Below are 92,005 nucleotides of genomic sequence, written 5' to 3' on the forward strand. Positions count from 1 at the left end.
CACGCCCGCGACCTTCACCGGACAATTGTGGGCGTTCGTCGTGTTCCGCTTCTTCGACATGGTGAAGCCGCCGCCCATCCGGTATTTCGATCGCCGGTTGAAAGGCGGTTTCGGCATCATGTTCGATGATCTTGTCGCGGCGTTCTTCACGCTGCTCGTGATCGCGCTCTGGCGCATGACCCTCTGATTTTTTCCATCCATCGGGACCACCGCCATGCCAACCGACACCGTCGTTCACCAACTTGCGATTCGCGTCGGCAACAAGCTGCACGCCGAACGGCTGATGCTCGCCACCGCTGAGTCGTGCACGGGCGGCATGGTCGCGACCGCCATCACCGATATTTCCGGCAGCAGCGCGTGGTTCGAGCGCGGCTTCGTCACGTATTCGAATCTCGCGAAGATCGAGATGATCGGCGTGCCCGCGACGCTGATCGAACAGCACGGCGCGGTCAGCGAGCCGGTCGCGAAGGCCATGGCCGAAGGCGCGCTGCGCAACAGCCGCGCGCAGGTCTCGGTATCGATTACGGGCGTGGCGGGACCGGCGGGCGGCAGCGAGGCGAAGCCGGTTGGAACCGTGTGCTTCGGATGGAGCAATCGTCTGAATACGCAGATCGAGACCCAGCATTTCAAGGGCGATCGCGAACAGGTCAGAACGCAGGCCGCCGCGCATGCCTTGCGCAGGCTGCTGGAGTTCATGGATCAGAGCGAGCGCTGAGCGAGCGTCTATCGCATGAACAAGCGCATCGACAATCCGGCCGATTCCATCACGTTCAGCAAGGATCAGGTGGCCCGCTGGATGGGTCAGAAGACCTTCGGCAAGGCGCTCGACTACGTTAATGCGGTGCGCGATCTCGGCTGGACGGGCGAAATCCTGCGCGCGCGCGTGCCCGGCACGCAGCTACAGCCGTACTCGGTCGAGATTTCCTTCCGCGAAGAACGGCCGCGCGGCTATTGCTCTTGTCCCGTCGGTTACGAATGCAAGCATGTCGCGGCGACGCTGCTCGCCTATCTGGATCGCACGCAAGCAGCCGATCAAACGGGCGTGAGTTTCGAGGTCGAGCAGTGGCTTTCCAGCTTTCGGGCGAAGGTCGAGGCGACGCGTCGGGCACGCGCGACAGCGGTCCGGCGCACGACAGGCGCAAACAACCAAATTCTCTATGTGCTCGTTCCGTCCATGTACGGGGCGCTGCCTTTCGAGATCGCAATGCTGAAGGCGCGGCTCGGCACCAACGGCGACATTCGCGCGACCGAAGCGTGGTATCCAAATTACGCCCAGTGGAATAATCCGCCGAAATTCGTGACGCCGGCAGATGAACCCATCGTCCGTGCGCTCAGGAACGAGCGCGGAGGTTCAAGCGGCTACTACGCGCTCAAGGGCAAGCGCGGCGCGATCGTCTGGCAGATGATGCTCGCGACGGGCCGCCTCTACTTCGAACCGGACATCCGGGATCCGCGACTCGCACAGCCGTTGCGCGAAGGCGCGATGCGCAGCGGAAACATCGAATGGATTCCGCACGGCGACGACATGATCTTCGCCTCGCTCGAAACGTCGCCGGAATCGAACGTCACATTGCCGACCGAGCCGCCGTTGTACATCGACATCGTTACGAACGAAACCGGATCCATCGACGTACCGATTTCGGACGAACTGCTCGCCGATTATCTGTCGATGCCGGTGCTCACGCTCGACGAAGCGGCCGCCGTGCGTAACGCGCTCGCCGAATTCGCGCCCGATCTGCCCGCGCCGCCCTCCGACGGCGAGACCGGAATACGCACGATCGACGCGACGCCGGCGCCCGTCCTCACGCTCGATACGCTGTTGCTCGATGCACCCGCCAGGCTGGATATGCCCGCGACCGAACTGGACATCGCGTTGCTCGATTTCGACTACGGCGGCGTGACGATCGCGGCGAACAGTCCCGACGCTCTTTTGCGGCTCGCGGACGGCGAGCTCGTCCGTATCGCGCGCCGGATCGATATCGAAGATGCATGCGCCGGACGCCTGCTCGGACGCGGGATGAAGTCGGTCTCCGGCGCGCCTGTCAGCCGCGCCGACTCACCGTATGCGGGCGGCTTCATCATGCCGGCGCGCGACGCGTGGCCGGCGTTCGTCAGCGACGACATTCCCGCTTTGCGCGACGCCGGCTGGCGCATCGAGATCACGCCCAATTCGCGCTTCGATGTCGTCGAGGTCGAGCAAATCGACGCGACCGCGCGCGCCGCCGAAAACGGCTGGTTCGATCTCGAGTTGGGCATCCTCGTCGAGACGGAGCGCGTGCGCCTCGAACCGTTGCTCGCCGAGCTTTTCGCCCGGGATCGCCGCTGGTTGAACGGCGCGATCGACGCCATCGACGATGCGCACGCCGTCGAATTCCGCACGCACGAAGGCAGGCGCTTCGCGATGCGCGCCGCGCGGATCAAGCCGCTCGTGCGCGCGCTCATCGACCTGTTCGACCGCGCCGAGCCGAAAGCCGACGCGTCACTGCGGCTGCAGGCGCTCGAAGCCGGCCGTCTCGCCGCCGCCGACGAAACGCTTCGCTGGCAATTCGATGGCGACGCGTCGGTCATCGAACTTGCGAAACGGCTACGCAACGTCGCGGGAACGCGCCGCATCGACGCCCCACGCGGGCTTCAAGCGACGCTGCGTGACTATCAGCGCGAGGGCGTCGACTGGATGCAATTCCTGCGCGAACACGATATCGCCGGCGTGCTCGCGGACGACATGGGGCTCGGCAAGACCATACAGACGCTCGCGCACATACTCGTCGAGAAGGAGGCGGGCCGGCTCACGAGCCCGGCGCTGATCGTCGTGCCGACCACGCTCGTCAACAACTGGATCGACGAAGCGCGCCGCTTCGTGCCCTCGCTGAAAGTGCTCGATCTGCATGGCCCGTTGCGTCACGAACGCTTCACGGAAATTGCGCGGCACGACCTCGTCGTGACGACGTATGCGCTCGTCTGGCGCGATCACAAAGCGCTGTCGCAGCACGACTATCACCTGTTGATACTCGACGAAGCGCATTACGTGAAGAACGCATCGAGCAAGGCGGCGGGCGTGGTTCGCACGTTGGGCGCGCGGCATCGGCTCTCTCTCACGGGGACGCCGCTGGAGAATCATCTGGGCGAACTTTGGTCGCAGTTCGATTTCCTGCTGCCCGGCTTTCTCGGCTCGAAAAAGGAGTTCGCCTCTCGCTGGCGCAAGCCTATCGAAAAGCAGAACGACGCGATGCGCCGCGATCTGCTCGCGCGCCGGATTCGCCCGTTCATGCTTCGCCGCCGCAAAGATGAAGTCGCGACGGAATTGCCGCCGAAGACAATGATCGTGCGCAGCGTCGAACTCGAAGACGCACAGCGTGATCTCTATGAAACCGTGCGCGCCGCGATGCAGAAGAAGGTGCGCGACGCTATCTCGAAGCAGGGGTTCGCACGCAGCCATATCGTGATGCTCGACGCGTTGCTGAAACTGCGGCAAGTGTGCTGCGATCCGTCGCTCGTCAAGCTGCCGGGGGCGCCGAAAACCGCGGGATCGGCCAAGCTCGCGCTGTTGCTCGAGATGCTTCCGGCGCTCATCGAGGAAGGCCGGCGCGTGCTCGTTTTCTCGCAGTTCACGGGCATGCTCGCGATCATCGCCGCCGCGCTCGACGAGGCCGGTCTCGCGTATGTCACGCTGACGGGCGACACCGCTGACCGCAAGACGCCGGTGCAGCGCTTCCAGAAGGGCGAAGCGCCGGTCTTCCTGATCAGCCTGAAGGCGGGCGGCGTCGGCCTGAACCTGACGGCGGCCGATACCGTCATTCATTACGATCCGTGGTGGAATCCGGCGGCCGAGAATCAGGCGACGGATCGCGCGCACCGCATCGGCCAGGAAAAGCCGGTGTTCGTGTACAAGCTCGTCGCGGCCGGGAGCATCGAAGAAAAGATTCTGGAGATGCAGGGGCGAAAGGCAGCGCTCGCGGCGGGCATTCTGTCCGAAGATGCGCGCGCGGTGGAGAAGTTCTCCGCCGAAGACATCGAGGCGCTGTTCGCGCCTATTGCCGATAGTTGAAGCGCGCGCTCACCGATACTGATTGATCGTATCGCGCGTCTTCTTCGCGGCTTCGGCCGCGGCTTGCGCGTAATGATCGCCCTTGCCGGCGTAGATGATCGCGCGCGACGAATTGATCAACATGCCCGTGCCGTTCGCGGTGCGGCCCGCGCGCACGGTTGCTTCGACATCGCCGCCTTGGGCGCCGATGCCCGGAATCAGAAGCGGCATGTCGCCGACGATCCCGCGTACCGTTTCGATTTCCTTCGGAAACGTCGCACCGACGACGAGGCCCAACTGGCCCTTGTCATTCCACTTTTCCGCCGCGAGCCTGGCGACGACCTGATACAGCGGCTTGCCATCGGTCGTGAGAAATTGCAGATCGGAGCCGCCCGCGTTCGACGTGCGGCACAGCACGATCACGCCTTTGCCCTCATGCGCGAGATACGGCTCGATCGAATCGAAGCCCATGTACGGATTCACGGTGACGGCATCGGCCCGATAGCGCTCGAACGCTTCCTTCGCGTACTGCTCGGCCGTGCTGCCGATATCGCCGCGCTTCGCATCGAGAATCACCGGAATGCCGGCGTGCTTCTCGTGGATATGCGCGATCAACGCTTCGAGCTGATCTTCCGCGCGATGCGCCGCGAAGTACGCGATCTGCGGCTTGAACGACGATGCATACGGCGCGGTTGCATCGACGATGGTCTTGCAGAACTCGAAGATCGCGTCGGCGCGGCCGTTGAGTGCGCCGGGAAACTTCGCCGGCTCCGGGTCGAGGCCGACGCACAGAAGCGATTGAGTCCGCGACCACGCGGCATTGAGCGATTCGATGAAGGACATGGCGGGAAGATGTTGAAAACGTCGATGCCACGCATTTTAACGTGCGTGGCGTCATCTTCCGTCGCGTCTTCCGGCGCGGCTTAGCGCGCCGCGTCCCGTGCCCGCGCCTTCGCGCCTGCCCGCGTGCGCGGCCTTCCGCGCCGCGTCGCTTCCCCGGTGCGCTCGACGGTGAAGCGGAATTCCCGCGACAAGCGTTCGCCCGGTTTGAGCACGGTCATGCCGTTCGCTTCCCCGCCGCCGGGCAGATTCACCGCGTTGATCGGATGATCGACCGGCTCGAAGCAGAAAAAGCTTTCGCCGGGCGGCGCGTAAAGGACGTAGTAGTCGGTGTCGGCGGCGATCGTTAGCGACAGGCGGCGCTTCGGCCACAGCACGCTCGTGCGCCCGCTCCATCCGGTGAACGCGTTGTTGACCATTTCCGATGGCATCGGATACGCAACGCCGAATTGCCACGCGGGCGGCGTCGGAACATGCCGCACAGGCAGCCAGTCGTCGCCGCACAGCCACACGCCGCCCGCCGCCGCCGACAACTCCGTGTCCGCCTCGCGCATCAGGAACGGATGCAGCCCGAGGCCGAACGGCAGCGCTTCGTCGCCGGTATTTTCGACATCGAGCGTCACGGCGAGCGTCGCTTCGTCGAGCGTGTAAGTCTGCGCGGCGCGAAACGCGTAAGGCATGCCGCCGCTGCGATCGAGCGTGACACGCACGCGCGCGGAATCCTGATCCGCGACTTCCCACGCGCCGAGCCAGCCATCGCCGTGCAGCGGCAGCGGTTCGCCCGGGCGATTGCACGGCACCGCGATCGAGCGTCCGGAAAACTGAAAGTGTCCGTTGCCGATGCGGTTCGAATACGGCAAAAGCGGATAGCACGCGAGCTGATTCGGATCGGTGTCCGGTCCCGGCGCGACGCACGGCCGGAAGATCGGCACGAGCGTGCCTTCGTGCCGCCAGTCGAAGCGCGTGATGCCGCCGCCGAGCGACGGTGCCAGTTCGAGCCGCAAATGCGCGTTGGCGAGCGTGATGCAGCCGTCGACATCGGCGCCGCCCATCGCGACGACCGCCGTGCTCGGGCCGGGACGGATCGGCGGTTCGGTGGCGGCGGCGAGCCGCGCACGGCGGGCGTTCGCCTGTTCCTTGGACATCGATGCAGGATTCGGTCTTTGCTCTGTTCGCGCGACAGCCATGACTCGTGCTCCATCGAGAGGCGAAGAACCCGGCGTTGCCGGGATGGGTCGGGCGGCGCGTCGATCGCGCGCCGCCTCGTGTTCTGGTTACGCCTTGCCCGCAAATACGGCTTCCGCGATGCCGCGTGCACCGGGCGTCGCGACGAACACGCCGCCTGCGTGCGCGTCTGTTTCGCCGAGGCCGATGCGCGCCGTCGTCACATACAGCGTGCCGAAGTCCGCGCCGCCGAACGCGGCGCAACTCGGCTGCGCGCTCGGCACGTCGATGCGCGCCGTCTCGCGGCCGTCGCTTTCGTAGCGCACGACGCGCGCGCCGCCCCACTGCGCGTTCCACAAGCCGCCGTCCGCATCGACGATCGAGCCGTCGGGCACGCCGGTCGCATCCGTCAGCTCGACGAACACGCGGTCGTTGTCGAAGGTCGGATAGTCGCATACGCGAATCTGACGCGTGGGCGAATCGCAGTAGTACATCGTCGTCCCATCGGGCGAGAAGCCGATGCTATTCGAGATCGCGCAATTCCCTAGCGGCAGCTTTTCCAGCGACAGATCCGCATTCAGCCGATAAAACGCGCCGACCGGTTGCGCATCGTCCACGTCGTGTTTCGTGCCGAACACGAATCGCCCTTCGCGGTCGCAACGGCCGTCGTTCAGGCGCGTCGGCAGATCGGCTTCGACTTCCATGATGGTTTCGATCTTGCCCGTCGCGATTTCATGGAACGCGAGCCGCGATGCGAGGCCGAGCAGCAGGAAACGCGCATCGGCGCACGGCGTGAAGCACGCAAGCCGCTCGGGCATGTCGAACGATTCGCTCGCGCCGTCGCGCGGATCGTAGCGCCACAGCTTCTTGCCTTCGATATCGGTCCACCAGAAGCGGCCGCTCGCGGCGCACCACGTCGCGCCTTCGCCGAGCGAACACTGGCTGTCGATGAGAAGTTGCGCTCGCATCGGATTCATCAGGCCCATCCTCCGTCGACGATCATGTCCTGCGCCGTGATCATTTTGCTGTCGTCCGATGCTAGAAAGAGCGCCGCGCGCGCGAGGTGTGCGGGCAGCAGTTCTCCGTCGATGCACTGGCCTTGCTTGATTGCTTCCTTGCCGGCCTCGTCGAGCCACAGACGCTTTTGCTTCTCGGTCATCACCCAGCCCGGCACGAGCGTATTCACGCGGATGCCGAATTTGCCGAGATCGCGCGCGAGGCCGCGCGTCATGCCTTGCACTGCCGATTTCGACGTCGTGTAGACGGGGAAGTTACCTTGCTTGAGCATCCAGCTGATCGAGCCGAGATTGATGATCGAGCCGCCGCCCGCGCGCTTCATGTCGTCGATGACGGCCTGCGCCGCGAAGAATTGATGGCGGATGTTGACCGCGATGCCTGCATCGTACGACTCGGGCGTGACGTCTTCGATTGCGTGGCGTTTGTCGTTGGCAGCGTTGTTGACAAGCACGTTGATGGGCCCGAGGGCGGCTCTTACATCGGCGATGCCTTTGCGGAGTGCGTCGATGTCGGTCAGGTCGACGTTGAGGAACATCGGGCGGGTCTGGCCTTCTTGCAGGGCTGCGCCGAGGCGGTCGGCGAGCGCTTCGCCAGCGTCGGTGTCGATGTCGAAGAAGGCGACTTTCGCGCCCTGATCGAAGAAGTGTTCGACGAAGCCTTCGCCGATGCCTGTTGCGCCTCCGGTTATCAGCACTGTTTTGCCTTGGAGGCCGGGGTATCTTGCGAGGTTCTTTTCGATCGTTGCCATTGGGTTTTGTCTCTCCTTGCTTCGCTTGTCGCGCTCGTTAGCTTTGCGCTTTTTGCCGGATCCCGGTTTCTTAGTGGTCTACTAGCACTGCCGCCCCGCACAGGGGCAACGCTGATAGACCGACACGAAAACGGGATCCAGCGACATCAACGGCAAAACATCAACAACGACATCAACCGCAAAAACATCAATCCCGCGACCCGCGATTCTTCAACTGATCGAGCAGAACGGCAGCAAGCAGGATAGCCCCTCTCACGAGGTACTGATAAAACGCGTCGATATTCAAAAGGTTCATGACGTTCTCGACAGTGCCCATGATGAGCACGCCAATCACGACACCGGAAATCGTCGCCCTACCGCCCAGCAGAGAAACACCGCCAAGAACACAGGCAGAAATGACATTGAGCTCGAAGCCTTGAGCGGCATTCGGCTGCCCCGACGTGATGCGCGAAGCGAGAATGACCCCAGCCAGCGCGGTCACAGCGCCCTGAATCAAAAAGATCCACACACGCGTGCGCTCGACATTGATCCCCGCGAGCCGCGAAGCCTCGGGATTACCGCCGATAGCCAATGTATTACGTCCATACACCGTCTGATTGAGCAATACGCCAAAAACGATGAAGCACGCAAGCGTGACCCAGATTGGCAGGGAAATCCCGATCATCGACAGACTGCCGAGCGCGATGAACGTATCCGACGACACACCCACCGCCTGCCCGTGCGACACGATGAACCCGAGCCCGCGCACGATTTCCATCGTCGCCAAGGTCGTAATCAGCGCGTTGATTCGCAGATAAGCGATCACCGCGCCGTTCACAAACCCGATCACCGCACCCGCAGCCACCGCCGCGATGATCGCGATGAACGTGTTGTCCGTCGCATTCAGAACCATCGCGCACAGAACACCGGCGAAGGCGATCGTCGAGCCCACCGACAAGTCGAAATCGCGCGACGCGAGGCAGAACATCATCGTGCACGCGACCATGCCGATCTGCGAGATCGACAGCGCGAGGCCGAGCATGTTCTCGATCGAGAAGAAGTGATCGACGGTCAGCGACATCGTCAGGAACATCACGATGAAGATCACGATCAGGCTGTACTCCGTGATCTGCTGCCACCACTTCTGCTTGTCGTTCTTTTGCGGGATCAGCGCGTTCGCGACGCTTTCCGTCGCCTGCCCCACGATGTTTTCTCTTGCTTCCATGATTCGCTCCTCTCGTCTTTACGCCGCCTGCGCGACCGTTTCCGCCTGCGGCAGCGCAAGGCTCAACACTGTTTGTTCGCTCGCCTTCTCGCGCGCCAGTTCGCCCGCGATACGCCCCTGCCGCATCACGACGATCCGGTCCGACACGCCCAGCACTTCCGGCAATTCCGACGAAATCATCACGATCGCGCAGCCGCGCTCCGCAAGCTGATAGATCACGTTGTAAATCTCATGCTTCGCGCCGACGTCGATGCCGCGCGTCGGTTCGTCGAGAATCACGACCTTCAGGTCCGGCTCCGCGAGCCAGCGCGACAGAATCGCCTTCTGCTGATTGCCGCCCGAAAGAAAACGGATGCGCTGCTTCCGGCTCGGCGTCTTGATCTTCAGCAACTGGATGAAGCGCTCGGCCGTCTGCGCCTCCTTCTTGCGATCCAGAAACAGCCCGCCGCGCAGATAGTGCCGCCGGCACGAAATATTGATGTTCTCCGCGACCGTCGCCATCGCGACGATGCCTTCTTCCTTCCGATCCTCCGGACACAGCACGATGCCGTGACGAATCGCCTCGCCGGTGCTGCGAACCTTGATCGGCTTGCCGTCGAGCATGATGTCGCCGCCCTTCTTCTTGTCCGCGCCGTAGACGAGATGCATCAGCTCGCTGCGTCCCGCGCCGACGAGCCCGAAGAAGCCCACGATCTCCCCGCGCTTCACTTCGAAGCTCGCGGGCGCGCTCAATGCATCGCCCTCCACGTTCTTCACGGAGAAGCGCACGTCGCCCAAAGGACGCGCGCGATAGTTGTAGATGTCGCTGATCTCGCGCCCGACCATTTCCTGCACGAGCGTTTCGCGCGGCACATCCGCGAGCGAAAGATGCGACGCGATCTTGCGCCCGTCGCGGAAAATCGTGCACGCGTTGCACAGTTCGTAAATCTCGTCCATGCGATGCGAGATGTAGATCAGCGCACGGTTATCCGCCTGCAGATCGCGCACGAGCTTGAAGAGCACTTCCGTCTCGCGATGCGACAGCGAACTCGTCGGTTCGTCGAGCGCGATCACGCGCGCGTTGCGCAGCAGCGCCTTGCAGATTTCGACCATCTGCCGCTGCGCGATCGACAGCTTGCGCAGCTTCGCATTCGGATCGAGATCGACGCCCATCGCCGCAAGCCGCTCGCGTACGTGCGCCTTGGCCGCGCGCTTGTCGACCCAGCCGAGCCGGTTCGGCAATGCGCCGAGCAGCAGATTCTCGGACACGGTCAGATCCGGCACGTACTGCAATTCCTGATGAATCACCGCGATGCCCGCGGCAATCGATGCCGCCGCGCTCGCGAAATGCACTTCCTTGTCGTCGATGAGCACGCGCCCCGAATCGGGCTGATACTCGCCGCCGAGAATCTTGAGCAAGGTCGATTTGCCCGCGCCGTTCTCGCCCATCAAACCGTGAACTTCGCCGGCGTTGACGTCGAACGACACGCCGTCGAGCGCGCGCACGCCTGGAAACACCTTGCCGATATTGTCAAAACGCAGCGTCGCTGACACATCGCCTCCTATTCTCGAGCGGACCGCACGCGCGGCCCGCTTCCCTCACGCAAGACTTAGTTCGATGCCAGTCCCATCTGCTGGCGCACCGATGCCACGTTTTCACGCGTGGCCAGCATGCCGGTCGTGAGCGTGAGCGGCGGCGGCGCCTTGCCGTCCTTGATCCACGCGTACATCAGCTCGGACGTCTCTTCGCCGTGGCGCTTCGGGCTGATGATGACGGTGCCGTAGAAGCCCGTCGGATTCGGTTTCTTGAACTCGTTTAACGCCGAGTCCGATCCGCCGATACCGATGCCGATCATGTTGTCCGCCTTGAAGCCGCGGCCTTCCGCTGCGCGCACCGCGCCGAGGACGGCTTCGTCGTTCAGGCCGTAGGCGACCCAGTGCTTGTATTGCGGATTCTTCGTCAGCGCGATGTTCGCGGCGTTGAACGCGTTCTCGGTGTCGGTCTTCGCCTGCGGCGCGGCGACGATGTTCGCCTTCGGGAAACCGGCGGCGACGAGCGCATCGGTCGCGCCGGCCGTGCGGTCATGCGCGGTCGGCAATTGCTCGTAAGTCACGTCGATCGCGCCGACATCCTTCATGTCCCAGCCGCGCTTCTTGATCTCGGCGGCGATCCCGTCGCCCACCTGCTTGCCGATGTTGTATGCGGAAATGCCCATGTGCGGTACGGATTCGATCGGCTTGCCCGAACCGTCGACGAGGCGGTCATCGACCGTCATCATCTTGAGCTTGTCGGCCTTCGCCTTCGCGACGATGCCCGGCCCGAGCTTCACGTCCGGCGTACAGATGATGAAGCCCTGCGCCTTCTGCGCGGCGAGGTTGTCGATCGCGCTCATCACCTTTTCACCCGACGGCGCGCCGATCTTCACGAGCGTGAAGCCCTTTTCCTTGGCGGCGATTTCGGCGAACTTCCATTCGTCCTGAAACCACGGCTCTTCCGGCTGCTTCACGAGGAAGCCGATCTTGACCTCGTCGGCGGCCTGCGCGACCGGCGCCGCGATCATGGACGCGCTCGTTGCCGTGGCAGCGGCGATCAGCGTGAGGAACAGTCTGCGTTTCATTTTTTGTCTCCCGACTTTTTCCGATGTCGAAAAATGCCCGCGCGCGGGCGCTACGAAGTGTGTGGCCGCTTTCTTGTTGATTGATGTCCGCACAGCGGCCAGTGCGTCATTCCTTCGTGATCTCGTTTGCTTTAGTCGTGGTACAGCGCGCTTCGCCCGCCGTCCACGGTGATACAGCTCGCGTTGATGAACGGCGCCTCGTCCGATGCGAGGAACACCGCCGTCATCGCGACTTCCCGCGGCTCGCCGATACGCTTCATCGGCTGAAGATCGAGCGTCGCCTGACGCGCGGCCTTCGGATCAGCCTGCGAATTCCACCAGTCGAGCGTCAGTTGCGTTTCGATGTAACCCGGCGCGATCGCATTCACGCGCACGTTGTTCGGCGCGTACTCGATGCCGAGCGCGCGCGTGAGGCCGATCACACCGTGCTTTGCCACCGGATACGGAAAGCAGCCCGGAATGATCTTGAAGCTGTGCGTCGACGCGATGTTCACGATGCTGCCGCGCCCGCGCTCGACCATGCCCGGCAGCACCGCGCGGCAGCCGTTCCACACGCCGTCGAGATCGACGGCGAAGCAGCGGCGCCAGTCGTCGTCGGTCATCGTGAGCGGATCGCAGAACACGTTGATGCCGGCGTTGTTCACGAGCACGTCGAGCGGGCCGAGCGCGGCTTCGGTCTGCGCGACGGCTTCCTTCACCGATGCGCTTTGCGTCACGTCCGTTTCGACCGCGATGACGTTCGCGCCGGTTTCTTCCCCGATGCGCTTGGCGGTTTCGCGGGCCGTGCCGATGTCGAGTTCCGCGAGCGCGACGCGTGCGCCCTCGCGCGCGAACGCCAGCGCGATCGCCGCGCCGATGCCGCGTCCCGCGCCCGTGACCATCGCGACCTTGCCGGCGAGGCGGTTCATTTGGCTGCGCCTCGTGCAACGGCCAGTCCGTCAATGAACGCCTTCGCGTGCCGCGCCGTGACGTCCGCGCTCTGGCCCGGCTTGTAGAGCGCCGAGCCGAGGCCGAAGCCGTTCGCGCCTGCGCTCAAGAACGGCTCCATGTTGTCCGGCGCAATACCGCCGACCGGCACGAGCGGCACGTCCTTCGCGATCACCGCGCGCCATGCCTTCGTCACCGTTGGGCCGAGCTGCTCGGCGGGAAACATCTTCAGCACGTCCGCGCCGTTCTTCAGCGCGAGAAACGCCTCGTTCGGCGTCGCGACGCCCGGCGCGCACGCGAGACCCTGCGCCTTCGCGGCGCGCACGACATCGGCGTCGCTGTGCGGCATCACGATGAGCTCGCCGCCCGCGGCCTTCACGCTATCGACGTAACTCGGATGCAGCACCGTTCCCGCACCGACGATCGCATCGGCGGGCAGCGTCTGACGGATCGCCGCGATGCTGTCGAACGGCTGCGGCGAATTCAGCGGCACTTCGACGATGCGAAAGCCCGCTTCATAGAGCGCGCGGCCGTGATCGGCGGCTTCGGCCGGCGTGACGCCGCGCAGTATCGCGATCAGCGGGCACGCGGCGAACGCCTTTGCGAGACCGGCGTGCATGCCGTAGGGCGCGGGCAGATTGATGGAAGGCTGCATCGTGTTCTCTCCTTTTCAGGCCACGCGCCTGGCCGCGACCAGCCCGGCCAGCGCGGCGATTCCATAAAGGCCGTGCTCGGTGGCGTGCGCGACCGTGGCGGCATCGTGGCATCCGAAACGCGCGAGCGCGGCGCGATAGCGATTGCAAAGCGCATCGTTGCCGATCAGGCGCAGGGGCTTTCCCGCGAGCGCGGATTGTTCGCGCGCAAGCACTTCGTTCAGCCCGCGCAATTCATGGCCGATCAACAGGCCCGACAAATAATCCGATTGCTGCTCCGCGCTCAGTTGGCCCGTGAGGCCGAGCGTGCGCGTGCTGAAGATCGTCGCGAGCACGCCGGGATGACCGGCATCGCGCGCCGTCTCGACGCCGCGCAGGAACGCCTGTTCGTCGTGCGTCGCGGTGGGATGCATCGTGCGGCCGAGGATCGTGTGATCGCGCAGCGCGCTGAAGGTCTCGCCCGTCATGAAGGTGTAGAAACGCTCGATGCGCTCATCGGCGACGAACGCCCACTTCGCGTGCGTGCCCGGCAGTCCGATCAGCGCGCCGCCCGCGTTTCCGAGCGCCGGCTCGCTCGCAAGCGCGCCGAAAATCTGCGTTTCCTCGCCGCGCATCACGTTGGGCAACACGCCGCGCTCCAGCACGCCCGGCACGACATGCAGCACGACGCCGCGCGCCGTCTTCACATCGACGATGCCCGCGACGAGCGCATCGGCATTCGCCGGCGTTTCGACGTACGGCGCCTCGACCCAGCCCTGCGCGCTGCCGACCATGCCCGCCGCGATCACCGGCAAGTGCGCGTGCGCGTCGAGCCACGCGCCGCAGGTTTCCTCGAACGCCTGATCGAACCCGCCCGCCGGCAGATTCATGATGCCCGCCGACGATGCGCGCGTATCGAGGGCGAGACCGTCGGCGCCAAGCAGATAGGCGCGCAGCGAAGTCGTGCCCCAGTCGAGCGCGATGAGCGCGGGCGTGGAAACGGATGCGGTCATCGCTTGATCCTGCGGGCGGCCTGCGGCGCGCGCCAGCCAAGTTCCTCGGAGATCGCGTGCGCTTCGCGCTGCACGACCGGAATCAGTTCCTCCATGCGCTCGTGCGGCATATAGGGAATGGTGCTCGCCACCGACAAGGCCGCGACGATCGCGCCCGACGCATCGCGCACCGGCGCGGCGACGCAGCGGATCGACGCCTCGTTCTCTTCGAGATCGAACGTGAAGCCGCCTTGCGCATAGCGCGTCATGCGCTGCTGAAAGGTGTCGAAGTCGGGGCGGTTGTCGGGCTTGAAGCTCATCCTCGCGAGCACGCGATGCGACGCTTCCAGCAGCTTCTTCCACGCGTTCGCTTCGAGGTCGAGCATCATCGCCTTGCCGATGCCCGTCGACGCGAGCGGCATCCGGTGCCCGACGCGCGAACGCATCTCCAGGCCGCGCGTGCCCGGAATCTTGTCGATGTAGAGCACGTCGTCGCCCTCGCGCACGCCGAGATGGATCGTGTCGTGCGTATGCTCGGCGAGCGCCTGCAGATGCGGTCGCGCGACGGTCGTGAGCGGCATCTGTTCGAGCGCGATCGTGCCGAGTTCGATGAGCTTCGGCCCGAGCAGATAGCCGCCCTGCACCTGACGCAGATAGCGCGCTTGCACGAGCGAGCTCACGAGCCGATGCGTCGTGCTGCGCGTCGTGCCGAGCGCCGCGCCGAACGCGCGCAGGTCGCGCGCGCCGTTCGCGGCGGCTTCGAGAATCGCGAGGCCGCGCAACAGCGTCTGCGTGCCCGCCTGCTGCGGTGTGATGTCGACGAGCGCGCTCGGCAGCGCGATGGCGTCGGGATCGGGTGTGTGCTTCGTCCCGCTCGCGCCGTTGGACTTGGCGCGCGCTGCGCCCGCCTCGGCGACGTCGGTTTCAGGGGTCTGGAATTTGGTCATGGCGCGAATCCCTCGTCGATCACGATGCGCGCCGGATGACGCACGCGGGCGCGTCCCCGATGGAATGAGCGTACGAATCGTGCAAGGAGGCCCGCGAGCGCGGGTGTGCGATCGAATGCATGACGTGTCTCCATTGTTCTGGTCGTGCGCGCCGGAAGTCGCTCCGGTCGTCGCCCGCGTGTGCCGTTTCAGGCTTTGGCCGGATTGTAGTTCCGGCTCTTCGATTTATTCAATATGTGATCGTCATGCTCACATAATGGGAGAGAATCTTGCAGCCGAAAGCTCCTGGAAAACAAAAAAGCCCTGAATTATCAGGGCTTTGCGTTGTTTATCGCGGCCAGCTAAATTTCACTGCGGCAGTTCCGCCGCCCCCATCCGCCGTGCGATGACGCCCGCGCGCTGCGACAAATACGGCGCATTGCGATGGTCGTCGAAATACTTCGGACGCGGCAGCATCACCGCAAGCCGCGCGCTCTGCCAGGCCGTCAGTTTCGCCGCCGATGTCTTGTAGTAATACCGCGCCGCCGCTTCCGCGCCGTACACGCCGTTGCCCCACTCGACCGAATTCAGGTAGATCTCGAAGATGCGTTCTTTGTCCATCCAGAACTCGAGCATCCAGGTGATGACGAGCTCCTGCGCCTTGCGCACATAGCTCTTTTCGCGCGACAGAAACAGGTTGCGCGCGAGCTGCTGCGAAATGGTCGAGCCGCCCGCGACGATTTTTCCGCGCGCCTTGTTCTTCTCCCACGCCTGAAGGATGGCGTCGGTTTCGTAGCCGTTGTTATTGACGAAATTCGCGTCTTCCGAAGCGATGATCGCGCGCTTCAGATTGCGCGAAATCTGCTCGTACGGCACCCAGGTGCGTTGCAGCGAAATGCCCGGATGCGTCTTCGCGAGCGTCCACGCGTCGGCGCGCATGAAGGCCGTCGGACCGGGATTGACGATCGTCCAGATGCCGATCTGCGCGAAGAACCACATTTGCGTCGCGATGAACGCGATGCCGAGCACCGATACGCCGTACGCGATCCAGCGCGCCGGGCCGAGCCGCACCGCTTTGCGCACGCGCGGCGAGCGGCTGCCCTGGCTGCCGACGGGCGCGGTGGTCATGTCAGGCTTTCGCGGCCAGCGCGGCGCGCAGATCGCGCAGCACCGCGCCGCCATCCGGGCGCACGCCGCGCCAGATGAAAAACGATTCGGCGGCCTGCTCGACCAGCATGCCGAGACCGTCCGATGCGCGCGCGCCGAGCTTCGACGCGTGTTGCATGAAGACGGTCGGCTGCGCGCCGTACATCATGTCGTAGGCGAGCGTGCCCGCGCCGAACGCGCTGTCGTCGCAATCGGGCAAGGCGGCGTCGAGGCTGCCCGCGGTCGCGTTGACGATCACGTCGTACTGCCCGGCTTCCGCGCTGTCGGCGCCGCCGCCCGAGAAACGCACGCCGCACTCGGACGCGTTCTGCGCGAACTGATCGACGAGCTGATGCGCCTTCGCCGCCGTGCGGTTGACGATGGTGAGCGCCGCCGGCGCGCGATCGAAGATCGGCAGCACGACGCCGCGCGCCGCGCCGCCCGCGCCGAGCAGCAGAATGCGCGCGCCTTTCAGACTCACGCCGAGATTCACTTCGATGTCGCGCACGAGGCCGACGCCATCGGTGTTGTCGCCGCGCACGCCATCCGGCCCGAAGGCGAGCGTGTTCACCGCGCCCGCCGCTGCCGCGCGCGGCGACAGCGAATCGGCGAGCGCGTGCGCTTCGAGCTTGAACGGCACGGTGACGTTCATGCCGCGTCCGCCCGACGCGATGAACGCCTTCACTTCACGCGTGAAGCCATCGAGCGGCCCGAGAATGCGGCCGTATTCGATCGGCTCGCCGGTCTGCGCGGCGAACTTCGCGTGAATCCACGGCGATTTGCTGTGCTCGATCGGATTGCCGATCACCGCGTATTGGTCTTTCATGGCGTCGGTTCCTGCGCGTTGTCGGGCGTTTCCGGTTGTGGCTGCTCCACCGACGCTTCCGCCTGCGCTTCGGCTTCGCTTTCGGCAGAAAGATCGCTCGTCTCGATGATCTCTTCTTCCGCCTCTTCTTCCTCGACCGGCGCGCTCGCGGACGGCGCGTCGATCACATGCAGCAGACGGCACGATGCTTCGACCGTCAGCTCGTCGATCGATACGACTTCGAGCATCACACGCGTGCCGCGCGCATGCACGCCGAGGCCGGGCACGTGCAGGATCAGCGGAATCTCTTCGAGCCGCACGAGATCGTCCTTGATGACCGAAGCGGGAACGTGCTTCCTGTTCTCCTGCTTGAGCCAGCGCAGGCACCAGAAATACTCCATGCGGCGCTGGTGATCGGCATACGCGGTGTACGTGTCGTCGAAACCCTGCACGACGGCGAAAAGGTCCGCGTCCTTCGGCTTGAACGGCGCGGCGAGCTTGGCTGTCACGCCATGCTGCACGCACGCGAGCAACTGCCATTGATTGACGAGGTCGACATAACGGCGCAGCGGCGACGTGCTCCACGCATATTGCGCGACGCCCAGGCCTTCGTGCGGCGCGGGCGTCGTCTGCATGCGCGTGCGTTTCGGTCCCGGACCGCCGAAGCCGCGCTGCGAACGATAGATGCCCGGCACGCCGTGATCGTTGAGGAACGCGCCCCACGACGAATTCGCGAGAATCGCCAGTTCCGCGACGATCAGATCGAGCGGCGAACCGCGACGGCGCGGCGTGATCGTGATGTGCTCGCCATCGACATAAAAGTTGAAGTCGTTGTTGCGCTGCACTTCGCGCTTGAGGCCGTAAGTCGCGCGCGCCTGCTGACGCTTTTCGAAGAGCGCCTGCGCGAGCGGCCACAGCACCGCGATGTCTTCCTTGTGCGGATAGTCGCCCGTGCCGGCCGCGAGCGTTTCCTCGGTGACGAACTCGTCGAGATGGTTGTGGCGCAGGTTGCTCTTCACGAACACGCGTTCGGCGCGCGTTTCAGTGGCGACGATATCCTGCGTCTCGCGATTCACGATGATGTACAGCGACAGCGCCGGGCGCAGCCCGCCCTCGCCCAGCGTGAACACGTCGACGACGTTGTCGGGCAGCATCGTGATCTTGTCGCCGGGCATGTAGACCGTGGAGAGACGACCGCGCGCGATGGCGTCGATCGTGTCGCCACGCGTAATGCCGAGCGCCGGCGCCGCGATGTGGATGCCCACGCGCACGCGGCCATCCGAAAGATGCTCGACGGAGAAGGCATCGTCGATTTCGGTGGTGGTGACGTCGTCGATGGAGAACGCTTCGACGTGCGCTTCCGGCAAATCCTCGGGCAGCGGTCCCGGCTGCACCGACGGAAAACCGATGCCGTGCGGGAAGAACTCCGACAGGAACTTCGCCTCGTGCAACTGTCGGGGCGACGCGATGCCGCCGCATTCGAGCATCAGCCGCGCCTGCGAGATGCCGCGCGCCGCCGCCGCCGCTTCGAGCGCCTTGTACTCGATCGAGTTCTTGTCCGGCTTCGTGAGCAGGCCGATCGCCTTGCCCTTCAGCGCATCGGGCAGCTTGCCCGCCTTCAGTTCCTCTTCCCAGCCCTGCTGCACGAGCGCCTGCTGACGCTTGCGTTCGAGCGACGCGAGCGCCATCTGCAATTGTTCCTGCGGCGCGCGCTGATACTGGCCGCGCCCTTTGCGCCGGAAGTAAACCGGCGCGCCGTGCATGCGCAGGACGAGCGCCGCGCGTTCGGCGGGTCCGAACTTGTCGCCGAAGTAATCCGCGCCGAGCGCGGCGAACGGAAATTCCTCGTCGGGCGCGCATTCCCACAGGAAGTCGAGATCGATCTCCTGCGCGATGGCGTCGGCTTCCTGCATCAGATCGCCGGCTGCGGGCTTCTCGAACTCGATCAGCACGTCTTTCGCGCGCACTTTCGCGCGCCGGCCGCCCGGCAATTCGACCTGGAACGCGTCGCCCTGTTTCGACAACACCGATCCGGCCTTGAAACTACCCGATTCCTCGAAGAAAACGTTCACTCAATACTCTCGTAAAACGGTGGACCGGGCCGCGCTTGCCGCGCGCCGGCGAATGAATGGGCTCAGGCGGCTGCGGTCGCGCGCACGGGTGGCGGCGCCTGGTCGCAGAACGCGATGACATCGGCGAGATAAGCCGGGAAGTCGCTGATCGCGTGATCGCTGCCCTGAATCAGCGTGGTTCGCACGCCGGGATAGTGGTCGAGCATCGTGCGGTAATCGAGCACTTCGTCGCCCGTCGCCGCGATCAGATAGTAGCGCTCGGGCCGCGTGATCGATTCGACCTTGAGCGCGCGCAACTCGTCGAGATGGCGCGGCAGCACGGTGATCGTTCCGCCGCCGTGCCACAACGGCTGCTCGCCGAGAAAATGGCTCAGATCGCGATCCGGCACGACCGCCGGATTGAGCAGCACGGCGCGCCAGCCGTGTTTCTCCGCGAGATACGTCGCGTAATAGCCGCCGAGCGAACTGCCGACGACGGTCACATCGCCCGCTTTCTCGCCCGCCGCGAGCGATTCGGCCAGCGCGACGGCATCGCACGGCGATACCGGCAGCGACGGGCACTGCCATTCGCCGAGCCTCCCGAGTTCCGCGAGCCGCGCGTGCATCACGCGCGCCTTGAACGATTGGGGAGACGAGCGAAAGCCGTGCAGATAGAGAATCACGAATGTCCTCCTGCGCCACGCGCCGAAAGCGCGTCGAGCAGTTTCTGATGGACGCCGCCGAAGCCGCCGTTGCTCATCACGAGTACGTGGTCGCCGGGGCGCGCGGCGGCCGCGACCGCCTTCACCAGAGGTTCGATTTCGTCGAATGCCCGCGCCTTGTCGCCGAGCGGTGAGAGCGCTTCTGCGAGATTCCAGCCGAGCTTGTCGCGGCCTTCGCGCGCGCCGTAGCCGAAGACGAGATCCGCGCCCGCGAGACTCGCCGGCAATTGCGCTTTCATCGTGCCGAGTTTCATCGTGTTCGAGCGCGGTTCCAGCACGGCGAGGATGCGCGACGTATCCGAATTGCCGATGCGCGTGCGCAGGCCCGCGACGGTCGTCTCGATTGCGGTCGGATGATGCGCGAAGTCGTCGTAGACGGTGACGCCGTCGACGCTGCCCTTCACTTCCATGCGCCGCTTGACGTTGCGAAAACTCGCGAGCGATTTCGCCGATTGCGCCGCCGGCACGCCGACCGAGCGCGCGGCCGCGATCGCAGCGAGCGCGTTCATCCGATTGTGCTCGCCCTGCACCTGCCAGTCGACGACGCCCTGGCGCTCGCCTTCCCAATACACGGCGAACTGCTCGTCGACGGCGGCGCCTTGTTCGACGGGCAGCGCCTCCCATCCGCCTTCGACGCCGAAGCGTTCGACGCCCGACCAGCAGCCGCGCGTGAGCACGCGTTCCAGCGCCGCCTCGCGCCCGTTCGTGACGATGCGCCCGACGCCCGGCACCGTGCGCACAAGGTGGTGGAATTGCGTTTCGATGGCCGCGAGATCGGGGAAGATATCGGCGTGATCGAATTCGAGATTATTGAGCACGGCCGTGCGCGGACGGTAATGCACGAACTTCGAACGCTTGTCGAAGAATGCCGTGTCGTACTCGTCGGCTTCGATGACGAAAAAGCTCGAATCGGTCAGGCGCGCGGAAATGCCGAAGTTCAACGGCACGCCGCCGATCAGAAAGCCGGGATTCATGCCCGCGTCTTCGAGCAGCCATGCGAGCATCGAGCTCGTCGTGGTCTTGCCGTGCGTGCCCGCCACCGCGAGCACCCATTTGCCGTTCAGCACATGTTCGCCGAGCCACTGCGGGCCGGATGTGTATGGCAGGCCGCGATCGAGGATGGCTTCCATCAGCGGATTGCCGCGCGTCACCACGTTGCCGATGACGAAGAGATCCGGCTCGAGCGCGAGCTGCTCGATGCCGTAACCTTCGATCAGTTCGATGCCCTGCGCTTCGAGTTGCGTGCTCATCGGCGGGTAGACGCCGGCGTCGCAGCCGGTGACCTTGTGGCCCGCCTCGCGCGCCAGGACGGCGAGTCCGCCCATGAAGGTGCCGCAGATGCCGAGGATGTGGATGTGCATAAACCGTGTCGCGCCGCGCGGGCGATTGAGATGCGAAAACAGGAACGGCGCCGTACCGGTGAACCTGAGGGCAAACCCGTGCAGAAAGGCGCCTGAAGGCGCATATTGTAACCGAGCAGGCTAAGCGCTTTTCCCCCGGCGCAAGCCTGCCGCCCTTGGCCCGCAAAAGGGCCGCTCGAGCTTATCTAGTATCATTCCGGCATGGTTCGCAAATCACATTTCGATCCGCAGCGCGTGCGCGAGGAAATCGCGATCGCTGCCGCGAGGATGATCGCCGAAGACGGCCTCGACTACTCCACCGCCAAGCGCAAGGCTGCGCGGCAGGTCGTCGGCGAGGCGAAGATCGGCGGCGAGTTCCTGCCCGATAACGACCAGATCGAAGAGGAAATCCGCGAGTATCAGGCGATTTTCCAGAGCGACAGCCAGCCAGCCGTGCTGCGCCGGATGCGCGAAGTCGCGCTCGACTGGATGGAGCGCCTGACACCCTTCGATCCATATCTGACGGGCGCGGTGCTCAACGGCACCGCAGGCGAGCACTCCGATATTCATCTGCAATGCTTCTGCGACAATCCCAAGGAAGTCGCGATTTATCTGCTGAACGCGAACGTGCAATACGACGTGTCGGAGACGCGGCACTTCGCCGGGCGCGGCTATGTCGAGACGCTGAGCTTTCTGCATCGCGCACGCGACGAGGAGCCGGTCGGCGTGCATATCGCGCTCTACGGTCCCGACGATCTGCGCGGCGCGGTGCGCGCGGACAACCGCGGCCGCCTCGCCCGCGCGAACGCGGCGGCCGTACGCACGCTGCTCGATCACCCCGATGTCCCGCCGCTCGAGATCAGCGGCTGATCTATCTTCTCTACGCTCATGAAAAGCACACGCATTCTGGCGGCCCTCGTGGTCGCCGTCGCCGCGACCGTCGGCGGCTTCTACGCGGGCCATCTGTTCACTGGCGGCGATACCGTGGCCGCGACGCAGCCAAGCGGCAACGCCGTCGATCAACTGTGGAAGGCGACGCCGCCGGGCGCTTCCGGCACGTCGAAACCGCTCGCGGCGTTCAAGGGCAAGCCGGTCGTCGTGAACTTCTGGGCGTCGTGGTGCGGACCGTGCGTGAAGGAAATGCCGACGCTCTCCGCGATGCAGCGCGATTACGAAAAGAAAGGCATCACGTTCATCGGACTCGGCGTCGATAGCGAGAAGAACGTCAACGATTTCCTGAAGAAAGTGCCGGTCGCCTATCCCGTCTACGTCACCGGCTTCGGCGGCGCGGATCTTGCGCGTAGCTTCGGCAATAATGCGGGCGGCCTGCCATTTACCGTCGTGATCGACGCGAATGGGAAAATCCGCTCCACGAAACTGGGCGAAGTCGACCCGGCCGAGCTGAAACATACGCTCGACAGCCTGTAAAAATTGGCTGCGTGTACGCCGTGGCTTGCGTCGAGTAAGCTGCGAGTTAGCACGTAGTACGCCGATCTTGCTGGAAATTCGACGCGACTCCCAATACGCGGCGGTAATTTGTCCCATGGTTGCGAGCCGGACTGCACAGTAAAACTAGACAAAATTCTCTAAACGGCGCTAAAGTGCGCCGAATTCCGCACAACCCGAAGCGACTATGACAACTCTGCCGGTGCCATGTGGCCCCCTCGCCGTCAAGTCCGACCTCCGCAAAACGGCGGTCGGAAGGCGTGGAGCATCCGCAGCCGTCATCCGCGTGCTGTTCGGGCGCGCGCTTCGAAGCGACCACGCCGATACGTTCGACATGAACGCTACCGGCGTGCCGACCGATTCTGCAGCCGTCGTTTGCGCGGGCGCTTTCGCGAGCGCGCGTGTGGGACGGCTGGCCGCGCCGACTCGCGGCTGAGCAATCAGAACACCCACAAATCAAGTCAAGTGCCGGGCAGTCCCGGTCTCCAAGTATTGAAAGGGGATTTTTCGATGGACCTTCGTAAACTGAAAACGCTGATCGACCTCGTCTCGGAATCCGGCATCTCGGAGCTGGAAGTGACGGAAGGCGAAGGCAAGGTTCGCATCGTCAAGAACGCCGCGCCGGTCTACATGCAGGCGCCGCAGCAGTACGCACCGCAAGTGCAGTCGCCGGCCGCGCCGCAATTCGGCGGTGCAGGCGAAGCCGGCGCGCCGGCAGCCGCTGCGCCCGCGGCCGCCGCGCCGCAAGGTCACATCGTGACCTCGCCGATGGTCGGTTCGTTCTACCGTGCGCCGTCGCCGGGCGCGGATCCGTTCATCCAGGTCGGCGATACGGTGAAGGAAGGCCAGACGCTGTGCATCATCGAAGCGATGAAGCTCTTGAACGAAATCGAAGCGGACAAGGCCGGCGTCGTGAAGGAAATCCTCGTCGAGAACGGCCAGGCGGTCGAGTACGGCCAGCCGCTCTTCGTGATCGGCGACTAAAGGCGCACCGGGCCGTGCCGCGGATGCGCCTCGCAGCCGCCGCCCGGCCCCGCCGCGCCGGCGCGCTTCATGCGGCATCGATTCGTCGAGAAGCGCGCCGCCGATTGGATCCCCGAGGGCCGCTCGCGCGAGCCCGTTGATGAGCCGACCCACTATGTTTGAAAAAATTCTCATTGCGAACCGCGGCGAAATCGCGCTTCGCATCCAGCGCGCGTGCCGCGAGCTGGGCGTCAAGACAGTCGTCGTCTATTCCGAAGCCGACAAGGAAGCGAAGTACGTCAAGCTGGCCGACGAAGCCGTGTGCATCGGACCGGCGCCTTCGAATCTCTCGTACCTGAACATGCCGGCGCTCATCAGCGCGGCCGAAGTCACCGACGCCGAAGCCATCCATCCCGGCTACGGCTTTCTCTCCGAAAACGCCGACTTCGCCGAGCGCGTCGAGCAATCGGGCTTCACGTTCATCGGGCCGCGTCCCGAGACCATCCGCCTGATGGGCGACAAGGTCACCGCCAAGCAGACGATGATCAAGACCGGCGTGCCGTGCGTGCCGGGCTCCGAAGGCGCATTGCCGGACGATCCGCGCGAGATCGTGAAGATTGCGCGCGCAATCGGCTACCCCGTCATCATCAAGGCGGCGGGCGGCGGCGGCGGGCGCGGCATGCGCGTGGTGCACACCGAAGCGGCGCTCGTGAACGCCGTCAACATGACGCGCGAAGAAGCGGGCCGCGCCTTCGGCAACCCGCAGGTGTACATGGAGAAGTTTCTCGAGAACCCGCGCCACATCGAGATTCAGGTGTTGTCGGACTCGTTCCGTAACGCGATCTGGCTCGGCGAGCGCGACTGCTCGATGCAGCGCCGTCACCAGAAGGTGATCGAGGAAGCGCCGGCGCCGGGCATTGCGCGGCGGCTGATCGAGCGCATCGGCGACCGTTGCGCCGACGCGTGCAAGAAGATGGGCTATCTCGGCGCGGGCACGTTCGAGTTCCTGTACGAGAACGGCGAGTTCTACTTCATCGAAATGAACACGCGCGTGCAGGTCGAGCATCCGGTGACGGAACTCATCACGGGCGTCGATATCGTGCAGGAGCAGATCCGCATCGCCGCGGGCGAAAAGCTCTCGATCCGCCAGAAGGACATCCAGTTCCGCGGCCACGCGATCGAGTGCCGCATCAACGCGGAAGATCCGTTCAAGTTCACGCCGTCGCCGGGACGCATCACGTCGTGGCATACGCCGGGCGGCCCGGGCATTCGCGTCGATTCCCACGCGTATGCGAACTACTTCGTTCCGCCGAATTACGATTCGATGATCGGCAAGCTGATCGCGTTCGGCGCGACGCGCGAGCAGGCGATCAACCGCATGCGTATCGCGCTGTCGGAAATGGTCGTCGAAGGCATTTCGACGAACATCCCGCTGCATCGCGAAATGATGATCGACGCGAAGTTCGTCGAAGGCGGCACGAGCATTCACTATCTCGAGAACAAGCTGGCCGCGCGCCAGGCCGCCGTCGCCGAAGAGTCCTGAAGCACGCCTTATTCAGAGAGATAGCATGAGTTACCGGGAACTGATCGCCGAGCTGGATCGCGAGCACGCGGAAGCGCTGTCGGATGCGCTGCTTGAAGTCGGCGCGCTGTCGGTGTCAGTCGAAGACGCCGACGCCGACACGCCCGACGAACAGCCGCTCTTCGGCGAGCCGGGTCTCGTGCCTGAAAAGCGTGCGTGGAACCGTTCGCGCGTCGTCGCGCTGCTCGCCGAGGACGCAGATCCCGACGTGCTGCTCGCCGCGGCCGCGAACGAGATCGGCCTCGCGGCAACCCCGCAGTTCACGGTGCGCGAGGTCGAGGAGCAGGACTGGGTGCGTCTCACGCAGGCGCAGTTCGATCCGATCGCCATCGGCGAGCGCATCTGGGTCGTGCCTTCGTGGCACGACGCGCCCGATCCGAACGCGCTCGTGCTCGAACTCGATCCGGGCCTCGCGTTCGGCACCGGCAGCCATCCGACCACGCGGCTTTGCATGGAATGGCTGGAGCAGTCGGTGAAGCCGGGACAATCGCTGCTCGATTACGGCTGCGGCTCCGGCATCCTCGCGATTCTCGCGAAGAAGTGCGGCGCCGATCCGGTCGTCGGCATCGACATCGATCCGCAAGCGGTCGAGTCGGCGCGTCAGAACAGCGAGCGCAATCGCGCGGACGTGATCTACGGCCTGCCCGATGCGTGCCCCGCCGGCGAGTTCGATATCGTCGTCGCGAACATCCTCTCGAATCCGCTCAAGCTGATGGCGTCGATGCTCGCCGCGAAGGTAAAGCCGGGCGGCAGAATCGCGCTGTCGGGCGTGCTCGCGCGCCAGGCCGACGAGGTCGCGGCGGTCTATGCGAAGTGGATCGACATCGGCGTTTGGCGCGAGCACGAAGGCTGGGTATGCCTCGCGGGAACGCGGCGCGAAAGCCTTTAGAATAGCGCCATCCTCCACGATCAGGCCGTCAGGCCAACGGCACTTCTTATATGGCGCTGGCAACCCGCTGCCCCCACTGCGAAACCGTATTCAAGCTGGACCCGCATCTGCTCGCGCCGCATGACGGCCGCGTGCGCTGCGGACACTGTCAGGAAGTTTTCGATGCCGCACATCATCGCTTCGAGCTTCCGGACGAGCCGGCCGCGGCAGGCGTCGCTCAGCATGCCGCGATCATCGACGATGATGCCGCCGTCGGTCCCGCAACAAGCTCGGGCGCAGGCCACGCTGCCGCCGCCGATGCACCCGCGCATGTGACCGCGCCGCCCGATGCGCCGCTCAAGCCGCGCCCGTTCGCGCCGCGCAACCTCGATCTCGGCGCGCCGAGTTCCATCAAGCATCCCGATGCCGACAGCGAAGGCACCGTCTATGCGAACGCTCCTGCAGCGTCGAGCGCGTCGAGCCAGACACGCGCCGCGTCGCCGCGCAGCGAACCCGATCAAGCCGATGCCGCGAACGAGCCGTCCGCGTTGCCTTCGGAACCCGCCCGCCTGAAGCAGTACATTCGCGTCGGCGTGCCGCATCCCGATGCCGCGAACTCCGAGCAAGCCGACGATACGCCGCTCGGCGAACCGCCCGTCGCGCCGCTCGCCAATGCTGTCGACGATCGCGCCGAGCCGTTCATCGGTCCGGTTCATCAGCCGGACGCGCCGCCCGCGCGCGCCGCCGCGGAACCGGCCGTACCCGCATGGCGCGACGACGCGGAGCCCGGTTTCGGCGCCACGAAGCCGCCCGCTCCTGCTCGGCGCGTCAGCGCGAACGAGGCGTTTCCCGTGATTCGCGAGTCGCGGGAAACGCGCGCGCCGGTGCGTGGCCGCGGCGGAGCCGGGAAGGCGGGACGTGTCGTGGGCGTCATCGTCGCCGTGCTGCTGGCGTTGCTGTTGCTCGTGCAGCTCGCATGGTGGCAACGCGAAACGTTGATGGTCTACGTGCCCGGCTCGCACGCGCTCTATTCGAACGTCTGCGATCAGATCGGCTGCACGATCTCGCCGCCGCGCGACATCGACGGATTGCAGATCGAGAGTTCCGGGCTGCGCCAGGTGGACGGCCCGCACAAGCTCGAACTGAAATTGTCGCTGCGCAACCGGATGGACGTCGCGCTGGCGTATCCGGCGCTCGAACTCACGCTGCTCGACGACAAGAACAACGTCGCGATCCGGCGCGTGCTCTGGCCGCAGGATTACGCGCGACCGGGTACGATATTCGCCGTCGGCCTCGCGCCGCAAAGCGCGCAACCGGTGATCGTCCGGCTGGATACGGGCGACGCGGTTGCCGCCAATTACCGGGTTCAGGTCTTTTACCCGTGATGTCGGGCAGGCGCGCGAACGCCGCCTGCCCCGGTTCCACACGACGCGCGTCATGCTCCTCGCGGCGCCTGCACGCGCGATTTTCCCGTCAGCATCTGACAATTCTCTGGAGCGCAACATGAGTCAAGTTACCCTCGGCGGCAACCCTATCGACGTCAGCGGCACGTTCCCGGGCCCGGGCCAGCAGGCGTCCGAATTCACGCTCGTCGGCGCCGATCTCGGCGACGTCAAGCTCGCGAACTTCGCGGGCAAGCGCAAGGTGCTGAACATCGTGCCGAGTCTCGACACGCCGACCTGCGCCACCTCGACGCGCAAATTCAATGAAGCGGCCGCCGGCCTGAACAACACGGTCGTGGTCGTGGTTTCGGGCGATCTGCCGTTCGCCGCGAAGCGCTTCTGCACGACCGAAGGTATCGCCAATGTCGTGACGGCATCGACGTTCCGCGGCCACGAATTCGCGCAGGCTTACGGCGTCGACGTGACGAGCGGCCCGCTCAAGGGTCTGACGGCGCGCGCCGTGGTCGTGCTCGACGAGAACAACAAGGTGCTTCATTCGGAGCTCGTGCCCGAGATCAAGAATGAGCCGAACTACGATGCAGCGCTCGCCGCGCTGAAGTAAATCGTCTCGCCGGACCGCTTCCGACCGGAGCGGTCCGCGCATACGAGGCACGGTGAAGCGCTCGCCGCGCGCCGTATGCGGATTTCTCTCCTCGGCCCCTATCTATAAAGGACGTTCGCCTTGGCTACGCTCATTTGCGGCTCGCTCGCCTACGACAACATCATGACTTTCCAGGGGCGCTTCGGCGACCACATCCTGCCGGATCAGGTGCACATGCTGAACATCAGCTTCCTGGTGCCGACGATGCGGCGCAACTTCGGCGGCTGCGCGGGCAACATCGCGTATGCGCTGAAGCTGCTCGGCGGCGATCCGAAGATCATGGCGACGCTCGGCGCGGCGGATGCGCAGCTCTACATCGACCGGCTCGACGCGCTCGGTTTGTCGAAGGAATACGTGCGCGTGCTGGCCGATCAGCACTCGGCGCAATGCTTCATCACGACCGATCTCGCGAACAACCAGATCACCGCGTTCCACCCCGGCGCGATGATGGAATCGCATCTGAACCGCGCCGACGAAGCGCAGGGCATCTCGCTCGGCATCGTCGCACCGGACGGCGCTCAAGGCATGCGCGAGCACGCCGAAGGGCTGGCGCGCGCGGGCGTGCCGTTCGTGTTCGACCCGGGCCAGGGATTGCCGATTCTGGACGGCGTGGAACTTTGTCGCATGATTGAACTCGCCACCTACGTGGCGGTCAACGATTACGAAGCCAAGCTGCTGAGCAACAAGACCGGCTGGTCGATCGAAGACATCAAGAGCCGGGTCGATGCCCTCGTCGTCACGCGTGGCGAACACGGCGCGCAGATCTATCATGAAGATGGCGTGGCCGAGATTCCGGTCGTCGCGGCGCGTCAGGTGGTCGATCCGACTGGTTGCGGCGACGCATTCCGCGGCGGGCTCCTGTACGGCATCGAAAACAAGCTTGGCTGGGAGAAAACGGGTCGTCTCGCGAGTCTGATGGGTTCGCTGAAAATCGAACATCAGGGGCCGCAAACCTACGCGCCGACGCGCGCCGAAATCGAAGAGCGTTTCAAGCAGGCCTTCGGAAGCAGCCTGTTCTGAATGATTGGAGTGAAGGAATGAAAACGGTAAGTCGTATCGCGCTGGCCATGGCGCTCGTCGGCTCGGTGGCGCTGACGGGCTGCGCCTACAACAGCAGTTCGTCGGACGTCTACACGGCGTCGCAGGCGCAGCGTGAGGAAACGGTGCGCATGGCGACCGTCGAAAGCGTGCGCGGCGTGAAGATCAGCTCGAACAACGGCCAGCCTACGGGCCTCGGCACGATCGGCGGCGGCGCGCTCGGCGGCGTCGCGGCGGCGAGTGCGATCGGCGGCGGCAACGGTTCGATCATCGCGGGCATCATCGGCGGGCTGGCTGGCGCCGTCGCGGGCAACGCGGTCGAGAATAGCGTCGCGATGAAGAACGGTCTCGAGATCACCGTGCGCCTCGATAACGGCGACCTGCGCGCGATCACGCAGACCGCGAACGGCGAAGTGTTTCAGGCGGGCGAGCGAGTGCGTCTGTTGTCGAGCGGCGGCGTCACGCGCGTCACTCACTGACGAGGGCATTCAGCGGACAAATAGCGCCGCGTCATCCTAAGAATGCGCATGTATCGAAAGATGCATGCGCTTTTTCTTTTTCGACGCCCCGAGCAAGCGATGAAATTCGTTGGCCGAAGCGAAAAACCCGCCGCCAGGTTTCCCCGACGACGGGTTCAGGCCGGGTAGGCATACCCGGACTAACGGCACAGCGCACTGTGCCTGGGTGCTGCGTACTGCGAGAGCTTACGGACGGCTGCCCGTCGGGAACGGCCATGCCGCTGCCGGGTTCAACGCCGTCTTGACCGCAGCAGCCGGAGCGGCCGGAGCAGGCGCCGAGACGGTCGTTGCCGTCGTGGCAGGAGCGGCAGCCGTAGTCTTCTTCGCAGCAGCGGCCTTCTTGGCCGGAGCCTTTTTCGCGGGGGCCTTCTTCGCAGCGGGTGCGGGCGCAGCAGCAGGCGCAGGCGCAGCGGCTGCGGTCTTCGCAGCAGCCTTTTTCGCGGGAGCCTTTTTCGCAGCGGCCTTCTTCGCTGCGGCCTTCTTCGCCGGCGCCTTCTTCGCCGCGGTCTTCTTCGCAGCGGCCTTCTTCGCAGGCGCCTTCTTGGCTGCGGCCTTCTTCGTCGCTACTTTCTTGGTCGCGACTTTCTTCGCTGCGGCCTTCTTCGCGGGAGCCTTCTTCGCCGCGACCTTCTTTGCAGCAACCTTCTTCGCCGCTACTTTCTTGGTCGCGACTTTCTTCGCTGCGGCCTTCTTCGCGGGTGCCTTCTTCGCCGCGACCTTCTTCGCTGCGACCTTCTTCGCCGCTACTTTCTTCGCTGCAACCTTCTTCACAGCGACCTTCTTGGCCGCAACCTTCTTCGCCGGAGCGGCCTTCTTGGCGGTGACTTTCTTCGCTGCAGCCTTCTTTGCGGCGGGTTTTTTCTTGGCAACTGCCATGGTTTTTCTCCTTCAGGTTTTCAGATGAGAGTCAGTTCAAACAACACCCTTCGTCAAAACCCGCTTCCCACGTGTCGCCTTCTCTATAACGCACGCTACGAAGCGGATTATTCATCGGCGTACGCTGATCCCACCTGCTTACGCTAATGAATACGGCAAGGCGCGCCGTGCCCCGAGGCACCGCGCGCCAAATTGAGTCAGCACCGCTTCTTCGCGGCGCCGGCCATCGCTTGATCGAGCCAGCGAGCATGCCGCTGGCATTTTCCGGGGGGAAGTTTGCCCATCCCTTTTCAGGGAGCGCAAAACGCCTGTCTTCTATTCGGGCCACACGGCCCGCCAAGTCAGTAGGCGCACTTTGCATCAGGCGACCGTTCTCCTAAACCTTGTCGGCCGGGCGCGCGTGAGCGACACGCTGCTGCCCGTCCGTCCCATCGATTTCGTCTGCAACACGTCCTGGATTTTTATTATTCCCAGGTGAGCGCGCCGCCGGTTTGATACTCAATCACGCGTGTCTCGAAGAAGTTGCGTTCCTTCTTCAAGTCGATCATTTCGCTCATCCACGGGAACGGGTTTTCCTCGTTCGGGAAGAGCGGGTCCAGTCCGATCTGCTGGCAACGCCGGTTGCAGATGAACCGCAAGTAGCTCTTGAACATCGACGCGTTCAGGCCGAGAACCCCGCGCGGCATGGTGTCTTCAGCGTAGCGATATTCAAGATCGACAGCCTGCTTGAAGAGCTCGCGGATCTCTGCCTTGAAGTCGGCGGTCCACAGTTGCGGCTCTTCCAGCTTGATCTGGTTGATGAGGTCGATGCCGAAATTGCAGTGCATCGATTCATCGCGGAGGATGTATTGATACTGTTCCGCCGCGCCCGTCATCTTGTTCTGGCGACCCAGCGCCAGAATCTGCGTGAAGCCGACATAGAAGAACAGGCCTTCCATGATGCAGGCGAACACGATCAACGACTTCAGCAATTTCTGGTCCGCTTCGAGCGTGCCGGTCGTGAAGGCCGGGTCGGTCAGCGTGTTGATGAACGGAATCAGAAACTCGTCCTTGTCACGGATCGACTTGACCTCGTGATACGCGTTGAAGATCTCGCTTTCATCGAGACCCAGCGATTCGACGATGTACTGGTACGCGTGCGTGTGGATCGCCTCTTCGAACGCCTGGCGCAGCAGGAACTGGCGGCACTCCGGAGCGGTGATGTGACGGTACGTGCCGAGCACGATGTTGTTCGCGGCGAGCGAGTCCGCCGTGACGAAGAAGCCGAGGTTGCGCTTGACGATGCGGCGCTCGTCGTCCGAGAGACCGTTCGGGTCTTTCCACAGGGCGATGTCGCGCGACATGTTCACTTCCTGCGGCATCCAGTGGTTCGCGCAACCGGCGAGGTACTTCTCCCACGCCCACTTGTACTTGAACGGGACGAGCTGATTGACGTCGGTCTTGCCGTTGATGATGCGCTTGTCGGCGACATTGACGCGCGCTTCGCTTTGCGCGGCGATCGCGCTGGCGGAAGGCGTTGCGGCTGCGGGCGGAACGAAGCCATCGGAAAAGATGTTGTTCGCCTGAGCAATCTGATGGGCAGCTTGATGAGTTGCAGCTTGCGCTGCCTGCGTACCGAAAGTCGTGCCTTGAGCGTTACGCAACGGGTTCTGTTGCGGAGCGCTCGAGGGAGCTACGGCAGTGGTCTCGTCATCCCAGTTGAGCATAAATTCTCACCATCAATTTAGATCGGTTTGTACCATCTTTTCATGAGCGATAAAAGAGTTTGCTCATGAAAATTCTCGTTTTCATGCGATTTAGATTCGACGTTGCTACCTGCATACAACACTTGGCTCGAAGCCGTGTGTGTGAAGCTCGATGCGACATCTCTTGAATCGAGTGTGAAGCGGTCCTGATTGAGTGACTTCCGTGACATCGCAGCGTGCTTTCGCGTGACTTCATCGCTGCTCTGCAAGCCTTGTCGCGCAAGGCTCTGCGGACGACGCTGCTTGTGCGATGCGAAGCACGCGCGCTTCATTGCGAAGATCCGCTCGATGCTGTGTTGCCAAGCGCGAACGCATCGAAGCGTGACGCGTTGCGATCATCGATCGAAGTCTCTCGTCGACCCGCGATGCGATGCAAAACATGCGTCGCGAATCGATGAACGCGCGACCTTCATACGCTCCTCTTCGATGAGCTTCGATGTGTGTGACCGCACGCACTTCGCATCGCTCGATACACGCTGACGCAAGCACTTCGATGGAGCGTCGATGCCTGCTGCGCGCGTCGAATTCGTTGCCGAAGTTTAGCATTTGACGTCTCGTATTTCCACAATATCTTGTGCTTGCAAATCTCGCCAACACAATCTATAGCGTGTTTACGCGACGATTCGTCTCACACGAAACCGCGCTGCGCAAGGCTCATCGGCCGCGCAACGGATCGAGCAGCGAGCGCAGATTGTTGTGATCGATCTCGTGCATCAACGCGAGCAGGCTGCCGAGTTTGCCTTGTGGAAAACCCTCACGCGCGAACCACGCGAGATAGTGACCGGGCAGATCGGCGATGAGCCTGTCCTTGTATTTGCCATAGGGCATCGTCTGCGTGACGAGACGCTGCAGGTCTTGCGGGTCCATCGCTTCTTCACTCCTCGTTCAATGTTCATCGCACCACGCAGCGCGCTTCGATCCTTCAGCGATTGCTGCATATCGGTGCCATAATCGCCGCTCTTGCCGCCGAGAGTCGATCGCGAATCAACATGCCGCTGGCCGTCAAAGCTTTCATTGCCCCTCTCATCGTCGCGTGCGCGATGTTCATGGAAAGCGTCGACGCCAACGTCATCGTTACCGCGATTCCTGAAATGGCGCGCGCGTTTGGACGCGATCCCGTGACGCTGAAGGTTGCGGTCACGAGCTACGTGCTCGGACTCGGCGTCTTCATACCGATCTGCGGATGGGTCGCCGACCGCTTCGGCGCACGCGCCGTGTTCCGCACGGCCATCGGCGTGTTCGTCGTCGGCTCGCTGTTGTGCGCGGCTTCCACATCGCTTGGCCCCTTCACCGTCGCGCGCTTCATCCAGGGCGTCGGCGGCGCGATGATGGTGCCTGTCGGCCGCATCATCATCTTTCGCTCGGTGCGCCGCTCCGAGTTCATACGCGCGATGAACTACCTCTCAGTGCCCGCAATGCTTGGACCAGCGGTCGGGCCGTTGCTCGGCGGCTTCATTACGACGTATCTGCACTGGCGCCTGATCTTTTTCATCAACATCCCGATCGGCATCGCGGGCATCTGGCTGACCAACCGCTACATCGCCAACTCGCACGAGGAACATCCGGGCCGTCTCGACTGGTTCGGTTTCTTTCTCTCCGCGAGCGCGGGCGTGCTGCTGTTGCTCGGGCTCTCGCTCGTCGGCGGCGAACTGGTTCCGCAGCGCGTCGCCTTTGCGATGTGCGTCGCCGGCGCGCTGATGGTCGTGCTGTACTGCGTCCACGCGCGACGTGTGGAGAAGCCGCTGCTCGATCTGCGCTTTTTCCGCGTGTCGACGTTTCAGGCGAGCGTGCTCGGCGGTTCGATGTTTCGCATCGGGCTTGGCGCCGTGCCGTTTCTTCTGCCGCTCGCGCTGCAAGAGGGTCTCGGCATGAGCGCGTTCAAGTCCGGCGCGATCACGTGCGCGTCGGCTTTCGGCGGCATGTTCATGCGCTCGTTCGCATCGCGCGTGCTGCATCGCTTCGGCTTCCGTCAGACGCTGTTCTACAACGCGGCGTTGTCGGGTATCGCGATCGCGGCGTGCGGCGCGTTCTTTCCCGGCACGCCGGCCTGGGTGATCTGGGCCGTCGTGCTGCTCGGCGGCTTCTTCCCTGCGTTGCAGTTCACGAGCCTCAACTCGCTTGCTTACGCTGAGATCGAAACACGCGATGTGGGCCGCGCGACGAGCCTTGCTAGCTTCGTGCAGCAGGTTTCGCTCGGGCTCGGCGTGACGATCGCGGGGATCACGCTCGAGCTCTCGCAATATCTGAACGGTCATGCGAGTGTGCAATGGTCGGATTTCTGGCCGGCGTTTGTCGTCGTCGGGCTGTTCTCTTTTCTTTCGATGCCGATTACGGCGCGGCTTTCGCATGATGCTGGGACGGAGATTTCTCGCGGTACGCGGGGGTGAGTTCGCTGTTTTGCGTTTTGTTTCGCCGGATCCCGTGATCGTGTCGGCTCGGTGTTTCGCCGGATCCCGTGATCGTGTCGGCTCGGTGTTTCGCCGGATCCCGTGATCGTGTCGGTCTATTAGCACTGCCCCTGTGCGGGGGCGGCACTCACTTTCTTTGCTGCTGCAAAGAAAGTAAGCAAAGAAAGCAGCTACTGATACGCCCGCGGTCACACGCAATTTGGGTAGTCCTCTCGTCGTTCGTGGGCTGCCTAAAGAGTGCCCTCATAGGCCCCATCGGGCTTGGCTCGCGCACGGTCCGTCTCATCGCACCACACACCAAACGGGTTCAGCACCAAATAGCCCCAGCCCGCTCCGCGGCCGTCCGGTCAATCGGGGATGCACGCGCTTCTCTACTAACGTCTCCGTCCCGCTGCACTTGCCGCCCGTTGGTTTCCCTTGCGTACCCGGCGGCAGCGCGTAGCGCTGTGCCGAAGCCATCTCGTGCTGAACCAATGTCCTCAACGTCTTCGGGCGGCGGACCGTGCGCGATCCAAGTCCGATTAGGTGTTTGAGGGCACTCATTAGGCGAGTGCCGCCTGGGACGAGAGTACTACCCAAATTGCGTGTGACCGCGGGCCTGAAAAGCTGCTTTCTTTGCTTACTTTCTTTGCAGCAGCAAAGAAAGTGAGTGCCGCCCCGCACAGGGGCAACGCTAATAGACCGACACGAAAGCGGGATCCGGCGAAACCGAAACCAAAACGCAAAGCAAAAAGCAAAAAGCAAAAAGCAAAAACGGACCGGCACCGACCGCTTCCATAAGCAGGAAGCACCCAGCACCGGTCCGCAGAGACCGACTCTCAGCTCAAAACCTTACTGACAAGCCTCACACTCATCGAAGCCCGGATCGCCGGGGCGCATCATACAGACGGGACCATCGGCTTCCTGAGCCGCCTCCACCGCCGGCGCGCTCGCGGCAGCAGCATTGAAGACACCATTCCCGGCAGCCGACGCCGCACCGCCACCAAACCCGCCAGCCGCACCCGCCCCACCGTCACCGGAAGAAGAAGGCACCGCATTCAACGCACCGTGCGCCACGGTCGACTTCTCGACGTGCGTCGCCGCCATCGTGCGGAGGTAGTACGTCGTCTTGAGACCGCGAATCCAAGCGAGCTTGTAGACCTCGTCGAGCTTCTTGCCCGACGCGCCCGCCATGTAGATGTTCAGCGACTGCGCCTGATCAATCCACTTCTGACGGCGCGACGCCGCTTCCACGAGCCACTTCGGGTCGACTTCGAACGCGGTCGCGTAGATCGCGCGCAGATCGGCCGGAATGCGGTCGATGCGCGAAAGCGTGCCGTCGAAATACTTCAGATCGGACACCATCACTTCGTCCCACAGGCCGCGCGCCTTCAGATCACGCACGAGGTAGTCGTTGACCACCGTGAATTCGCCCGACAGATTCGACTTCACATACAGGTTCTGGAACGTCGGCTCGATACACGCCGACACGCCGATGATGTTCGAAATCGTCGCCGTCGGCGCGATCGCCACGCAGTTCGAGTTGCGCATGCCGTACGTCGAGATGCGCGAGCGCAGTTGCGCCCAGTCCATCGTCTCCGAGGTATCCACTTCGACATAACCGCCGCGCGCCTCGGCCAGGAGCTTCAGCGAATCCTGCGGAAGAATGCCGCGATCCCACAGCGAGCCGCGATACGTCGCGTAACGACCGCGCTCTTCCGCGAGTTCCGTCGACGCGTAGTACGCGTAGTAGCAGACGGCTTCCATCGAACGATCCGCGAATTCGACCGCCTCGCCCGACGCATAAGGCGTGCGCAGCAGATGCAGGCAGTCCTGGAAGCCCATGATGCCCATGCCGACCGGACGATGCTTCAGGTTCGAGTTGCGCGCCTTCGGCACCGCGTAGTAGTTGATGTCGATGACGTTGTCGAGCATGCGCATCGCGACGCTGATCGTGCGCTTGAGCTTCGCGTGATCCAGCGCGTAGCTGCCATCGGCCTGCTTCACCATGTGCGCGACGAGGTTCACCGAGCCCAGATTGCAGACGGCGATTTCCGTCTCGCTCGTGTTCAGCGTGATTTCGGTGCACAGGTTCGACGAGTGCACGACGCCGACGTGCTGCTGCGGCGAACGCACATTGCACGGATCCTTGAACGTGATCCACGGATGGCCCGTCTCGAACAGCATGCCAAGCATCTTGCGCCACAGTTGCGCCGCCGGCAGCTTCTTGAACAGCTTGATTTCGCCGCGCGCGGCTTTCTCTTCGTAAGCGACGTACGCCTTTTCGAAGTCGGCGCCGAACAGATCGTGCAGGTCCGGGCAGGTCGACGGCGAGAACAGCGTCCAGTCGCCGCCTTCGACGACGCGCTTCATGAACAGATCGGGAATCCAGTTCGCCGTGTTCATGTCGTGCGTGCGGCGACGGTCATCGCCGGTGTTCTTGCGCAGCTCGAGGAATTCCTCGATGTCGAGGTGCCACGATTCCAGGTACGCGCACACCGCGCCCTTGCGCTTGCCGCCCTGGTTCACCGCGACGGCCGTGTCGTTCACGACCTTCAGGAACGGCACGACGCCCTGCGACTTGCCGTTCGTGCCCTTGATGTGCGAGCCGAGCGCACGCACGCGCGTCCAGTCGTTGCCGAGGCCGCCCGCGAACTTCGAGAGCAGCGCGTTTTCCTTCAGCGCTTCGTAGATGCCGTCGAGATCGTCGGCGACCGTCGTCAGATAGCACGACGACAATTGCGAGCGATGCGTGCCCGAATTGAAGAGCGTCGGCGTCGACGACATGAAGTCGAACGACGACAGCACGTTATAGAACTCGATCGCGCGCGCTTCACGGTCGATCTCGTTCAGCGACAGGCCCATCGCCACGCGCATGAAGAATGCCTGCGGCAACTCGATGCGCGTGCCGTCGACGTGCAGGAAGTAGCGGTCGTACAGCGTCTGCAGGCCGAGATAGCCGAACTGCAGATCGCGATTCTGATCGAGCGCGGCGCCGAGGCGCTTGAGGTCGAACTGTTGCAGCTTGTCATCCAGCAGGCCGGCTTCGACGCCGCGCTTGATGAACTGCGGGAAGTATTCGGCGTAACGCTCGCCCATTTCGGCTTGCGTCACTTCCTCTTCGAGAATTTCGCGGCGGATCGTGTGCAGCAGGATGCGCGCCGTGACCTGACTGTACGCCGGATCCTTCTCGATCATCGTGCGCGCGGCGAGAATGGCCGAATCGTAGACCTGCGACATCGGCACGCCGTCGTACAGGTTCTTCACCGTCTCCGCGACGATCGGCTCGGCGGACACCGCATCGCCCAGATTCGCGCACGCGGAGACGATCAGCGCCTTCAGCGCTTCGAGATCGAGCGGACGCGTGACGCCGTTGTCCGTCACGTTGATCGCGCCTTCGTGCGACTGCGCGTTTTGCGCGGCCGAGCGCTCTTGCGAACGCTGCTGCGTGCGCTTCTCGCGATACAGCACGTACGCGCGCGCGACGTTGTGCTCGCCGCCGCGCATCAGCGCGAGCTCGACCTGATCCTGAATGTCTTCGATGTGGAAAGTCCCGCCGTGCGGACGGCTGCGCACGAGCGCGCGCACGACGGCTTGCGTCAGTTGCTCGACTTGCTCGCGCACACGCGCCGAAGCTGCGCCCTGACCGCCGTTCACCGCGATGAATGCCTTCGTCACGGCGATCGCGATTTTCGTCGGCTCGAACGACACCACGCTTCCGTTGCGACGGATGACCTTGTAGTCGGCAAACGTCGTGTTCGGCGCGAGCGCCTGAGCGCCCACGCCCTGCGCACCGCTCATCGGCTGTGCGGATGCGCCTTCGAATGAAGTCGTGGCGTTTTCGGTGGTTTGCATGTGCAAAACTCCTGGTGTTCGATTGGTGCGGATGGTCCGCGGATTTATCACTTATGCCGCGCGCGTGACGAACTCGTCGTGAAAGTCGCGCGGTGTTTTGGCGGTCAAGCCGGGCTGTGAATGCAGCAGGCCGAAAACACGAATCGCGGCGCTTACGGCCCGCATTGTCATTGGCGTCTCATGCGGTGCCCGCGTTGGCGCGCGGTGTCGGTCGACGCAATTCGCGCTTGCTTGCATGCCTTCTTCACGGTGCTGCTCGCTGGCGCCCGACGCGCCCGACGCCGCTCTCCTCGCAAAGAGAAACCGTCTCGCGCATCGCCCCGGGCCAGCCAAACTTCTTCTACGCCGGAAAGCCGACGGCGCCGGCTCATTGGAGCGGGCGCCGCGTCAACAACACAAGATCTAGTGCAAAGTACGTCTGTCGGCACCAAGTATAGTGGACAACATCGCAGTCTCAAAAAGTTTTATTTGCCCTGAGTCTGCGGTAGCGGGGTTGACTTTTGCTATAGCAAAGCGCGACAAGGCCTCGCGCGCGACGCTGCTGCGCCGCAACGAGAAAGACCTTACGCAGCGCTCAGATGTTGGATTGAAACGGAAAGAACGACGGCGGCAGCGCGCTGCCGTGACGCAGACGCGACCACTCGAAATGCGGGCCCGGATCGGTCTTGCGGCCGGGCGCGATGTCCGAGTGACCCGCGACTGCATCGATCGGATAGCGCTTCACCACGACTCGCACGAGCGCGGCGAGCGCGTCGTACTGCGCGTCTTCGAAGGGCACGCGATCGCTGCCTTCGAGCTCGATGCCGATCGAAAAGTCGTTACAGCGCTCGCGCCCGCAGAACGACGAGACGCCCGCGTGCCACGCGCGTTCGTCGCAGGAGACGAACTGCTCGATCGCGCCGCCGCGACGGATCACGAAGTGCGCCGACACGCGCATGCCGCGCAGATGATCGAAGTACGGATGCGCGTCGTGATCGAGCTTGTTGAGGAAGAAATCGGCGATGGCGTTCGTCGTGAAATCGTCGGGCGGCAGGCTGATGTTGTGCACGACGATGAGCGTCGGCACCGCGTCGCCCGGACGCGCCTCGAAGTTCGGCGACGGCAGGCGCGTCGCGTGCGTGAACCAGCCTTGCGCGTCGATATGCGGATCGCGCTGTCTGACGACGTTGGTGTTCATCGTGCGTCGCGTCCGGTCGGACGGGCCGCGTAATGGCGCGCGTGATCGCTGCAGCAGAAGCGCTCGCCCGCGACGATGATCGATTCGCTGCGCGGCGTGTGCACGCCACACTGCGCGCAACGGATGAGCGGATCGGCGAGTTGCGGCGCGCTCGCGGCCGCGCCGTTGCCATGACCGTTGCCGCTGCGGGCGCGGCGTGCGTCATGCGCTCCGCCCGCGGTCGCGCCGCCGGCTGGCGCGTCGCCCTGCTGCGCGCGCTCGTTCGCGCGGCGCAGCTTCTTCAGAAGCCACTGGCACAGGAAAAAGAGGACGATCAGAAAGAAGAAATTTCGCATCGATTCAATGCCGATAGATTCAGACGCTCAGACGACCGCGCGATGCAGCAGCACTTCGAACACGAAGCGGCTGCCGACGTACGCGAGCAGCAGCGCGGCGAACGACGCCAGCACCCAGCGCAACGCGGCGCGTCCGCGCCATCCGGAGAGGCGGCGCGCGGTGAGCAATGCGCCGAACATCAGCCAGGAGACGAACGCGAACACGGTCTTGTGATCGAAGCGCAGCGCGCGATCGACCAGTTGCTCGTTGAACGCGATGCCCGACACGAGCGTGAGCGTGAGCAGCACGAAGCCCGCCGCGATCAGGCGGAACAGCAGCTTTTCAAGAGTCAGAAGCGGCGGCAGCGTGTCGAGCCAGCTCGCGAGCCAGCCATTGCCGGTATGACGCGTCGCGAGGCCGCGCATGCGCTGCAGGCGGCGTTCGAGCATCAGCATGAGCACGGCGTGCAGCGCGGCGATCGCGAAGAGTCCGTACGCGATGTTCGCGATCAGGAAATGCAGCTTGAACATCGGCGCGGCGGAATACGACAGCACGCGCACGCCGCCGAAGACGAGCGGCAACAGCGACGCGATGCACGCGAGCGGCAATACGAGCAGGCGCAGGCCGTCGAGCGGAAAGAAGAAGCTCTCGATCCAGTAGATGCCCGCGCCGAGCCAGAACATCGCGGAGAGCGCGAACGCGAAGCCGAAGATCATCGCGTTCTGGGGAAAGATGGTCGTGTGCAGCAGGAGGCCGTGCACGAGCAACGCTACTAATAATAGAGCGCGGCCCAATCCGCCCATGTCCGGCGATTTTTTGGCCGCCGCCGGCGATGCGATGCCCGGAGGCACGCCGGCCAGCGCCGGCTCCACGGCCGTGTGGCGATGCGCGCGCCAGCCCGCTACGGCGAGTCCGCCATAGAGAAGCGCAGTGAGGGCATACAGTACAATATCCATGTTCGAAGTTTACACTAGGCCCTTGAATCACGACGTTTTCTCCCTTGCGGCAACGCGGGGCGATTACGTCGTTTTGCGCTGAAAAAGGGCCGCATTCACTACCGTTTCCCATGCTCGATAACCTGACTCAACGGATGGCCCGCGTCGTCAAGACGCTGCGCGGCGAAGCCCGGCTCACCGAGGCCAACACGCAAGAGATGTTGCGGGAAGTGCGTCTCGCGCTGCTCGAGGCCGACGTCGCGCTGCCGGTCGTGCGCGAGTTCATCGCGAAGGTGAAGGAAAAGGCGCTCGGCGAGGAAGTGCTGTCGAGCCTGTCGCCGGGTCAGGCGCTCGTCGGCGTCGTCCAGAAGGAACTGACGGCCGTGATCGGCGGCGATTACGAAGGCAAGGCAGCCGAGCTGAATCTGGCGGTCGCGCCGCCCGCCGTGATCCTGATGGCCGGTCTGCAGGGCGCGGGCAAAACCACCACGACCGGCAAGCTCGCCAAGCTGCTGCGCGAAAAGAGCAAGAAGAAGGTCCTCACCGTTTCCGTCGACGTGTATCGCCCCGCCGCTATCCGTCAGTTGCAGACGGTGACGGAACAGGTCGGCGCCGACTTCTTCCCGTCGGAAGCGAATCAGAAGCCCGCGGATATCGCGCGCGCGGCGATCGACTGGGCGAAGCGGCACTATCACGACGTGGTGATCGTCGATACGGCCGGCCGTCTCGGTATCGACGAAGCGATGATGAAGGAAATCAGCGAGCTGCACGCGCTGCTCAAGCCCGCCGAAACGCTCTTCGTCGTCGACGCCATGTTGGGGCAGGACGCGGTCAACACCGCGAAGGCATTCAACGACGCGCTGCCGCTTACCGGCGTCGTGCTCACCAAGCTCGACGGCGATTCGCGCGGCGGCGCGGCGCTTTCGGTGCGCAACGTCACCGGCAAGCCGATCAAGTTCGTCGGCGTCGCGGAAAAGCTCGACGGCCTCGAAGTCTTCCATCCGGATCGCATGGCGAACCGGATTCTCGGCATGGGCGACATTCTCGCGCTCGTCGAGGAAGCGCAACGCGGCGTCGACAGCCAGGCCGCGCAGAAGCTCGCCGACAAGGTCAAGAAAGGCGGCGACTTCGATCTGAACGACTTCAAGGCGCAGCTCTCGCAAATGAAGAAGATGGGCGGCCTTTCGTCACTCATGGACAAGCTGCCCGCGCAGTTTCAGCAGGCCGCGCAAGGCGCGGACATGAACAACGCGGAAAAGCAGATGCGCCGCATGGAAGGCATCATCAATTCGATGACGCTGCAGGAACGCGCGAAGCCGGAGCTCATCAAGGCGGCGCGCAAACGCCGTATCGCCGCGGGCGCGGGCGTGCACGTTCAGGAGGTGAACCGCATGCTCAACCAGTACGAGCAGATGCGCGGCATGATGAAGAAGCTGAAAGGCGGCAACCTGCAAAAGATGATGCGCGGCATGAAGGGCATGCTGCCCGGCATGCGCTGACCCGCACTTTTATTGAACCCGCGTTCTCTTCGGGCGTCCGACTCGAAAGAAACGCGGGTTTATCATATGGCGCACGCCGCCGTTTTTTTCCACACTTAGAAGTCAGCCTTTCCCGCTTCCCCTTATGAATCGCGAAGAAGCCCTCCATATTTTCAGCCACTCAGAAGAGATCGTGACGGCTGACGAAGTCAACGCATCGATCGGCAAGATGGCCACGGCCATCAAGGCTGCGACGAAAGACGACTTCCCGCTCGTGCTCTCGGTCATGGGGGGCGCGGCCGTGTTCACCGGCATGCTGCTGCCGCATCTCGACTTCCCGCTCGAGTTCGATTACATCCACCTGACGCGCTATCGCAACGCCATCAAGGGCGGCAGCGAGATGCAGTGGCGCGTCGCGCCGGCGGAATCGGTGAAGGATCGCGTGGTGCTCGTGCTCGACGATATTCTCGACGAAGGCGAAACGATGGCCGCGATCCGCGATCGCATCATGGCGATGGGCGCGAAGACGTTTCTGTCCGCGGTGCTGTGCGAGAAGATCATCCCGAAGGCGAAGCCGCTGCGTCCGGATTTTTGCGGATTCGAAGTGCCGGATCGTTACGTGTTCGGCTGCGGGATGGACGCGAAGGGTTACTGGCGTAATCTGCCGACGATCCGGGCGTTGACGGAAGGGGCGTGATCGCCGCCCGTATCCAAAAGAAAAGCGGCCCGCGGGCCGCTTTTTTCATAGCTGATGCACGAAAGTGCGTATGCCCGTGAGCATCATCTCGACGGAAATCGCGACAAGGACAAGCCCCATCAAACGCTCGAAAGCCGTCACCACGCGCTCGCCGAGCCATTGCTGAATCTTCTCGGCGAGAATCAGCACGATCGCGCAGACGATCATCGTCACCGTGAGCGCGCCGATCCATTCGAACATTTTGCCGGGCGCCTGCGACGTCAGCAGCATCACCGTCGCGAGCGCCGATGGCCCCGCCAGCGCCGGAATCGCGAGCGGCACGATCAGCGGCTCGCCGCCGCGCGAATCGCCGCCCATCGCGCCGTCCGGATGCGGAAAGATCATGCGCAGCGCGATCAGAAACAGCACGATGCCGCCCGCGATGCGCAACGAGACATCGGTGAGGTTCATCGCGCGCAGGAAGCGATCGCCCGCCAGCATGAACACCAGCAGAATGACGAACGCGATCGCCACTTCGCGCAGCACGACCACGCGGCGCCGCTCTTTGGCGACGCCGCGCAGCGCGTTGATGAAGATCGGGATATTGCCGAGCGGATCGGTGATCAGCAGCAGCAGGATCGTCGCCGACAGGAAGTTGTACTGCATTACTTCGCGAGCGCGGCCCGCACTTTCCCGACGACGACATCGGCGGCTTCATCGACCGGCAGCAGCGTGGCTTCCGCGTCGCGGCGGCCCTGATATTCCAGCTTGCCTTCCTTCAGCCCGCGATCGCCGATCACGATGCGATGCGGCACGCCGATCAATTCCCAGTCCGCGAACATCACACCCGGACGCTCGCCGCGATCGTCGAGAATCACGTCGATGCCGACCTGCTGCAGCGTCGCGTACAGCTTGTCGGCCTGCTCGCGCACCGCGTCGCTGCGGTCGTAGCCCATCGGGCAGATCACGACTTCGAACGGCGCAATGGCTTCCGGCCAGATAATGCCCTTGTCGTCGAAATTCTGTTCGATTGCCGCGCCCAGCACGCGCGTCACGCCGATGCCGTAGCAGCCCATCTGCATCGGCGCGGGCTTGCCGTTTTCGTCGAGGAAGGTCGCGCCCATCGAATCGGAATACTTCGTGCCGAGCTGGAACACGTGACCCACTTCGATGCCGCGGCAGATTTCGAGCGTGCCCTTGCCGTCCGGCGACGGATCGCCCGCGACGACATTGCGAATGTCCGCGACTTCCGGCTCGGGCAGATCGCGGCCCCAGTTCACGCCGGTCGTGTGGTAATCGACCTCGTTCGTGCCGACGACGAAGTCGCTCATGTTCGCGACCGTGCGGTCCGCGATCACGCGCACCGGCTTCTTCGTGTTGAGCGGACCGAGGTAGCCCGGCGGCGTGCCGAACCATTCGACGATCTCGGCTTCCGTCGCGAAGCGATAACCCTTCAGGCCCGGCAGCTTGCCCGTCTTGATGTCGTTGAGCGAGTGATCGCCGCGCAGCATCAGCAACCAGATGGTCGGTTCGGCGCCTTCGTTGTCGGTCGCGAGAACGATCGACTTGATCGTGCGTTCCAGCGGAATGTTCAGAAGCTGCGCGACCGCCTCGCACTTCGCGGCGCCGGGCGTGGGCGTCTTCTTCAGTTCTTCGGTCGGCGCGGCGCGTTGCGCGATGAGCGGCAGCGCATCGGCGGCTTCGACGTTCGCCGCGAAGTCCGAGCTCGGGCAATACGCGATGTCATCCTCGCCCGTATCGGCGATCACGTGGAATTCATGCGAACCGCTGCCGCCGATCGAACCGTTGTCCGCCGCGACCGCGCGGAACTCCAGCCCGATGCGCGTGAAGATGCGCACGTAGGCTTCGTACATCTTGCGATACGACTCTGCGAGGCCGTCGAGGTCTTTATCGAAGGAATAGGCGTCCTTCATGATGAATTCGCGGCCGCGCATCACGCCGAAGCGCGGGCGGATTTCGTCGCGGAACTTCGTTTGAATCTGATAGAAGTTTACCGGCAACTGGCGATAGCTCTTGATCTCGCGGCGCGCGATGTCCGTCACGACTTCCTCGTGCGTCGGGCCCATGACGAAATCGCGCTCGTGGCGATCCTTGAAACGCAACAGTTCCGGGCCGTATTGCTCCCAGCGGCCCGACTCCTGCCACAGTTCGGCGGGCTGCACGGCGGGCATCAGCAATTCGAGCGCGCCCGCGCGGTTCATCTCTTCACGCACGATGGCCTCGACCTTGCGCACCGAGCGCAGACCGATCGGCATGTAATCGTAGATGCCGCCCGCGACGCGGCGGATCATGCCTGCACGCATCATCAGCTTGTGGCTGACGATCTCGGCGTCGGCGGGAGCTTCCTTCAGGGTGCCGATGAAGAAACGGGATGCTTTCATTCAAATTTTCCAAATGCGGCGCGCTTCGGAGCGGATAGCGCCGAAGCAGGCGGATCAAGGTGAACGACGGAACGACCGGCGAGAAAAGAAGATTTTGCCGCCTGCCGGATGCTCTGGCAAAGACATTCACACGGACGCCCCGAATTGGGGTTCGTGCCAGTGCGTCGAGGCCAATAACTGTTTATAATCAAAGCAATTTTAAAGGATTTGAAGGTGGCTGTATGCTGGATCGTGAAGGCTTTCGCCCGAACGTCGGCATCATCCTCTTGAACGCGCGCAACGAAGTGTTTTGGGGCAAGCGGCTGCGTGAACATTCCTGGCAGTTTCCGCAAGGGGGCATCAAATACGGTGAGACCCCTGTGCAAGCGATGTATCGGGAGTTACACGAAGAAACCGGCCTGCTACCGGAGCATGTAAAAGTTGTGGGTCGCACGCGCGACTGGCTGCGTTATGAGGTGCCGGACAAGTTCATCAAGCGCGAGGTGCGCGGACATTATCGCGGTCAGAAACAGATCTGGTTTCTGCTGCGCATGGTGGGCCGCGATTGCGACATCTGCCTGCGCGCGACGGACCATCCGGAATTCGATGCCTGGCGCTGGAACGAGTATTGGGTACCGCTGGATGCGGTCATCGAGTTCAAGCGCGACGTTTATCAAATGGCTCTATCCGAGCTGTCCCGCTTTCTGCGGCGTACCAACTCCCGCGGTGAGCGCGGCGAGCGAGCCGCGCATCACGGACCGCGCTATCCACGCGTCGTCCAGACGATGACGATCGAAGCTCCTGCCGTTACTGCCTCCGGCGCGGCAGTTCAGGCAGAATGCACGGTCAGCGAAGAAGTGCATGTGATCGTGCAGCGCTCATCGTGAATCCGGGCACTGCAACGCTTCGAGCACTTTGACACTCAACGCGATTGCGATCGATGACACGGCGAACTTCTCGCCGTGCCATCTCGCTTTGTTCCGCCGGGCGGGCGCATGAAGCCCGCGCGCATGTTTCCGGGAAGACCCAATTGAAAGTGAATGCCTCACTCGCGGTAATCGCGGCATCCGCGGCAGCGCTCGCCGTGCTCGCCGGCTGTTCCAGCAACAAGGCGCCGTCCACGCAGGACGACGGCGTGTTCACCTATCTGCTCGACCGCAAGCCGAACTGGACCGAAGAAAAAATCGACACGATGCCACCGCTGCCGCAGGCATCGAATCTGGTCGCGTTCAACGTGTCGCAGAACACGCCGCTCACGTTCGCCGTCGACAAGACCACGCTCACGGTCGGCAAGGATGGCGTCATTCGTTACGTGATCGTCGCGACGAGTCCGGCGGGCGCGCGCAACGTCAACTATGAAGGCATTCGTTGCGACACCTACGAATGGCGTCGCTACGCGAGCATCAACGACGATCAGAACGGCTGGGATCAAGGTTCCGCATTCGACTTCAAGCGCATCGAAAACGGCGAGCTGAACGCGTATCAGGCGGCGCTCTATCAGGATTATTTCTGCACGAGCAAGCTGCCCGTCGGCACCGCGAAACAGATCGTCAACAACATGGAATACAAGCGCACGCAAAGCGTGATCAATCTGCGCTGATTGCGCCGCGCGTCGGCGTGACGATGTGAAAACGCCCGCTGATTCAGCGGGCGTTTTCGTTTCAGACGAGCACGAGATTGTCGCGATGGATCAGTTCCGGCTCCAGCATGTAGCCGAGCACCGATTCGATCTCGCCGCTCGGCCGGCGATGAATCAGCCGCGCCTCCGAACTGCTGTAGTTCGTGATGCCGCGCGCGACTTCCTGCCCTTGATCGTCGACGCACGCGATTACTTCGCCGCGATCGAAGGCGCCTTTCACGTCGATGACGCCGATCGGCAAAAGGCTCTTGCCGTCGGCGGTGAGCTTGTTGACCGCGCCCTTGTCGATGACGACATGCCCGCGCACCTGCAAGTGATCCGCCATCCACTGCTTGCGCGCCGCCATGCGTGCGGTGCGCGCGATGAGTTGCGTGCCGATCATCTCGCCCGATGCGAGGCGCGTGAGCACATCGGCTTCGCGGCCGCTCGCGATGACCGTGTTCGCGCCGCTGTGCGCGGCACGCTTCGCCGCGAGAATCTTGGTCAGCATGCCGCCGCGTCCTAGGCTCGAACCCGCGCCGCCCGCCATCTGCTCGAGTTCGGGCGTGCCGGCGTCGGCTTGCTCGACGAGCGTCGCGTTCGGGTCCTTGCGCGGATCGGCGGTGAAGAGGCCACGCTGATCGGTGAGAATGACGAGCGCATCGCCTTCGATCAGATTCGCGACGAGCGCGCCGAGCGTGTCGTTGTCGCCGAACTTGATTTCGTCGGTGATGACGGTGTCGTTCTCGTTGATGATCGGCACGGCGCCCAGGCGCAGCAGCGTGAGCAGCGTCGAGCGCGCGTTCAGATAGCGTTCGCGATCGGCGAGATCGGCGTGCGTGAGCAGAATCTGCGCGGTGCGGATGCCGTGCGCGCCGAAGCTGCTTTCGTAGACTTGCGCGAGACCCATCTGGCCGACCGCGGCCGCCGCCTGCAATTCGTCGATTTCGCGCGGTCGCTTTGTCCAGCCGAGCCGGTGAATGCCTTCCGCGATCGCGCCCGAACTCACGAGCACGACTTCCTTGCCCTGTTCGCGCAGCGCCGCGATTTGCGACGCCCAGCGCGAGATTGCCGCATGATCGAGCCCGCGACCGTCATTGGTGACGAGGCTCGACCCTACTTTCACTACGATTCGCTTCGCAGCGGCGATGACCGAACGCATCGTGCGCTTTCTCCTCGTGGTTGCTTTATTCCTTCGTTTCGTCGTCGCGGAAGCGCACGTCGGCGGCGAGATCTTCCGCTTCAGCCGCGCGCGATGCGTCCGAATGCTGCGAGATGTAATCGTAGATCGCGTAGGTGAGCGCCTCGCAGCCCTGACCGGTCAACGCTGAAATCTCGTAGACCGGACCGTCCCATTCGAAGCGCTCGACGAAATCGGCGATGCGCGCCTCGCGTTCGTCTTCCGGCACCATGTCGAGCTTGTTCAGCACGAGCCAACGCGGCTTCTCGTAAAGCTGCTCGTCGTACTTGCGCAGTTCGTTGACGATCGCCTTCGCTTCCGCGACCGGATCGACGTTTTCATCGAACGGGGCCATGTCGACGAGATGCAGCAGCACGCCCGTGCGCTGCAAGTGCCGCAGGAAACGATGCCCGAGGCCCGCGCCTTCCGCCGCGCCTTCGATGAGACCCGGAATGTCCGCGATCACGAAGCTCTTGCTCGGCCCGACGCGCACCACGCCGAGATTCGGCGCGAGCGTCGTGAACGGATAATCCGCGATCTTCGGCCGCGCGTTCGACACCGACGAGATGAAAGTGGACTTGCCCGCGTTCGGCATGCCGAGCAGACCGACATCCGCGAGCACTTTCAGCTCGAGTTTGAGCATGCGGCGCTCGCCCGGCTTGCCGTCGGTTTTCTGACGCGGCGCGCGGTTCGTGCTCGACTTGAAATGCAGGTTGCCGAGGCCGCCCGCACCGCCCTTCGCGATCAAGACCTGCTGATTGTGCTCGGTCAGATCGGCGATGATCTCGCCCGTTTCCTGATCCGAAATGATCGTGCCGACCGGCATGCGCAGCGTGATGTCGTCGCCGCCCTTGCCGTAGCAATCCGCGCCGCGGCCGTTTTCGCCGTTGCGCGCCTGATGCTTCTTGGAGAACCGGTAGTCGATCAGCGTGTTGATGTTGCGGTCGCCGACCGCGTAGACGCTGCCGCCGCGCCCGCCGTCGCCGCCGTCCGGTCCGCCGAACGGGACGAACTTTTCGCGGCGCATCGACGCGCTGCCATCTCCTCCGTCGCCGGCGATGACTTCGATCCTCGCTTCGTCAATGAACTTCATGCGTTGCTCCGTCCCGTGTATTCGCTCTATTTTGCCGTGACCGACCTGGCCGGTCACTCATAACCATTTTTTGACCGCACCAAATAAAAATGGCCCCGCGAACTTCGCGGGGCCATTTCTTCGGTCCTGAAGCCCGTGCGTAAAACTTACGCTGCCGGGACGACGACGACCGTGTGCTTCTTCGCAGCGCCCTTGGTCACGAACTTGACGTGACCGTCGGCCAGCGCGAACAGCGTGTGATCCTTGCCGATGCCGACATTCTCACCCGGGTGCATGCGCGTGCCGCGCTGGCGAACGATGATGCCGCCTGCGTTGATTGCCTGGCCGCCGTACACCTTCACGCCGAGGCGTTTGCTCTCGGAGTCGCGGCCGTTGCGGGAAGACCCGCCTGCTTTTTTGTGTGCCATTTGCTTAGCTCCTTAACCGATGCGCTTACGCGTTGATCGCGTCGATGCGCAGTTCGGTGTAGTTCTGGCGATGGCCAGCGTGCTTTTGGTAGTGCTTCCGGCGGCGCATCTTGAAGATGGTCACTTTCTTGTGACGACCTTGGGACACGACGGTAGCCTTGACGGAAGCCCCACTGACCAGCGGCGTACCGAACTGAATCGATTCGCCTTCGCCTACTGCGAGAACCTGGTCGAGCGTGATTTCAGCGTCAATGTCTGCCGGTATCTGTTCTACTTTAAGTTTTTCGCCAACGGCAACTTTGTACTGCTTGCCGCCGGTTTTTATGACCGCGTACATTGAGAACCTCACTCAGAATTCTTTTTCCACGCACCACGCGGGGAAAACACGCGATTATACATAGAGTTACGCTCGACGTCAAAGTGCCGTGACGATGCCCGCGCGGGCAGCGCAACGCGCGATCCGGCTCCGAACCTCGGCGAAAACGAAGCGAATCGCAGCCGAAATTCGCCGACATTGCGCGAGTCGGAACACCGGACCACCCGGCGTCTGTCGGATTCGCCTTATAATCCGCCGGATTACCCTTTTTGCCGATCATGTCGTCCACCGCCACTTCCTCTCCCAACGCCGCCGCGCTGCTCGCCCCGATCGCCGAGGACATGCAGCAGGTCAATCGCGTCATCCGGCAGCGCCTGGCATCAGAAGTGATGCTGATCAACCAGATTTCGGAGTACATCATCGGCGCGGGCGGCAAGCGGCTGCGGCCGGCGCTGCTGCTCCTCGTCTCGGGCGCGCTGGGCGACACGACCGGGCATCGTCACGAATTGGCGGCGGTGGTTGAGTTCATCCACACGGCGACGCTGCTGCACGACGACGTCGTCGACGAATCGGATTTGCGCCGCGGCCGCAAGACCGCGAACGCGCTGTTTGGCAATGCGGCGAGCGTGCTGGTCGGCGACTTCCTGTATTCGCGCTCGTTCGAGATGATGGTGAGCGTCGGCAAGATGCGCGTGATGGAAATCCTGTCCGTCGCGACCAACATCATTTCCGAAGGCGAAGTGCTGCAACTGCTCAACATGCACGATCCGGACGTGGACGAAGCCCGTTACATGCAGGTGATCCGCTACAAGACGGCGAAGCTGTTCGAAGCGGCGGCGCAGCTCGGCGCGGTGCTTTCGGGTGCGGATGCGCGGACCGAAGCGGCGGCGGCGGAGTTCGGCCGGCGCATCGGCACGGCGTTCCAGATCATGGACGACTGGCTCGACTACACCGGCACGCCCGAATCGATGGGCAAGAACGCCGGCGACGACCTGCGCGAAGGCAAGCCCACCCTGCCGCTCATTTATTTGATGGAGCACGGCACGCCGGACCAGGCGGCCCTCGCACGCGAGGCGATCGAGCAAGGCGGCACGGATCGCTTCGACACGATCTTCCACGCAATCACGACGTCCGGCGCGCTCGATCACACGCTGGAATGCGCGCGCAAGGAAGCTCAGGCAGCGGCAAATGCGATTTCTTCATTTCCCTCTTCCATCTACAAAGATAGCCTGCTAGAATTATGTTCTTACTCGACGTCACGGCAGTCTTGAACGAGACTGAAGCAGCGTAAGAGTCCAAGTTGGTCAAATTCGGGGTGTAGCTTAGCCTGGTAGAGCGCTACGTTCGGGACGTAGAGGCCGGAGGTTCGAATCCTCTCACCCCGACCAGAATTGCAAAAACCCGCATGGTTCGCCATGCGGGTTTTTTATTTCCGGCGGCAAAACCGCGTACGCTGGCCGAAAGGCCGAGGGCGAGCTTGCCGGCCCGTCTGCTATATTGCCTCCCATCTCCGCCCCTACTCGATCACCGCGTGGACAACCTTCCCTTATGGGCGCAAATTTGCGCCATTTTTCTGCTTCTCTTCCTTTCCGGCTTCTTCTCGATCTCCGAAACGTCGATGATGGCGCTCAATCGCCATCGCCTGAAATATCTGGCGAGCCAAGGATCGCTACGCGCCCGCACGACGCAAGGCCTGCTCGCGAAGACCGATCAGCTTCTCTCGGTCATCCTGATCGGCAACAACCTGATCAACACGATCATCCCGGTGCTCACGACATCCATCGCGCTGCGCACCTTCGGCCATAACAACCTCGTCCTGTCGATCACGACGGGCGTCATTGCATTCCTGATCATCGTGTTCGCGGAAATCGCGCCGAAGATCGTCGGCGCGACGTATCCCGAGAAAGTGGCGCTGCCGGCGAGCCTCGTGCTCGCGCCGCTCATGCGCGTCGCGCGGCCGCTCATCTGGTTCGTCAATCTGTTCGCCAACGCGATCCTCGCCGCACTGCACATCAACACGAAGGGCAAGCGCGATCAGCGGATCTCGCCCGAAGAGTTGCGCACCATCGTGCTGGAAACGGGCAGCTTCATGCCGACCAAGCACCGCAGCATCCTGCTCAATCTGTTCGATCTGGAGAACATCACCGTCGATGACGTGATGATCCCGCGCCGGCGCATCGAAGCGCTCGACTTCGACGCGCCCTTCGAACAGATCCTGCACCAGCTCGAGACGTGCTACCACAACAAGCTGGTCGTCTTTCAGGGCGACATCGATCGCGTGCTCGGCATTCTGCACGTGCGCAAGACGCTCTCGGCGCTGCACAACCAGGAACTCGAGCGCGACACGCTGCGCGAACTGCTCACCGAACCGTATTTCGTGCCCGCGGGCACGCCTGTCTTCCAGCAATTGCAGTACTTCCAGGAAAGCGGCCACCGTATCGCGATCGTGGTCGACGAGTACGGCGAATTGCAGGGCCTCGTCACGCCGGAGGACATCATCGAAGAGCTGATCGGCGAATTCACGACGACGATTCCGCGCGGCGCCGGCTCGCGCGGCGGCTGGGACGAGAGCGGCGAGTGCATCGTGGCGGGCAGCATGCCGTTGCGCGAACTGAACCGCTGGCTGCATCTGTCGCTGCCGACGGACGGCCCGAAAACGCTCAACGGCCTGATCCTCGAAACGCTCGAAGACATCCCCGACGGCGACGTTTCGGTGCAGATCGCGGGCGTGACCTTCGAAGTCATGCGCAGCGACGACCAGGCGATCCGAACCGTCAAGATTTTCCGCCCGCCCGAAGGCACGCGACACGCGCTGCGTTAGCCATTCGGACGACTGTGCGCCGACGGCCGAGGACGGGATCATCGGATCATCTCGACTCGACCGCCGACGCCATGATTTCCCCTTCCTTCCGCGAAACGCCATCCGACCACGAGACGCCCGCCGTCTCGCTGCTCACCGACACCTTGCGCGAAGCCGCCGAGCGCGGCGCGTCCGATATCCATGTCGAACCGTCCGAGCGCGCATGGCGCATCCGGCTGCGCGTCGATGGCGCGTTGCACGTATTGAAGCGCCCGCCGCCCCATTTGCGCGATGCGTTCGTCACGCGGATCAAGGTGCTGGCGCGAATGGACATCGCCGAGCGGCGCGTGCCGCAGGACGGCCGGCTGCGGCTGAATCTGCCGGGCGGGCGGATCGGCGACTATCGCGTCAATTCGCTGCCGACGCTCTTTGGCGAAAAACTCGTGCTGCGGCGGCTCGAAGCGCTGCCGCCCGACCTTTCGCTCGCCTCGCTCGGTCTCGACGACGCGCAAGGCCGCGCGGTCGAATCGGCGATTCGGGCACCCCACGGTCTCGTCCTCGTGACCGGTCCGACCGGCAGCGGCAAGACCGTATCGCTCTACTGCTTCCTCCAGATGCTCAACGCGGAAGCCCGCAACGTGTCCTCGGTCGAGGATCCTGTCGAAATTCAACTTGCGGGCATCAATCAGGTGAGCGTGCGCGAAAAGGCGGGACTGACCTTCGCCGTGGCGCTGCGCGCGTTCATGCGTCAGGATCCGGATGTCATCATGGTCGGCGAAATACGCGACGCGGAAACGGCGGACGTCGCGGTGAAGGCTGCGCAAACGGGCCATCTCGTGCTCTCGACCTTGCACACGAACGATGCGCCCGCCGCGATCGCGCGTCTCATCGATATCGGCGTCGCGCCTTACAACCTCGCGTCGGCGCTCAAGCTCGTCACCGCGCAACGGCTCGTGCGCAAGCTGTGCGAGTTCTGCCGCGCGCCGTCGGCGTTGGCGCTCGCGGACGGGTTTCATCCGTTCGAGCCGCGCGGCTGTCCGGCGTGTCATGGCGTCGGTTATCGCGGGCGCGTCGGCGTGCACCAGGTGATGCCGGTATCGGATGAACTGCGCGAGTTGATCGTCTCGCGCGCCGCGACGCATGCGATCGCGCGCGCGGCGCAGGCGCAAGGCATGCCCGCGTTGCGCGATGCGGCGTTCGCGCGCGTGCGCGAAGGCGTAACGAGCGTCGCCGAAGCAGTCGACGCGACGGAGATCGAATGATGAACGACGCGCTCGAACTGCGCTTCGCGTGGCGCGGCATGGACAGCGAAGGCCAGCCGATGCGGGGAAAGATCATCGCCGCCGACGCACTCGCGGCCCGCGCGTCGCTGCGGCGCGAAGGCGTGATCGTCACCCTGCTCGAAACGCTCGGCGCCGCGCCGCCGCCCAAAGCGAGGACCGCCGACGTGACCGTCTTCACGCGACAGCTCGCCGGCCTGCTGCGCGCGGGACTGCCGCTCGTCGGCGCGCTCGAATTGCTCGCCGGCAGCGCGTCCGCCAGCGGAATGCCGCGCATCGTGCGCGCGCTGGCCCGCGATATCACGCGCGGCGTGCCATTCTCGGGCGCGCTGGCACGGCATCCGGCTGCGTTCGGCACGCTGTACTGCCAGCTGGTTTCGGTCGGTGAAGTCGCGGGTGCGTTGCCGACGGTGCTCGCCCGCCTCGCCGACGACCGCGAGCGGGCGGCGTCGCAACGGGCCAGATTGCGCGCCGCGCTCACCTATCCCGTGATGGTGCTGCTGCTTTCGCTCGCGATTACGGCGGGATTGCTGATCGGCGTCGTGCCGACCTTCAAGACGATCTTCGACGGCTTCGGCGCCGCGCTGCCCGCGCCGACGCGTTTCGTGCTCGCGCTTTCGGACGGCGTCGCGAATGTCGGCGTGCCGTTCGGGATTGCAGCCGCATCTGCGGTATTCATCGGATGGAATTGGATGAAGCGTTCGCCCGATGCACGCGCCGCCGCCGATCACGCCGCGCTGCGCCTGCCGCTTGCAGGCAAGCTGCTGCGCTCGCTCGCGGTCGCGCGATGGAGCCGCGCGCTCGGCACGCTGCTCTCGGCGGGCACGCCGCTGTCGGATGCGTTCAACTCACTCACGCATGCCACAGGAAACCGCGTGTTCGACCGCGCCACCGTCGACATCGCCGCGCGCCTGCACAACGGCGAGCGTCTCGCGGCCGCAATGCGCGCCGTCGGATGCTTTCCGCAGGACGTCGTGCAGCCGATCGCGGTCGCCGAAGAATCAGGCTCGCTCGATGCGATGCTTCTCGATCTAGCCACGCTCGCCGACCGTCAGGTGGACGAGCGCATCGGCGGCTTCGCGAGTCTTTGCGAGCCGATCGTCATCGCGGTGCTGGGCGCGCTCGTGGGCGGCCTTGTCATCGCGATGTATCTTCCTGTCATTCAGCTCGGCAACGTGGTGTAGCATCGCGGGCCAAAGCAACCGTTCGTCCATCATGCAGCCTTCGTTCGATCCGACCGCCGCGCATTTCGCGAGCCGCTATCTGGCGGCGTTCGCGGCGCTGCCCGTGGCCGTGCAGTACGGGTTCGCCATCGTGTTCGGCCTCGTGATCGGCAGTTTTCTTACTGTCGTCGTGCATCGTCTGCCCGTCATGCTCGAACGCGCGTGGCGCGCGGAAGTCGACGCAGCCATTCCCGAGGCGTCCGATGCCACCAAATTCGCCGCCGCCGATCCCTATCCCGAGCGCTTCAATCTCGCCGTGCCGCGCAGCGCGTGCCCGCATTGCAAGCACGTGCTGCGCGCGTGGGAAAACATTCCCGTCATCAGCTATCTGGCCCTGCGCGGACGTTGCTCGGCATGCGGCGCACGCGTGAGCCCGCGCTATCCGCTGACCGAACTCGCGACCGGCGCGCTGGCGGCGCTATCGCTTTACGCGTTCGGTCCCACGTGGCCCGCGCTGGCCGCGTTCGGTCTATGCGCGGCCTTGCTGACGGCAGGGCTCATCGACTACGACACACGCTATCTTCCCGATGTGCTGACGCTGCCCCTGCTTTGGGCCGGGCTTCTCGTCAATTTCGGCGAAGGCGGATTCGCGACGCTGCACGACGCCGTTACGGGCGCAGTCGCAGGCTATCTGTTCCTGTGGTGCGTGTACTGGCTCTTCAAGCTCGTGCGCGGCGTGGAAGGCATGGGCTACGGCGACTTCAAGCTGCTCGCCGCGATCGGCGCGTGGCTCGGATGGTCGGCGCTCGCGCAAGTGCTTCTGATCGCGGCCGTCGCGGGCGCCGCGTTCGGCATCGTGGCGACGTGGCGCAAGCGCATGCGTTTCGAAGAGCCGTTGCCGTTCGGACCGTTTCTCGCGGCGGGCGGCGCGATCACGCTTTTCATCGGCACGCCGCTTTATGCATTGTTAGGTTGATCGAACCGAACGGAGCAACGGATGTTCAGCATTGGTCTTACCGGCGGCATCGGCAGCGGCAAGAGCACGGTCGCTGATCTCTTCGCAGCGCGCGGCGTGCCGCTGATCGACACGGACCTGATCGCGCATCGAATCACGGCGCCGGGCGGCGTCGCGATGCCGCTCATCGCGAGCGAATTCGGCGACGGCTTCATCGCGGCGGACGGCTCGCTCGATCGCGCGAAGATGCGCGCGCTCGTCTTCGCCGACGACACCGCGAAGGCGCGCCTCGAAGGCATCGTGCATCCGCTGATTCGCGCCGAGACGGAACGCCAGCGGTTCGCGGCGCAGGGCGCGTATCACATCGTCGTGGTGCCCTTGCTCGTCGAGTCCGGTGAATGGGCGAGCCGCGTGTCGCGCGTGCTCGTGGTGGATTGCCCCCTCGAGACGCAGATCGCTCGCGTCATGCGGCGCAACGGCTTCACGCGCGAACAGGTACTCGCGATCATCGCGAAGCAGGCGTCTCGCGAAGCGCGTCTCGCGGCTGCCGACGACATCGTGCTCAACGATGAAACCGCCACGCTCGACACGCTCGCGCAGCAAGTCGAAACACTGCACGGCCGTTATCTTTCGCTTGCGTCCGCATGACGCGACGGCGATCGCCTGAGTTAGCGAAATCGTCGAAAAGTTCCCCGTTTTCCGCCGAAACGAGCCATTCGGCGCCCGAATATGGCCCGATTTGCTAGGGTGAGGATGCGGCATTAGAATGTGCTCACTTCCGCTCATGGAAGCAACCGACCCACGCCGAGGCGAGCGCGCTTGATCCTTTACGAGTATCCCTTCAACGAGCGAATCCGGACGCTGCTGCGCCTCGAAGACCTGTTCGAGCGCTTCACGTTCTTTCTGACTCAGGAAGACGCGCGAGAACATCACGTTGCACTCACGACGCTCTTCGAGATCGCGGAAGTCGCTGGCCGCACGGACCTCAAAGCCGACCTCATGAAGGAACTGGAACGGCAGCGGCAAACGCTCGCGCCGTTTCGCGGCAATCCGGGCATCGAACAGGAAGCGCTCGAAGCCGTGCTCGGCGAAATCGAGCAGACGCTCGCCGGCCTCACCGAAATGCACGGCAAGACCGGCCAGCATCTCGCCGACAACGAATGGCTCGCGAGCATCCGCAGCCGCACGATCATTCCCGGCGGAACGTGCAAGTTCGATTTGCCGTCGTATTACGCCTGGCAGCAGTTGCCGGTCGAGGAGCGCCGCCAGGACATCGCGAAGTGGGTCATGCCCATGCTCGCGTTGCGCGACGCGGCGGCCATCGTATTGCGGCTCGCGCGTGAGTCGGGTCAGGCATCGAAAGTCATGGCGATGCAGGGCAGCTACCAGCAGATGTTGTCCGGCCGCACGTATCAGCTGATGCAAGTGCGCGTCTCACCGGACACGCGCGTGATTCCGGAAGCAAGCGCGAACAAGTACATGCTGTGGGTGCGCTTCACGGTGCAGGACGGCGATCTGAAACCGCGCGCCGTCGATGTCGACGTGCCGTTTCATCTGACGCTTTGCAGCCTTTGAATCGGAACGGTTTGGCCTCATGTGGTCAAATATCGTCCGTAACCGGCTCAATTCGTATTCGTCATGACCACTGTCGTCAAATGTCCGACCTGCGGCAAGGATGTCCGCTGGGTTCCCGAAAACCGCTTTCGCCCGTTCTGTTCCGAGCGCTGCAAGCAGATCGATCTCGGCGCGTGGGCGGCCGAGAAGTACAAGATCGCGGGTAATTCGCAGGAAACGCCGCCGGACGAAGACAATCGCGGCGGACTCAACTGAGCGCCGTTATTCGCGCTCTTCCTCTTCGAGCCATTCCAGAATCGGAATGGCTGCCGGCAGGAGCGGCGCGACCTCGACGGGAAGCGTCTGCCAGGCGATCGCCTGACCTTCGCGGCCGACCGGCGAACCGTTCCACTCCGTCACCTTGCAGAAGAAAAGCCGCACGTACGCATGGGGATAATCATGCTCCAGCGTGCGCCAGAGCTGGCACGCTGTGACATCGATGCCGAGTTCCTCGTGCAGTTCGCGACCGAGCGCCGCCTCGATGCTCTCGCCCGGCTCCAGTTTGCCACCGGGAAACTCCCAGTAACCTTCATACGGTTTGCCCGCGGGCCGCTGCGCAAGCAGATAGCGCCCGTCGTGCTGCACCATCACGCCGACGGCCACTTCGGTCACCTTGCGGCCATCGGGCGCGATGTCCGGCTTCGCATCGGTCATTGCTTGCGTCCCGACCAGTCGCGCGCGAATTGCCACGCCACGCGGCCCGAGCGCGATCCGCGTTCGAGCGCCCACACGAGCGCATCGCCGCGTGCGCTTTCGACTTCGGCGTCGGCGCAGCCGAAGTGCTTCAGCCAGTGTCCGACGATCGACAGATAGTCGTCCTGCTTGAACGGATAGAAGCTGACCCAAAGGCCGAAGCGCTCGGAAAGCGAAATCTTTTCTTCGACCACTTCGCCAGGATGAATCTCGCCGTCGGACGTGTGCTTGTACGTCTCGTTGTCGCTCATGTATTCGGGCAACAGATGGCGGCGGTTCGACGTCGCGTAGATGAGCACGTTGTCCGATTGCGCGGCGACGGAGCCGTCGAGCGCGACCTTCAGCGCCTTGTAGCCCGACTCGCCTTCCTCGAACGAGAGATCGTCGCAGAAGACGATGAAACGCTCGGGCCGCGTGGAGATCAGATCGACGATATCGCCGAGATCATGCAGATCGTCCTTGTCGACTTCGATCAGGCGCAAGCCGTCCTTCGCATACGCGTTCAGACACGCCTTGATCAGCGACGACTTGCCCGTGCCGCGCGCGCCCGTCAGCAGAACGTTGTTCGCGGGCAGCTTGTTCACGAACTGTTGCGTGTTCTGCCGAATGAGCGATTTCTGACGATCGATGTTCTGAAGGTCGTCGAGCGAGATCTGCGAGATGGCGGAAACGGGTTGCAGGAAGCCGCGTCCCTGACGCTTGCGCCAGCGAAACGCCACCGCGGATTCCCAGTCGATATCGGGCGCGGCGGGCGGCAACATGCCTTCGATGCGCGCCAGCACCGCTTCGGCGCGCGTGAGAAATTGTTCGAGTTTATCCATCGAGTTGTCCGCGTTCAGGAGCGATAGTCGGCGTTGATGCTCACGTAATCATGCGAAAGGTCGCAGGTCCAGACGGTCGCTTGCGCGTCGCCGCGCCCGAGCACGACGCGAATCAGGATCTCGCTCTTCTTCATCACGCGCTGGCCGTCTTCTTCCTTGTACGCGGGATTGCGCCCGCCGGCTTTCGCGACCAGCACGTCATCGAGATAAAGATCGATCTTGCCGACATCGAGATCCGTTACGCCCGCATAACCGATCGCAGCGAGAATGCGGCCGAGGTTCGGATCGGACGCGTAGAACGCGGTCTTAACGAGCGGCGAATGGCCGATCGCGTAGGCAATCTGACGGCACTCCGCCGCGTCCTGGCCGCCCTCCACCGTGATCGTCATGAACTTGGTCGCGCCTTCGCCGTCGCGCACGATGAGTTGCGCGAGTTCCTGCGCCACTTCGGTCACGGCGTCGCGCAATGCGGCGTACGCGGGCGAATCCGTCGACGTGATCGGGGGCAGCGACGACTTCCCCGACGCGATCAGGATGAACGAATCGTTGGTGGACGTATCGCCGTCTATCGTGATGCAGTTGAACGAACGATTCGCGACATGCTTCACGAGCTGATCGAGGACCGGCTGCGCGACGTTCGCATCGAATGCGAGGAAGCCGAGCATCGTCGCCATGTTCGGGCGGATCATGCCCGCGCCCTTGCTGATGCCCGACAGCGTGACGACGTGACCGTCGATCGTTACCTGGCGCGACGCCGCCTTCGGCAGCGTGTCGGTCGTCATGATCGCTTGCGCGGCGTCGAACCAGTGCGCGGCTTGTTGATTCGCGAGCGCGGCGGGCAGACCGGCCTTCAGGCGATCGATCGGCAGCGGCTCCAGAATCACCCCGGTCGAGAACGGCAGGATTTGCTGCGCATCGAGATTGGCGAGACGCGCGAGCTCCGCGCAGGTTTCGCGCGCGTGCGCCATGCCCGGCTCGCCGGTGCCCGCGTTCGCGTTGCCCGTATTCACGACGAGCGCACGAATGCCCTTGCCGCCTTGGCCCGCCGCCGCGAGATGCTCACGGCAGACCGTAACCGGCGCGGCGCAGAAGCGATTCTGCGTGAAAACGCCCGCGACGCTCGCGCCTTCATCGACGCGAATGACGAGCACGTCCTTGCGATTGGGCTTGCGAATGTTCGCCTCCGCGTAACCGAGCGTGACGCCGGGGACGGGATGAAGCGCTGCGGGATCGATCGAGGGGAAGTTGACGGCCATGTTCGCGTCTCGCTGAAAGTGGCGAATGCCGGCTCATCGAACCGGCACATGATGAAAGACTGACGCCGGCCAGCGGATTCGAACCGGCGCCGTGAATGATGGATGCTGCAAAGACAAACGACGCATCGCTGCGTCGCTTGTTCGTCAGGTCACGAGCCGATTACACCAGCTTGCCGTGACAGTTCTTGTACTTCTTGCCGCTGCCGCACGGGCACGGATCGTTGCGGCCGACCTTCGGCACGTCGTCCGAAGGACGCGTCGCCACGCTGATGTCGTCGCCGGCGGCCATCGCCTGGCTGACCATCTGCGCGGTGGCGCTCGCCGCCGCCGCGGCGGGCGTCGGCTCGGCGGCCGGCGCGTTGAAATCCGCGTGCGTGAACGACACGTTTTCCAGATGGCTGCCTTTCTCTTCGTACTGCTCGGCGGCTTCTTCGAGCTGCTCCGGCGACTGGATCTGCACGTTCATCACGACGCGCGTGACTTCCTGCTTCACGGCGTCGAGCATCGCGGCGAACAGTTCGAACGCCTCGCGCTTGTATTCCTGCTTCGGGTTCTTCTGCGCATAGCCGCGCAGATGGATGCCCTGCCGCAAGTGATCGAGCGCGGCGAGATGCTCGCGCCAGCGGCTATCGAGCGTCTGCAGCATGATCGAGCGCTCGAACGCGCTGAACGATTCGCGGCCGACCATCGCGACCTTCGCTTCGTACGCTTCGTCGGCGGCGGCGAGCACGGCTTCGCAAATTTCTTCCGCGTCGATCGAATTCGACTCGTTGATCATCTCCTGAACCGCGAGATCGAGCGACCAGTCGTTGCGCAGCACTTCTTCCAGCTCCGGCGCTTCCCACTGCTCTTCGATGCTGCCCGCCGGCACGAAGGTTCGCACGACGTCGCCGATCACGCTTTGACGCATCGCCGCGATGGTTTCCTGCACGTCGTTCGCTTCGAGCAGTTCGTTACGCTGCTGATAGATGACCTTGCGCTGATCGTTCGCGACGTCGTCGTATTCGAGCAGTTGCTTGCGGATGTCGAAGTTGCGCGCTTCGACCTTGCGCTGCGCGCCTTCGATCGAACGCGTGACCATGCCTGCTTCGATCGGCTCGCCTTCCGGCATCTTCAGGCGATCCATGATCGCGCGCACGCGGTCGCCCGCGAAAATGCGCAGAAGCGGATCGTCCAGCGACAGATAGAAGCGCGACGAACCCGGATCGCCCTGACGGCCCGCGCGGCCGCGCAGCTGGTTGTCGATACGGCGCGACTCGTGACGCTCGGTGCCGATGATATGCAGACCGCCCGCCGCCTTCACGTGATCGTGCAGCGCCTGCCATTCGTCGTGCAGCTTCTGGATGCGCGCGGCTTTCTCGTTCTCGGGGATCGAGAGATCCGCTTCGATGAACGACGCCTGCTTCTCGACGTTGCCGCCAAGCACGATGTCCGTGCCGCGGCCGGCCATGTTCGTCGCGATCGTGACGGCGGCCGGACGGCCCGCCTCCGCGACGATCGCCGCTTCGCGCGCGTGCTGTTTCGCGTTGAGCACTTCGTGCTTCACGCCCGCCTGCGTGAGCAGATGCGACAGCAATTCGGACGCTTCGATCGACGTCGTGCCGACGAGCGTCGGCTGACCGCGCTCGACGCAATCGCGGATGTCGCGAATCACCGCGTCGTAACGCTCTTTCGACGTCTTGTAGATCTGATCCTGCTTGTCGACGCGCTTCGGCGGACGGTTGGTCGGAATCACGACCGTTTCGAGGCCGTAGATTTCGTTGAATTCGTAGGCTTCCGTGTCCGCCGTGCCGGTCATGCCGGACAGCTTCGAGTACATGCGGAAATAGTTCTGCAGCGTGATGGACGCGAGCGTCTGGTTCTCGGCCTGAATCTGGACGTGTTCCTTCGCTTCGACCGCCTGATGCAGACCGTCCGACCAGCGGCGGCCGGTCATCATGCGGCCGGTGAATTCGTCGACGATCACGACTTCGCCGTTCTGCACCACGTAGTGCTGATCGCGCAGGAAAAGCGTATGCGCGCGCAACGCGGCATAGATGTGGTGCATCAGCGTGATGTTCTGCGGCGCGTAGAGACTCTCGCCTTCGCCGATCAAACCCCACTCGGCGAGCAGGCGCTCGGCCTTCTCGTGGCCCGATTCGGTCAGGAACACCTGACGCGCTTTTTCATCGAGCGTGTAATCGCCCGGCTTTTCGACGCCGGTGCCGTCGGCCTTCTCTTCGCCGATCTGCTGCTCGAGCAGCGGCGGCAGCGCGTTCATGCGCACGTAGAGATCGGTGTGATCTTCAGCCTGACCGGAGATGATGAGCGGCGTGCGTGCCTCGTCGATGAGGATCGAGTCCACTTCGTCGACGATCGCGAAATTGAGTGGCCGCTGCACGCGCGCGTTGGTCTCGTAGACCATGTTGTCGCGCAGATAATCGAAACCGAACTCGTTGTTCGTGCCGTACGTGATGTCCGCCGCGTACGCTTCCTGCTTCTGCGAGTGTTCCATCTGCGACAGATTCACGCCGCACGACAGACCGAGGAAGTTGTAGAGGCGCGCCATCCATTCGGCATCGCGCTGGGCGAGGTAGTCGTTCACCGTCACGACGTGCACGCCGCGGCCCGACAGCGCATTCAAATACGCGGCGAGCGTCGCGACGAGCGTCTTGCCCTCGCCGGTACGCATTTCCGCAATCTTGCCGTAATGCAGGACCATGCCGCCGATGAGCTGCACGTCGAAGTGGCGCATCTTCAGGACGCGCTTGCTCGCCTCGCGGCAGACCGCGAACGCCTCGGGCAGGATCACGTCGAGCGATTCGCCGCCCGCGACGCGCTGGCGGAACTCATCGGTCTTGGCGCGCAGCTGGTCGTCCGAATACTTCTCGACGGTCGGCTCGAGGGCATTGATTGCCGCAACGGTCTTTTGATACTGCTTGACCAGCCGCTGATTGCGGCTGCCAAAAATCTTCTGAAGGAAACCGGTCGTCATCGGATCAGTGTCTGCGTCGCGGCTTCGGACGGCCACAGCACAAAGCTGCGTCCGGGCTCGGAGAACCTCGGCGACTTAAGTCCATAAGGTGAAATTCGAATCGGGAATTTTAGCATGTGAGTTTGGCAGACCTTGCGTCGGCGTGCCCGCGCGTGCGTAGACGGAACGCGACAGTCAACCCGCTGAAAGCTCGGGCGAAACTCGTTTCCCCGCCCGAAGCAACGGGCCGCCTCGCGTACAATCGAACCGTTCCGTCGGGCCTGCGCCTATACAAAAATGAGCCGCTTTTCTACGAATTCAAGATCGGGTTTCGATCCGCGGCGGCCGCAAGCCGTCGCCGACGTCCTCGATCGCACCGATGCGTTCCGCGCGTTGCGCGCGGGCGTCGAGCAAGTGGCGGCGCTGCAGCGCGATCTGAGCTCGCTTTTGCCGGATTATCTGGCGTCGAACGTGGAACCGGGTTTCATCAAGGACGGAGTCCTCGCGCTTTTCGCCGCGCACAACGCGCTGGCGGCGCGGTTGCGGCATATCGAGCCGCGTCTGCTTTCCGACCTGCAACAACGCGGCTGGGCCGTCAACGCGCTGAAAATCCGCGTCCGTCCGCAGCCGATGAAAGAATCCGCGCCGCCGAAGCAGGCGCGCATGTCGGCGGCCGGCGCATCGGCGCTGCATGATCTGGCGGCCTCGCTCGAGCCGTCGCCTCTACAGGAAGCGCTCGCGCGGATGGCGGCGCGGCATCAGGCGCGCGGACAAAAAAAATGAGCGGCGCCCGGCCGCTCATTCTTGTTCATCCGTTGAGGCTTTCAGTTAAGCAAACGCGGTCTGCGTGTCGAAACCGAAACCGCGCGGTGCGGTTTTCGTATCTTCAAATGTGACGATTTCATAAGCGTCTTCGTTCGCGAGCAACTCACGCAGCAGCATGTTGTTCATCGCGTGACCGCCCTTGTACGCCTTGTACGACGCCAGCAACGGACGGCCGACCACGTACAGGTCGCCGATCGCGTCGAGCATCTTGTGCTTCACGAATTCGTCGTCGTAACGCAGGCCGTCATTGTTGAGGATGCGGTACTCGTCGAGCACGATCGCGTTGTCCATGCTGCCGCCGCGCGCGAGCCCCAGTTCGCGCATCATCTCCACTTCATGCGCGAAGCCGAACGTGCGGGCGCGCGCGATTTCACGCACATACGACGTGGTCGCGAAATCCACTTCGAGCGCCTGACCGGTCTTGTCGACGGCCGGATGGCGGAAATCGATCGTGAAGCTCAGCTTGAAGCCGAAATACGGTTCGAGGCGCGCGAATTTGTCGCCGTCGCGTACTTCGATGGGCTTCGTCACCTTGATGAATTGCTTCGGCGCGTTCTGCTCTTCGATACCCGCCGATTGAATCAGAAACACGAACGATGCGGCGCTGCCGTCCATGATCGGGATTTCCTCGGCGGTCACATCGACATACAGGTTATCGATGCCGAGGCCCGCGCACGCCGACATCAAATGCTCGATGGTCGAGACGCGCGCGCCGTCCTTCTGCAGCACGGAAGCGAGACGCGTGTCGCCAATCGCCATCGCGGACGCGGGAATATCGACCGGCTCGGGCAGGTCGATACGCGAAAAGACGATGCCCGTCCCGATCGGCGCTGGGCGCAGGGTCAGGTCGACCTTGCGGCCGGAATGGAGCCCGATCCCCACGGTTTTGACGACGGTCTTGATTGTTCGCTGCTTCAACATGATGTTCTTTCCGATTCAAGATCCTATAAAGGAAATTAATCGTGCATTAAATTCTAATAGGTCGAATTATACTCCATTCGCCGCATGCCGTCCTGATCCAGGTGGTATCAACTGTTTCCCTGTGTTACGCCAAGGCGAAGGATTTGTGAAGTAGAACGGGCCGATGGCCGGAATGGAGGCATTTCCGGTCATCGGCCCCAAATTGCAGCTCAATGCGAGGGCGCTTCAAGCGTTGCGCGCGGGCAACGCGGCGCGCCGCTGCACTCAGCGCAACGTCGCCAGGATACTGCGAGCGTCGCTGACTTCGAACTTGCCGGGCGCTTCGACATTCAGCGTCTTGACCACGCCGTCGTCGACCACCATCGCGTAGCGCTGGGAACGGATTCCCATGCCACGCTCGGACAAATCCTGATCCAGTCCGAGTGCCTGAGTGAAACGCGCACTGCCGTCCGCAATCATCTTCACCTTGCCCGCGGTTTGAAGATCGCGTCCCCACGCGTTCATGACGAACGCGTCGTTGACGGAAACGCACCAGACTTCGTCGATGCCTGCCGCGGACAAATCCGCCGCCGCTTCGACATAGCCGGGCACGTGTCTGGCGGAGCACGTCGGCGTGAACGCGCCCGGCAATCCGAAGATCACCACGCGCTTGCCTGCGCTCCGCTCGCGCACCGGGAACGCATTCGGTCCCACGGCACAGCCCTCGGTGGCCTCGTCGATGAACTCGAAGAGACGCACGTCGGGCAACGTTTCACCCACTCTGATCATGCTCGGTCCTTCCCTCATCAGTGCTCGCGGACATCCTCGCGATCGCATCGTCCCGCAACCGCGCCGAAAGTCTGCGCAGCGATTTCGGCTTCACTCTGCCTTCCTCGACGTCAGGGGCAGATTCGTGGAGGTCGGCTGGCCACGGCCCGGCGTCCGTTTTGCATCAGGACGCGGCCTTGGACAGTCGCCCCACGCGAAGCCTGCATCGTGCGCGCCGGACGTTCAGCGCGTGCACGCGGTGTGCCGCTTCGTCACGAACTCAGCAGCAAATAACGTGCGCTTCGCTCAGTCCGCCTGCTTGCGCAGGAACGCCGGAATGTCGTAAGTATCGACGCCTTTTTCCTGCAGCGCCTGCACGTGCGAAGCCGCCGTTTCACGCGTCGAGCGCCACACTGCCGGCGTGTCGAGCTGACCGTAATCCGTCGTGCTCTGACCGTGCTGCGTACCGTACGAATTGTGCGCGGCGGCGTGATGCGCGTGTGCGACCGGCTGATTGTCGGTGCCCGTGCGCAGGAGGGTCATCGGCGCTTGCTGCTGCTTCTTCGCCGCGCGGCCCAGGCCCGTCGCCACCACCGTCACGCGCAGCGCGTCGCCCATCGCGTCGTCGTACACGGCGCCGAAGATGACCGTTGCATCGTCGGCTGCGTAGGACTTGATGGTGTTCATCACTTCACGCGTTTCCGACAGACGCAGCGAACGGCTCGACGTGATATTCACCAGCACGCCGCGCGCACCCGACAGATCCACGCCTTCCAGCAGCGGACTCGCGACCGCCTGTTCCGCGGCGAGACGCGCGCGATCGACGCCGGCAACCGTCGCCGTGCCCATCATCGCCTTGCCCTGCTCGCCCATCACCGTCTTCACGTCTTCGAAGTCGACGTTCACGAGACCATCGACATTGATGATTTCAGCGATACCGGCGACAGCGTTGTTCAGCACGTCGTCCGCGCACTGGAAGCACTTGTCCATCTCGGCGTCATCGCCCATCACCTCGAACAGCTTGTCGTTCAGCACGACGATCAGCGAGTCGACGTGATCCTCCAGTTGCTGCGAGCCCGCTTCCGCGACGCGCATGCGGCGGCCGCCTTCGAACTCGAACGGCTTGCTCACGACGCCAACGGTGAGAATGCCCATTTCCTTGGCGATCTGCGCGACCACCGGCGCCGCGCCCGTGCCCGTGCCGCCGCCCATGCCCGCGGTGATGAACACCATGTGCGCGCCGCGCAGTGCGTCGGCGATACGCTCGCGCGCGTCTTCCGCCGCTTCCTTGCCCTTCTCCGGCTTCGCGCCAGCGCCGAGACCGGTCATGCCCAGTTGCAGAACCGCCGGCGCGCGCGAACGGGCGAGCGCTTGCGCGTCGGTGTTCATCACGATGAAGTCGACGCCCTGCACGCCGCGGTTGATCATGTGCTGAACCGCGTTGCCGCCAGCACCACCAACGCCCACGACCTTGATGATCGTTCCGTTGGTTTCCGTTTCCAGCATTTCGAAATCCATGTTGCCTCCGTCAAGAATGAAGATCGGCGTTATTCGACGAGAGATCGGGCAACCCCTTGTCGCGCACCAGCCGCCGGTACCGGCGCGAAATTCTTTTTGTTGCGTGTTGCGTATTGCTTAGAAATTCCCGAGGAACCAGTCTTTCATCCGCGAGAAGACTTGTCCCATCGAACCGTTCTGTACCGCGACCTTGCGGCCGCGCATGCGTTGCGAGCGTCCTTCGGCGAGCAGGCCCATTGCCGTCGAATAGCGCGGATTGCGCACGACATCGGCAAGGCCGCCCGCGTATTCCGGCACGCCGATGCGCACCGGTTTCAGGAAGATGTCTTCGCCGAGCTCGACCATGCCGGGCATCATCGCCGCGCCGCCGGTCAGCACGACGCCGCTCGACAGCAGTTCTTCATAGCCCGACTCGCGCACGACCTGCTGCACCAGCGAGAACAGCTCTTCGACGCGCGGCTCCACGACCGCCGCCAGCGCCTGCCGCGACAGCGTGCGCGGACCGCGCTCGCCCAGCCCCGGCACTTCGATCATTTCGTCCGGATCAGCGAGCGCCTGCTTCGCGATGCCGTAGCTCACCTTGATGTCTTCCGCATCCGGCGTCGGCGTGCGCAGCGCCATCGCGACGTCGCTCGTGATCTGATCGCCCGCGATGGGAATCACCGCCGTATGTCGGATCGCGCCTTCGCTGAAGATGGCGATGTCCGTCGTGCCGCCGCCGATATCGACGAGCACCACGCCCAGTTCCTTCTCGTCCTCGGTCAGCACCGCAAGCGACGACGCGAGCGGCTGCAGAATGAGGTCGTTCACTTCGAGGCCGCAGCGGCGCACGCACTTCACGATGTTCTGCGCCGCGCTCACCGCGCCCGTCACGATGTGCACCTTCACTTCGAGGCGGATGCCGCTCATGCCGATCGGCTCGCGCACATCCTCTTGCCCGTCGATGATGAATTCCTGGGTGAGGATATGCAGCACCTGCTGATCGGTCGGGATGTTGATCGCCTTGGCCGTTTCGATCACGCGCGCGACATCCGCCTGCGTGACCTCCTTGTCCTTGATCGCGACCATCCCGCTCGAATTGAAGCTGCGGATATGGCTGCCCGCGATCCCGGTGAATACGTTTGTGATCTTGCAATCCGCCATCAGTTCGGCTTCTTCGAGCGCGCGCTGGATGGATTGCACCGTGGCCTCGATATTGACCACGACGCCCTTCTTCAACCCCTTCGAGTCGCTCTGACCGAGTCCGATTACCTCGTAGTGGCCTTCGCCCTTCAATTCGGCGACGATCGCGACCACCTTCGACGTTCCGATGTCGAGGGAAACCAGCAGGTCTTTGTAGTCTTTGCTCATAGCGTGCTCATGCCTGTGATGTCTGCTTACTTCTTGGCCTTGTCGGTGTCGTTGATGAAGCGCATGTTCGCGGCTCGTATTGCAAAGCCGTTCGGGTACCGCAAATCCGCATATTCGATGTCCTTCCCCCAGCGTCCCGTGACGGACGGCCACGACGCGACGAAACGCTTGCAACGGTCGTTCAGCGTGTCCTGATTACGCTCGCGTCCGAGTTCGACCTGCGTGCCGTTCGACAGCTTGACCGTCCACGCGAAGCGCGGCGACAGCGTGACTTCTTCCGGCTTCGCGTCGAGCGGCGCGAACCACTTCTCGAAATCGTGATACCGCGCGACCACTTCCTTCGCCGTGCCCTCGGGGCCGTCGAACGCGGGCAGATCGTCGTCGAGTTCGCCCTGATTCGCGGTGAAGAGATCGCCGTCCACACTCACCAGTTGATCGTTCCCCCACGTGCCGAGCGGCTTGTATTCCTCGAGCGTCACCGCGAGCGCGTTCGGCCATACGCGGCGCACGCTCGCGTGGCGCACCCACGGCACCTGCTCGAACGCGGCGCGCGCCGCATCGAGATCGACCGTGAAGTAGTTGCCCTTCAGATGACCGATCACGCTTGCCCGCACGACCGGCGAGCTGATGTGCGCCGTATCCCCGTCGATCTGAATCTCGCGCAGGCGAAACTCGGGACGCTGGATCGCCCAGTACCCCGCGGCGCCGAGAAGCAGCAGCACGAGCACGACGTGCAGCCCGTTGGCGGCGAGGTTGAGTTGGCGAACGTTGTTCCACATGGTTTCGCTTGTTCGTGTCCTGTGTGTGATCGACCTAGTTCTTCAGCGTGAGCGACAGCACTTTCACGACGAGATCCTTGTAGCTGATGCCGACCGCGCGCGCGGCTTTCGGCGGCAGAGAGTGATCGGTCATGCCGGGCGCCGTGTTCACCTCGAGGAAATACGGGTTGCCGTCCGAGTCGAGCATGAAGTCCGCGCGACCCCAGTCGGTGCAGCCGAGAATCTCGAAGGCGCGCTTCGTCAGCTGCTTCATGCGCGTTTCTTCGGCTTCGGTCAGGCCGCACGGAATCAGGTATTGCGTGTCGTCCGCGACGTACTTCGCGTGATAGTCGTAGAACTCGCCCGCCGGCACGATCTTGATGACCGGCAAGTCGAGATCGCCCGCGATGCAGCACGTAAATTCGCCGCCGCCCTCGATGCTCTTCTCGACGATCACGATCTTGTCGTAATTCACCGCTTCTTCGAGCGCGGGCACGAGCGTCTCCGCGCTCTTCACCTTGATGACCGCGACGCTCGATCCTTCGCTCGCCGGCTTGACGAAGAGCGGCAGCCCGAGCTTCGCGATGATGTCCTGCGCGCGCGCCGCGTAGTCTTCGCCGCGAAAGACGGTTTCGAACGGCGGCGTGGGAATGCCGGTCTGCTGCCACACGAGCTTCGTGCGCAGCTTGTCCATGCCGAGCGCCGAGCCGAGCACGCCGCTGCCCGTATAGCGGATGCCGTAGAAATCGAGCGCGCCCTGCAGTTGCCCGTTCTCGCCGTAACCGCCATGCAGCGCGATGAACGCGCGCACGAAGCCTTGCGCCTTCAGATCCGAAAGCGGATGCCGCGCCGGATCGAACGCGTGCGCGTCGATGCCCGCCTCGCGCAAGCCTTCGAGCACGAGGCGCCCGGAATTGAGCGAGACCTCGCGTTCGGCGGAATTGCCACCGAGCAGCACCGCGACTTTGCCGAAGACTTTCGGATCGATTTGATTCACTTGATTGCTCATGGTCTTGCTCTTACTGAGGCTGGGGGTTAGCCAGCTTGCCGCACACTCCGCCGATGGAACCCGCGCCCATGGCGATCACCACGTCGCCGTTGCGCGCGATGGTCGTCACCGCGTCGGGCACTTCGTCGATCGTCTCGACGAACACCGGCTCCACCTTGCCCGCGACGCGGATCGCACGCGCGAGCGCGCGGCCGTCGGCGGCCACGATGGGCGCTTCGCCGGCGGCGTAGACATCGGTGAGCACGAGGGCGTCGACCGTCGACAGCACTTTCACGAAATCCTCGAAACAGTCGCGCGTGCGCGTATAGCGATGCGGCTGGAACGCGAGCACGAGACGCCGCCCCGGAAACGCGCCGCGCGCCGCCGCGATCGTCGCGGCCATTTCGACCGGGTGATGACCGTAGTCGTCGATGAGCGTGTACGCGCCTTCGCCGCTCGCCGCGCTCACTTCGCCGTAACGCTGGAAGCGACGGCCTACGCCGTTGAATTCAGCGAGCGCACGCTGGATATCGGCATCCGCGATTTCGAGTTCAGTCGCGATCGCGATTGCCGCGAGCGCGTTCTGCACGTTATGCGTGCCCGGCAGATTCAGCACGATGTCGAGCGACGGCGCGTCTTCACGCAGCGTCGTGAAATGCATGCGGCCGTCGCGCGCCTCGACGTTCACCGCGCGCACTTGCGCTTCCGCGCCGAGACCGTAGCGGATGATCGGCTTCGACACGAACGGCAGGATTTCGCGGACGTTCGGATCGTCGACACATAGCACGGCAATGCCGTAGAACGGCAGCCGATGCGTGAACTCGATGAACGCCTGCTTGAGCCGCGCGAAGTCGTGGCCGTAGGTGTCCATGTGATCGGCGTCGATGTTCGTGATGACTTCGATCACCGGGAAAAGATTCAGGAACGAAGCGTCCGACTCATCGGCTTCAGCGACGATGAAATCGCCCGTGCCGAGACGCGCGTTCGCGCCCGCGCTGTTCAGCCGCCCGCCGATGACGAAGGTCGGATCGAGCCCGCCCGCCGCCAGCACGCTCGCGACGAGCGAAGTCGTCGTCGTTTTGCCGTGCGTGCCGGCGATGGCGATGCCCTGCTTCAGGCGCATGAGTTCCGCGAGCATCACGGCCCGCGGCACGATCGGCACGCGGCGATGCCGCGCCGCGAGCACTTCTGGATTGTCGGGGCGCACGGCCGTCGAAACGACCACCGCATTCGCGCCTTCGATGTTCTGCTCGTGATGACCGATCTCGACGCGCGCGCCAAGCGCACGCAGACGCTCGGTGACCGCGCCGTTCGAAAGATCGGATCCGCTCACGTGATAGCCGAGATTGAGCAGCACTTCGGCGATCCCGCTCATGCCCGCGCCGCCGATCCCGACGAAATGTATATGTTTGACGATGTGCTTCATTTAGTGTGCCTCCCGAGCTTGCGCGTCGAAACGCGCGCCGGCCACGTCGGCGCAAATGCTCGCGACTTTTTCGGTCGCGTCCGGTTTCGCCAGCGCGCGCGAGCGCTCGGCCATAGCCGCGAGCGTGTCGCGCGTCTGTACGCGTAACCAGTCGGCGAGCTTTTGCGCCGACAGATCGCGTTGTTGTATCAGTTCAGCCGCGCCGTTCTTCGCGAGGAACGCGCCGTTGGTCGTCTGGTGATCGTCGACGGCGAACGGGAACGGCACGAAGAGCGCCGCCACGCCGACCGCGGCGATTTCCGAGACGGTCATCGCGCCCGACCGGCAGATGACGAGATCCGCCGATGCATACGCGCTCGCCATGTCTTCGATGAACGGCACGAGTTGCAGGTCTTCACCGCGCGTGAGACCCGCAGCCGCGTAGTTCGCTTCCAGTGCTTCGATATGCTTCGCGCCCGCCTGATGCACGATGCGCGGGCGCTCTTCCGATGCGAGCATCGCGAGCGCCTTGGGCACGGTTTCGTTGAGCGCGGCAGCGCCGAGACTGCCTCCGACGACGAGCACGTTCAGGCGTCCCGAACGCGCGGCGTAGCGTTCTTTGGGTGGCAATGCGCTCGTTAGTTCCGCACGGATCGGATTACCGGTCCATTCTGCATTCGGCAGAGCATTGGGAAACGCGACGAGCACGCGCTTTGCGAGATGCGCGAGCACCTTGTTCGCGAGCCCCGCGATGGAGTTCTGTTCGTGCAGCACGAGCGGGCAGCCCGCGAGCTTCGTCATGATGCCCGCCGGAAACGTGATATAGCCGCCCATGCCGAGCACGACGTCCGGCTTCACGCGGCGCAGCGCGGCGAGGCTTTGCGAACATGCGCGCAGCAGATTCACCGGCAACATCAGCTTGGTCTTGACGCCCTTGCCGCGCACGCCGCCGAAGCGCACGTATTCCATCGGAATGCCGTGCTTCGGCACGAGCGTCGCTTCCATGCCGCTCGCATTGCCGAGCCACACGACGCGCCAACCGTGCGCCTGCATCCAGTGCGCGACCGCGAGCCCCGGGAACACGTGGCCCCCGGTGCCGCCCGCCATCACCATCAAGGTGCGGTCGCGTTGCGCGGTCATACTTTTCCTCCGCGCATCAAGACGCGATTTTCGTAATCGACGCGCAGCAACACCGCCAGCGCGACGCAGTTCAGCAAAATGCCCGAGCCGCCGTAGGAGACGAGCGGCAGCGTGAGACCCTTGGTCGGCAGAAGACCGAGATTCACGCCCATGTTGATGAACGTCTGCGCGCCGAACCAGATGCCGACGCCCTTCGCCATCAGACCGGCGAACGTGCGATCGAGCGCAAGCGCCTGACGGCCGATCTCGAACGCGCGGCGCACGATCCAGTAGAACAGCAGGATCACGCAGATCACGCCGACGAAACCGAGCTCCTCGCCGATCACCGCGAGAATGAAGTCGGTATGCGCTTCCGGCAGATAGTTCAGCTTCTCGACGCTGCCGCCCAAGCCGACGCCGAACCACTCGCCGCGCCCGAACGCAATCAGCGAGTGCGTCAATTGATACGCCTTGCCTTGCGCGTAACGGTCGTCCCACGGATCGAGGTACGCGAAGATCCGCTCGCGACGCCACGGCGACAGCCACACGAGCATCGTGAACGTGCCCACCGCCGTCAGCACGAGGCCGCCGAACAGCTTGCCGTTGACGCCGCCGAGAAACAGCACGCCCATCGCGATCGCGGCGATCACCATGAACGCGCCCATGTCAGGCTCGAGCAGCAAGAGCGCACCGACCGCGCCGACCGCGACCGCCATCGGCAGAAAGCCCTTGCCGAAGCTGTGCATGAATTCCTGCTTGCGCACGGTGTAGTTCGCAGCGTAGATCGTCACCGCGAGCTTCATGATCTCCGACGGCTGCATGTTCGTGATGCCGAGCGGAATCCAGCGGCGCGCGCCGTTCACGCCTTTGCCGACGTGCGGAATCAGCACGATGATGAGCATCGCCAGCGCGACGAGAAAAAGCTTCGGCGCGTACTTTTCCCACGTCTTGATCGGAATCTTGAACGCGATGGTCGCGCCGACGACCGCCGTCGTGATCGAAACGAGGTGACGCACGAGGAAGTGATAGTCGCGATAGCTCGCGTACTTGGGCGAATCCGGCATCGCGATCGACGCCGAGTACACCATCACGATGCCCAGGCCGAGCAGCGAGATCATCACCCACAACAGCGAATAGTCGTAGTCGAGCATGCGCGAGCGCGCCGGGCGCACGCCGTTGACCGCGCTCGAAATGCCGCCGCGCGTGCCCGAATTCGAGCGGCCCGCGAGCGAGTCGCCGGGCATGGCGTTGCGCTGTCCGGTGAGTTTCGATCCGAAGCGTTCCGACCAGCTCATAGCATCACTCCCCGCGCGGCGGCGATATCTTCGACCGCGCCGCGAAACACGTCGGCGCGATGTGCATAGTTCTTGAACATGTCGAGGCTCGCGCACGCGGGCGAAAGCAGCACGGCGTCGCCGGCTTCCGCGATTTTCGCGGCGGCGTTCGTCGCTTCCTCGAGCGTCGCGTGATCCTGCAATTCGACATTCGTCGATGCCAGCGTTTCGCGGATGCGCGCCGCGTCGCGGCCGATCAGCATCACGGCGCGCGCCCAGCGTGCGACCGGCGCTTCGAGCGGCGAAAAGTCCTGGCCCTTGCCGTCGCCGCCGGCGATCAGCACGACGCGTTGCGCGAGGCCGTCGAGCGCGGCGACCGTCGCGCCGACGTTCGTGCCTTTGCTGTCATCGACATAATCGACGCCGTCGATCTGCGCGATCACTTCGACGCGATGCGGCTCGCCGCGATACTCGCGCAAGCCGTGCAAAAGCGCCGCGAGCGGCAGATCGATCGCGCGAGCCAGCGCCAGCGCTGCGAGCGCGTTCGCCGCGTTGTGCAGACCGCGGACGCGCAGCGCGTCGACGGGCATTAGACGCTTGGAAACGAGATTCGGCTCGGCCTCGTCCTTCTTGCGGCGACGCGAAGTCGCAGTCTCTTCCGACGCGTCCTGATCGATGCCAACGACGAGCCACTGCATGCCGTTATCGCGCAGCAAACCGTAGTCGCCGACATTCAGCGGCTCGTTCAGTCCGAACGTCACGACGCGATGTTGCGCGACGTTCGCCGCGAGCTTCATGACGCGGCTGTCGTCGCGGTTCAGCACGCGCGTCGTGGCCGGGCCGAAGATGCGCCCTTTCGCGGCGGCGTAGGCGTCGAGGCCGCCGTGCCAGTCGAGATGATCCTGCGTGATGTTCAGCACCGCGGCGGCATCCGGTGCGAACGTATGCGCGGTTTCGAGCTGGAAACTCGACAGTTCGAGCACCCAGACATCGGGCAGCGCGGTCTGGTCGATGGCTTCGGTCAGCTTGTCGAGCATCGCCGGGCTGATGTTGCCCGCGACCGCGACCGACTTGCCCGCGCGCTCGCACAAGAGGCCGGTGAGCGCGGTCGTGGTGGTCTTGCCGTTCGTGCCCGTGATCGCGATGACTTTAGGCGCATAGCCGTTCGCGCCGAGTCCGGCGAGCGCCTGCGCGAACAGTTCGAGTTCGCCCCAGACGGGAATGCCGCGTTCTTTCGCTGCAGCGATCAGCGGCGCGAGGTCATCCGCGAGCGGCGACAGCCCCGGGCTGATCGCGACGAGTTCGATGCCGCCATCGAGCAACGCGGGCGTGAACGCGCCGCCGACGAAATCCGCATCGATCTTGTGGATCGCGAGTTCGGAGAGATTCGGCGGCGCTTCGCGCGTGTCGGCGATCCGCAGGCGGCAACCGTGCCTGGCGCACCAGCGCGCCATCGCCAGACCGGATTCACCCAGCCCAAGCACGAGCACCATCGGACTTTGCCGACCGATAAACTTCTCGCCAAACATCGCTTTACCTTTTACCGAAACTTGAATGAATCAACGCAACTTCAACGTCGACAGACCGAACAGGCACAACATCAACGTGATGATCCAGAAGCGCACCACGACTTGCGTCTCGGTCCAGCCGGACAGCTCGTAATGGTGATGCAGCGGCGCCATCTTGAAGAAACGGCGGCCTTCGCCATAACGGCGCTTCGTGAACTTGAACCAGAAGACCTGCAGCATCACGGAAAGCGTTTCCGCGACGAACACGCCGCCCATGATGAACAGCACGACTTCCTGACGAACGATCACCGCGATCGTGCCGAGCGCGCCGCCGAGCGCGAGCGCGCCGACATCGCCCATGAAGACCTGCGCGGGGTGCGTGTTGTACCAGAGAAACGCGAGACCGGCGCCACCCATTGCGGAACAAAAGATCAAAAGCTCGCCCGCTCCGGGAATGTGCGGGAACAGCAGGTACTTCGAATAGACCGACGAGCCCATCACATACGCGAACGCGCCGAGCGACGCGCCGACCAGCACGACCGGCATGATGACGAGGCCGTCGAGGCCGTCGGTGAGATTCACGGCGTTGCTCGACCCGACGATGACGAAGTAGGTCATCGCGATGAAGCCCCACACGCCGAGCGGATACGTGATCGATTTGAGGAACGGCAGCATCAGGTCGGCGCGCGCGGGCAGGCCCATCGAGAGGCCGCTGCGCACCCACGCCATGAAGAGATCGAACACGCGCGCGTTGTTCGCTTCGGACACGGAAAACGCGAGATACACCGCCGCGAACAGGCCGATCACCGATTGCCAGAAATACTTCTCGCGCGACGACATGCCGCGCGGATCCTTGTGCACGACCTTCCGATAGTCGTCCACCCAGCCGATCACGCCATAGCCGAACGTGACGAGCATCACGATCCACACGAAACGGTTCGTGAGATCGGCCCACAGCAACGTGGAAATGGCAATGCCGATGAGGATCAGCACGCCGCCCATCGTCGGCGTGCCGGACTTCACGAGATGCGTCTGCGGGCCGTCCTTGCGCACGGCCTGGCCGACCTTGAGCAAGGTCAGCTTGCGGATGACCCACGGGCCGCAGACGAGACCGATCAGAAGCGCCGTTGCCGTGGCGCCCACCGCGCGGAACGTGATGTAGGTGAACACGCGCATGAAGCTGGCGTCATTCTGAAGCCATTGCGCGAGTGCGAGTAGCATGCTGGTCCTTCTCTTCAGTGAATCAATGTGCAGCGGGCGCATGGCCCGCTGCGGGTTGTTGTGGACTCGTCAAGGCATCCACCACGCGCTCCATCTTCATGAAGCGCGAGCCTTTCGCGAGATACGTGGCCTTGTTGCCGTAGCCTGCCTGTTCGAGCGCGGTGAGCAGTTCGCGGACATCGGCGAAATGCTGCGCGGTTTGCTTCGATGCGGCCGCGTTGAATGCGTTCACCGAATCGACGCTCGCGGCGCCGAGCGCGAAGAGCGCATCGATGCCGCACTCCGCCGCATACGCGCCGACTTCGCGATGAAACGCCGGACCTTCCTCGCCGACTTCGCCCATGTCGCCCATCACGAGCACGCGGGGCGTTGCCTGCGATGCGAGCACGTCGATCGCGGCGCGCATCGAATCGGGATTCGAGTTGTACGTGTCGTCGATGACGGTCGCGCCGGCGAGCGCGCCGAGCATCGCGCGCTTCACCTGCAAGCGGCCTTTAACCGGCTCGAACGCTTCGAGACCGCGCTTGATGACATCGAGCGAAACGCCTGCGGCAAGCGCTGCCGCGGTCGCCGCCATTGCGTTGCGCGCGTTGTGTTCGCCGAGCACGTTCAGCGCGATGTCGACCGCGCCCTGCGGCGTTTGCATGTGGACCGTCGTGCCTTCGAGCGTACCGGTGACGGCGGCCTGCGATGCATCGGCGGTCAGCGCGAAATCGATGATCGCGTTGCCGGTCGCGGCCGTGCGCCAGAAGACGGCGTACTGGTCGTCGGCGGGAAACACGGCCGTGCCGGTATCGCCTAGCGCATGAATGACCGATGCGTGCTCGAGCGCGACCGCTTCGACCGTCGCCATGAATTCCTGATGCTCGCGCTGCGCGTTGTTGACGACGGCGACATCCGGCGCGGCGATCTTGGCGAGCACTTCGGTTTCGCCCGGATGATTCATGCCCAGCTCGACGACCGCGAGCTTGTGCGACGCCTTCAGGCGAAACAGCGTGAGCGGCAAGCCGATGTCGTTATTGAAGTTGCCCGCGGTCGCGAGGCGCGCTTCCTCGCCGACCGCAGCCGCGAAGATCGACGCGATCATCTCCTTGACCGTCGTCTTGCCGTTGCTGCCCGTGACCGCGACGAGCGGCATCGTGAAGCGCTTGCGCCAGCCGTGCGCCAACGCACCGAGCGCCGCGCGCGTGTCCTTTACCTTGATGACCGGAAGTGGCCAGGCACCGGAGTTGCTCGGGTCGCGTGACACGAGCGCAGCAGCCGCGCCGCTCTTCGCCACCTGATCGAGGAAATCATGCGCATCGAAGCGATCGCCCTTCACCGCGACGAACAGATCGCCGGCCTGCACGCCGCGGCTGTCCGTGACGACGCGCGCGATGGCGATACCCGCATCGCCCTTAAGGACGGCGCCGGGAATCATCGCGGCGGCTTCGCGCAAAGTGAACATCGTCATTCGCCGCCTCCGCGTTGTTGTGTGGCGCGTGCGGCCAGAGCGAGACGCGCGTGATCCTGATCCGAGAACGCGCGCTTCTTGCCCATGATTTCCTGCGTGGCTTCGTGCCCTTTTCCGGCGAGCACGACGACGTCCTCGCGCGCCGCACTTCGTATTGCTTGCAGAATCGCGCTCGCGCGGTCTTCGACGCGGCGCGCCTTCGCGGCTTCGCTCATGCCGGCGGCGATTTGATCGATGATCGCGACGGGATCTTCGCTGCGCGGGTTGTCGCTCGTGATGACGACCTGATCCGCGAGGCGTTCGGCGATTTCGCCCATCAGCGGACGCTTGGTGGCGTCGCGGTCGCCGCCGCAGCCGAACATGCAGACGAGCTCGCCGCCGCGCGCCTCGGCGATCGGGCGCAGCGCGGTGAGGGTCTTGTCGAGCGCGTCGGGCGTGTGCGCGTAGTCGATCACGACGAGCGGCTCGTCGCTCTGAATGCGTCCGCCGAGACGCTCCATGCGGCCGTTGACCGATTCGAGCTTTTCGATGCGCGCGATGGCGGCATCGAACGGCACGCCCACTTCGAGCAGCACGCCGAGCACGGAAAGCAGATTGCTCACGTTGAACGTGCCGAGCGTGCCGACTTCGACATCGGCTTCGCCCCAGTCCGACGACAGATGAAACGCAGTGCCGGTCGCAGTCGCGCGGACTTGCGTTGCGAGCAGGAACGCGTCGGCGCTCGGCGCGGCATCGGCGGGCATCTCGACGCCGTAGGCAATCGTCCGCACCTTGCCGCGCAGCGATTCGATCAGACGCTGACCGGCCGCATCGTCGCGATTGACGATTGCCGTCTTCAGCGACGGCCACGCGAAAAGACGCGCCTTTGCCGCTTCGTACGCCTCGAACGTGCCGTGGTAGTCGAGATGATCCTGCGTGAGATTCGTGAAGATAGCGATATCGAAATCGACGCCGTTCACGCGCCCCTGATGCAGCGCATGCGACGACACTTCCATCGCGACGCCTTCCGCGCCCTGAGCTTTCAATTGCGCAAGATTGCGCTGAAGCTGCGGCGCGTCGGGCGTGGTGAAGCCGCTATGCACCAGTTTGCCCGGCATGCCGATGCCGAGCGTGCCGACGATCGCGCACGGACGGCCGAGCGCGGAGAGCGCAGTCGCGATCCATTGGCTGCACGAAGTCTTGCCGTTCGTGCCCGTCACGCCGACGGTAAGCATCGACGCGGTCGGCTCGCCGTACCACGCGGATGCGATCGGGCCCGCGAGTTCGTTCAGCGCCTTCACGGCGAGCGTCTTCGACGCGTCCGGCTTGCCCGCGAAATTCTCCGGCTGATAGAGCGCCGCAGCCGCGCCTGCGGCGAGCGCGGCGTCGAGATACGGACGGTTGTCCGCGCCGTCGACCGCATAGGCTAGAAACACGTCGCCGCTTTTGAGCGAGCGCGTGTCGGCGTGCAATTGCGCCTCGGGCTGCGCGTGGGCGCGCAGCCATTGAACGGCTTGTGATACGTCCTTTTGCATCTTGCTCTGTCGGGTTTGCGCGCTCATCGCACGACTCCCGGGTGCGTCTTCGTATTGCTCGACACCGCGAATTTCTTCGCGGTATTCGCGTTGTTCGTATTCGCCGGCTGCTTGGCGGCCGCTTGCGTGGCGGAGTTCGAATCGTCCGTCACGACCATTTGCTTCACTGGCATATCGGGCGGCACGTTCAGCGCGCGCAAGGTATCGCCGACGATGCCCGAGAACACCGGACCCGACACCTGACCGCCGAAGTGGCTGCCGACCGTCGGTTCATCCACCGATACGGCCACGACGATGCGCGGATTCGGCATCGGCGCCATGCCGACGAACGATGCCCGGTACTTCGAATGGTCGTAGCCGTGGCCCGCATGCTTGTACGCCGTGCCCGATTTGCCGCCGACGCGATAGCCGGCCACCGCCGCATCCGGCGACGTGCCGCCCTTCGACACGACGGTTTCGAGCATCGCACGCACTTCGCGCGCGGTAGTCGGCGAAAACACTTGCTGACCGAGCGGCGGCTGATCGCCCGCCGTGCGGAAAATCGAGACCGGCAGGATCTTGCCGTCGTTCGCGATGGCCGTGTATGCGCGCCCGAGCTGGAACAGCGACACCGACAGGCCGTAGCCGTACGACATCGTCGCCTGCTCGATGCGTCGCCAGCTCTTCCACGGGCGCAGACGCCCGGTCACGGCGCCCGGAAAACCGACTTTCGGCGCCTGACCGAGCCCGATGCTCGTGTACATGTTCCACATTTCCTCGGGACGCAATTGCATCGCAATTTTGGTCGCGCCGATATTGCTCGACTTCTGAATCACGCCGCCGACGGTGAGCGTGCCGAAGCCAGAATCGTCCGTAATGCGGGCGCCGTCGAGCACGAACACGCCGCCGCCCGTTTCGACGAGCGTATTCGGCGTCACCCGATGCAGATCGAGCGCGAGCGAAACGGTGAACGGCTTCATGATCGAGCCCGGCTCGAAGGTGTCCGTGAGAATGCGGTTGCGCAACTGCTCGCCGGTCATACGCGAACGATCGTTCGGGTTGTACGTGGGATAGTTGACGAGCGCGAGCACTTCGCCCGTCTTCACGTCGATGACCATTGCCGCGCCGGCCTTCGCCTTCGTCTTCTCGACGGCGGCCTTCAGGTTCGTGTACGCGATGTACTGAATCTTGCTGTCGATCGAAAGTTCGACGTCCGCGCCGTTGTGCGGCACGACTTGCTCGTCGACGTCCTCGACGATATGGCCCATGCGGTCCTTGATGACGCGGCGCATGCCCGGCGTGCCGGCGAGGACGTTCTGGTCGCCGAGTTCGACGCCTTCCTGTCCCTTGTCTTCAATGTTAGTAAAGCCGATCAGGTGCGCGGTGATTTCGCCTTCCGGATAGAAGCGCTTGTATTCGCCGCGCGAATAGATGCCGGGAATGTCGAGCGCGGCGACCTTCTGCGCGACTTCGAGCGGCACTTGGCGCTTCACATAGACGAAGGTCTTGTCCATCGAGAGCTTCGCGCGAAGCTCTTTTTCCGGCATTTCGAGAAGTTTGGACAATTGCGCGAACTTGTCCGCGCCGAGATCGTTCGGCACGGCTTCGGGAATCGCCCAGATGGCCTTCACCGGCAAACTCGTTGCGAGCACGAGGCCGTTACGGTCGCGGATCTGCCCGCGCGTCGCAGGCATTTCGAGCGTGCGCTGATAGCGGCTTTCGCCCTGTTTCTTGAAGAACGCGTTGCCCGGGCCCTGAATCCAGAACGCGCGCCCGGCCAGCGCGACGAACGCCATGAATAGCAGGAACACGACGAGCTTCGAGCGCCACATGGGCAGGCGCACGGCGAGAATCGGATTCGGCGTGTGAGCGATGTCTTTCTGCTTCGCGGACTTTTTCATCGCTTGGCTCCGCGTGCAGGCGGCGCCGACGCCGGCAGCGGCGGCGGCATGGGTGCGTCGGCGGCCTTGTTGGCGGCCGTGTCGTAGGTGAGATATTGCGTTCGGCCGGTCGTCACGGGCTGCATTTTCAGTGAGTTGGTGGCCAACTGCTCGATGCGCGATGTCTTCGACAACGCGCTCTGCTGGTACTGCAACTGCGCGTAATCCTGTTGCAGTTGACGCTCTTGCGATTGCGCCCTTTGCAAGTCGATGAAAATCTCCCGCTGCTGATTGGTGGAGCTGACGACCGACAGCGCGCACCCGAGCACGATGATGAGCAGGAAGATATTGAGGCGATTCATGGCGCGATCCGCTCGGCGATACGCATCACCGCGGAACGGGCGCGCGGGTTATCGGCGACTTCGGCATCACTCGGAAACACGCGGCCGACCACGCGCAGCGGCGGGCTGGGAAGATCGACCGCGCGGATCGGCAAACGACGGTCCACCGCCGGCGCGCTCGCGTGCGCCTGCATGAACCGCTTGACGATCCGGTCTTCGAGTGAATGAAAGCTGATCACGACCAGCCGCCCCCCTTGCTCCAACAATGCCAATGCCGATTCGAGTACTACCTGCAGCTCCGCAAGCTCTTGATTGACGTGAATCCGTATAGCCTGAAAGGTGCGAGTTGCCGGGTCCTTGCCCTTTTCACGGGTTTTGACGACGTGACCCACGATTTCGGCAAGCTCGCGCGTGCTGTCGAGAGGCCCAAGACGGTCGGACTCTGCCCGGCGAGCAACAAGCGCCTTTGCAATCTGAAAAGCAAACCGTTCTTCCCCATAATCTCTGATGACCTCCGTGATTTCCTGCACCGTGGCACGCGCGAGCCACTCTGCCGCCGACTCGCCCCGAGTCGGGTCCATCCTCATGTCGAGCGGACCTTCTGCGCGGAAGCTGAAGCCGCGCTCCGGGTCGTCCACCTGCGGCGACGACACGCCAAGGTCCAGCAACACGCCCGACACCCGCCCTACTCCGCGCTCGCTCGCCGCGTCGCGCAACGCCGCGAAGCTGTCGTGCACGATCGAAAAGCGCGAATCCTGAATCTGTTGCGCCGTGGCGATCGCGAGAGGATCCTTGTCGAAGGCGATCAGCCGCCCCGCGTCACCCAGTCGCTGCAAAATCGCCCGGCTATGACCGCCGCGCCCGAAAGTGCCATCTATATAGATGCCGTCCGCGCGCGTGAGCAGCCCGTCTACCGCTTCCTTCAGCAGCACCGTGCGATGCTGCAGTTCATTTCCCATCGCAGGAGCCATGTTGTTCAGCGCCGCGTCAGAAAGTGAAGTTTTTCAGCGCGTCGGGCATGCCCTGCGCCATGGCCGCAGCTTCCTTCGCCGCGTAAGTCTGCGAGTCCCACAACTCGAAGTGCGCGCCCATGCCGAGCAGCGTCACTTCTTTTTCCAGCGACGCGGCAGCGCGCAGCTCGGGCGAGACCAGCACGCGCCCGTTGCCGTCGAGTTCGACATCCATTGCATTACCGAGAAAGATGCGCCGCCACCACATGGCTTCCATCGGAAGCGCGGCGACCTTGGCGCGGAAGACTTCCCACTCCGGGCGGGGAAAGAGCAACAGGCATCCATCCGGGCTCTTCGTGAGCGTCACCCGGCCTTCTGCCTGCCCTTGCAGCGCTTCCCGATAGCGCGACGGAACCGACATCCGCCCTTTCGCATCGAGCGTCAGCGCCGACGCCCCTTGGAACACTCGCCCTTCTCCCCGTTTTCGGACGCCCACCACGACGCCCGTCCCTCTCCAGTTTTGCTCGAAAATGGGTTGTGAATCACACAAAAGACCACTTTCTCACACTGTCTCCCACTTTAGAGGAACGCATTTCCTCGGTCAAGACGCGTACCTTTTTTTCGAGTGCTTTTTATTTGCTAGAACAAGGACTTAGCGCAGGAGCTTGAAGTAACGGCAAAAGAGAAAACCGTTATGAATTAGAGAGCTAGTGCGGGATGTGAAGGTAGTACGTGAAAAGAGCAGGCGAAATGAGGGAAATGTAACGGTTCTTACAGCCGTTTTTTGATTCGATGATGAGTTTCGGCGGCGAATGCCTCGCTCGACCCGGCAAGCGAGCGAACGAGGCTTTGTCACACTATATGTAATAGGCCGTGCGCGTCATGACTTTGGAAGCTGCGCGCATCAACGCGCGCACCGGAAACGAAACCTCGCTCCCACCAGCGCCGATGGCTGCTGCGGCGTGCGCGCTTTCATCGAGACGCATTTGCTCGACGATCGCGCGGGATGCGTGATCGTTGACGGGCAAGGTCTTCATGTGGCCATCGAGATGCTGCTCGACCTGACGCTCGGTTTCGGCCATGAAGCCGAGACTCGCGCGATCGCCGAAGCGCCCCGCGACGAAACCGATCGCCAGCGCACCCGCGTACCACAACGGGTTCAGCAGGCTCGGCCGCGATTCCAGATCTTTCAGCCGCGTCGATGTCCACGCGAGATGGTCTTCCTCTTCACGCGCCGCTCGCTCGAAACTGGCCTTGAGCTCGGGCGAGCTTGCGGCGAGCTTCTGCGCCTGATAAAGCGCTTGCGCGCAGACTTCGCCAACGTGATTCACGCGCATCAGTCCGGCCGAATGGGCGCGTTCTTCTTCGGTGAGTTGCGATTGTTCCGAGAGGACATCGCCGGTCGCGTCCAGAGGCGACATCGTCGATTCAGGAATCGGACGCGACATGCGGCTCACGCCCGTCATGGACCGCAAGCCTCGATCGAATTCGCTGATGACTTCATCGAGCGTCATGGTGTCACCTCTCTCTTCATGGTCCGCAGACGGAGCGGACGCTCGCGGAAAACCCGAATTTTAGCGCACATCGACTGGCGCCGAAGGGGCGCGGGCTTGCCGGATACCGCGTTCAGCGGCCACGGAGCATGTGCGATTTCTCCGGATTACAGGCTCGAAGTCTGATCGCGAATATGGCACCAACCTGACGCCGTCGACCGCCCGATCGCCCCTTATGAAGCACCTGTTTTGGTAATTAGGGCAAACACGGGTCGCAAATATCCTGCAAAACCAACATTTTAGCGCCTGTTGCGTAAACGTCACATGAGTCCGGCGGACCAGCCCCTTTTCCTTTGTCCGTTAAAGCCTCTTTGTTACATTACGTGTCACCTTCGTTAAGAAGCAGGCAGGGACCGTCAACACACTGGCGCTAAGAACAGTGACCTTGCCAAAAGTCGCAAACACTCCTTGGAGATTCAATCAATGAAAAAGTCGCTTCTCGCTCTCGCCGCACTGGGCGCATTCGCAGGCGCCGCACATGCGCAGAGCAGTGTGACGCTGTACGGCATCATCGACGCTGGCTTCGCGTACAACAACAACAGCAACGGCCAAAAGCTGTACTCCATGAACAGCGGCAACCTGCAAGGTAGCCGTTGGGGCCTGCGCGGCACGGAAGACCTCGGTGGCGGTCTGAAGGCCATCTTCGTGTTGGAAGGCGGCTTCAACGTGTTCAACGGCCAGCTGGGCCAAGGCGGCGACCTGTTCGGCCGCCAGGCTTATGTCGGTCTGGGCTCGACGCAATTCGGTACGGTCACGCTGGGTCGCCAGTACGACTCCGTGGTTGACTACACCGGGGCATTCGAAGTCGGTAGCCAGTGGGCGTCGTACTTCGGCGCGCACCCGGGCGACCTGGACAACATGAACAACTCGAATCGCGTGAACAACGCGATCAAGTACACGAGCGCGAACTACGCCGGCTTCACGTTCGGCGGCCTGTACAGCCTCGGCGGCCAAGCTGGCCAGTTCAACCGCAACCAGATCTGGTCGGTTGGTCTCGGCTACTCGCAGGGTCCGCTGCAATTGGGCGCGGGCTACTTGAACGTCAAGGACCCGAACTACTCGTTCTTCGGCAACAACGCCACGAGCCGCAACGCTGCCACGACGCCTACGGCTTCGAACATGTCGAGCCGCGTGTACTCGGGCTTCGCATCCGCCAAGACGCAGCAAGTCATCTCGGCTGGCGGTGCTTACACGTTCGGCGCAGCGACCATCGGCGCGACGTATAGCAACACGCAGTTCAAGGACGTCAACAACGAAGCAGGCGCTGGCCTGAACCCGGCTGGCTACACGGGCGGCTCGGGCAAGTTCCATAACGCCGAAATCAACTTCAAGTATCAGCTGACCCCGGCCCTGCTGCTGGGCGTGGCATATGACTACACGAAGGGTTACGGCCTGGCCGATGCCAAGTACCACCAAGGCATGCTCGGCGCGGACTACTTCCTGTCGAAGCGCACGGACGTGTACATCGACGGTATCTACCAGCACGCAAGCGGCACGGATTCGTTGAACCGCCCTGCGGTTGCGAACATCAACGGCCTGTCGGCGTCGTCGACGTCGAACCAGGTTGCCGCTGTTGTCGGTATCCGCCACAAGTTCTAATAAGGTCGTAACAAAGCAGTACGCACTGAAAGGCGCCTTCGGGCGCCTTTTTTTCGTTCCGCTGCGGGCAACAAAAAAGCCTTCGCATCTCGCGACACGAAGGCTTTTCGCTTTGGACGATGCAGCCGCTACGCGCGGCCGTCGCGCAATTCCCGCCGCAAGATCTTGCCGACATTGCTCTTCGGCAACTCGTTGCGGAACTCGATCATGCGCGGACGCTTGTAGCCGGTCAGCCGTTCCCTGCAGTACGCGATGACATCCGCTTCCGTCAGGCTCGCATCCTTGCGCACGATGAAGAGCTTCACCGCTTCGCCCGACGCCTGATCCTTCACGCCCACAGCGGCAACTTCGAACACGCCGGGCAGCATCGCGACAACATCTTCAATCTCGTTCGGATACACGTTGAAGCCGGAGACGAGAATCATGTCCTTCTTGCGATCGACGATCTTCACGTAGCCGCGCTCATCGAGCACGCCGACGTCGCCTGAGCGGAAGAAGCCGTCGGGGGTCATCACCTTCGCGGTTTCGTCGGGACGATTCCAGTAGCCCGCCATCACCTGCGGGCCGCGAATGCAGATCTCGCCGGGCTGGCCGAGCGGCACTTCGTTGTTGTCGTCGTCGCGGATGGAGATTTCCGTGGACGGAAGCGGCAAGCCGATCGTGCCCGTGTATTCGGTCGACGTCACCGGATTGCAGGTCACGCACGGCGAGGTTTCGGACAAGCCGTAACCCTCGACGATCGGCACGCCGGTCGCCGCGAACCAGCGCTTCGCGACGGCTTCCTGCACGGCCATCCCGCCGCCGTTCGCAGCGATGAGCTTCGAGAAATCGAGCTTGTTGAAGTCTGGATGATTCAACAACGCGTTGTAGAGCGTGTTGACGGCCGGGAATGTGTTGATGGGAACGCCCTTCAGTTCCTTGATGGTTCCGGCGATATCTCGCGGGTTCGGTATCAGCACGCCAAGGCCGCCGGTACGGATCGTGAGCATGCCGCAGACCGTCAGCGCGAAGATGTGATAAAGCGGCAGCGCGACCACGCAAACGAACTGATCGATGTCGGGACGGCGCTTGCGGGCCGGGTCGAGCCACACTTCTGACTGCAGCGTGTTCGCGATCAGATTGCGATGCGTGAGCGTCGCGCCTTTCGCGACGCCCGTCGTGCCGCCGGTGTACTGCAGGAACGCGACGTCATCGGGACTTTGGGTGACCGGCTGGAGCGTGCCGCGGCCGCCTTCGCTCAGCGCTTCGTTGAATCGGACGCTGCCAGGCAGTTTCCACTCTGGCACCATCTTCTTCACGCTGCGCACGACGAAGTTGACGAGAACCCCTTTCAAACCCATGAGATCGCCCATCGCCGCGACGACGATATGTTTGATCGCCGTGTTCTTGACGACCGCCTGCAACGTGCCGGCGAAATTCTCCAAAATGACGATTGCTTCCGCGCCGCTGTCCTTGAGCTGATGCTCGAGTTCGCGCGGCGTGTAAAGCGGATTCACGTTGACGACGATGTAACCCGCGCGCAATACCGCCGCGATCGCGATCGGATACTGCAGCACGTTCGGCATCATCAGCGCGACGCGCGCGCCCGGCTTCATTCCTCGCTTCTGGAACCACGCGGCCAGCTTTCTCGACATCGCGTCGAGTTCGGCGTACGTGATCGGCTGGCCCATGCACACGAACGCGCGGCGATCGCGATTCGCGCGAAAGCTGTCCTCGAGCAGCTCCGAAACGGACCGATACGCGGATGGATCGATCTCCGCAGGCACGCCGGCCGGGTAAGACTTCAGCCAGGGTTTCTCCATACGGCGTCTCCTTTATATGATTTTAGAATGATCGTGCGGAAACGAGATCCTAGCTTTTCGGCCGGTCTCCGACAATCGGGTTAGACGCCTTCCACCAAACCCGTCCGAGTCCGCCGCTCCGAAGCTTGTCAATGCATTGGCTCCACTTCCACCAGGCAGTCGTAAAACGTCGCCGAGCCCCCGAGGTCGGTCAGCGCCTGACTCGTCACCTGATTGGCGTTGCGGCCATCGGGAGACAACTTCTTCCACCAGATCGACAAGCCGACGACGACGCCTTCGCGCGCGCGGTCCGTCACGCGCGCGCGGGCCTGCATCGAACCGCGATCGTTGAAGATGCGCACGACTGCGCCATCGGCGATGGCGCGCGCTTGCGCGTCGGCGGGGTGAATATCGAGATGCGGTTCGCGCTCCGCCGCCCGCAGACTTTCGATGTTCACGAAACTGCTGTTCAGGAAGTTGCGCGCGGGCGGCGAAATCATCGCGAGCGGATAGCGGGCCGCCAGATCCGGCGATCCGTCCGCAGATTCGTACGGCGGCAGGTAATCGGGCAACGGATCGAGACCTTCGCGTTTCAGGCGCTCGCTGTAGAACTCGCATTTTCCCGACGGGGTGCGGAACCCGCCTTCGGCCAGCGGCGCTTCCGCGATTCCGAGCTTCAGCCAGCCGGACGCCTTCAACGTGTCCCAGCTCTGACCTTCGAGCGTCGGGTCGTTCCAGCGGAATGCCTTCGATGCGATCTGCTCGTCGGTCTCGAAAAGCGCCGGCTCGGTAAGGCCCAGGGCGCGTGCGAGTCCGCGGAATATTTCAGTGTTCGGGCGCGCTTCGCCGACGGGTGGAATCGCCGGCAGATTCGCCATTACGTGCGTGTGCCCGTAGGACTTGTGGACGTCGAGATGCTCGAGCTGCGTCGTCGCGGGAAAGACGAGGTCCGCGTAATCGGCGGTATCTGTCTGGAAGTGTTCGAGCACGATCGTGAACAGATCCTCGCGCGCGAAGCCCGCCTCGACTTTCGCCGAATCGGGCGCGACCGCAACGGGATTCGAGTTGTAGACGATCAGCGCTTCGATCTTCGGCCCGAATGCTTCGTCGCCCGGATGCAGCAACGCGTCGCCGATCGCGTTCATGTTGATCGCGCGCGGAAGCTTCGAGGGCCAGCCCGGCAGCAAATCGGGACGCTCGAGCGCGCTGCCGTCGATCGGCGCCCAGCCGGACGACGAAAGCAGCAGGCCTCCGGCGCGCTCGCGCCACGCGCCAGTCAACGACGGCAAGCAAGCGATCGCCCGCACGGCATTGCCGCCACCGCGCACGCGCTGCATGCCGTAATTGAGGCGAATTGCGGCCTTCTTCGTCGATCCGAAAGCACGGGCGAGTTCGATAACGACCTTTTCGTCGATGCCGCAGATCTGCGCCACGCGCGAAGCCGGATACTGCGCCGCGCGCGCCGCAAGTTCATCGAAGCCGACGGTATGCGCGCTCACATACTCGTGATCGATGAAATTCTCGCGGATCAACACGTCGATCATGCCGAGCGCGAGCGCGGCGTCGGTGCCCGGGCGCAACGCGATGTGCTGATGGCACTTCTCCGCCGTGAGCGACTTGTACGGATCGATCGCGATCAGCTTCGCGCCACGACGCTTTGCCTCCTGCGCGCGCGTCCAGAAGTGCAGGCTCGACGCGATCGGATTCGCGCCCCAGATCAGAATCAGCTCGCTCTCTTCGTAATACTCCGAATGCATTCCGAGGCTCGCGCCGTACGTGTAACGCAGGCCGGCGGCGCCCGCGGCCGCACAAATCGTGCGTTCGAGTCGCGATGCGCCAAGCACGTTGAAGAATCGGGCAGCGACGCTTTCGCCTTGCACCAGGCCCATCGTGCCCGCGTAGCTGTATGGAACGATGGCTTCAGGCGCGCGCCGGGCGATAGGCTGCAGGCGTTCGGCGGCGAGTCGCAATGCTTCGTCCCAGCCGATCGGCTCAAATCGGCCCTCGCCCTTTTTGCCGATTCGACGCAACGGAAACAGAAGACGATCCTTGTGATGCGTACGCTCGGCATAGCGCGTGACCTTTGTGCACAACACACCTTGCGTCGGTGGATGATCAGGTTCGCCGCTGACTTTGACCGCTTTTCCATCCTTGACCGTTACGCGCATCGCGCAAGTATCGGGGCAATCGTGCGGGCACACGGCTCGGGCAAACTCGGCTGGAGCGTTCATCGGAAAGTCCGTAAATCGAAGTAAAAGCGGCAGATGACGGAATTCTATTACGGCCGCTATGCGATCGACCGTCCGATGGCGCAAATAGCGGCGGCGTAGAATGGAACGAGCAGGCGCGGTCAATACGCGCAATCCGAATTCAAACGTGAGAGCAGTTGAAATGAATCTGATCCCAGAAATCGAAGCATCGCACGACGAGATCAAGACGCTCCGACGAACGATCCATGCCCATCCCGAATTGCGCTATGAAGAGGTTGGCACCGCAAAACTGGTTGCCGAGAGCCTCGAAAGTTGGGGAATCGAAGTACATCGGGGATTGGGCAAGACGGGCGTCGTCGGCGTGCTGAAGCGCGGCGCCGGTAGCGCCTCGATCGGGCTGCGCGCGGATATGGACGCGCTGCCCATTCAGGAATTGAACACTTTCGGACATCGATCGACGAACGACGGCCGTATGCATGCCTGCGGCCACGATGGTCATACGGCGATGCTGCTCGGCGCGGCGAAATATCTGGCCAAGCACGGCAAATTCGATGGGACGGTCGTCTTCATCTTCCAACCGGCTGAGGAAGGCGGCGCCGGCGCGAAGGCCATGATCGAAGATGGTCTTTTCAAGCGGTTTCCGGTCGATGCGGTGTTCGGCATTCACAACTGGCCTGGCATTCCGGCGGGGCATTTCGGTGTCGTCGAAGGGCCGATCATGGCTTCGAGCAACGAGTTTCGCATCGCCATTCGAGGAACCGGTTCGCACGCGGCCCTGCCATATAACGGGCGCGATCCCGTTTTTACGGCGGTTCAGATCGCGAACGGGCTTCAGAGCATCATCACGCGAAGCAAGAAGCCGATCGATACGGCCGTGCTTTCGATTACCCAGATTCACGCTGGCCAGGCTGCCAATGTGGTGCCCGATCAGGCTTGGCTCGGAGGAACTGTGCGTACTTTTACGGTGGAGACGCTCGATCTGATCGAGGCGCGCATGCGCAAAATCGCCGATGCAACCGCAGCGGCCTACGACTGCGAGGTGGAAATTCATTTCCACAGAAACTATCCGCCGACGATCAATTCGCCTGAAGAGGCAAGATTCGCGGCGGAAGTTATGGCAGAAGTGGTGGGCAAGGATAAGGTCGATAGCGCCGTCGAGCCGACGATGGGCGCCGAGGACTTTTCGTTCATGCTTCTCGAAAAGCCCGGATGTTATGCGTTTCTAGGTAACGGCGACGGCGGGCACCGGGAGCAAGGACACGGCGCGGGGCCGTGCATGTTGCACAACGCCAGCTACGACTTTAATGATGATTTGTTATCGATCGGATCGTCGTACTGGGTAAGACTGGCGGAGAAATTCCTCGCCCGTTGATGGTCGCCGTTACGCCTCTGCTGGCTTGATTGCGATTTAGATTTTCACGTCCCAACGCAAAAACCCCACCTTTTTGGGGTGGGGTTTTTGTTTGAAGCATGAGGAGCCTGACGATTACCTACTTTCACACGGGTATCCGCACTATCATCGGCGTGGAGTCGTTTCACGGTCC

Annotated in this window: 82 protein-coding genes and 1 tRNA gene (1 of these 83 cut by a window edge); 29 read left to right on the forward strand and 54 right to left on the reverse strand. The window is 63.5% G+C overall.

Annotated features, from left to right (window positions below):
* The 3 genes in view from NCS02_RS11905 to NCS02_RS11915 are tightly spaced (at most 27 nt apart) and all read left to right on the forward strand, a layout consistent with a single transcriptional unit that may run on beyond the window.
* A protein-coding gene (locus NCS02_RS11905; protein WP_008342880.1) for a phosphatidylglycerophosphatase A family protein crosses the window boundary here: on the forward strand, positions 1-187 show its final stretch. The gene continues 347 nt to the left of window position 1, outside the view; the window shows 187 of its 534 coding nt (coding positions 348-534); its start codon lies off the left edge, out of view; it ends in the stop codon at positions 185-187.
* A 27-nt stretch (positions 188-214) separates the two neighbouring features.
* On the forward strand, positions 215-715 hold the full coding sequence (locus tag NCS02_RS11910) for a CinA family protein (RefSeq protein WP_008342881.1): 501 nt from the start codon (positions 215-217) through the stop codon (positions 713-715).
* A gap of 15 nt (positions 716-730) precedes the next feature.
* Positions 731-4,045, forward strand: coding sequence for a DEAD/DEAH box helicase (locus tag NCS02_RS11915; protein ID WP_250523149.1), 3,315 nt, complete (start codon positions 731-733; stop codon positions 4,043-4,045).
* A 9-nt stretch (positions 4,046-4,054) separates the two neighbouring features.
* Here NCS02_RS11915 and pyrF read toward each other — a convergent pair whose 3' ends face one another.
* From pyrF to mpl, 16 genes are all read right to left on the reverse strand, one after another.
* Entirely contained in the window at positions 4,055-4,867 is an 813-nt protein-coding gene (pyrF, locus tag NCS02_RS11920; protein WP_008342883.1) for an orotidine-5'-phosphate decarboxylase, read from the reverse strand.
* Positions 4,868-4,947: 80 nt separating this feature from the next.
* Positions 4,948-6,051, reverse strand: a complete 1,104-nt coding sequence (locus tag NCS02_RS11925; RefSeq protein WP_033536348.1) for an aldose 1-epimerase — start codon at positions 6,049-6,051, stop codon at positions 4,948-4,950.
* Positions 6,052-6,138: 87 nt separating this feature from the next.
* Entirely contained in the window at positions 6,139-7,014 is an 876-nt protein-coding gene (locus NCS02_RS11930) for an SMP-30/gluconolactonase/LRE family protein (RefSeq protein WP_008342885.1), read from the reverse strand.
* Positions 7,005-7,793, reverse strand: a complete 789-nt coding sequence (locus NCS02_RS11935) for an SDR family NAD(P)-dependent oxidoreductase (protein WP_250507515.1) — start codon at positions 7,791-7,793, stop codon at positions 7,005-7,007. The genes NCS02_RS11930 and NCS02_RS11935 overlap by 10 nt, the downstream gene beginning before the upstream one ends.
* A gap of 187 nt (positions 7,794-7,980) precedes the next feature.
* Positions 7,981-8,997 (reverse strand): L-arabinose ABC transporter permease AraH, encoded by a 1,017-nt coding sequence (araH, locus tag NCS02_RS11940; RefSeq protein ID WP_008342887.1) that lies wholly within the window; start codon positions 8,995-8,997, stop codon positions 7,981-7,983.
* 18 nt (positions 8,998-9,015) lie between these two features.
* Positions 9,016-10,530 carry an L-arabinose ABC transporter ATP-binding protein AraG gene (gene araG / locus NCS02_RS11945; protein ID WP_008342888.1) on the reverse strand — a complete coding sequence of 505 codons (1,515 nt, stop codon included), beginning with the start codon at positions 10,528-10,530 and terminating at the stop codon, positions 9,016-9,018.
* Between the two features lie 56 nt (positions 10,531-10,586).
* Positions 10,587-11,594, reverse strand: coding sequence for an arabinose ABC transporter substrate-binding protein (locus tag NCS02_RS11950; protein WP_008342889.1), 1,008 nt, complete (start codon positions 11,592-11,594; stop codon positions 10,587-10,589).
* A gap of 131 nt (positions 11,595-11,725) precedes the next feature.
* Positions 11,726-12,502: an SDR family oxidoreductase gene (locus tag NCS02_RS11955; RefSeq protein ID WP_250482245.1), complete on the reverse strand. Its 777-nt coding sequence runs from the start codon at positions 12,500-12,502 to the stop codon at positions 11,726-11,728.
* Positions 12,499-13,176 (reverse strand): 2-dehydro-3-deoxy-6-phosphogalactonate aldolase, encoded by a 678-nt coding sequence (locus tag NCS02_RS11960; RefSeq protein ID WP_250507517.1) that lies wholly within the window; start codon positions 13,174-13,176, stop codon positions 12,499-12,501. Before NCS02_RS11960 ends, NCS02_RS11955 begins: the two co-directional genes overlap by 4 nt.
* 15 nt (positions 13,177-13,191) lie before the next feature.
* Positions 13,192-14,166: a 2-dehydro-3-deoxygalactonokinase gene (locus tag NCS02_RS11965; protein ID WP_250482247.1), complete on the reverse strand. Its 975-nt coding sequence runs from the start codon at positions 14,164-14,166 to the stop codon at positions 13,192-13,194.
* Positions 14,163-15,092: an IclR family transcriptional regulator gene (locus NCS02_RS11970; protein WP_239295159.1), complete on the reverse strand. Its 930-nt coding sequence runs from the start codon at positions 15,090-15,092 to the stop codon at positions 14,163-14,165. Before NCS02_RS11970 ends, NCS02_RS11965 begins: the two co-directional genes overlap by 4 nt.
* 348 nt (positions 15,093-15,440) lie before the next feature.
* The gene (gene mtgA, locus NCS02_RS11975) at positions 15,441-16,199 is read right to left on the reverse strand and encodes a monofunctional biosynthetic peptidoglycan transglycosylase (RefSeq protein WP_250435196.1); all 759 of its coding nucleotides are present in this window, start codon (positions 16,197-16,199) and stop codon (positions 15,441-15,443) included.
* 1 nt (position 16,200) lies between these two features.
* Positions 16,201-17,043: a shikimate dehydrogenase gene (gene aroE, locus NCS02_RS11980; protein WP_239295161.1), complete on the reverse strand. Its 843-nt coding sequence runs from the start codon at positions 17,041-17,043 to the stop codon at positions 16,201-16,203.
* The gene (locus tag NCS02_RS11985) at positions 17,040-19,094 is read right to left on the reverse strand and encodes a ribonuclease catalytic domain-containing protein (RefSeq protein ID WP_033536347.1); all 2,055 of its coding nucleotides are present in this window, start codon (positions 19,092-19,094) and stop codon (positions 17,040-17,042) included. The genes aroE and NCS02_RS11985 overlap by 4 nt, the downstream gene beginning before the upstream one ends.
* Positions 19,095-19,156: 62 nt before the next feature.
* Positions 19,157-19,756 (reverse strand): YqiA/YcfP family alpha/beta fold hydrolase, encoded by a 600-nt coding sequence (locus NCS02_RS11990; RefSeq protein ID WP_008342897.1) that lies wholly within the window; start codon positions 19,754-19,756, stop codon positions 19,157-19,159.
* Positions 19,753-21,156: a UDP-N-acetylmuramate:L-alanyl-gamma-D-glutamyl-meso-diaminopimelate ligase gene (gene mpl / locus NCS02_RS11995; RefSeq protein WP_250523150.1), complete on the reverse strand. Its 1,404-nt coding sequence runs from the start codon at positions 21,154-21,156 to the stop codon at positions 19,753-19,755. Before mpl ends, NCS02_RS11990 begins: the two co-directional genes overlap by 4 nt.
* 201 nt (positions 21,157-21,357) lie before the next feature.
* Here mpl and NCS02_RS12000 point away from each other — a divergent pair, with 201 nt between their 5' ends.
* The 9 genes from NCS02_RS12000 to NCS02_RS12040 all read left to right on the forward strand — a co-directional run bounded on the left by NCS02_RS12000 (position 21,358) and on the right by NCS02_RS12040 (position 29,554).
* Positions 21,358-22,005, forward strand: coding sequence for a hypothetical protein (locus NCS02_RS12000; RefSeq protein ID WP_008342899.1), 648 nt, complete (start codon positions 21,358-21,360; stop codon positions 22,003-22,005).
* A gap of 18 nt (positions 22,006-22,023) precedes the next feature.
* Positions 22,024-22,563: a TlpA family protein disulfide reductase gene (locus tag NCS02_RS12005; RefSeq protein ID WP_239295164.1), complete on the forward strand. Its 540-nt coding sequence runs from the start codon at positions 22,024-22,026 to the stop codon at positions 22,561-22,563.
* Positions 22,564-23,091: 528 nt separating this feature from the next.
* Complete coding sequence (gene accB, locus NCS02_RS12010) at positions 23,092-23,565, forward strand: acetyl-CoA carboxylase biotin carboxyl carrier protein (protein WP_008342903.1); 474 nt, start codon at positions 23,092-23,094, stop codon at positions 23,563-23,565.
* 154 nt (positions 23,566-23,719) lie between these two features.
* Positions 23,720-25,087 (forward strand): acetyl-CoA carboxylase biotin carboxylase subunit, encoded by a 1,368-nt coding sequence (accC, locus tag NCS02_RS12015; RefSeq protein WP_008342904.1) that lies wholly within the window; start codon positions 23,720-23,722, stop codon positions 25,085-25,087.
* A gap of 25 nt (positions 25,088-25,112) precedes the next feature.
* On the forward strand, positions 25,113-26,015 hold the full coding sequence (gene prmA / locus NCS02_RS12020; RefSeq protein WP_008342906.1) for a 50S ribosomal protein L11 methyltransferase: 903 nt from the start codon (positions 25,113-25,115) through the stop codon (positions 26,013-26,015).
* Between the two features lie 50 nt (positions 26,016-26,065).
* Complete coding sequence (locus tag NCS02_RS12025; protein WP_250480688.1) at positions 26,066-27,379, forward strand: zinc-ribbon and DUF3426 domain-containing protein; 1,314 nt, start codon at positions 26,066-26,068, stop codon at positions 27,377-27,379.
* A gap of 118 nt (positions 27,380-27,497) precedes the next feature.
* Positions 27,498-27,998 carry a thiol peroxidase gene (tpx, locus tag NCS02_RS12030; RefSeq protein WP_008342910.1) on the forward strand — a complete coding sequence of 167 codons (501 nt, stop codon included), beginning with the start codon at positions 27,498-27,500 and terminating at the stop codon, positions 27,996-27,998.
* Between the two features lie 120 nt (positions 27,999-28,118).
* Entirely contained in the window at positions 28,119-29,057 is a 939-nt protein-coding gene (locus tag NCS02_RS12035) for a carbohydrate kinase family protein (protein ID WP_008342912.1), read from the forward strand.
* Positions 29,058-29,074: 17 nt separating this feature from the next.
* On the forward strand, positions 29,075-29,554 hold the full coding sequence (locus tag NCS02_RS12040) for an outer membrane lipoprotein (RefSeq protein ID WP_008342914.1): 480 nt from the start codon (positions 29,075-29,077) through the stop codon (positions 29,552-29,554).
* Between the two features lie 225 nt (positions 29,555-29,779).
* On the opposite strand, the gene NCS02_RS12045 is transcribed toward NCS02_RS12040, so the two are convergent.
* From NCS02_RS12045 to NCS02_RS12060, 4 genes are all read right to left on the reverse strand, one after another.
* A complete protein-coding gene (locus NCS02_RS12045) occupies positions 29,780-30,469 on the reverse strand; it encodes a histone H1-like DNA-binding protein (RefSeq protein ID WP_034471475.1) in 690 nt (229 codons plus the stop codon).
* A 31-nt stretch (positions 30,470-30,500) separates the two neighbouring features.
* Positions 30,501-30,830, reverse strand: a complete 330-nt coding sequence (locus tag NCS02_RS12050) for a hypothetical protein (protein ID WP_239295166.1) — start codon at positions 30,828-30,830, stop codon at positions 30,501-30,503.
* Positions 30,831-30,933: 103 nt separating this feature from the next.
* Positions 30,934-32,175, reverse strand: coding sequence for a ribonucleotide-diphosphate reductase subunit beta (locus NCS02_RS12055; RefSeq protein WP_008342919.1), 1,242 nt, complete (start codon positions 32,173-32,175; stop codon positions 30,934-30,936).
* Positions 32,176-32,868: 693 nt separating this feature from the next.
* A complete protein-coding gene (locus tag NCS02_RS12060) occupies positions 32,869-33,081 on the reverse strand; it encodes a DUF3820 family protein (RefSeq protein ID WP_008342924.1) in 213 nt (70 codons plus the stop codon).
* A gap of 122 nt (positions 33,082-33,203) precedes the next feature.
* Between NCS02_RS12060 and NCS02_RS12065 the strand changes: the two genes are divergently transcribed.
* Complete coding sequence (locus NCS02_RS12065) at positions 33,204-34,601, forward strand: MFS transporter (protein ID WP_250523151.1); 1,398 nt, start codon at positions 33,204-33,206, stop codon at positions 34,599-34,601.
* An 852-nt stretch (positions 34,602-35,453) separates the two neighbouring features.
* On the opposite strand, the gene NCS02_RS12070 is transcribed toward NCS02_RS12065, so the two are convergent.
* The 4 genes from NCS02_RS12070 to NCS02_RS12085 all read right to left on the reverse strand — a co-directional run bounded on the left by NCS02_RS12070 (position 35,454) and on the right by NCS02_RS12085 (position 40,904).
* A complete protein-coding gene (locus NCS02_RS12070; RefSeq protein ID WP_239295167.1) occupies positions 35,454-38,456 on the reverse strand; it encodes a ribonucleoside-diphosphate reductase subunit alpha in 3,003 nt (1,000 codons plus the stop codon).
* A gap of 574 nt (positions 38,457-39,030) precedes the next feature.
* Entirely contained in the window at positions 39,031-39,633 is a 603-nt protein-coding gene (gene ampD, locus NCS02_RS12075; RefSeq protein ID WP_051996471.1) for a 1,6-anhydro-N-acetylmuramyl-L-alanine amidase AmpD, read from the reverse strand.
* Positions 39,630-39,968 carry a PP0621 family protein gene (locus NCS02_RS12080; protein WP_034471463.1) on the reverse strand — a complete coding sequence of 113 codons (339 nt, stop codon included), beginning with the start codon at positions 39,966-39,968 and terminating at the stop codon, positions 39,630-39,632. Before NCS02_RS12080 ends, ampD begins: the two co-directional genes overlap by 4 nt.
* 27 nt (positions 39,969-39,995) lie before the next feature.
* A complete protein-coding gene (locus NCS02_RS12085) occupies positions 39,996-40,904 on the reverse strand; it encodes a cytochrome C assembly family protein (RefSeq protein ID WP_008342934.1) in 909 nt (302 codons plus the stop codon).
* Between the two features lie 110 nt (positions 40,905-41,014).
* Here NCS02_RS12085 and ffh point away from each other — a divergent pair, with 110 nt between their 5' ends.
* Both ffh and NCS02_RS12095 read left to right on the forward strand, forming a co-directional pair.
* The gene (gene ffh, locus NCS02_RS12090) at positions 41,015-42,382 is read left to right on the forward strand and encodes a signal recognition particle protein (RefSeq protein WP_008342937.1); all 1,368 of its coding nucleotides are present in this window, start codon (positions 41,015-41,017) and stop codon (positions 42,380-42,382) included.
* A 124-nt stretch (positions 42,383-42,506) separates the two neighbouring features.
* Complete coding sequence (locus NCS02_RS12095) at positions 42,507-43,058, forward strand: hypoxanthine-guanine phosphoribosyltransferase (RefSeq protein WP_008342939.1); 552 nt, start codon at positions 42,507-42,509, stop codon at positions 43,056-43,058.
* A gap of 45 nt (positions 43,059-43,103) precedes the next feature.
* On the opposite strand, the gene NCS02_RS12100 is transcribed toward NCS02_RS12095, so the two are convergent.
* Together NCS02_RS12100 and NCS02_RS12105 are read right to left on the reverse strand one after the other, a co-directional pair.
* Entirely contained in the window at positions 43,104-43,703 is a 600-nt protein-coding gene (locus NCS02_RS12100; RefSeq protein ID WP_008342940.1) for a MarC family protein, read from the reverse strand.
* Complete coding sequence (locus NCS02_RS12105) at positions 43,703-45,439, reverse strand: proline--tRNA ligase (protein WP_250523152.1); 1,737 nt, start codon at positions 45,437-45,439, stop codon at positions 43,703-43,705. The genes NCS02_RS12100 and NCS02_RS12105 overlap by 1 nt, the downstream gene beginning before the upstream one ends.
* 221 nt (positions 45,440-45,660) lie before the next feature.
* Between NCS02_RS12105 and NCS02_RS12110 the strand changes: the two genes are divergently transcribed.
* Positions 45,661-46,305, forward strand: coding sequence for an RNA pyrophosphohydrolase (locus NCS02_RS12110; protein WP_008342943.1), 645 nt, complete (start codon positions 45,661-45,663; stop codon positions 46,303-46,305).
* Between the two features lie 149 nt (positions 46,306-46,454).
* Positions 46,455-47,018, forward strand: coding sequence for a CNP1-like family protein (locus tag NCS02_RS12115; RefSeq protein ID WP_033537265.1), 564 nt, complete (start codon positions 46,455-46,457; stop codon positions 47,016-47,018).
* A gap of 61 nt (positions 47,019-47,079) precedes the next feature.
* On the opposite strand, the gene proB is transcribed toward NCS02_RS12115, so the two are convergent.
* From proB to rplU, 4 genes are all read right to left on the reverse strand, one after another.
* Complete coding sequence (gene proB / locus NCS02_RS12120; protein WP_008342948.1) at positions 47,080-48,198, reverse strand: glutamate 5-kinase; 1,119 nt, start codon at positions 48,196-48,198, stop codon at positions 47,080-47,082.
* A gap of 25 nt (positions 48,199-48,223) precedes the next feature.
* Positions 48,224-49,309 (reverse strand): Obg family GTPase CgtA, encoded by a 1,086-nt coding sequence (gene cgtA, locus NCS02_RS12125; protein WP_008342949.1) that lies wholly within the window; start codon positions 49,307-49,309, stop codon positions 48,224-48,226.
* A gap of 146 nt (positions 49,310-49,455) precedes the next feature.
* A complete protein-coding gene (rpmA, locus tag NCS02_RS12130; protein WP_008342952.1) occupies positions 49,456-49,716 on the reverse strand; it encodes a 50S ribosomal protein L27 in 261 nt (86 codons plus the stop codon).
* Between the two features lie 25 nt (positions 49,717-49,741).
* Positions 49,742-50,053: a 50S ribosomal protein L21 gene (gene rplU, locus NCS02_RS12135; protein ID WP_008342953.1), complete on the reverse strand. Its 312-nt coding sequence runs from the start codon at positions 50,051-50,053 to the stop codon at positions 49,742-49,744.
* Positions 50,054-50,310: 257 nt separating this feature from the next.
* Between rplU and NCS02_RS12140 the strand changes: the two genes are divergently transcribed.
* From NCS02_RS12140 to yacG, 9 genes are all read left to right on the forward strand, one after another.
* Positions 50,311-51,303 (forward strand): polyprenyl synthetase family protein, encoded by a 993-nt coding sequence (locus NCS02_RS12140; protein ID WP_008342955.1) that lies wholly within the window; start codon positions 50,311-50,313, stop codon positions 51,301-51,303.
* Positions 51,304-51,343: 40 nt separating this feature from the next.
* Positions 51,344-51,420, forward strand: a tRNA-Pro gene (locus NCS02_RS12145).
* A gap of 143 nt (positions 51,421-51,563) precedes the next feature.
* Positions 51,564-52,853, forward strand: a complete 1,290-nt coding sequence (locus NCS02_RS12150) for an HlyC/CorC family transporter (RefSeq protein ID WP_034471461.1) — start codon at positions 51,564-51,566, stop codon at positions 52,851-52,853.
* A gap of 71 nt (positions 52,854-52,924) precedes the next feature.
* Positions 52,925-54,094: a GspE/PulE family protein gene (locus NCS02_RS12155; RefSeq protein WP_250480689.1), complete on the forward strand. Its 1,170-nt coding sequence runs from the start codon at positions 52,925-52,927 to the stop codon at positions 54,092-54,094.
* On the forward strand, positions 54,091-55,296 hold the full coding sequence (locus NCS02_RS12160) for a type II secretion system F family protein (protein WP_034471457.1): 1,206 nt from the start codon (positions 54,091-54,093) through the stop codon (positions 55,294-55,296). The genes NCS02_RS12155 and NCS02_RS12160 overlap by 4 nt, the downstream gene beginning before the upstream one ends.
* A gap of 31 nt (positions 55,297-55,327) precedes the next feature.
* A complete protein-coding gene (locus NCS02_RS12165; protein ID WP_175982749.1) occupies positions 55,328-56,251 on the forward strand; it encodes a prepilin peptidase in 924 nt (307 codons plus the stop codon).
* A 21-nt stretch (positions 56,252-56,272) separates the two neighbouring features.
* Positions 56,273-56,878 (forward strand): dephospho-CoA kinase, encoded by a 606-nt coding sequence (gene coaE / locus NCS02_RS12170; protein ID WP_175982748.1) that lies wholly within the window; start codon positions 56,273-56,275, stop codon positions 56,876-56,878.
* 171 nt (positions 56,879-57,049) lie between these two features.
* Entirely contained in the window at positions 57,050-57,805 is a 756-nt protein-coding gene (gene zapD, locus NCS02_RS12175; RefSeq protein ID WP_008342965.1) for a cell division protein ZapD, read from the forward strand.
* A gap of 63 nt (positions 57,806-57,868) precedes the next feature.
* The gene (yacG, locus tag NCS02_RS12180) at positions 57,869-58,060 is read left to right on the forward strand and encodes a DNA gyrase inhibitor YacG (protein WP_008342966.1); all 192 of its coding nucleotides are present in this window, start codon (positions 57,869-57,871) and stop codon (positions 58,058-58,060) included.
* 6 nt (positions 58,061-58,066) lie between these two features.
* On the opposite strand, the gene NCS02_RS12185 is transcribed toward yacG, so the two are convergent.
* From NCS02_RS12185 to secA, 4 genes are all read right to left on the reverse strand, one after another.
* Positions 58,067-58,498, reverse strand: coding sequence for an NUDIX domain-containing protein (locus NCS02_RS12185; RefSeq protein ID WP_008342968.1), 432 nt, complete (start codon positions 58,496-58,498; stop codon positions 58,067-58,069).
* Positions 58,495-59,358: an ATP-binding protein gene (locus NCS02_RS12190; protein ID WP_239295169.1), complete on the reverse strand. Its 864-nt coding sequence runs from the start codon at positions 59,356-59,358 to the stop codon at positions 58,495-58,497. Before NCS02_RS12190 ends, NCS02_RS12185 begins: the two co-directional genes overlap by 4 nt.
* 14 nt (positions 59,359-59,372) lie before the next feature.
* Complete coding sequence (gene argJ / locus NCS02_RS12195; protein WP_239295170.1) at positions 59,373-60,614, reverse strand: bifunctional glutamate N-acetyltransferase/amino-acid acetyltransferase ArgJ; 1,242 nt, start codon at positions 60,612-60,614, stop codon at positions 59,373-59,375.
* 160 nt (positions 60,615-60,774) lie between these two features.
* The gene (secA, locus tag NCS02_RS12205) at positions 60,775-63,588 is read right to left on the reverse strand and encodes a preprotein translocase subunit SecA (protein ID WP_034471684.1); all 2,814 of its coding nucleotides are present in this window, start codon (positions 63,586-63,588) and stop codon (positions 60,775-60,777) included.
* 276 nt (positions 63,589-63,864) lie between these two features.
* On the opposite strand from secA, the gene NCS02_RS12210 reads away from it, so the two are divergent.
* Complete coding sequence (locus NCS02_RS12210) at positions 63,865-64,350, forward strand: DciA family protein (protein ID WP_008342974.1); 486 nt, start codon at positions 63,865-63,867, stop codon at positions 64,348-64,350.
* A 45-nt stretch (positions 64,351-64,395) separates the two neighbouring features.
* Here NCS02_RS12210 and lpxC read toward each other — a convergent pair whose 3' ends face one another.
* From lpxC to coq7, 18 genes are all read right to left on the reverse strand, one after another.
* The gene (gene lpxC, locus NCS02_RS12215; RefSeq protein WP_008342975.1) at positions 64,396-65,313 is read right to left on the reverse strand and encodes a UDP-3-O-acyl-N-acetylglucosamine deacetylase; all 918 of its coding nucleotides are present in this window, start codon (positions 65,311-65,313) and stop codon (positions 64,396-64,398) included.
* A 264-nt stretch (positions 65,314-65,577) separates the two neighbouring features.
* A complete protein-coding gene (locus tag NCS02_RS12220) occupies positions 65,578-66,081 on the reverse strand; it encodes a peroxiredoxin (protein ID WP_239295171.1) in 504 nt (167 codons plus the stop codon).
* Between the two features lie 285 nt (positions 66,082-66,366).
* Positions 66,367-67,578, reverse strand: coding sequence for a cell division protein FtsZ (gene ftsZ, locus NCS02_RS12225; protein WP_008342979.1), 1,212 nt, complete (start codon positions 67,576-67,578; stop codon positions 66,367-66,369).
* Positions 67,579-67,695: 117 nt separating this feature from the next.
* On the reverse strand, positions 67,696-68,928 hold the full coding sequence (gene ftsA / locus NCS02_RS12230) for a cell division protein FtsA (protein ID WP_008342980.1): 1,233 nt from the start codon (positions 68,926-68,928) through the stop codon (positions 67,696-67,698).
* A gap of 26 nt (positions 68,929-68,954) precedes the next feature.
* Positions 68,955-69,707, reverse strand: coding sequence for a cell division protein FtsQ/DivIB (locus tag NCS02_RS12235; protein ID WP_008342982.1), 753 nt, complete (start codon positions 69,705-69,707; stop codon positions 68,955-68,957).
* Between the two features lie 34 nt (positions 69,708-69,741).
* The gene (locus tag NCS02_RS12240; protein ID WP_008342984.1) at positions 69,742-70,683 is read right to left on the reverse strand and encodes a D-alanine--D-alanine ligase; all 942 of its coding nucleotides are present in this window, start codon (positions 70,681-70,683) and stop codon (positions 69,742-69,744) included.
* Between the two features lie 22 nt (positions 70,684-70,705).
* Positions 70,706-72,100 carry a UDP-N-acetylmuramate--L-alanine ligase gene (gene murC / locus NCS02_RS12245; protein WP_250523153.1) on the reverse strand — a complete coding sequence of 465 codons (1,395 nt, stop codon included), beginning with the start codon at positions 72,098-72,100 and terminating at the stop codon, positions 70,706-70,708.
* Complete coding sequence (murG, locus tag NCS02_RS12250) at positions 72,101-73,219, reverse strand: undecaprenyldiphospho-muramoylpentapeptide beta-N-acetylglucosaminyltransferase (protein ID WP_239295172.1); 1,119 nt, start codon at positions 73,217-73,219, stop codon at positions 72,101-72,103.
* Positions 73,216-74,493 (reverse strand): putative lipid II flippase FtsW, encoded by a 1,278-nt coding sequence (gene ftsW, locus NCS02_RS12255; protein ID WP_239295173.1) that lies wholly within the window; start codon positions 74,491-74,493, stop codon positions 73,216-73,218. Before ftsW ends, murG begins: the two co-directional genes overlap by 4 nt.
* Positions 74,490-76,001, reverse strand: a complete 1,512-nt coding sequence (gene murD, locus NCS02_RS12260) for a UDP-N-acetylmuramoyl-L-alanine--D-glutamate ligase (protein WP_250480690.1) — start codon at positions 75,999-76,001, stop codon at positions 74,490-74,492. Before murD ends, ftsW begins: the two co-directional genes overlap by 4 nt.
* Before the next feature lie 30 nt (positions 76,002-76,031).
* Positions 76,032-77,201 (reverse strand): phospho-N-acetylmuramoyl-pentapeptide-transferase, encoded by a 1,170-nt coding sequence (mraY, locus tag NCS02_RS12265; RefSeq protein ID WP_008342993.1) that lies wholly within the window; start codon positions 77,199-77,201, stop codon positions 76,032-76,034.
* A 22-nt stretch (positions 77,202-77,223) separates the two neighbouring features.
* Complete coding sequence (locus NCS02_RS12270; protein ID WP_239295175.1) at positions 77,224-78,654, reverse strand: UDP-N-acetylmuramoyl-tripeptide--D-alanyl-D-alanine ligase; 1,431 nt, start codon at positions 78,652-78,654, stop codon at positions 77,224-77,226.
* Complete coding sequence (locus NCS02_RS12275) at positions 78,651-80,195, reverse strand: UDP-N-acetylmuramoyl-L-alanyl-D-glutamate--2,6-diaminopimelate ligase (RefSeq protein WP_244807651.1); 1,545 nt, start codon at positions 80,193-80,195, stop codon at positions 78,651-78,653. The genes NCS02_RS12270 and NCS02_RS12275 overlap by 4 nt, the downstream gene beginning before the upstream one ends.
* A complete protein-coding gene (locus NCS02_RS12280; RefSeq protein WP_239295176.1) occupies positions 80,192-82,048 on the reverse strand; it encodes a peptidoglycan D,D-transpeptidase FtsI family protein in 1,857 nt (618 codons plus the stop codon). Before NCS02_RS12280 ends, NCS02_RS12275 begins: the two co-directional genes overlap by 4 nt.
* The gene (gene ftsL, locus NCS02_RS12285) at positions 82,045-82,389 is read right to left on the reverse strand and encodes a cell division protein FtsL (RefSeq protein WP_008342999.1); all 345 of its coding nucleotides are present in this window, start codon (positions 82,387-82,389) and stop codon (positions 82,045-82,047) included. Before ftsL ends, NCS02_RS12280 begins: the two co-directional genes overlap by 4 nt.
* Entirely contained in the window at positions 82,386-83,327 is a 942-nt protein-coding gene (gene rsmH / locus NCS02_RS12290) for a 16S rRNA (cytosine(1402)-N(4))-methyltransferase RsmH (protein ID WP_008343001.1), read from the reverse strand. The genes ftsL and rsmH overlap by 4 nt, the downstream gene beginning before the upstream one ends.
* A 28-nt stretch (positions 83,328-83,355) precedes the next feature.
* Entirely contained in the window at positions 83,356-83,784 is a 429-nt protein-coding gene (mraZ, locus tag NCS02_RS12295; protein WP_008343002.1) for a division/cell wall cluster transcriptional repressor MraZ, read from the reverse strand.
* Positions 83,785-84,175: 391 nt separating this feature from the next.
* Positions 84,176-84,832, reverse strand: coding sequence for a 2-polyprenyl-3-methyl-6-methoxy-1,4-benzoquinone monooxygenase (gene coq7 / locus NCS02_RS12300; protein ID WP_250523154.1), 657 nt, complete (start codon positions 84,830-84,832; stop codon positions 84,176-84,178).
* A gap of 462 nt (positions 84,833-85,294) precedes the next feature.
* Here coq7 and NCS02_RS12305 point away from each other — a divergent pair, with 462 nt between their 5' ends.
* Positions 85,295-86,470 (forward strand): porin, encoded by a 1,176-nt coding sequence (locus NCS02_RS12305; RefSeq protein ID WP_008343007.1) that lies wholly within the window; start codon positions 85,295-85,297, stop codon positions 86,468-86,470.
* Positions 86,471-86,598: 128 nt separating this feature from the next.
* Here NCS02_RS12305 and NCS02_RS12310 read toward each other — a convergent pair whose 3' ends face one another.
* Positions 86,599-88,272 (reverse strand): long-chain fatty acid--CoA ligase, encoded by a 1,674-nt coding sequence (locus NCS02_RS12310; RefSeq protein WP_250480691.1) that lies wholly within the window; start codon positions 88,270-88,272, stop codon positions 86,599-86,601.
* A 128-nt stretch (positions 88,273-88,400) separates the two neighbouring features.
* Complete coding sequence (locus NCS02_RS12315) at positions 88,401-90,482, reverse strand: molybdopterin-containing oxidoreductase family protein (protein WP_250523155.1); 2,082 nt, start codon at positions 90,480-90,482, stop codon at positions 88,401-88,403.
* A gap of 160 nt (positions 90,483-90,642) precedes the next feature.
* Here NCS02_RS12315 and NCS02_RS12320 point away from each other — a divergent pair, with 160 nt between their 5' ends.
* Positions 90,643-91,833, forward strand: coding sequence for a M20 aminoacylase family protein (locus tag NCS02_RS12320; protein WP_250523156.1), 1,191 nt, complete (start codon positions 90,643-90,645; stop codon positions 91,831-91,833).
* The last annotated feature ends 172 nt before the right edge of the window (positions 91,834-92,005 follow it).

Source organism: Caballeronia sp. NCF2, from assembly GCF_023631205.1.
Taxonomy (GTDB): Bacteria; Pseudomonadota; Gammaproteobacteria; order Burkholderiales; family Burkholderiaceae; genus Caballeronia; species Caballeronia zhejiangensis.

Coding starts and splice junctions, on each gene's coding strand:
- NCS02_RS12160 (WP_034471457.1), top strand. CDS start 54,091: ATGATGAACGACGCGCTCGAACTGCGCTTCGCGTGGCGCGGCATGGAC.
- murD (WP_250480690.1), bottom strand. CDS start 76,001: ATGTTTGGCGAGAAGTTTATCGGTCGGCAAAGTCCGATGGTGCTCGTG.
- NCS02_RS11910 (WP_008342881.1), top strand. CDS start 215: ATGCCAACCGACACCGTCGTTCACCAACTTGCGATTCGCGTCGGCAAC.
- NCS02_RS12275 (WP_244807651.1), bottom strand. CDS start 80,195: ATGAGCGCGCAAACCCGACAGAGCAAGATGCAAAAGGACGTATCACAA.
- prmA (WP_008342906.1), top strand. CDS start 25,113: ATGAGTTACCGGGAACTGATCGCCGAGCTGGATCGCGAGCACGCGGAA.
- NCS02_RS12005 (WP_239295164.1), top strand. CDS start 22,024: ATGAAAAGCACACGCATTCTGGCGGCCCTCGTGGTCGCCGTCGCCGCG.
- NCS02_RS11930 (WP_008342885.1), bottom strand. CDS start 7,014: ATGGGCCTGATGAATCCGATGCGAGCGCAACTTCTCATCGACAGCCAG.
- araH (WP_008342887.1), bottom strand. CDS start 8,997: ATGGAAGCAAGAGAAAACATCGTGGGGCAGGCGACGGAAAGCGTCGCG.
- ftsA (WP_008342980.1), bottom strand. CDS start 68,928: ATGAGCAAAGACTACAAAGACCTGCTGGTTTCCCTCGACATCGGAACG.
- aroE (WP_239295161.1), bottom strand. CDS start 17,043: ATGAAAGACCAATACGCGGTGATCGGCAATCCGATCGAGCACAGCAAA.
- NCS02_RS12110 (WP_008342943.1), top strand. CDS start 45,661: ATGCTGGATCGTGAAGGCTTTCGCCCGAACGTCGGCATCATCCTCTTG.
- tpx (WP_008342910.1), top strand. CDS start 27,498: ATGAGTCAAGTTACCCTCGGCGGCAACCCTATCGACGTCAGCGGCACG.
- rpmA (WP_008342952.1), bottom strand. CDS start 49,716: ATGGCACACAAAAAAGCAGGCGGGTCTTCCCGCAACGGCCGCGACTCC.
- NCS02_RS11955 (WP_250482245.1), bottom strand. CDS start 12,502: ATGAACCGCCTCGCCGGCAAGGTCGCGATGGTCACGGGCGCGGGACGC.
- NCS02_RS12280 (WP_239295176.1), bottom strand. CDS start 82,048: ATGAAAAAGTCCGCGAAGCAGAAAGACATCGCTCACACGCCGAATCCG.
- lpxC (WP_008342975.1), bottom strand. CDS start 65,313: ATGTTGAAGCAGCGAACAATCAAGACCGTCGTCAAAACCGTGGGGATC.
- NCS02_RS12025 (WP_250480688.1), top strand. CDS start 26,066: ATGGCGCTGGCAACCCGCTGCCCCCACTGCGAAACCGTATTCAAGCTG.
- NCS02_RS12040 (WP_008342914.1), top strand. CDS start 29,075: ATGAAAACGGTAAGTCGTATCGCGCTGGCCATGGCGCTCGTCGGCTCG.
- murC (WP_250523153.1), bottom strand. CDS start 72,100: ATGAAGCACATCGTCAAACATATACATTTCGTCGGGATCGGCGGCGCG.
- NCS02_RS12190 (WP_239295169.1), bottom strand. CDS start 59,358: ATGGATAAACTCGAACAATTTCTCACGCGCGCCGAAGCGGTGCTGGCG.
- NCS02_RS11925 (WP_033536348.1), bottom strand. CDS start 6,051: ATGGCTGTCGCGCGAACAGAGCAAAGACCGAATCCTGCATCGATGTCC.
- NCS02_RS11960 (WP_250507517.1), bottom strand. CDS start 13,176: ATGCAGCCTTCCATCAATCTGCCCGCGCCCTACGGCATGCACGCCGGT.
- ffh (WP_008342937.1), top strand. CDS start 41,015: ATGCTCGATAACCTGACTCAACGGATGGCCCGCGTCGTCAAGACGCTG.
- argJ (WP_239295170.1), bottom strand. CDS start 60,614: ATGGCCGTCAACTTCCCCTCGATCGATCCCGCAGCGCTTCATCCCGTC.
- rsmH (WP_008343001.1), bottom strand. CDS start 83,327: ATGGGAAATGAACTGCAGCATCGCACGGTGCTGCTGAAGGAAGCGGTA.
- NCS02_RS12305 (WP_008343007.1), top strand. CDS start 85,295: ATGAAAAAGTCGCTTCTCGCTCTCGCCGCACTGGGCGCATTCGCAGGC.
- NCS02_RS11965 (WP_250482247.1), bottom strand. CDS start 14,166: ATGACCGCATCCGTTTCCACGCCCGCGCTCATCGCGCTCGACTGGGGC.
- NCS02_RS12095 (WP_008342939.1), top strand. CDS start 42,507: ATGAATCGCGAAGAAGCCCTCCATATTTTCAGCCACTCAGAAGAGATC.
- ftsL (WP_008342999.1), bottom strand. CDS start 82,389: ATGAATCGCCTCAATATCTTCCTGCTCATCATCGTGCTCGGGTGCGCG.
- NCS02_RS12320 (WP_250523156.1), top strand. CDS start 90,643: ATGAATCTGATCCCAGAAATCGAAGCATCGCACGACGAGATCAAGACG.
- NCS02_RS12270 (WP_239295175.1), bottom strand. CDS start 78,654: ATGACGATGTTCACTTTGCGCGAAGCCGCCGCGATGATTCCCGGCGCC.
- NCS02_RS11950 (WP_008342889.1), bottom strand. CDS start 11,594: ATGAAACGCAGACTGTTCCTCACGCTGATCGCCGCTGCCACGGCAACG.
- NCS02_RS11970 (WP_239295159.1), bottom strand. CDS start 15,092: ATGACCAAATTCCAGACCCCTGAAACCGACGTCGCCGAGGCGGGCGCA.
- ftsZ (WP_008342979.1), bottom strand. CDS start 67,578: ATGGATTTCGAAATGCTGGAAACGGAAACCAACGGAACGATCATCAAG.
- yacG (WP_008342966.1), top strand. CDS start 57,869: ATGACCACTGTCGTCAAATGTCCGACCTGCGGCAAGGATGTCCGCTGG.
- NCS02_RS12060 (WP_008342924.1), bottom strand. CDS start 33,081: ATGGACCCGCAAGACCTGCAGCGTCTCGTCACGCAGACGATGCCCTAT.
- NCS02_RS11915 (WP_250523149.1), top strand. CDS start 731: ATGAACAAGCGCATCGACAATCCGGCCGATTCCATCACGTTCAGCAAG.
- NCS02_RS12070 (WP_239295167.1), bottom strand. CDS start 38,456: ATGCAAACCACCGAAAACGCCACGACTTCATTCGAAGGCGCATCCGCA.
- accC (WP_008342904.1), top strand. CDS start 23,720: ATGTTTGAAAAAATTCTCATTGCGAACCGCGGCGAAATCGCGCTTCGC.
- ampD (WP_051996471.1), bottom strand. CDS start 39,633: ATGAACACCAACGTCGTCAGACAGCGCGATCCGCATATCGACGCGCAA.
- murG (WP_239295172.1), bottom strand. CDS start 73,219: ATGACCGCGCAACGCGACCGCACCTTGATGGTGATGGCGGGCGGCACC.
- pyrF (WP_008342883.1), bottom strand. CDS start 4,867: ATGTCCTTCATCGAATCGCTCAATGCCGCGTGGTCGCGGACTCAATCG.
- NCS02_RS12235 (WP_008342982.1), bottom strand. CDS start 69,707: ATGTGGAACAACGTTCGCCAACTCAACCTCGCCGCCAACGGGCTGCAC.
- NCS02_RS12315 (WP_250523155.1), bottom strand. CDS start 90,482: ATGAACGCTCCAGCCGAGTTTGCCCGAGCCGTGTGCCCGCACGATTGC.
- NCS02_RS12080 (WP_034471463.1), bottom strand. CDS start 39,968: ATGCGAAATTTCTTCTTTCTGATCGTCCTCTTTTTCCTGTGCCAGTGG.
- NCS02_RS12310 (WP_250480691.1), bottom strand. CDS start 88,272: ATGGAGAAACCCTGGCTGAAGTCTTACCCGGCCGGCGTGCCTGCGGAG.
- cgtA (WP_008342949.1), bottom strand. CDS start 49,309: ATGAAGTTCATTGACGAAGCGAGGATCGAAGTCATCGCCGGCGACGGA.
- NCS02_RS12220 (WP_239295171.1), bottom strand. CDS start 66,081: ATGATCAGAGTGGGTGAAACGTTGCCCGACGTGCGTCTCTTCGAGTTC.
- mraY (WP_008342993.1), bottom strand. CDS start 77,201: ATGCTACTCGCACTCGCGCAATGGCTTCAGAATGACGCCAGCTTCATG.
- NCS02_RS11935 (WP_250507515.1), bottom strand. CDS start 7,793: ATGGCAACGATCGAAAAGAACCTCGCAAGATACCCCGGCCTCCAAGGC.
- NCS02_RS12065 (WP_250523151.1), top strand. CDS start 33,204: ATGCCGCTGGCCGTCAAAGCTTTCATTGCCCCTCTCATCGTCGCGTGC.
- NCS02_RS12085 (WP_008342934.1), bottom strand. CDS start 40,904: ATGGATATTGTACTGTATGCCCTCACTGCGCTTCTCTATGGCGGACTC.
- NCS02_RS12050 (WP_239295166.1), bottom strand. CDS start 30,830: ATGCAAAGTGCGCCTACTGACTTGGCGGGCCGTGTGGCCCGAATAGAA.
- proB (WP_008342948.1), bottom strand. CDS start 48,198: ATGCGTTCGGTCATCGCCGCTGCGAAGCGAATCGTAGTGAAAGTAGGG.
- NCS02_RS12000 (WP_008342899.1), top strand. CDS start 21,358: ATGGTTCGCAAATCACATTTCGATCCGCAGCGCGTGCGCGAGGAAATC.
- rplU (WP_008342953.1), bottom strand. CDS start 50,053: ATGTACGCGGTCATAAAAACCGGCGGCAAGCAGTACAAAGTTGCCGTT.
- NCS02_RS12100 (WP_008342940.1), bottom strand. CDS start 43,703: ATGCAGTACAACTTCCTGTCGGCGACGATCCTGCTGCTGCTGATCACC.
- NCS02_RS12105 (WP_250523152.1), bottom strand. CDS start 45,439: ATGAAAGCATCCCGTTTCTTCATCGGCACCCTGAAGGAAGCTCCCGCC.
- ftsW (WP_239295173.1), bottom strand. CDS start 74,493: ATGAGCTGGTCGGAACGCTTCGGATCGAAACTCACCGGACAGCGCAAC.
- NCS02_RS12140 (WP_008342955.1), top strand. CDS start 50,311: ATGTCGTCCACCGCCACTTCCTCTCCCAACGCCGCCGCGCTGCTCGCC.
- NCS02_RS12185 (WP_008342968.1), bottom strand. CDS start 58,498: ATGACCGATGCGAAGCCGGACATCGCGCCCGATGGCCGCAAGGTGACC.
- NCS02_RS12055 (WP_008342919.1), bottom strand. CDS start 32,175: ATGCTCAACTGGGATGACGAGACCACTGCCGTAGCTCCCTCGAGCGCT.
- NCS02_RS12155 (WP_250480689.1), top strand. CDS start 52,925: ATGATTTCCCCTTCCTTCCGCGAAACGCCATCCGACCACGAGACGCCC.
- NCS02_RS12210 (WP_008342974.1), top strand. CDS start 63,865: ATGAGCCGCTTTTCTACGAATTCAAGATCGGGTTTCGATCCGCGGCGG.
- mtgA (WP_250435196.1), bottom strand. CDS start 16,199: ATGACCACCGCGCCCGTCGGCAGCCAGGGCAGCCGCTCGCCGCGCGTG.
- secA (WP_034471684.1), bottom strand. CDS start 63,588: ATGACGACCGGTTTCCTTCAGAAGATTTTTGGCAGCCGCAATCAGCGG.
- NCS02_RS12165 (WP_175982749.1), top strand. CDS start 55,328: ATGCAGCCTTCGTTCGATCCGACCGCCGCGCATTTCGCGAGCCGCTAT.
- coaE (WP_175982748.1), top strand. CDS start 56,273: ATGTTCAGCATTGGTCTTACCGGCGGCATCGGCAGCGGCAAGAGCACG.
- accB (WP_008342903.1), top strand. CDS start 23,092: ATGGACCTTCGTAAACTGAAAACGCTGATCGACCTCGTCTCGGAATCC.
- coq7 (WP_250523154.1), bottom strand. CDS start 84,832: ATGACGCTCGATGAAGTCATCAGCGAATTCGATCGAGGCTTGCGGTCC.
- NCS02_RS12045 (WP_034471475.1), bottom strand. CDS start 30,469: ATGGCAGTTGCCAAGAAAAAACCCGCCGCAAAGAAGGCTGCAGCGAAG.
- mpl (WP_250523150.1), bottom strand. CDS start 21,156: ATGCACATCCACATCCTCGGCATCTGCGGCACCTTCATGGGCGGACTC.